This window comes from Cereibacter johrii (assembly GCF_001720585.1).
Classification (GTDB): domain Bacteria; phylum Pseudomonadota; class Alphaproteobacteria; order Rhodobacterales; family Rhodobacteraceae; genus Cereibacter_A; species Cereibacter_A johrii.
This window is the reverse complement of sequence record NZ_MABH01000122.1, coordinates 1-87,336: the sequence shown is the minus strand read 5'-3', so window position 1 is coordinate 87,336 and position 87,336 is coordinate 1. Positions and strand designations below refer to the sequence as shown.

The 87,336-nt window shown below is 65.2% G+C and carries 68 protein-coding genes, 3 tRNA genes, 2 rRNA genes and 5 pseudogenes; 34 read left to right on the top strand and 44 right to left on the bottom strand.

Annotated elements, in window-relative coordinates; all coding sequences use genetic code 11:
- The first annotated feature begins 2 nt into the window (after nt 1–2).
- The 9 genes and pseudogenes from A9O63_RS09965 to A9O63_RS22000 form a co-directional block, all read left to right on the top strand.
- Nucleotides 3–79 (top strand) — tRNA-Ile (locus A9O63_RS09965).
- 97 nt (nt 80–176) lie between these two features.
- Nucleotides 177–252, top strand: a tRNA-Ala gene (locus tag A9O63_RS09960).
- Nucleotides 253–495: 243 nt separating this feature from the next.
- Nucleotides 496–3,323 (top strand): 23S ribosomal RNA (locus A9O63_RS09955).
- A 101-nt stretch (nt 3,324–3,424) separates the two neighbouring features.
- Nucleotides 3,425–3,539, top strand: a 5S ribosomal RNA gene (rrf, locus tag A9O63_RS09950).
- A gap of 45 nt (nt 3,540–3,584) precedes the next feature.
- Nucleotides 3,585–3,661, top strand: a tRNA-Met gene (locus A9O63_RS09945).
- A gap of 255 nt (nt 3,662–3,916) precedes the next feature.
- Nucleotides 3,917–6,709 carry an AAA family ATPase gene (locus tag A9O63_RS09940; protein ID WP_205631833.1) on the top strand — a complete coding sequence of 931 codons (2,793 nt, stop codon included), beginning with the start codon at nt 3,917–3,919 and terminating at the stop codon, nt 6,707–6,709.
- Nucleotides 6,709–8,025, top strand: coding sequence for an McrC family protein (locus tag A9O63_RS09935; RefSeq protein WP_069331791.1), 1,317 nt, complete (start codon nt 6,709–6,711; stop codon nt 8,023–8,025). The genes A9O63_RS09940 and A9O63_RS09935 overlap by 1 nt, the downstream gene beginning before the upstream one ends.
- Nucleotides 8,026–8,162: 137 nt before the next feature.
- Nucleotides 8,163–8,435 (top strand): hypothetical protein, encoded by a 273-nt coding sequence (locus tag A9O63_RS22005; protein WP_235836954.1) that lies wholly within the window; start codon nt 8,163–8,165, stop codon nt 8,433–8,435.
- Nucleotides 8,390–8,660: pseudogene (locus tag A9O63_RS22000) on the top strand (IS5/IS1182 family transposase); the annotation flags it as partial. The gene A9O63_RS22005 and the pseudogene A9O63_RS22000, both read left to right, overlap by 46 nt.
- A gap of 175 nt (nt 8,661–8,835) precedes the next feature.
- On the opposite strand, the gene nusG reads toward A9O63_RS22000, so the two are convergent.
- The gene (gene nusG, locus A9O63_RS09930; protein WP_069331790.1) at nt 8,836–9,360 is read right to left on the bottom strand and encodes a transcription termination/antitermination protein NusG; all 525 of its coding nucleotides are present in this window, start codon (nt 9,358–9,360) and stop codon (nt 8,836–8,838) included.
- On the bottom strand, nt 9,357–10,544 hold the full coding sequence (locus A9O63_RS09925; RefSeq protein ID WP_084295766.1) for an MraY family glycosyltransferase: 1,188 nt from the start codon (nt 10,542–10,544) through the stop codon (nt 9,357–9,359). Before A9O63_RS09925 ends, nusG begins: the two co-directional genes overlap by 4 nt.
- Nucleotides 10,545–11,131: 587 nt before the next feature.
- On the opposite strand from A9O63_RS09925, the gene A9O63_RS09920 reads away from it, so the two are divergent.
- The 3 genes from A9O63_RS09920 to A9O63_RS09910 are packed head-to-tail and all read left to right on the top strand — an operon-like array spanning nt 11,132 to nt 14,877.
- A complete protein-coding gene (locus A9O63_RS09920) occupies nt 11,132–12,235 on the top strand; it encodes a polysaccharide biosynthesis/export family protein (protein WP_084295764.1) in 1,104 nt (367 codons plus the stop codon).
- A 3-nt stretch (nt 12,236–12,238) separates the two neighbouring features.
- The gene (locus tag A9O63_RS09915) at nt 12,239–12,688 is read left to right on the top strand and encodes an arsenate reductase/protein-tyrosine-phosphatase family protein (protein ID WP_069331788.1); all 450 of its coding nucleotides are present in this window, start codon (nt 12,239–12,241) and stop codon (nt 12,686–12,688) included.
- Complete coding sequence (locus tag A9O63_RS09910; protein WP_069331787.1) at nt 12,685–14,877, top strand: polysaccharide biosynthesis tyrosine autokinase; 2,193 nt, start codon at nt 12,685–12,687, stop codon at nt 14,875–14,877. The genes A9O63_RS09915 and A9O63_RS09910 overlap by 4 nt, the downstream gene beginning before the upstream one ends.
- 217 nt (nt 14,878–15,094) lie before the next feature.
- Here the strand turns inward: A9O63_RS09910 and A9O63_RS09905 are convergent, their stop codons facing one another.
- Together A9O63_RS09905 and A9O63_RS09900 are read right to left on the bottom strand one after the other, a co-directional pair.
- Nucleotides 15,095–17,887, bottom strand: coding sequence for a bifunctional diguanylate cyclase/phosphodiesterase (locus A9O63_RS09905; protein ID WP_069331786.1), 2,793 nt, complete (start codon nt 17,885–17,887; stop codon nt 15,095–15,097).
- 67 nt (nt 17,888–17,954) lie between these two features.
- Nucleotides 17,955–18,773: a biliverdin-producing heme oxygenase gene (locus A9O63_RS09900; RefSeq protein ID WP_235836951.1), complete on the bottom strand. Its 819-nt coding sequence runs from the start codon at nt 18,771–18,773 to the stop codon at nt 17,955–17,957.
- Nucleotides 18,774–18,947: 174 nt separating this feature from the next.
- On the opposite strand from A9O63_RS09900, the gene A9O63_RS09895 reads away from it, so the two are divergent.
- Together A9O63_RS09895 and A9O63_RS09890 are read left to right on the top strand one after the other, a co-directional pair.
- The gene (locus A9O63_RS09895; RefSeq protein WP_069331784.1) at nt 18,948–19,151 is read left to right on the top strand and encodes a hypothetical protein; all 204 of its coding nucleotides are present in this window, start codon (nt 18,948–18,950) and stop codon (nt 19,149–19,151) included.
- An 8-nt stretch (nt 19,152–19,159) separates the two neighbouring features.
- Nucleotides 19,160–19,507 carry a hypothetical protein gene (locus A9O63_RS09890; protein ID WP_069331783.1) on the top strand — a complete coding sequence of 116 codons (348 nt, stop codon included), beginning with the start codon at nt 19,160–19,162 and terminating at the stop codon, nt 19,505–19,507.
- 177 nt (nt 19,508–19,684) lie between these two features.
- Here the strand turns inward: A9O63_RS09890 and A9O63_RS09885 are convergent, their stop codons facing one another.
- Together A9O63_RS09885 and A9O63_RS09880 are read right to left on the bottom strand one after the other, a co-directional pair.
- Nucleotides 19,685–20,068: a hypothetical protein gene (locus A9O63_RS09885; RefSeq protein ID WP_069331782.1), complete on the bottom strand. Its 384-nt coding sequence runs from the start codon at nt 20,066–20,068 to the stop codon at nt 19,685–19,687.
- Nucleotide 20,069: 1 nt separating this feature from the next.
- On the bottom strand, nt 20,070–20,642 hold the full coding sequence (locus tag A9O63_RS09880) for a hypothetical protein (RefSeq protein ID WP_069331781.1): 573 nt from the start codon (nt 20,640–20,642) through the stop codon (nt 20,070–20,072).
- A gap of 1,337 nt (nt 20,643–21,979) precedes the next feature.
- On the opposite strand from A9O63_RS09880, the gene A9O63_RS09875 reads away from it, so the two are divergent.
- The 5 genes and pseudogenes from A9O63_RS09875 (at nt 21,980) to A9O63_RS09855 (ending at nt 26,462) form a co-directional block, all read left to right on the top strand.
- A complete protein-coding gene (locus tag A9O63_RS09875) occupies nt 21,980–22,483 on the top strand; it encodes a hypothetical protein (protein WP_069331780.1) in 504 nt (167 codons plus the stop codon).
- Between the two features lie 109 nt (nt 22,484–22,592).
- On the top strand, nt 22,593–24,674 hold the full coding sequence (locus A9O63_RS09870) for a hypothetical protein (RefSeq protein ID WP_069331779.1): 2,082 nt from the start codon (nt 22,593–22,595) through the stop codon (nt 24,672–24,674).
- Nucleotides 24,675–24,697: 23 nt separating this feature from the next.
- Nucleotides 24,698–25,066: a hypothetical protein gene (locus A9O63_RS09865; protein ID WP_069331778.1), complete on the top strand. Its 369-nt coding sequence runs from the start codon at nt 24,698–24,700 to the stop codon at nt 25,064–25,066.
- Between the two features lie 239 nt (nt 25,067–25,305).
- Nucleotides 25,306–25,648 (top strand): annotated as a pseudogene (locus tag A9O63_RS09860) (transposase); the annotation flags it as partial.
- Between the two features lie 466 nt (nt 25,649–26,114).
- Complete coding sequence (locus tag A9O63_RS09855) at nt 26,115–26,462, top strand: H-NS histone family protein (protein ID WP_235836950.1); 348 nt, start codon at nt 26,115–26,117, stop codon at nt 26,460–26,462.
- 638 nt (nt 26,463–27,100) lie between these two features.
- On the opposite strand, the gene A9O63_RS23165 is transcribed toward A9O63_RS09855, so the two are convergent.
- From A9O63_RS23165 to A9O63_RS23335, 3 genes are all read right to left on the bottom strand, one after another.
- Complete coding sequence (locus tag A9O63_RS23165; protein ID WP_205631832.1) at nt 27,101–27,565, bottom strand: integrase core domain-containing protein; 465 nt, start codon at nt 27,563–27,565, stop codon at nt 27,101–27,103.
- 57 nt (nt 27,566–27,622) lie between these two features.
- The gene (locus tag A9O63_RS23160) at nt 27,623–27,961 is read right to left on the bottom strand and encodes a hypothetical protein (RefSeq protein ID WP_205631831.1); all 339 of its coding nucleotides are present in this window, start codon (nt 27,959–27,961) and stop codon (nt 27,623–27,625) included.
- Between the two features lie 72 nt (nt 27,962–28,033).
- On the bottom strand, nt 28,034–28,183 hold the full coding sequence (locus tag A9O63_RS23335) for a hypothetical protein (protein ID WP_235836949.1): 150 nt from the start codon (nt 28,181–28,183) through the stop codon (nt 28,034–28,036).
- A 289-nt stretch (nt 28,184–28,472) separates the two neighbouring features.
- Between A9O63_RS23335 and A9O63_RS23765 the strand changes: the two are divergent.
- Nucleotides 28,473–28,610, top strand: a pseudogene (locus A9O63_RS23765) (IS256 family transposase); the annotation flags it as partial.
- Between the two features lie 310 nt (nt 28,611–28,920).
- On the opposite strand, the gene A9O63_RS22725 reads toward A9O63_RS23765, so the two are convergent.
- Together A9O63_RS22725 and A9O63_RS23715 are read right to left on the bottom strand one after the other, a co-directional pair.
- On the bottom strand, nt 28,921–29,259 hold the full coding sequence (locus tag A9O63_RS22725; protein WP_141703069.1) for a hypothetical protein: 339 nt from the start codon (nt 29,257–29,259) through the stop codon (nt 28,921–28,923).
- Between the two features lie 559 nt (nt 29,260–29,818).
- A pseudogene (locus A9O63_RS23715) lies at nt 29,819–30,000 on the bottom strand (hypothetical protein); the annotation flags it as partial.
- Between the two features lie 239 nt (nt 30,001–30,239).
- On the opposite strand from A9O63_RS23715, the pseudogene A9O63_RS21990 reads away from it, so the two are divergent.
- The 6 genes and pseudogenes from A9O63_RS21990 (at nt 30,240) to A9O63_RS21980 (ending at nt 35,469) form a co-directional block, all read left to right on the top strand.
- A pseudogene (locus tag A9O63_RS21990) lies at nt 30,240–31,066 on the top strand (IS5 family transposase).
- 297 nt (nt 31,067–31,363) lie between these two features.
- Nucleotides 31,364–32,065: a LuxR C-terminal-related transcriptional regulator gene (locus A9O63_RS09830; RefSeq protein WP_069331775.1), complete on the top strand. Its 702-nt coding sequence runs from the start codon at nt 31,364–31,366 to the stop codon at nt 32,063–32,065.
- Between the two features lie 382 nt (nt 32,066–32,447).
- On the top strand, nt 32,448–32,963 hold the full coding sequence (locus tag A9O63_RS21985; protein ID WP_235836948.1) for a hypothetical protein: 516 nt from the start codon (nt 32,448–32,450) through the stop codon (nt 32,961–32,963).
- A gap of 405 nt (nt 32,964–33,368) precedes the next feature.
- Nucleotides 33,369–33,992 (top strand): response regulator transcription factor, encoded by a 624-nt coding sequence (locus A9O63_RS09825; RefSeq protein WP_069331774.1) that lies wholly within the window; start codon nt 33,369–33,371, stop codon nt 33,990–33,992.
- Nucleotides 33,993–34,372: 380 nt separating this feature from the next.
- Nucleotides 34,373–34,564, top strand: a complete 192-nt coding sequence (locus A9O63_RS09820; RefSeq protein WP_069331773.1) for a hypothetical protein — start codon at nt 34,373–34,375, stop codon at nt 34,562–34,564.
- 476 nt (nt 34,565–35,040) lie between these two features.
- Nucleotides 35,041–35,469, top strand: a complete 429-nt coding sequence (locus tag A9O63_RS21980; RefSeq protein ID WP_205631830.1) for a hypothetical protein — start codon at nt 35,041–35,043, stop codon at nt 35,467–35,469.
- A gap of 485 nt (nt 35,470–35,954) precedes the next feature.
- Here A9O63_RS21980 and A9O63_RS09810 read toward each other — a convergent pair whose 3' ends face one another.
- From A9O63_RS09810 to A9O63_RS09695, 24 genes are all read right to left on the bottom strand, one after another.
- Entirely contained in the window at nt 35,955–37,052 is a 1,098-nt protein-coding gene (locus A9O63_RS09810; protein ID WP_069331771.1) for a DUF1972 domain-containing protein, read from the bottom strand.
- Nucleotides 37,049–37,501: a hypothetical protein gene (locus A9O63_RS09805; protein ID WP_141703068.1), complete on the bottom strand. Its 453-nt coding sequence runs from the start codon at nt 37,499–37,501 to the stop codon at nt 37,049–37,051. The genes A9O63_RS09810 and A9O63_RS09805 overlap by 4 nt, the downstream gene beginning before the upstream one ends.
- On the bottom strand, nt 37,470–37,964 hold the full coding sequence (locus tag A9O63_RS09800) for a sulfotransferase family protein (RefSeq protein WP_167354616.1): 495 nt from the start codon (nt 37,962–37,964) through the stop codon (nt 37,470–37,472). The genes A9O63_RS09805 and A9O63_RS09800 overlap by 32 nt, the downstream gene beginning before the upstream one ends.
- Before the next feature lie 119 nt (nt 37,965–38,083).
- On the bottom strand, nt 38,084–39,361 hold the full coding sequence (locus A9O63_RS09795; RefSeq protein ID WP_069331768.1) for an oligosaccharide flippase family protein: 1,278 nt from the start codon (nt 39,359–39,361) through the stop codon (nt 38,084–38,086).
- Between the two features lie 19 nt (nt 39,362–39,380).
- Entirely contained in the window at nt 39,381–40,583 is a 1,203-nt protein-coding gene (locus tag A9O63_RS09790; protein WP_235836953.1) for a glycosyltransferase, read from the bottom strand.
- Between the two features lie 2 nt (nt 40,584–40,585).
- Nucleotides 40,586–41,977, bottom strand: coding sequence for a hypothetical protein (locus tag A9O63_RS22715; RefSeq protein ID WP_141703067.1), 1,392 nt, complete (start codon nt 41,975–41,977; stop codon nt 40,586–40,588).
- Between the two features lie 195 nt (nt 41,978–42,172).
- Entirely contained in the window at nt 42,173–43,387 is a 1,215-nt protein-coding gene (locus tag A9O63_RS22710) for a glycosyltransferase (RefSeq protein WP_141703066.1), read from the bottom strand.
- Between the two features lie 570 nt (nt 43,388–43,957).
- Entirely contained in the window at nt 43,958–44,533 is a 576-nt protein-coding gene (locus A9O63_RS21970) for a transposase (protein WP_141703065.1), read from the bottom strand.
- Between the two features lie 568 nt (nt 44,534–45,101).
- Nucleotides 45,102–45,848 carry a polysaccharide deacetylase family protein gene (locus A9O63_RS09770; protein ID WP_069331763.1) on the bottom strand — a complete coding sequence of 249 codons (747 nt, stop codon included), beginning with the start codon at nt 45,846–45,848 and terminating at the stop codon, nt 45,102–45,104.
- The gene (locus A9O63_RS09765) at nt 45,845–46,933 is read right to left on the bottom strand and encodes a glycosyltransferase (protein ID WP_084295752.1); all 1,089 of its coding nucleotides are present in this window, start codon (nt 46,931–46,933) and stop codon (nt 45,845–45,847) included. The genes A9O63_RS09770 and A9O63_RS09765 overlap by 4 nt, the downstream gene beginning before the upstream one ends.
- Nucleotides 46,934–47,345: 412 nt before the next feature.
- On the bottom strand, nt 47,346–48,155 hold the full coding sequence (locus tag A9O63_RS09760) for an ABC transporter ATP-binding protein (RefSeq protein ID WP_069331761.1): 810 nt from the start codon (nt 48,153–48,155) through the stop codon (nt 47,346–47,348).
- Between the two features lie 46 nt (nt 48,156–48,201).
- Nucleotides 48,202–50,139: a Fe(3+)-hydroxamate ABC transporter permease FhuB gene (fhuB, locus tag A9O63_RS09755; protein WP_069331760.1), complete on the bottom strand. Its 1,938-nt coding sequence runs from the start codon at nt 50,137–50,139 to the stop codon at nt 48,202–48,204.
- Nucleotides 50,140–50,142: 3 nt separating this feature from the next.
- Nucleotides 50,143–51,000 (bottom strand): ABC transporter substrate-binding protein, encoded by an 858-nt coding sequence (locus A9O63_RS09750; protein ID WP_069331759.1) that lies wholly within the window; start codon nt 50,998–51,000, stop codon nt 50,143–50,145.
- Nucleotides 51,001–51,042: 42 nt separating this feature from the next.
- Nucleotides 51,043–53,397, bottom strand: coding sequence for a TonB-dependent siderophore receptor (locus A9O63_RS09745; protein ID WP_069331758.1), 2,355 nt, complete (start codon nt 53,395–53,397; stop codon nt 51,043–51,045).
- Between the two features lie 132 nt (nt 53,398–53,529).
- Nucleotides 53,530–54,504 (bottom strand): FecR family protein, encoded by a 975-nt coding sequence (locus tag A9O63_RS09740; RefSeq protein ID WP_069331757.1) that lies wholly within the window; start codon nt 54,502–54,504, stop codon nt 53,530–53,532.
- Nucleotides 54,501–54,998: an RNA polymerase sigma factor gene (locus A9O63_RS09735; RefSeq protein WP_069331756.1), complete on the bottom strand. Its 498-nt coding sequence runs from the start codon at nt 54,996–54,998 to the stop codon at nt 54,501–54,503. The genes A9O63_RS09740 and A9O63_RS09735 overlap by 4 nt, the downstream gene beginning before the upstream one ends.
- Before the next feature lie 476 nt (nt 54,999–55,474).
- The gene (locus tag A9O63_RS09730) at nt 55,475–56,233 is read right to left on the bottom strand and encodes an HpcH/HpaI aldolase family protein (RefSeq protein WP_069331755.1); all 759 of its coding nucleotides are present in this window, start codon (nt 56,231–56,233) and stop codon (nt 55,475–55,477) included.
- The gene (locus tag A9O63_RS09725) at nt 56,233–57,153 is read right to left on the bottom strand and encodes a beta-keto acid cleavage family enzyme (RefSeq protein WP_069331754.1); all 921 of its coding nucleotides are present in this window, start codon (nt 57,151–57,153) and stop codon (nt 56,233–56,235) included. Before A9O63_RS09725 ends, A9O63_RS09730 begins: the two co-directional genes overlap by 1 nt.
- A 57-nt stretch (nt 57,154–57,210) precedes the next feature.
- Nucleotides 57,211–58,074, bottom strand: a complete 864-nt coding sequence (locus A9O63_RS09720) for a transporter (RefSeq protein ID WP_069331753.1) — start codon at nt 58,072–58,074, stop codon at nt 57,211–57,213.
- A 36-nt stretch (nt 58,075–58,110) separates the two neighbouring features.
- A complete protein-coding gene (locus tag A9O63_RS09715) occupies nt 58,111–58,629 on the bottom strand; it encodes a flavin reductase family protein (protein ID WP_069331752.1) in 519 nt (172 codons plus the stop codon).
- Between the two features lie 71 nt (nt 58,630–58,700).
- The gene (locus tag A9O63_RS09710) at nt 58,701–59,873 is read right to left on the bottom strand and encodes a p-hydroxyphenylacetate 3-hydroxylase oxygenase component (protein WP_069331751.1); all 1,173 of its coding nucleotides are present in this window, start codon (nt 59,871–59,873) and stop codon (nt 58,701–58,703) included.
- 23 nt (nt 59,874–59,896) lie between these two features.
- The gene (locus tag A9O63_RS09705; protein WP_069331750.1) at nt 59,897–60,571 is read right to left on the bottom strand and encodes an alpha/beta fold hydrolase; all 675 of its coding nucleotides are present in this window, start codon (nt 60,569–60,571) and stop codon (nt 59,897–59,899) included.
- Nucleotides 60,568–61,038: a nuclear transport factor 2 family protein gene (locus A9O63_RS09700; protein WP_069331749.1), complete on the bottom strand. Its 471-nt coding sequence runs from the start codon at nt 61,036–61,038 to the stop codon at nt 60,568–60,570. The genes A9O63_RS09705 and A9O63_RS09700 overlap by 4 nt, the downstream gene beginning before the upstream one ends.
- Nucleotides 61,035–61,949: a VOC family protein gene (locus A9O63_RS09695; protein ID WP_069331748.1), complete on the bottom strand. Its 915-nt coding sequence runs from the start codon at nt 61,947–61,949 to the stop codon at nt 61,035–61,037. The genes A9O63_RS09700 and A9O63_RS09695 overlap by 4 nt, the downstream gene beginning before the upstream one ends.
- A 441-nt stretch (nt 61,950–62,390) precedes the next feature.
- Here A9O63_RS09695 and A9O63_RS09690 point away from each other — a divergent pair, with 441 nt between their 5' ends.
- On the top strand, nt 62,391–63,134 hold the full coding sequence (locus A9O63_RS09690; protein WP_069331747.1) for a TetR/AcrR family transcriptional regulator: 744 nt from the start codon (nt 62,391–62,393) through the stop codon (nt 63,132–63,134).
- Between the two features lies 1 nt (nt 63,135).
- Here A9O63_RS09690 and A9O63_RS09685 read toward each other — a convergent pair whose 3' ends face one another.
- Nucleotides 63,136–64,041: a cupin domain-containing protein gene (locus tag A9O63_RS09685; RefSeq protein WP_069331746.1), complete on the bottom strand. Its 906-nt coding sequence runs from the start codon at nt 64,039–64,041 to the stop codon at nt 63,136–63,138.
- Between the two features lie 152 nt (nt 64,042–64,193).
- On the opposite strand from A9O63_RS09685, the gene A9O63_RS09680 reads away from it, so the two are divergent.
- Entirely contained in the window at nt 64,194–64,793 is a 600-nt protein-coding gene (locus A9O63_RS09680; protein WP_069331745.1) for an NAD(P)H-dependent oxidoreductase, read from the top strand.
- On the opposite strand, the gene A9O63_RS09675 is transcribed toward A9O63_RS09680, so the two are convergent.
- A complete protein-coding gene (locus A9O63_RS09675; protein ID WP_069331744.1) occupies nt 64,766–65,545 on the bottom strand; it encodes a DNA-binding transcriptional regulator in 780 nt (259 codons plus the stop codon). The genes A9O63_RS09680 and A9O63_RS09675 overlap by 28 nt on opposite strands.
- A 477-nt stretch (nt 65,546–66,022) precedes the next feature.
- Here A9O63_RS09675 and A9O63_RS09670 point away from each other — a divergent pair, with 477 nt between their 5' ends.
- Entirely contained in the window at nt 66,023–66,634 is a 612-nt protein-coding gene (locus tag A9O63_RS09670) for a hypothetical protein (protein ID WP_069331743.1), read from the top strand.
- A 28-nt stretch (nt 66,635–66,662) separates the two neighbouring features.
- On the opposite strand, the gene A9O63_RS09665 is transcribed toward A9O63_RS09670, so the two are convergent.
- From A9O63_RS09665 to A9O63_RS09650, 4 genes are all read right to left on the bottom strand, one after another.
- Nucleotides 66,663–68,327 carry a hypothetical protein gene (locus A9O63_RS09665; protein ID WP_108223517.1) on the bottom strand — a complete coding sequence of 555 codons (1,665 nt, stop codon included), beginning with the start codon at nt 68,325–68,327 and terminating at the stop codon, nt 66,663–66,665.
- Between the two features lie 79 nt (nt 68,328–68,406).
- Nucleotides 68,407–70,152: a PhoX family protein gene (locus A9O63_RS09660; RefSeq protein ID WP_069331741.1), complete on the bottom strand. Its 1,746-nt coding sequence runs from the start codon at nt 70,150–70,152 to the stop codon at nt 68,407–68,409.
- A 109-nt stretch (nt 70,153–70,261) separates the two neighbouring features.
- Nucleotides 70,262–71,851: a methyl-accepting chemotaxis protein gene (locus A9O63_RS23630; protein WP_069331740.1), complete on the bottom strand. Its 1,590-nt coding sequence runs from the start codon at nt 71,849–71,851 to the stop codon at nt 70,262–70,264.
- 116 nt (nt 71,852–71,967) lie between these two features.
- Nucleotides 71,968–73,755, bottom strand: coding sequence for an EAL domain-containing protein (locus A9O63_RS09650; RefSeq protein ID WP_069331739.1), 1,788 nt, complete (start codon nt 73,753–73,755; stop codon nt 71,968–71,970).
- A gap of 505 nt (nt 73,756–74,260) precedes the next feature.
- Between A9O63_RS09650 and A9O63_RS09645 the strand changes: the two genes are divergently transcribed.
- Together A9O63_RS09645 and A9O63_RS09640 are read left to right on the top strand one after the other, a co-directional pair.
- Nucleotides 74,261–74,587, top strand: coding sequence for a hypothetical protein (locus A9O63_RS09645; RefSeq protein ID WP_069331738.1), 327 nt, complete (start codon nt 74,261–74,263; stop codon nt 74,585–74,587).
- Nucleotides 74,588–75,220: 633 nt separating this feature from the next.
- Nucleotides 75,221–75,715, top strand: coding sequence for a DUF4405 domain-containing protein (locus A9O63_RS09640; protein WP_069331737.1), 495 nt, complete (start codon nt 75,221–75,223; stop codon nt 75,713–75,715).
- A 7-nt stretch (nt 75,716–75,722) separates the two neighbouring features.
- Here A9O63_RS09640 and A9O63_RS09635 read toward each other — a convergent pair whose 3' ends face one another.
- From A9O63_RS09635 to A9O63_RS09625, 3 genes are all read right to left on the bottom strand, one after another.
- Nucleotides 75,723–76,571: a DUF305 domain-containing protein gene (locus A9O63_RS09635; protein ID WP_069331736.1), complete on the bottom strand. Its 849-nt coding sequence runs from the start codon at nt 76,569–76,571 to the stop codon at nt 75,723–75,725.
- Between the two features lie 137 nt (nt 76,572–76,708).
- Nucleotides 76,709–80,878, bottom strand: coding sequence for a DUF4082 domain-containing protein (locus tag A9O63_RS09630; protein ID WP_069331735.1), 4,170 nt, complete (start codon nt 80,876–80,878; stop codon nt 76,709–76,711).
- Nucleotides 80,879–80,957: 79 nt separating this feature from the next.
- Nucleotides 80,958–82,184 carry a GTP-binding protein gene (locus A9O63_RS09625; protein ID WP_069331734.1) on the bottom strand — a complete coding sequence of 409 codons (1,227 nt, stop codon included), beginning with the start codon at nt 82,182–82,184 and terminating at the stop codon, nt 80,958–80,960.
- A gap of 1,015 nt (nt 82,185–83,199) precedes the next feature.
- Between A9O63_RS09625 and A9O63_RS09620 the strand changes: the two genes are divergently transcribed.
- The 3 genes from A9O63_RS09620 to A9O63_RS09610 all read left to right on the top strand — a co-directional run.
- Complete coding sequence (locus A9O63_RS09620; protein WP_069331733.1) at nt 83,200–84,615, top strand: sugar transferase; 1,416 nt, start codon at nt 83,200–83,202, stop codon at nt 84,613–84,615.
- A gap of 45 nt (nt 84,616–84,660) precedes the next feature.
- Nucleotides 84,661–85,692 (top strand): UDP-glucuronic acid decarboxylase family protein, encoded by a 1,032-nt coding sequence (locus A9O63_RS09615; RefSeq protein ID WP_069331732.1) that lies wholly within the window; start codon nt 84,661–84,663, stop codon nt 85,690–85,692.
- Between the two features lie 109 nt (nt 85,693–85,801).
- Nucleotides 85,802–87,336, top strand: a 1,535-nt coding sequence (locus A9O63_RS09610) for a glycosyltransferase family protein (protein WP_069331731.1), incomplete at its 3' end; no start/stop codon positions are given.

Genomic DNA, 87,336 nt, shown 5'->3' with positions numbered 1-87,336 from the left:
GTGGGTCGGTAGCTCAGGTGGTTAGAGCGCACGCCTGATAAGCGTGAGGTCGGAGGTTCAAGTCCTCCTCGACCCACCAGAAATTCCAGCCGTTGGGCCACCTCGGACCTTGCGGTCCTCGGCACATGCCTCAAAACCTTCCACCGGAAGGGTTTGCCGCGCAGCGGTCGGCATGTGGGGCCTTAGCTCAGCTGGGAGAGCACCTGCTTTGCAAGCAGGGGGTCATCGGTTCGATCCCGATAGGCTCCACCAGATCCGGTTCGATCGCCAAGCCCATTGGGTGGGTTTGGCCGTCCAACCGGACGAGATTTTGACATCGTTCAGAGAGATACAACATCAGTATCGCCGGTCTCCCGAGTAGGGGAAGACCTGGGGTTCGACCCCGCAGGCGATATTGTTCCAAGTCTAGTACAACTGACCGCGACGACCTTCGGGTCATCGCATGGGAATGTACATGCTTCTGACATGGGAAAGAGCCTTGCTCTTTCCGGATCAGATCAAGCGCGAAAAGGGCGTTTGGTGGATGCCTAGGCAGCAAGAGGCGATGAAGGACGTGATACCCTGCGTTAAGCCATGGGGAGCCGGGAATGGGCTTCGATCCATGGATGTCCGAATGGGGAAACCCACCTGACATTCTGCTATTGTTATCCTTCGGATATGAATAGTGGGGTGAGACAGGTATCATTACCCTGAATACATAGGGGTTTTGAAGCGAACCCGGGGAACTGAAACATCTAAGTACCCGGAGGAAAGGAAATCAACAGAGACTCCGCTAGTAGTGGCGAGCGAACGCGGACCAGCCGATCTCCGAAGAGTGACTGGAATGGCCTGGAAAGGCCAGCCACAGCGGGTGACAGCCCCGTACAGGAAGCTCCAGGAGACATATCAAGTAGGGCGGGACACGTGAAATCCTGTCTGAAGATCGGGGGACCACCCCCGAAGGCTAAGTACTCCTTGCTGACCGATAGCGAACCAGTACCGTGAGGGAAAGGTGAAAAGCACCCCGACGAGGGGAGTGAAACAGTACCTGAAACCGGACGCCTACAAGCAGTCGGAGGGTCCATGAGACCTGACGGCGTACCTTTTGTATAATGGGTCAACGACTTGGTCTCACGAGCAAGCTTAAGCCGGTAGGTGGAGGCGCAGCGAAAGCGAGTCTTAAAAGGGCGTCGAGTTCGTGGGATCAGACCCGAAACCAGGTGATCTAGCCATGAGCAGGATGAAGTCAGGGTAACACCTGATGGAGGTCCGAACCAACACCCGTTGAAAAGGGTCTGGATGACTTGTGGCTAGGGGTGAAAGGCCAATCAAACCTGGAGATAGCTGGTTCTCCGCGAAAGCTATTTAGGTAGCGCCTCGGACGAATACCTCGGGGGGTAGAGCACTGCATGGATGATGGGGGCCCACAGCCTTACTGAGTCTAAGCAAACTCCGAATACCCGAGAGTACTATCCGGGAGACACACGGCGGGTGCTAACGTCCGTCGTGAAGAGGGAAACAACCCTGACCTGCAGCTAAGGCCCCCAATTCGTGGCTAAGTGGGAAAGCATGTGGGACGGCCAAAACAACCAGGAGGTTGGCTTAGAAGCAGCCATCCTTTAAAGATAGCGTAACAGCTCACTGGTCTAGATAAGCTGTCCTGCGGCGAAGATGTAACGGGGCTCAAGCCACGAGCCGAAGCTCAGGATGCACAGCAATGTGCGTGGTAGCGGAGCGTTCCGTGATATAGCTCCATGTCTCTTCATCCCTCGGATGCGGAGACAAGGAGCTTTCTGTGAAGCCGGGCCGTAAGGCATCCGGTGGAGAGATCGGAAGCGAGAATGTTGACATGAGTAGCGACAAACAGGGTGAGAGACCCTGTCGCCGAAAGTCCAAGGGTTCCTGCTTAAAGCTAATCTGAGCAGGGTAAGCCGGCCCCTAAGGCGAGGCCGAAAGGCGTAGTCGATGGGAACCAGGTTAATATTCCTGGGCCAGGAGGATGTGACGGATCGCAGGTGTAGTTCGGTCTTATCGGATTGACCGGGCTGCTGAGCGGTCCCTGGAAATAGCCCTCCATCAGACCGTACCCCAAACCGACACAGGTGGACTGGTAGAGAATACCAAGGCGCTTGAGAGAACCACATCAAAGGAACTCGGCAAAATGCCTCCGTAAGTTCGCGAGAAGGAGGCCCCGTCTGTAGGCAACTATGGGCGGGGGGCACAAACCAGGGGGTGGCGACTGTTTACTTAAAACACAGGGCTGTGCGAAGCCGCAAGGCGACGTATACAGTCTGACGCCTGCCCGGTGCTGGAAGGTTAAAAGGAGGAGTGCAAGCTCCGAATTGAAGCCCCAGTAAACGGCGGCCGTAACTATAACGGTCCTAAGGTAGCGAAATTCCTTGTCGGGTAAGTTCCGACCTGCACGAATGGCGTAACGATCTCCCCGCTGTCTCTGATGTGGACTCAGCGAAATTGAACTGTGTGTCAAGATGCACACTTCCCGCGGTTAGACGGAAAGACCCCATGAACCTTTACTATAGCTTCGCACTGGCATCAGGATTGTGATGTGCAGGATAGGTGGTAGGCATCGAAGCGGGGACGCCAGTTCCCGTGGAGCCAACCTTGAGATACCACCCTTCGCCATCTTGATGTCTAACCGCGGCCCGTTATCCGGGTCCGGGACCCTGCGTGGTGGGTAGTTTGACTGGGGCGGTCGCCTCCCCAACAGTAACGGAGGCGCGCGATGGTGGGCTCAGACCGGTCGGAAATCGGTCGTCGAGTGCAATGGCAGAAGCCCGCCTGACTGCAAGACTGACAAGTCGAGCAGAGACGAAAGTCGGCCATAGTGATCCGGTGGTCCCGAGTGGAAGGGCCATCGCTCAACGGATAAAAGGTACTCTGGGGATAACAGGCTGATGATGCCCAAGAGTCCATATCGACGGCATCGTTTGGCACCTCGATGTCGGCTCATCTCATCCTGGGGCTGGAGCAGGTCCCAAGGGTATGGCTGTTCGCCATTTAAAGAGGTACGTGAGCTGGGTTTAGAACGTCGTGAGACAGTTCGGTCCCTATCTGCCGTGGGTGTAGGAGACTTGAGAAGAGTTGCCCCTAGTACGAGAGGACCGGGGTGAACGATCCACTGGTGGACCAGTTGTCGTGCCAACGGCAGTGCTGGGTAGCTATGATCGGACAGGATAACCGCTGAAGGCATCTAAGCGGGAAGCCCCCTTCAAAACAAGGTCTCCCTTGAGGGCCGTGGAAGACCACCACGTCGATAGGCCAGAGGTGTAAGCGCAGCAATGCGTTCAGCTGACTGGTACTAATTGCCCGATAGGCTTGATCTGACCCGGTAACAGCAAGGCTCAATAAGCCAAAGCTCTACCCCAGATCAGAAAGCAATAGACCCGGAACAAGCAAAAGCCTGATGTTGTCGTTTCTTCTCCGGTCTGGTGGCCATAGCACGAGCAAAACACCCGATCCCATCCCGAACTCGGCAGTTAAGTGCCGTCGCGCCAATGGTACTGCGTCTCAAGACGTGGGAGAGTAGGTCGCCGCCAGACCTGAAAAGAAACGAATATCCCTCAAAACGATCAAATCAAAACCGACGCGGGGTGGAGCAGCCCGGTAGCTCGTCAGGCTCATAACCTGAAGGCCGCAGGTTCAAATCCTGCCCCCGCAACCAGAGTACGAAATATTATCAGTACATTGCGCAGCGCCCCTCGGGGCGCTTTTTGCATTCATACTCTCAGCATCCACACCGCACCAGCCCGCACAAGCACGCAATCGCACGCAACGGCAGGCAACTCGCAGTTGCGCACATCCTTGCTTCCGGCCATCATTGGCCCGTAGTTCCAGACGGTGAATTGACGACGACGGATCCTGCCCTCGGCTTCCTGACCTTGGAAAGTCACCATTCGGCGAGGCAGGCGGTAAATCGATGAAGCAGGACGAGTTCCGTAAATGGTTGGTGGCGCAGGGGCAGACGGAGGCAGCTGCCTCCTCGCGTGTAAGTAGCGCCATGCGCGTGGAGCAGTATCTGGGCGATCTCGACCTGGTGCTCGCGCAAGAGGATCGGGACAGCGTCTTGAACCGATTTGCCTACACCGCCGAGGATGAACGTGCAGGACGACCCAACCCCTCCCCTGTCCAAATCGACGGTGTCTTGCGCACCGGGCTGGCCAGTCTCCAGCAAGCCCTGAAGCTGTACCATTCCTTCCTGACCGAACAGTCCAATGTGCCTGACAGGGCAGAACACCACGCATTGGTGGACAGCCTCACCCGCAAGGAGATCGATGCCGCGATGCGGGAGTGCGATCAGTTGGGCCTTAAGCCCTTCCTCGCCCGCAGTGGCTTTGCAAGCCCGCAGGTCTGGGTCTACGATGATGGCAAGGAGGAGTCTTATCCGGCGAAGGCGACAGTCGCAGCAGCCTTGGGTCATCTTCCCGATGGTCGCGCCCTCGCAGCGAAAGAGTTCTTCAACGGCTTCGGAGAGGCGCAATCCTATGCGAAACTTGAGGCTCTGGGATACCGGATCCTTCGCAAGGGAGCGGGGGGTGAAGATGGCTCCTTCTCTCGCGACCGGATCGAAGGCGCGATGGACGCCTACGACCAGTTCCGCACGTCGGGTGCCCATGCCGATGCGTTCTCGAGCTTCGGCGAACCAAAGGATTTTTGGGTCCGGTCGACTCGTCCGCGCCAGGACAAGCGCTTTCCGACGAAGCCAATTGTCGGGTACCTTCTGGGGAAGACGGCGAGCTCATTCAATGGCGGGGGGAGCCAACCAGGGGATGCGGCCGCAAGGCTGCATGCCGCGGGCTATGTCATCGTCGATCAGCATGACACGCCGTTGCCGATTCCCGACCAGCACACCCATCTGATGCGCGGGGCGGAACGTGCGCGGCTCGTTGCCCTGAATTACTACATCGCACCTGCCCGCGAAGCGGACATGACCTCGGTGACTATCCGCGCATCCGACCTCGCGCGGGATATCTCCGAGCAAAATGCCTTCCCGACGATTTGCAGCGCTTTGGGAGGGAAGAAGTTCAAGGACCTGGCGGGTTACACAGCGCTCCAGTCGACCACGCCGAACCCCTCCAGCACAACAACATTTACATTCAACCTCGAAGCCGAGGACCAGGAGGGGACGGCGATGGCAGACTCATATGCCCCCGTGCAGGGCCAGAGTGCCCAAGCGATCGCAGCGACCACCAACCTGATCCTTTACGGACCTCCCGGCACCGGCAAGACCTACCAGACGGCGTGGGAGGCGGTTCGCCTCTGTCTGGGCGAGGTCGTCGCCGCCAACCTCTCCGGTGAAGAGAACCGTGACCGGCTGATGGCCGAATACCATAGCCTGATGAAGGAAGAGCGGATCGAGTTCGTCACCTTCCACCAGTCCATGTCATATGAAGAATTCGTTGAGGGGCTCCAGCCGAGTACGGGCGAGGATGCAAGGGAGGGTCCGGAAGAACTCGGCGCTGCTGTGGGCTTCCGCCTGAAACCGACCGACGGGGTGTTCAAGAAGATCAGCGAACGCGCGCGCCTCGACAGTTCGCAGGCCGGGGCCGTCTCACGTCTCGACAGGACTGCGCGCGTGTTCAAAGTGGCACTCGGGCGCCGCCAAGTGGAGGAGGACAGGATACGCTTCGGTCTGGAGAACGGGTTGATCCACGTTGGCTGGGGAGGAGATATCGATTGGTCCGACGAGCGCTTCGATGACTTCGACCAGATTTACAACGAGTGGCGGTCTCGCAAGGACGCAGACGCGACAGGCCATGACGGCAACATCGTCGTCACCTACTCGTTCAGATCTGACATGCAGATTGGTGACTACGTTGTGGTGTCTGACGGCCGTGATCGCATCCAGGCATTTGGCAGGATAACAGGCGACTACTACTTCGACGGGCGCGCGGAATTCCATCCTCACAGAAGGATCGTCGATTGGATTTGGCGCGACGACGCCGGGACCGATCGCAGCCGATTCTACCCGAACGCGTTCAGGCGGCATTCTGTGTACAAGCTGAACCAGTCCCTTATCGATTGGGATGCGCTGGAAGAGATCGTCTCCGGCAAGCGCGCTGCGGTGGCGGACACTACGGCGCGTGACTATGTGCTGATCATCGATGAGATCAACCGGGCCAATATATCGAAGGTGTTCGGCGAACTGATCACGCTTCTCGAACCGGACAAGCGCCTTGGGCGACGTGACGGGATCCAGCTGACCTTGCCCTACTCGAAGAAGCGCTTCGGGGTGCCGCAGAACCTGCACATCATCGGCACCATGAACACGGCCGACCGCTCGATTGCGCTGCTGGACACGGCCCTGCGCCGTCGTTTCACGTTCAAGGAACTGATGCCGAACCCCTCAGTCCTGTCCCCGAATGTCGGCGGGATCAATCTGCAGAAGTTGCTGACCACCATCAACGACCGCATCGAGTACCTTTTCGACCGCGAACACCAGATCGGGCACGCCTATTTCACCGGCTGCGCCTCGCTTGCGGCCGTCGAGGATGTCATGCGGCACAAGGTCATTCCCCTCCTGTCCGAGTACTTCTACGAGGATTGGTCGAAGGTCGCCGCCGTCTTGGGCGATGGCCCGCAGGGCCCATCCAGGTTTCTGGAGGCGCGCCGCCTGGCTGCGCCGCCCGGAATTGCCGCTGATGACTTCAGCGGCGAGAGACTGCGCTGGCGGGGGAAGGACCAGTTCGACTTCTCCGAGTTCGCGGCCTGATGCCCATCTACTCCGTTCGCGAATGGGAGGCCGTGCCCCATGGCGATGGGGAAGGATGCATTCCGCCGCATCTTGCTCAGCGCCTTGTGGCACTGGCCAAGGCATCTCCCTTCGCCGGGCGTGGCGGCGGTGGAGTTCTCGAGGATAGGCGCCATGACCTGCGGGCGCGCGGGGTGGTTGGCGTCCTGGCGGTGCCGGGCTGCACGCTGGAAATCCTGCCGAAGATCGACGTCGGCGAAAAGGAAGGCTCGGCCCAGGAGACGCGCGAGATCCGCAAGCGCCTTGTGCACATGCTCGCGGTGGCCCTCAATCTCAAGGTCGAGACCGGACGCATGACCGACCTCGACTGGCAGCGCAAAACGCTGCTGGAAATCCTGATCCGCATCTTTTGCGACAAGCTGACCGAGGCGGTCCGCCGGGGCATGCCGCGGCGCTATACCTTCCACGACGGCGATCTGCCAACCTTGCGGGGATCGTTGGATATCCCGCGCCAGTTCACCCGCCACATCGCCAACCCGGGCCGCCTGGCGTGCCGCTATGACGAGTTGTCCGAGGATATCGCCCTCAACCGCATCATGAAGGCGACCATCGCGCATCTGGCGGGCATGTCATGCAACGCGACGAATGTTCAGCGCCTGCGGGAACTGGCCTTCCTCTATGCCGAGGTCGCGGAGGTACAACTCCCCGCCCTGCGGTGGGACGATGTTGTCATCGACCGCACGAACAGCGCGTGGCAGGAACTCTTTGGAATGGCACAGCTGTTCCTGCGCAACCGGTACCAGACCACCAGCGTCGGGTCCGGGCAGGGATCGGCCCTGCTGTTCGAGATGAATGCCCTGTTCGAGGAATACATCGGTCGTCTGGTGACGCGGGCGCTTGCAGGGTCCGAATTCCACGTGACGCTGCAGGGTGGCCGCTTGTTCTGCCTGACGTCGCTTGATGACGATCGGGCGGCGTTCCAGACCAAGCCTGACATTCTGATCTTGCGCGCTGGCCAGGTCGACCATGTGATCGACACCAAGTGGAAGCGGATTTCCGACCGGATCGACGATCCGAAGCAAGGCGTCTCCCAAGCGGACGTCTATCAGATGATGGCCTATGCCCACCTCTACAAGGCCCCGCGGCTGACGCTGCTTTATCCCCACCATGCGGGACTGGGCGACGAAGAGGGGATTCGCGCGCGGTTCCGGGTGACGGGTCAGGAAACCCTGCTGGAAACGGCGAGCTTCGACATCTCCACCGGTGCCGGCCTGGTGGACCGCATTCGTGGCCGGATTCTGACTCGCATCGAAGAAATGTCCGCCGCCGAACCGTGAGGGCGAAGGGCACGCTCCTGCCAAGCACATTTATGCCCATCGCGGCATGGCATTGGAATGATTGCACCTGCCATCATCGACCAGCAGCGAATCCCGGCCGCTCGTTGACACCGTGAATCCACGATCCGAGCCGCGCAATGCGCTGCGGTCGAGGCGTCACGCGGCGGCTCGGAGCCGAGACGGTGCTGATCTCGGTGGCGGGAATGCCGCCGGAGCGGGCAGCTGCAGGCGCGGCGCCCGCCGCAGAGACCAGATCCGATGGCCTCGACCTGGCCGGGGGAGAGGCCGGGGGCAGTTATGCCTCCGATCTCGTGGCCTTCACCCGCGCCACCATCGACAAGCACATGGCCGGGAACCGCCACGGCACATGGCGCAAAGGGCGAGGTTCTCAGCAATCGACGGCCGGATAATCCGGCACGAGGGCTACGATCTCGCGGCGCTGCCGGAAGAAGATCGACTTGCGTCGGGGCAACGATCCACTGGATCGTTGCCTGATCCTCCTCACCTTAGGCTGGTCCAAGACCGGGGACATGGCGCAAACAATGCTGCGAGGCGTGAAGCGCGTCGGCGCCCAGTTCACCTTCGCGAGGGCGGCCTGCAATCTGGCCCGGCTTCCGAAGTTGCCTGCGGCATGAGATCGGGGTCGCGCCCGGGCATGCCGAACCCGGGGAGCGGACCTCCCTCGCCAGCCTGCCAAGGGAAACTGTTCCGACGGAGCGACTATTTCAGCGGCCTGTTAGACCTCAGAGGGGAGCGGTTCATCCTCTTCCCGATCCACGTTGGTGACACGGGAACAAGACTCAGCGACAATCATCCTGCCTTCTGGATCTGTCTGATGCTGATCTGGGTTCTCGTGCCTCCGCCTAGGATGTTGAGGAGCAGCCACACGCGTTTATCTTGATCGATCTGCTCGACTGTCGCGATGTAGTCGGCGAAGGGACCGGACACAATCCTGACCCGATCACCGACGATGAGCCGATCGGGCGACAATAGACTTCCATCGTTTGCACATCTTTCCCGCAGGCCCGAGATGAGAGCATGGGGCATCGGACTGGGAACACCCCCGAAAGTCACGAGGCGTGAGACGCCGGAGGTCGCGTTGATGGCCCGCCATCTCGGTAATTCAGGATGGAAGCTGACAAACAGGTAGCCCGGGAAAAGCTGCTGGACAGAATGCCGGAAGCGAGTTCCGTGTGTCTTGGTCTGTATCTGCGTAGGCGAAAATACGGAGAAATCCTGCCTGAGCAGGTTTCTTTCCGCCATGCGGAAAGCGTTGGGCTTGGTCTGGACGAGGTACCAGGATGCGGCTTTGCTCTCGCTCTGATGAGAGATCACGCGCGATCTCCCGCGTCTTCGAGATCGAACTCCGCTTTTTGGGCGAGGCGGCTTGAAGCCACCCATGACGCCTTGATCATCCGGATCCGCGACTTGATCGCAGGGGCGTATCTTCCTCGTCCAGCGGCGAGCGCCATTCCGGCCATATAGGTTGCGATGAACAGGCCTCCGAAGCCGGCCAAAGCCGCGCAAGCGATCAGTGGCTGGTTCCAAAGCAGGACGCCTGCGAGGATCGGTGCAGCGATCATTGGCATCAGGAGAGTAGTTGCCAGAGGATTTGCCAGACGGCGGGCCTTTCGTCCGAGGACGAGGATTTCGAGCGCGCGCATGACGAGTTGGTGGAAATGCAACCTGTCCGGTTCATCGGAAGGGCGACCAGCGGTACGGCGACGCCAGATGGCCAGAAGCGTGTCGGCGACGGGCCAGAAGAAGATGAGGAGAACGGCCCAGGGGGTCAGGTCCCCGATCCGCGAGATCGAGAGGATCGCTGTCCAGGCGAGGAGATGTCCGATCGCGTAGGCACCGGCGTCGCCGAGGAAGACGCGGGCTTGCGGGTAATTGAAGATCAGAAAGCCCATGAGCGCGGAAATGAGCAGGAGCGTGATCCAGATGAGGGCCGGGTCTGCCGCTTGCGCGGCGACCGCAAGAAGGCCTGATGCCGTAGCAACGGCCGTGAAGCCGGAGAGACCGTTCATTCCGTCAATGAGATTGAAGGCGTTGCAGACGCCCATGACGGAGAAGATGCTGAAGGGGATGGCAATGACCGACCACGCCATGACGAGGTCAAGAGCCGGGAAGTCCAGGCGGGTAAGCCAGATCTGCAGGGTGGCGACCGCGATCAGGCTGGAGAGGGCGGCGGCAGCGAGACGACCCGCTGGCGGGACGCGAAGGCCCAGGTCTTCGGCGAGGCCGGCCAGGGCTACCGGAACTGCGGAGGCGAGGATGAGGGACCACAGGTGCGCGGCCTCGCGTGGCGCCAGGATCGTCCCTGCTGTTAGACCTGCGAGAACCGCCAGTCCCCCGAGGCGGGGTGTCGGGGTGCAATGGCTTGCCTGAACCGCGCGGAGGTCGTTGCGCCGCAGGACGAGGGAAATGTGATGCTCCCGTGTCCAGGCCACGAGAAGCGCTGTGAGCGCGGATGCGGAAAATGCAACTAAGTAAGGGATCCACTGGCCGAAGTTCATTGGGCCTCTCCGCAATTAATGCATATGCGGGCTCTTGATAGGGAAACGTTCTGCAACCGCAAATGGACGCCATAGTTATCGGCCGTGTCTTAAGCGACAGGACTTTTAATGGCGCCAAGCCGGACATGCCCCTTGGATCACCCCATACGAATAATTTTGCTGGTTGCAGCCCCGCGTTATAACTAGAGGATGCTATTTGATGCTCTTTCGATACATGCCAACGATCATGTAAGCGCTTTCGAGTGAGTGGACCGCGGCCCCGGTCTCGCCTCATATTCAGCGCAGTGGCCTTCGCTAAATCGACCGGGGAAGTTGTGGCGATCCCGCTGGATTGGGCGCCTTACGGCCTCAGCCCGCCACTTCGGCTTCTCCTGTCGATGAGCGGCCGGCGGCTTCTCCCTAGGATATATACTCTAATACCTGCGATATTCATCCTGACCGTCCGGTTGGATTTCTGCCGTGGTTGCTTTGTGCTTTGTGCTGCGGCAGGGGTTCGCGCGTAACGGGTGAATATGGGTCCGACCTAGCCTTTCCGGAGGCATCGGCTTGCTACGATGCCTTTTATATTAGTCGCCGAGCCATTCGGAATGGCAGCGGCGGTGGAGAAGACGGGATCACCGATGCTGAATCGACTTACGGTTGTTTTATTGGGGGCCCTGCCGGTTATCGGAGGCTGCTCGGAAGGCCATGTGCGTTTTCCGGTGACGGAGAACGCGCAGAAGGCGCTTCCCGAGAACATCCATGTCATTCGGCTCGATGCGACGAACATCCGCAGCTTCGAGCAGCCGGCAGAGCCGCATCAAGCAACGCCGCTGCCGTCGGATGGTGGGTGGGACTACAGGATCGGGACAGGCGATATCCTCGGGATCACGGTGTTCGACCATCCTGAGCTCCTGCTGACGGGAGGCGGGGAGGCGCAGGGGGAAAGCGGGTTCCGCGTGCAGGCGGACGGGACGGTGGCCTTTCCCTATGTGGGTGCGGTGAAGGCGAAAGGCCGGGCGCCCGAGGCCGTGCGTGAGGAACTGCGGACGCGGCTTGCGGCCTTCGTCCCGGAGCCGCAGGGGGATGTGCGGGGGATGGCCTTCAACTCGCAGGCGGTGAGCGTGACGGGTGAGGTGAGACCCCCGAACCGCCAGCCGCTGACGACCGTGGGGCTCACGCTGCTGGATGCGGTCAATGCGGCGGGCGGTTTGACGGAGACGGCCGATGCGCGCCGGGTGACGGTGCGGCGGGGCGGGAGATCCTATCCGGTCGATCTCGAAGGGTTCCTGAGCGCGGGGCTCGGCAGCAACAACCCTGTGCTGCGACCAGGCGACATCGTGACGGTGCCGCGCCGGCTGGCGCGGGAGGCATATCTTCTGGGCGAGATCGTGAAGCCCGCGGCCGTCGATCTCTCGACCGAACCGCTGACGCTTACGCAGGCGCTGAGCCGGCAGGGCGGCATTCTCGAGCGTCGGGCAGATGCGCGCGGGGTGTTCGTGTTTCGCGCGAACGGCGGTGCGGGCATGAAGGTGTTTCAGCTCGATGCCCGATCGCCCACCGCGCTGCTGCTGGGAACGCGTTTCCTGCTGCAGCCGGGGGATGTGGTCTATGTCACGCGTGCGCCGCTCAGCCGCTGGAACGACACGATCAGCGACCTGCTGCCTTCGGTGGGGATAACCAGCAGCCTTGACCGGCTGGGGACGGACTGAACGGTGGAAGTTCAGTCGATCCTTGTGGTCTGCGTGGGCAACATCTGCCGCTCGCCGACGGGCGAGCGGCTCCTGCGGGCACGCCTGCCCGGGCTTCAGATCGAATCCGCGGGACTGTCCGCGCTGGTCGGGAGTGCCGCCGATGGCCGCTCTGCTGCGGTGGCCGAAGCGCAGGGGGTGTCGCTTGCAGGTCATGTCGCGCGCCAGTTCACGCCGGCGCTGGGTACCTCATTCGATCTCATCCTCGTCATGGAGCCGGCGCACCGGACGCGGATCGCCCGCCTGGCGCCGCAGCTTCTCGGGCGGACCATGCTCTTCGACCACTGGACGGGAAGCCGAGAAATACCCGATCCCTATGGCCGCCTGGCCAAGGTCTATGAGAGCACGTTTTCACGTTTGTCCGCGGCCGCCGATGCCTGGGCCCTGCGGCTGCGCAAGAGGGTTGACGGATGAATGACGCTACCCGGCCGGTTCAGGCCGCCGAGGAGGCCGAGATCGATCTGGGCCTGCTCATTGCCCAGCTCTGGGCCGGTCGGACCTGGATCGTGGGCTTCATGACCGGGGCGGCGTTCCTGGCCCTCGCGCACCTCGTCAACACGCCTCCGACCTACGAGGCGGATGCGCTGCTGCAACTCGAGGCCAAGGCCGGCTCCATGGCATTGCCGGAAGCCTTCTCGGCAATAGCCGAGATCGAGCCTCAGAGCGCGACCGAGGTGGAGATCCTGCGCTCGCGCTTCGTCTTGGGCGAAGCGGTGGCGGGAACCCATCTCGACTGGCGCGCGGTTCCGGTCCGGCTGCCGATCCTCGGCCATGCGGTCGCTTCGGGGCGGCTGCCGCTGCCGGATCTCGACACGCTGAGCGCCTATGACCGGGGCGATGCCCGGATCCGGCTCGACATGCTCGAGGTTCCGCCCGAGTGGATCAACAGGAAGATCCGGCTGACGGCGGAAGGGGAGGGGCACTTCCCCCTCCGGCTGCCCGACGATAGCCTGGCCGAGGGGAGAGTGGGCGTGCCGCTCTCCCTGCCCGGGAAAGGCTTTGGCCTGCGGATCGGGGAGCTCGAGGGGCCTGCGGGACGCGCGTTCGTGATCCTGCAGCGCGATGAGACCGAGGCAATCCGGTCACTGCGGCAACGGCTCTCGGTTGCAGAGCGTGGGCGGGGCTCCTCCATCCTGGAGGTGAGCCTGACAGGGGCCGATCCAGACGAGTTGCAGCGCACGCTAGGGGCGGTGACCGAGGCCTATCTGCGCCAGAACATGAGCCGCAGCGCCGCGGAAGCGCAGAGCAGCCTCGATTTCATTGAACGTCAGCTGCCCGAAGCGCGTGCGGCGGTCACCAAGGCCGAGGAGCGGCTGAATGCCTATCGCCAGGCCCAGCAGGCCATCGACCTCGGCTTCGAGGGGCAGAGCCTCCTGACGCAGATCGCCGCCGCCGAGACCGAACTGCGCCAGCTCGCAGCCGAGGAGGAGGATCTCGCCGAGCGCTACACGAAGCAACACCCTGTCTATCAGAAGCTTCTCTCCGCCAGGGCGCGGCTCGAGGAGCGGCTGGCGTCGCTGCGGCGCGAAACGACGGAGCTGCCCGAAACCCAGCGAGAGGTCTTCAACCTGACGCGCGATCTGGAGGTGGCCCAGCAGGTCTATCTGCAGCTTCTGAACCGGGCGCAGGAGCTGAGCGTGCTGAAAGCCAGCACGCTCGGCAACGTGCGTATCGTCGACACCGCCCGCACCGAGCCTGCCCCGATCGCGCCGCGCCGAGGCAGGGTTCTGGCTCTGGCCCTGTTGCTCGGAGCCCTCGGTGGGGCAGGCTTCGTTCTCGGTCGGCACTGGCTGCGCCGGGGCGTGCGAGGCGCCGAAGAGATCGACCGGATGGGGCTGCCGGTCTTTGCCACCGTGCTCTTTGCCCCTTCGATTGCGTGCAATCACCGGCAGAAGGGAGCCCTGCCGATCCTGGCCGTGACCGATCCCGAGGCATTGACAATCGAGGGTATCCGATCACTGCGGACGAGCCTGCATTTCGGGATGCTGGATGCGCAAAGCCGCTCGATCGCCTTCACCTCCTCGGCACCGGAGGCGGGCAAGTCCTTCCTCGCCGTCAATCTCGCGGTGGTGGCGGCCGATGCGGGCCAGCGGGTCTGCCTCATCGATGCCGACCTGCGTCGCGGACGGATCCGGAGGTACTTCGGAGTGGGCAAGGACGAGCCGGGGCTTTCGAGCTATCTGGCCGGCGATGCGGCGCTCGACGATCTCCTGCGGCCCACGCAGATCCCGGGGCTGGCGGTGATGACCAGCGGGCGCTCCCCGCCGAACCCGTCCGAGCTCCTCATGCGGCCGGCACTTTCCCAACTCCTGACCGAGCTTGACCGCCGGTTCGATCTCACGATCGTCGATGCGCCGCCCGCGCTCGCGGTGACCGATCCGGTGGTGATCGGCCGCGCGGTGGGAGCGACAATCGCCGTCGTGCGCCACGACGTTACCACGCCCAGCGAGATCGAGGCGCTGATCCGGCAACTCAAAGGCGCGGGCGTGAAGCCGGCAGGCGCCGTGCTCAACGCATACAGGCCCGAAGTTGGCCGTGATGCCTACGGCTACGGCTACGGATACCACTATCAGTACAGCTACCAGTCGCGGGCCAAGGACTAGGGCAGATCGGTCGCAAGTCGGCTCTCCGCATCGGCTGCCGCGCGCGAGCCCGCTTTTCTGGATGCGCTCGACCTGATGGCGTTACCATTTTAAGCCGTGGCGGGTTCCATGGCAGGGCGACTGCGATGATCTGATCGTCTCCCGACGGCGTCGATGTGCCGAGGTGGACGTCGACGATACGCAGAGGACGGTTACATCATCGGAGCGCCGGTCCGCGTCATTCCTCTCGTGAGGCCGCGATCAGGCCGAGCGCGGCGGCGATGGAGAGGGGGGCGGCGAGGTGGAAGCCCTGAGCGAAATCCGCTCCGGCCGCGCGAACGAGGGCAAGCTGATCGAGCGTCTCGATGCCTTCCTGCACCACCTTCAGATCCGCCGCATGCACCAGCCCGGTGACCGCTGCAAAGAACCTGTGGTCCTGCGCCGCGGTGTGATCGCCGCCGAGAAAGGCCCGATCCAGCTTCGCCACATCCACCGGCAGTCGGCGCAGGCAGGCCAACGACGAGAAGCCTGTGCCGAAATCGTCGATGGCGATCCGCACCCCGAGCGCCCGGATCGAGATCAAGGCCTCGGAGACCGCCTCGTCGCTCAGGGAGGTCTCGGTGATCTCGAGGCAAAGTGCGTGGCGCGGGAGGTCGGGCACCTGCGCCAGCAGGTCGGCGAGACGCGCCGGGAAGTCCGGCTTTGCCAGCTGACGGGGCGACACGTTCACATTCATCTTCAGATCCAGCTCCGGGCCGGCGGATCGGAAGGCCTGCAGCTGCAGGATGGCGCGGCGCAGGACCCAGTCGCCCATCGTATGGATGTGCCCCAGCCTTTCCGCAAGCGGGATGAAGATGCCGGGCTGCAGGGCGCCGTGGCGCGGATGGTCCCAGCGCAGCAGAGCCTCGAACCCCACCAGCCTCTCTGCCTCGGGGCTCAGGGCGAAGATCGGCTGATACACGAGGTGAAACTGTTCGCTCTCGATTGCTCCGCGCATGTCGTTGTCGAGTTCGACGAGCTGCGTCGTCTCCTCGTACAGCGAGGGGTGGAACAGCTCGCCCCGGTTGCCACCGTTCTTCTTGGCGGCATACATCGCGATGTCGGCCGCCCGCACCAGATCCAGATCGCCGATGCTGTCCGCCATTGCGATTCCGATGCTGGCGGAGATGTGGCACTTGCGGCCGACAACCTCGAAGGTCTGCTCGAGCACTTGCCGCAGCCGCTCGGCGAGGCTGACGATCCCGGCCTCGTCCAGTCGGTGACAGAGCACGACAAACTCGTCACCGCCGAGCCGGACCACCAGATCCTGGGGACGTACGGTTGCCACGAGGCTGCGTGCCACTTCGATCAGCAGTTCGTCGCCCACGCTGTGCCCCATCGAGTCGTTCACGGCCTTGAACCGGTCGAGGTCGATGAAGAGCAGGGCCGCCGGCTCTCCGTCCTGCGCCAGGCGCTCCTGAAGATAGCTGCGGTTCGCAAGGCCGGTCAGCGGGTCGTAGTGGCGCAGCCGCGCGAGTTCGGCCCGAGTTCGCTGCGCCATCTCCGCGGCGATCGCCTCGCCCAGCTCGCGCGCGCAATTTCGCTCGGCGGCGGTCCAGGGAAGCGAGCGACCGGTGACCGTCTCCTTCCAGGCGTCGAACGAGGCGCGCGGCCTCATCCGCTGCGTCGCCGGGTTCCAGGTGCCATGTTCGGCCGGATTGCCACCCCAGGTGATCGTCTGCACATGCTCGGGGCGGAACCAGGCGATCAGGTCTCCGTCCCCGGACGTCAGGGGGAGCAGCAGGATGCCGCTTCCGGCCGCCAGCATCTCCGGCAGCTCGGGATGGCGCAGGGTGACATCGTCGAGGGACAGCACCTCCAGTGGCGAGGGGCGGCCCAGAATGTCCAGGGCCTTCTGCATCGCATCGACCGGCGGCGTCCGCCCGAAGCGCAGTTCCCGTCCAGCCAGCCGCACGACCGCGGCACTGGCTCCGACCAGATCGAGGATCAGCCGATCTGCCGCGACAAAGGCCGCAGCCAGCGTATCGCCGGTCGATAGCCGTTCGACCAGCGTCGAGAGCGTCGACTGCCGGGCCAGTGTCTCGGCGGCATTCTCGACCTCGCCCAGCCGGCTGAGGAGCAGCGAGACCACCTGCCCGATCATGCCCGCCGCCGCCCGCCACTCGGGGCCGGCAATGCGGGGCGTCGTGTTGTGGCAGACCAGCATGCCCCACAGCCTGTCGCCGTCGGCCAGCCCGATGGTCAGGCTGGCCGCCGTGTGCATGTTCTGCATGTAGTCGAGATGGATCGGCGAGACGCTGCGCAGCGAGCTGTGCGTCAGGTCCAGGGGCTTGCCGTCGTCGAGCTCGGGATTGCCGAGCAGCGGCACCGGCCGGTAGCTCGCATCCGCGATGGCGCCCACCCTCTGGCGCAGGTAGAGCGCGCGCGCGATCTGCGGAATGTCCGAGGCCGGATAGCGCAAGCCCAGATAGGGCTCGAGATCCTGCCGGCGCCGCTCGGCGATGACCTCCCCGTGTCCGTCAGCGCCGAAGCGATAGGCCATCACCCGGTCATAGCCCAGCATCAGCTGCAGCCCATGAACCGCAAGCTCACACAGCTCCACCCGCGTCGCGGCGCTGGTGAAGGTCTCGATAACCGATTGACTGGCTCCCGGAGGGAGCCGGCCGTCCTCATCGCGCACCGGCTCGATGTCGAGGCACATGTAGTCGCCCGACTGGAATGCATGGAGATGCAGCGGCTGTCCGTCGCTTCTGCGGAGGGATCCGATCGTTTCGGGCGTCTCGGAGCCGCTACGACGCGCCTCGCGCAGCAGGATCTCGTTGACGCGCCCGATCACCTCTCCGATGGGCGTCCCCAGAACTGAGGCCGCGGGCAGGCCGAGGATCTCGCCCAGGTTGACGCTGGCATGGGCGATGCGGCCGCTGTCGGCCCGCGCGGTGATCAGCGCTCCGTGCGGCTGGATCGCGCCGGGCGTGGCGATCGGCTCCATCTCGCAGATCGAGGGGTCGAAGGCGCCCCCAGGGTCCGTCATGAGGCACCCCCGCACACCCAGGATCTGGCAAACGTGCGGCAGGGACCCGCATGGCGGTGGAGGGCGGTCATCCCCGCCGCGCTGCCACGAACGGGGCGAACCATTCGATGAGCGCCGTGAAGGTCGCGGCGGCGCCGGCCAGCACATCCGCCCTCTCGTCGGGATGTGCCGCACCGAACCGGTCCAGCGCGGCCTGGAAGGCCCGCCAGTGCGTCGCGGTCCCGTGGGACGGGCCGCCAAAGAAGGCGGTCGTCTCTCCGATCTCGTCGCCGATGCGCTTCTTCAGATGATGCAGGATGACCCTGCCGCCAAGCGCGGAGCCCTCCAGCACATAGCGGGCGCCGAGCGCCCGGGCGAAGTTCGTGAGCGGCGGGCAGCATTCGGACGGTGCGCGCAGGACGCGGTCGGCGTCGATGCCAAGGGCGCCCAGATCCCGGAGCAGACGTCGCGAATGGCCCGGATCCGGGTCGACGCAGGCCAACCTGCCCCAGCCCTCAAAGCCCGCAATCCTGCGTTCGATCGGATCGTAGAGGGCCAGAAAATGCCGAAGCCAATCCACATAATCGGCCTTGTCCATGATGCCGCCCGGCAAGCCCAGGAGCGTTTCGGCCCGGTCGTGGAGCGTGGCCGTCTTCTCGCGGAGGTCGCGGGAAAGGGGCATCACGCCCTTGCACGGGTCGGGCTGCAAGCTTGCCGATCCACGACCCAGCGGACAGGTCGCGGGCTTGCCGAGCGCGACCCGCCCGCGGACCCTCTTCCGAAGAGAAGGCGCAAGTTCATCGTGCTGCGGGATGGGCGACATGTTCATGAGAATTTCCATTGGGATCGTGCATAGCACACCGACACGGTCCGGTCGCCCATGCGTTCGTATGGGATTGATTTTCATGTGAACACGGGCCGGGCAGGTTGCACACGGCGAAAAGGGTGTTGGCCATGATCCTCTCAAAGTGAGATTGGCCGGGGGCATGAGCGACGTCCCGGGTGGGGGTGCAGCTGGCGGAGGCAACAGGGATTCTCGGTCTGGTCGGGTTGCTGCCAACCCGAACCGAGGGACGCGCCGATGGCCAAACCGATCATGGACATGCGCTCGCTCGTCGAGAAGAGCGGCGATGCGGATCTGCTGCGCGGGATGATCGGCTTCGGCGCCGAACGGCTGGAGGCTCCGGCGGCCCGCGGCGAGGCCGAACGGAAGCTGGGGAAGGTGCGGCTCGAGATCGACACCATCGTCACGGCCATCACGAGCGGCATGTTCCTGCGGGCATGAAGGCGAAGATGGACAGGTCGGAGGCGGAGCGGGCCGATCTGGAAGCGCGGCTCGCGGAGATCCGGGAGCCGGTGGCGATCCACCCGGGGCTGTCCGGGATTTACGCCCGGAAGGTTGCGGACCTCATGGCGGCGCTGAACGACACGGAGGCGGCGGCGTTGCTGCGCTGGCTGATCGGGAAGATCGTCCCGGCGCCGGATGCGACGGCCGCGAACCTCGTTCGTCTCTTCACCCGGCTCGCCAACGGCCACCCAGACGAGGTCATCGGCGCGCTGACGCCTTGGCCCTATCCACCGATGGCCAACCCAAAGCCCCTCACAACCGGCGAGACGACCTCATCCGTGAGTACCCAGTGAATTCGAATGAGCTCGGACAGCTGGCGGTCTCCGGTGCCACCGGCGAGAGCGCAAGCGACCTCAATGACATGGGACGCCGCTTACAGACGTCCGATGATTGCAGCCCGCTCAAGCGCGTCCGTCCAGAGCCCGGGCTGCGCTGTCACACCTTGCAGATTTGCGGGCCCGCGCTCGCCCTCAGGGCGAAAGCCTGGCGGTGAGGCTGCTGATCGCTTCCGTCCTCCCGGTCAGCGTGGCGATGCGGTTCAGCAACTCGAGCGCCGTCGCCTGCTCCTCGGCCGTCATTGGCGGCAGCCCCCCCGCAGCATCCACCCGTGCCGCATAAACGTCGAGGATGGACGCCACTGCCGCGACGGCTTCCTGGCTTCCCGGCTCGGCCGAGGCGAGACTGGCTGCCAGTTGAGGATCGCTCACCAGCCCCGAGATGGTCTCGATCTGAACGGGCGATGGGGAAAGGACATCCGGAAGCGGTTCGGGCGGGGCGGTCACCACCGTCTGGCCGGCCCAGCCGGTCAATGGGGTCAGGACGAGAAGAAGTGCGGTTGCGGTCGGCTTCAGCATATCATCCTCCCAGTCCGAAGGCGTTCTTGAGCGCGAAGGAGACCGACAGTGTGGCGCGTCGGCTGTCCTCTTCGTCAAACACGTCATTGCAGGTTAAGGCGAGCGAGACACCCTTCGCCCCCGGGACCTTCACGCCCAAGCCGATGTTCGAATAGTCGCCACTGTAAGAGATGCTGGCGCCGAGATATTCCGTGAGCCCGAGACCGAAGCCTGCGATCAGGCCGGGATCGCCGTCGCGCGCATCGGAGCCCACCCCCAGCGTCACCATGTAAGGCTTGCCCCAGGCGCCTCCGAGATAACCGAACGTCGTGAGCGCCACGGTGGTCTCGATGGAATTGTCCGAGGCGTCGCCCCAAGCTGCGATATTGTCGAACCCGATCGCCGCATGAAGATTGAGGTCGGGATCCCCGAACCGGTGGCCGAACTTGAGCGACAGGTAGCCCGAGTCGCCAAAATCACGATCCTCCACCGACGTCACGTTCAGGCTCGCCTGTACACCGATCCCGGTGGCAGCGTCGCCGAAGCCCGCACCGAGGCTGAGGGAACCATCGACATCGTCGCTGCCCGAGTCCACGCGCCTGTCCGTCCCCGACACGGACCCGAAGATGGTGCCGCCTGGGGCGACGGTCCCTGAGCCGATGCCCTGCATGGTCACGTTCGCTGACGGGCGCGAGGCGAGGTCGAGGGCCTGAAGGAGCCCCAGAAGATCTGGCTGGTCGGAGCCCTGGGCGAGGGCGGTCGCGGGCAGGAGAGCAGAGGCGGCGACAATCGTCCATCCTCGCAGCCCCCCAGTCGGTACTGATGCTAGCACTGTGTCACTCCTCGGGGTTGAAAGGGTCCTGCGCGTGGACCTCACTGATCGGACCGACGGGAAGATGCCGTCCTTCCGCCCTTCCGACCGCGACAGCTTTCGCCACGGGCGTGCGCTGAGCCTTGGAGCCACCGATCTGCGGCCAGGCTGGCAATTCTGCACTTGGACGGCAAAGGAATGCTGCTGGCCGGTCAATCGAGGAATCCCCGCAACAAGATGCATTGCGCTTTCCGCAGTTGAACACGGCCGGTGCGCCTCTTTCTACCCGGTCGGAAGATAGCGGTTCTGTCGCTGATCTATCCTTTCCGCCGTAATGATTGGGCAGCACAAGTTGGATTTGCTGTTCACAGGCGAGCAGGCCTGCGAACGATTGCGCCATTGTGGCGGCGGCCTTCAAAAGAGAAATGAAATCCACGCGCAGATAATGAGGTTATATCTTTATGCCGTGACCCTGGCGACGGCGGAACTGCAAAAGGCCCCCCTGCCGATGCGCATTCGCCCTCTCAGACATCGCGAAGAAAGGTGGCACCGCCCTGCGCCAGTCGCAGAACGAGCGAGGACGGGAGGGTGTCGATCACGAGGACGGCCTCCGGCCAAGCCGGGGTCAAGGCCTTGTCCGAATGAGTTTATCGGCGGCGGCTCGGCTTATTGAGGCAAGGCTTCTTCTGGCAAGAGAGAGGAATCTGCCCGCAATGCGGATGATCGACTGCCGGGTGCCGAATTCAGCATGTGCTTACGGCCTCAGGAGCAGATTGAGGAGCATGTAGCCGTTCCGATCCGGCCGCCTGAGGGGGCGTAATTGCCAGCAGGGTGCCTGGCACTTTGAGAAGGAGACCGCGCGTTAAAATTTGAGGTAGAGATGAGATCGCAACCGCTCTACTCTAGAGGGAAGGGGTTCGTTAAAACGCTTCGATCAAGGCCGAATGATATCGATAGGCGGATCTGGATTATCTTAGGTTCACAACTTGTGCTCGGCCGCATTCGATTCCGGGCCTCCTTGTATTTGGAAGGTGGCTGCTGAATTTCATTGCTCCCGTACCTTTTGCTGCGTGTAAATGAGGCGCGGTATTGATTACCGGAACTCAACAGGGAGATTGATCATGAAGCGTTATACCAAAGTCATTCTGCTCGGCTCTGCCATCGGCTTTGCCCCGCTGGCTGCCGCTGCAGAATCGGTTGCCGTGGCGCTGAGCGCGAGCTTCGAGCCGGTCTACGCCTATACCGAGCTGGACATCGTCGCGACCGGCACGGTTCCGGGGCAGGTCGTGATCGTCACCGGTGAAACCGACAATGCCCTCGGCTGGCCGGTGCAGCATGACCATGCGGTGACGGGAACGGGCGAAACGTCCGATACCGACGTCACCGTCACCGGCACCGCCTCGGGCATGATGTACGATGGCCAGGCGCTGACTTCGCTGAGCGTCGCCGCCGGCATTGGAGACAGCGCGGCCGCGACCGCCGCCTCGACGCAAGGGGCCACCAGCGCCAGCGCCGCCTCGACCCTCGATGGCAACCCGATCTTCCTGGAAACCGACTTCGACGGCCGCTCCAACGCGTACGAGTCGGCGATCGTCATCATGGCGGCTGACCGCCGCCCCGACTGAAGCCCCCCCATCCAGCAAACCACCCCGTGCCGCAGGGCACGGGGTACCTGGTTGAGACAAGATTCCGGGGGCCGCCTGCGCCACCGGTTACTGATGAGGACAATGAGGCATGCGGCTTCGCAGATTCACCTTGACCCTTTCGGCATCGGCTCTTGCTCTGGCAGCGAGCATCGCCAGCGCCGACGACAAGGCGATCCTCGTCGAGGGCACCGCAGGAGACAAGGCACCGGCCCCTCTGACAGCCTCCGACCGGGGAAACGGCCCGGCGCGGGTGGTGCCTCTTACCGGCCGCTTCGTGATCAATGGCGAAACGCTCGATTACGGTCAGGGTCCGAGCCTCTCGGTCCTGTCCCTGTCCGGCTCGTCCCGGGACTGGGATGTGGAGATCTCGGGCATCCACCCGATCCGTCAGTCCCTCCGCGAACAGGTCGGAAGCGACCTCTATCTGCGCGAGCAGACCGGCTGGTACTTCCAGGCAACCAATGTGGATCGCCGGCGGTCCGTGAGCGTGACCCGTCGGGAAGCCGTGGATATCTACGGCTTCCAGCTTGATCTGACAGTGACGGGAGGCTGCTTCTTCCCCGACTCCGCCCCCGACAGCTACTGCACCTACACGCCGTCCGTGGAGATCGATCCCGAGAGTATCGACCCCGACACCCTCATTCCCGGGGCCTTCATCTTCGGGGAGGAGGCAGGGGGCGAGATCTCGCAGGAAACCCACGAGGCCCTGAAGGCCGAAGGATTTCAGCGCGGCGTCGACGGCGGCGAGGAGGTTGTCGGCCTCTCCCTCGCAGTGCCCAATTCGGGCTACGAGTCCAGCGAGAGCCGTTCCCACCTGAATTCCGTGGAGCGTTACGAGTCCGTCGACAAGCGTGCCATCGGCGGCCTCTACCGTTTCAGCCAGAAACTGAGCAGCAACAGCGAGGAAGCCTCGCTCGCCCGGACCACCCGCGGCCTCGTTTTCCTGAACGCGAATGAATGGACCACCGAGGCCGCCGCCACCCAGCTGCTCGCCTGGATCCTGCCCTCGGCAAGCGCGCCCTTGCAGGGAACGGATCGCAACGCGCGCCTGAGCATCGGCAACAACCTGTTCCTGGCCGCCAACAACACCTGGCTCCCGGCCAACAGCTTCACGGCCTACCATGCGGGCGTGGGCCATGTGGAGCACGCCAGAAAGCCGGTGCGTTCCGCCGCCGACACTCCGAAATCCATTTTCAACAGCTTCTGGATGGGCTTCTCGCCGGTGCGGGATATCGACACCGACACCCGGGTCCGGCTGCAGACGACGGGCCCGCGGCAGAGCATGCTGGAGGATGGCTATGCCTTCTCGCAGGGCGGGATCGATACCGGCCTTGCCGGCGATACTGCAATCTACGTCGTGGACCAGATCAGCGAGCGGATCGCGCAGCTTGAACTCGCCAATGTCGACGATCTCTTCATCCAGTCAGGCCTCGATCTGACGCGTCAGGATGCCATGGCGCTCTGCACCACGACGGAGACGTCGCGGTACAGATATGTTCCGCATCTCGCCTTCTCGGGCAACGTCACCTCCGGCACAAGCGTCTTCCGCTATTATGCCGGTGCCATCGTCGGCGACGAGACGAATGCCTATGTAGGCTTCGATCACTCCTACACCGGCCTCAGCGGGCTCTCCTTCTATCTGCGAGGCGAGCATTACACCCATCCCGACCGGGACTATTTCAGCACGGTCGAGGCGCGCATCAGCAAGGCCGTACAACTTGGAAACGGCGCGAGACTCTCCTTTGGCCTCAGCGCCGCAGAGGAACTTGATCGCGCTCCCGCCGAGCAGGCCAGCGTCACCCTCAACGATAACGACCGAACGTTCGATATCGCAATGTCCTATCGCACCCCCAAGGGCCTGACCTACAGCCTGAGCCGCCGTCTGGTGCAGGCCGAGGATGGCGAGGAAGATGAGAGCACCTCGATCGGGTTCAGCTACAGGGCCTCCGAGGACTGGTCCTTTACCAGCCAGATCACGCCTTCCTCCAGCGAGGATGCGTACATCGCTGCGCGCATGGGATTTTCTTGGCGCCCGTTGGGCAAACCCGGAGCGCCCGTCCTCGGTGTCCAGTGGGCGTCCATCAAATATGATTATGGCGAGGATCAGTTCGGCAACGAGCTGCGCGACCGGGAGGACACCCTCCTCGTCTCTTACAGCATGAAGTTCTGATCCAGGGGAAAAGGAGCATTTCGATGACATCTGAGATCGCGCGTTCGGCTTTGATCGGGCTCGGCCTCCTCTTCTCTGCCCCGCTTGCCCTCGCTGAGTCCGTCTCCCCCGACGCATCTGGCGTGAGCCTCGTCGTGATCGGCAATGGCGTTTTCGGCTCGGATGACTTCGCCATGACTGGCCTCAATATCGTCTACGGCTCAGGGCCGGACGGGGCTCAGTTCGACTCGAGTCTGGAGGGCCTTGAATGGGCCTGTGACGATGCAGACTGCACCTCCCGGTCCGCCAGCTACGAAGGCATCGAGAACTGGAGCGTCGTCCAAACCGTCCGCGCCTGCGGACAGGCCGACTGCACCTTCTCCTCCCAGGTCGGACTCCAGCGCAGCGAGTGAGGTCATCGAACGGGCAACGCCTTCGAGCCCCCTTGCGCAGGCGATGGCGGGTTTGCGCGCCGCTTCAGTGCATTCGCTACGCGCGGAGCATGCGCGGGTTATCTAAAGCCTTCGGAGGTGGCCCGGCGAATGATGAACGCACCCTCGGTGCCGCGCCTCGCGTCGGCAAGAGCGAGCGTGAAGCTGTGGCGGCTGGCGATGACGCTGCCCGCCACGAGAGCTTCTGGGCGCGGCTCGGAGATGCGAAGGGGTGGCCGATCGGGTTCTTCATGTCCGCTGGACGGGTCAGCGACTACGCCGGCGCTGCTGGGCGGCCTGCCGAAGGCGGACCGGTTGCTGGCAGACCGCGACTACGATGCGGACTGGCTGCGAGAAGCGTTGAAAGACAAGAGGATGAAGGTTTGCATCCCCGGCCGGAAATCGTGCAAGACCGATGTGAGATACGACAAGAGGCGTAACCGCATTGAGACCATGTTCAGGCGACTCAAGGACTGGCGACGGGTCGCTGCCGAATACGACCGCCGCCCGGGCACCTTCTTCTCCGCTATCGCACTCGCAGCCCTCGTCCTGTTCTGGCTCTGATAATCAATGAGTCTGGCCCTAGGGCGCGCACTCCAATCAGGGCCATCAAACAATACTGGATCTTGCCGGTGGCCCACCTGCCAACTGCAGCATCGGGGCGGCGTGATTTTTTTGTCCGGCCGATGTCTTCCGTCGGAGTATGGCTGGCCGCTGAATCAGTCTGCTGCCACGGACCCTATAGCGGGCTCGCCCAAATGTGATGTTCTCTTGTGGATATTAATACCAATGGCGTGCGGCGCAACTTTGGGCATATCTTGAGCGCTGTGGAACTCCAGATGAAATTTCGTAAATACTGGCCAGTGCTGGGCTCAACTGTGAAGGGGACACCCAGTTTTGCCGAACTTGCGGTACCTCATCTGACTGGCCAAAGCTGGGACATGTCGGCATCTGCCGCCCCTGTGATGGCGGGCTGATCAAAATTCGCCCTGCGAAGAAGAAGGGCACCGGGACAGCAGAGGGACAATAGATGGAGCGGGTCGGACCCCTGCAAATGGACTGTGACGCCGTAGATCTCGATGCCCTTTCACGGGAGGAACTGGAGGAGCTGCAGGCCGAGGTCACCGCGGCCATCGCGGCCATCGAGAATCGGCGCAAGCAGGAGGCCGTCGCCGAACTGGCCAAGCTGGCCGGCGAATTGGGCTTCAGTCTGGGAGACCTGACAGGAGTGAGCGAGGCGCATTGGCGGGCACCGCTGCCGTTCTGCTATGCCAATCCTGCCAATCCCACAGAGGTCTGGCGCGGGCGCGGGCGCAAGCCGCGGTGGTTCGCGCAGGCGATGGCTGCGGGATGGACGCCCGAAGAACTGCTTGTCTGAAAACTGAGGGTCCTTTTTCCAAGACGAGCCATGTCCTGTCGTAGAGCGGCCCCTTCGGTTGTCGCGGCGGACAACGGCAGGATCTTCGCAGACCGCCAGCCTCTTGCCAAGCATTCGGTCACTGGCTGCGCACGGTGCTTTCATCTTCGCGGCAGCGCGTGCAGGCCCGAGAACAGGAGGCCAAGATGCGCTGGAAGCGTCCGCCGCCGGAAACGTCCGAGTCGCTTGAACGTCGGTGTGCTGCACGAAAGCCCAAACGGCTGTGGCGGTGCCTCCGACGAGACGGCCGAACATTCGCCTTGGCAAGGGTGCGCCTTCGCGAGCGCCGGGGTCAGTCTGCGGCGGGTGTCACTGGTCAGCACCTAGACCCCATGATCGCGGTGTGACCTGACCGGATCGTTGGCTTCTCCCGCGGCGTCTCCTTCGGGGGTTGCGCAGACGGGCTGGTGCCGAGCCTCATGTACGGGGGAGAGACCGCATGCAAGATCGCTGTTCATTGGGCTGTATGTCCACAAGGCTGCGATCTCGGCGGCTGTTGCGCGAGGAACCGCGGGGGCGAGGTCTGGCACTGGGGCACGACCCCAAACCGGCCCTATCACGTTTGCAGGTTTGTATCGACCCGGCGGAATCTGCACAGGTTAAGCCGCTGAAGCGAATGCGTCTGCGGGGGTTCTCATGTCCAGCGCCTGATGCGGGCGGCGGTGGTTGTAGAAGGCGATCCAGTCGCCGATGGCACGTGCCGCGTTCTGGAGGCTGTCGAAGCGCTGGCGGTGAACGCACTGCTCCTTCAGGGTCCGGATCACGCGCTCCACCATGCCGTTCTGCTGGGGACAGTGGGGGGTGATGAACTCCTGCTTCAAGCCGTAGCTGCGGACGAGGGCCGTATATTTTCGGCTGGTGAAGAGTGAGCCATGGAGCCGCCACTGGTCCCGAGGCCCATGGCGAACGCCGTTGTCGGACCTCAGCAGGAACTCCTTCGTCACCCGGCCGCGCGTGCCGAACCGGTTGATCAGCGCATGTTCCAGCGCGCTCGCGGCCTTGGAGGCCTTGCCCGAGCGCGACAGGTGCCAGCCCAGAAGCTCGCGCGTGTGGCAGTCGATCACCAGGGCGAGTGTGGCCCAGCCGTCGTGCCCGGCCCAGACCCGGCAAAGGTCCGTCGATCAGCGCTCATTGGGAGCTGTCGCCACCGAGGGCACCGCCTCGATCCTGGATCGCATCCCGATCGGGCGTTTGCGCACCTGCCAGCCCTTGATCTGGAAGACCCGTTGGACCGTGTTCTTGTTGAAGCCAAGAAGCCAGGCCACGGTGCGGTAGCCGAAGGAAGGCTCCTTCTCGATCATGGCCTTGATCGGCTCGGCGAAGCGCGGATCCACCTTCGGCGCGGCCTTGGTCGGCTTGTAGTACACTGTCCGTCGCGGCACGCCGAACCACGCACACAGCTTGGTCAGCGGCACCGTGATCCCGTCCGCCAGAAGGCCCTCATGGAGCGTCCGGATCAATTGCCGTCCTCCCGCTCCATGAGGGCCACCAGCTTTTTTAGCCCGCAGCTCCAGCATCGCCTCGCCGTAAGCCTACTGGAGATCCTTCAGCTGCTTCTCGTACTGCTCGCGGATGTCGTGCGGGTTGGCCCTCAAGGCGTTCTCCATCCCCCGCTTCGCATCCTCAACCCAACCCTCGATCTCGGAGGGTGATCGATCATAGGACCGGCTGGCCTCGGCCAACGTCCTTGTTCGGGCTTACGCGGCGCCACTGGCGCCACGGTCCCTCACAAGTGCCTTGGATGATCTCCACCACGAGCGCGTTTCCGGGGCTTACGCGGCCGCACCGCGGCCACGGTCCCCTTCAACTGCGCTTCGCCGTCCACCGCTTGATCGGGTCGTCCATCGTCACACTCATTGCTACCTTACTCCTTGTAGCATGAGCAGATTTTCACTGGGTCGATACAGGTTTTCCGATAAACTGGGCGGCGGCAGCCCAAGCTCTTCGACCAATGGGTGCCAGCGCGCACGACGCCTGATCGTCGCGGAGCTATGCGAGCAGAACGACGAGTGGCAGACCTCGAGCCGGCACATGATGTTCGAGGCCTTTGCCCGAGCAGACATCGAGAAGACCGTCCCCATTCTCAGGATAACCGTGAAAGCCGCCTGATCAGGACCTCAAGCCTTCCGAAAATTCACACTAGCTTGACGGACGCGACCCTCAAGCCGCAGTCCTGCGACAAGGCCCCTCTTAAGATTGAATACGTTCACTTATGACGCCCGACCGAATTCTTTTGGGACACTTAAGGGATAAGTATTCGACTTTAGCGCACATAGGCGTCTCCAGCCAACCGCAACCGACTTCGGTGCGAAGGTGCGGTTGCCCCTAAGTGGCAAAGCCTATGCCTTGCTAACCCTTTCCTATCGGATTTTGCCGGGTAGCGACTTTTTAGACTTTGACAGGATGAACCGGAGAAGATCTAAGCTTGCGCGAGAGGATTGGGCGCGGCGCGATACATGAAAAAGCTTCTCACATTTCTTGCGCAGCCCATTACTTGCGAGCGCCGATGCGCGGCTTCTCCTGTGTCGTCCGGATGCAGGCCCGGCTCCGAATGGGCGACCTCCAACGCCGGAGCAAACGCAGGAATTACTTCGAGAAACATGCGCGGAAATTTCCATTTTGGCTTGGTCGGTTCCGGCACCTGAGACTGTTGTGCACGCATGCCGTCAGAAAACATGATCCGTTCAAAAGCTTCTTCCGCCTGTCCTCTGAGCCCGGGCGCCGCCGAACTCCCAAGATCTTGGGTGATTTCCCGCACCTCGGTGACAAAGGTAGGGATGCCTGTCGCTAAAAGAAGCGGCCAGTTTCGTCAAAGAGACATTGAGCCAACGGGGGCTTTCTGGATATGGGCATGAGAGTGGCGAATGGTGGATGGCCCGATCCTCGCGCTGAAGGGAACAAGGAGCCGGCAATCGTTCCGCTTCGCGAAGGTTACACTGAAGCCGTAATCGGTTCCCCGCCGGCCGAGACGCGCCTCCTGACCGAGCGCGAACTCGACTTTATTCTGCACGACGCCCGCTGTGGCTCGTTTGAAAATGGACCTGGGACGCAGAAAGGTCAGCGCGCGGCAAGCCTCTGGGGTCGGCTCCTCGCGCGGCTGCGGCTACGATGACGGCTCGCCGCCCCATGATGCGCACACGTGCCAGCCTGATGGCGGCGATGGAGGTGCCGCGGGAGAGCACCGCCTCCTACGGTGTTCTCGATATTGACCGGGGGGACGGACAGCTCGTCCCGCTCAGGGGCATGGTGGAGACGCCTCGACCAGAGGCCACGCCCTGGACCGGTCAAGCTCGTCAAGCCGAACGACGGCAAGTCGGATCGGCGACGGCGTGCAACTTGGTGTTCATGCCCTCCTTGGTGCGCCCGATCTGACGTGCGCGCCCCCTTTTCTCACCCGCAGGCTGGAGGCCGTGCGATGCGCCTTCAGGTCCTTGCGCGGGCATGCTCGGACCGATGGCGCATGCCCGCTCATGTCGATCATGATCGTCTTGCGCTCGGCTCGGCGCCCAGTTCACCCTCACGATGGCGGCCTGCAACATGGCCCGGCTCCCGAAGTTGCTGGCGGCATGAGATCAGGGGTCGCGCCAGAGCATGCCGAACCCGGAGAGCGGACCTCCCTCGTCAGACTGCCACGGGAAACTGTTCCGGCGGAGCGACTATCTCAGCGGCCTGTTAGGCTCCAGATCCGTTGATCTTGGGCGGATCGCCTGCTTCAGGCCTCGGAAGGAAACCTGACCGATGAGCAACCTCTACTGGCCATCCGAGGCGCAAATGGAGCGCCTGAGGCCGTTCGCCGGGACGACAGTCCACTGGACTGTCGTCTGATCCTCCTCATTTCCGACGAGCCATGGCAAGCCCCGCGTCGATGACCGGCGTGTGCTGAGCGGCATAATCTTCATCATTCGCAATGGCTTGCGGTGATGCGATGCGCTCCGGGAGCATGGGCCCGCGAAGATCCTCTACAATCGCTGGAAGCGTTGGCGCGAGAGCGGAGTCTTCGCCAGGATCATGATGAGCCCGGCGGCCGAGAGTGCCGAACACAAGACGATCATGATCGACGTGAGCGGGCGTGCGCCATCGGTCCGAGCATGCCCCGCAAGGACCTGAAGGCGCGTCGCACGGCCTCCAGCCTGCGGGTGAAAAGAGGGGGCGCGCACGTCAGATCGGGCGCACCAAGGGGGGCATGAACACCAAGTTGCACACCGCCGCCGCTGCGAAGGGGCGGCCGATCGGGTTCTTCATGTCCGCTGGACGGGTCAGCGACTGCGCCGGCGCTGTCAGGCAACCTGCCGAAGGCGGACTGGTTGCTGGCAAACAGGGGCTACGAGGCGGACTGGCTGCCAGAAGCGTTGAAAGACAAGGGGATGAAGGTCTGTACCCCGGGCCGGAAATCACGCAGGACCGATGTGAGATACGACAAGAGGCGTTACAAGCGGCGCAACCGCAGCGAGATCATGTTCGGGCGCCTCAAGGATTGGCGACGGGTCGCTCGCCGGTACGACCGCTGCCCGGACGCCTTCTTCTCCGCCATCGCACTCGCAGCCATCGTCCTGTTCTGGCTCTGATCATCAATGAGTCTGGACCCTAGTCCGCTTCCCTGAGCGGACGTCTGGTAGCTTTAAGTCATCCTTTCCCTTTTGGTTAATACTTGCGATACCGAGCGCGCACGGGAGATAAGATGCCACGCGTTATTTTGCATGGTATGCACAGACAGGGCAATCTAAGTCGAGCCGAAAGCGGTAGGCTTTCCCTTAATAGCGCGCCGTGCTGCCCTGTGCTGCCTTCGCGCAGACACTGCGCCGAGAATAAGTATGGAGTTGTCCAATGGCCTTTCAATTGCCAATGAAGGGTAGAAAACAGTGATGCCGAAGAAAAGGATTGCTCTTGCGGAGAACCAATGTCTCGTCCGCGAAGTGATCGCCGCCTACCTTGCAACGCAAATGGACGCAGAGATCCTCGAGGCCGCAAGCGTCGAAGAACTCAACGATCTGATCACGGGCCAAGGCCCCGTCGACATGATCTTGCTCGATCTGCTCCTGCCGGGGATGATGCCCGGGCTTGAGGCGCTTGAACGTTTGGTCGAGATGAACAAAGGTCGGCCAGTCGTTCTCTTTGCCAGCGGTGCCGCGCCGAACGTCGTCATCGAAGCTCTGGAGAAAGGGGCGGTAGGTTATGTCGATAAATCCCAGGGTGCCCGATCACTCGTGAACGCTATCAATTTCATCCTGGCAGGCGAGACCTATCTGCCGGCCTTCCTGCGCCTGACACCACGACGCAAGGCTACCGATGAGCGGGGGCTGACGCCGAAGGAACTCCAGGTTCTCACCGGGCTGACCGGCGGATTGATGAACAAGGAAATCGCTCAGCAGCTCGGGATTACCGAGGTGACCGTAAAGATGCATGTCCGCGCGATCTGCGCCAAGCTGAATGTCAAGAATCGGACCCAGGCCGCGATGGTGGCCTCTCAATTCGGTTACGCAACCACTGTGGAGTCCAATAAACGGCCTGCGACCAGTGAAAGTGCCGCATCCAATCCTGCTGTCCGGAGTGGCATGAGCGTTTGATCTTCGACGCCTGCCGCGAGGCCTAGACTAGCGCCGAACCTATCACTGTTGTGGCAGGTGCGCCGCCGCCGAGATGAGGGCCTGTAAAGGAGGGAAACAGTCGTAGCTTGAGAAGGCCTCTAACTGAGGCGGCGGCAGAAGCCGGCGTCTCATCCACTATTTTACAAATTTTGGTCGAATACACTGGCTCCCTCTTAGGAACAAACCGGATTTAGCGCAACGGCGAAGATGCTGAGAAGCCTTTCCGTCAGAATCCTTAGGGCGACTCCCAGGAACTGTCGGTCGGTTTCACCGGTTGTCAAGCTGACAGAACGAAGCATTTATTGCTGATGAAAGCCCGCGTATAATATCCCAACTTCAGCAACTTTTTTGCAAAGCTCACATGACACTCAAACATAACAAACCAGAGCATAAGAACGCAGCCGCGATCTGCGAAGAACGGGAGGCGCTAGAACTGTCTGCAAACCCCACAGGGTTTGCTGCGCAGGAAGGAGGCTCTCTCAAAGATATCAGCCACTTGAACAGCGTCGACAGTCCGCCCCCCCCTCGAACTGGCACGAACGGAGCGCCCAGGCCGTTTGGTGGGTGGGCCCTAGATGCGGCCAGAGAACTGGAAAGGCGCGCCTTTACCCCGATCGTCTCCCACCTCTTCTACGCCAGTGATCTTCGCCGAGGTGCAGCCTTTCTCGCCCTTGCCGCTTGGTGCGCGCCTCACCCAGACCAACGCAATCTTTTTTCCGACGTGACGGTGGAGGAGTTCGTGGGTTGGCTCTTAAAGGAGGACCCTGCGGAAATTGCAGAAGTGCTCGACAGCCGCAGGAGCGACCTCCGAAGCCTTGCGCTCTCCGGTAAGGAACCGCTGGCGCGTCCGGAGCAATATCGAAACCCCTTCGTGTGAAGAACAGGGGCCTTGCGGGTCCACGATATTGGACGGCGAGCCTGTGCTGGCCGATCCAGCGCCGTGCTCTGAGCATCGGATGGATTATCTGCTTGCGAGGCCGCGCTGTCTTGCGGACTCGAACTGGCTGCTCCTTGGTCAACATATTTTTTTGAACAGTCTAGGCGGCTTCCCGGCGAGCCATATCGCCCCCCGTTCGATACCTTAGACTGTATCCCGCGATGTAAAGGCCCTTCGTAAGATACGGTGCGACGTCGCCTTCTCCGTGTTATCGGATCATGGGATGCTCGATGAAGGCTTGGCTCGCCCTCGAGCTTCATGTCAGTCGTGTTCCGCCCTCCGAGGTCGATGATCGTTCGAAAACAGGCACTGTCGTAGCCACGAGTGCTTATTTAGCCGGAATTGATGTCGCAGAGAAGAATTGCCATTGCTGATGACCACTGCCTTGTCCGGGAGGTGATGGCCCATTTTCTGAGGGCCGAGATGGAAGCGGATGTACGGCAGGCCAGCTCTGTCGGAGAACTCGAGACCCTCATCGAGACGGAAGGACCATTCGACGTCATCCTGCTCGATCTGATCATGCCAGGCATGACACCCGGGCTTGATGCAATTTCCCGTATCAAGAACATGAACCAGGGCGGTCCCATTCTTCTTTTTTCTGGTAGCGCTTCTCCAGGTGTTATTTATGACGCATTGGATCGTGGATTGTCAGGATACATCGAAAAGAGCCAAAGCGCTCGCTCGCTGGTGAATGCAATCAACTTCGTCCTGGCCGGCGAGACCTATATACCTATGGCCTTCCGGCTGAATGCTGCTCGCGCCTCTATCAATGATGAAAAGGGGCTATCACCGAAGGAAGTTGAGGTTCTGCGCTGCCTGATAAACGGCATGATGAACAAGGAAATTGGTCAAAGCCTCAGCGTGAGTGAAGTGACTGTGAAAATGCATGTCCGCTCAATCTGCTCCAAATTGAACGTCAAGAACAGAACCCAGGCTGCCATGGTGGGCTCTCAGTTCCTTCTCGCCTAGCCAGCAGGATCCGACCTCCACAGGATTAGTCCTCGCGAGGACTCTGATGATGTGGCCGTCGCCCGGCAACATCGATGTGTCAAGGGGGTCTGCGACGGCCAATCGAGGAGGACGGTCATGTCGGAGATTGGCGCTTTCGGGCACGATCTGGCGGAGAATGTGCCTCAGGCGCACGGGGCTGAAGCCTCCGGCTCGATACAGGAACGCCCACGCCTTCCGCTTATCCAACAGAAATTCATACCAGCGGCAAAGGCGTCTTCTGGAAGTGACTGCACCTCCCTTGGATAGGTTGTGGAAACGAAAGACAAATGCGCGCCTCTCGAAGTGGCCGGTAATGTATTCATCTCATATTGTAGCAGGGCCGCAGGAATGGGGGGCGCATGATGTATATTTCGAATGAGACCGACAAGGACCGTTCGGGACCAATCCCCTCCAAGCGTGATACCGATCTCGAGGCAGTCAGTCGGGCCCTTGATCGTCAGGCCGAAGAGGAACGGTTGATCCCGGCCGTTTTTTGGGTCGTTGTTTCTCCTGCCCTCTTGATCCTCATCGTGCTGATTGTTTGTGCCTGACAGCACTCCCCTGTAGGTCTAAAGGCCCTGATCATGGATTGGCAGGCAACATGCGCCACTGTGTTGGTTTCAGATCGATGAAGGACTGTTCCGTTGCGGAGGAGCCGATGGGCAAGAACATCCCGGAATGGTACGTTCCTCTATTGTCCTAACAGGTCCGGCCTGAACAGCCCGGTTAGCCGGCCGCGAGGCTGTACTGCTGAGATCGGCGTCCGGGGTGGTCGCGATCAGCAAGCTGGCCGACCGGCTTGTCGCAAAGAGGTTGGTCGCCCGGGCCGAGGCCGGTGGACGCGGTCAGGGCAACAGTTCCGGTGTTGGCCGCAATGGCCGATGCGAATGACGCCGAGTATTTCGGCGTGCTGTCCCAGACCGACCGCGAAGCGCTGAGCCGGATCCTGCAAACACTCGCCGCAAGGCGGTGACTCGTCAAGACCCCGGTGGACTGACCCGAGGGGCTGCAAGCTCACATCAGAAACATGAAAGCAACCGCCATGGACGCGGAACGGACTGCTATTGCCGAAACCTGCCTGCATGCCGCGCATCATGGCAGCCTCAGCTTTCCCGAGATCGTCGGCAAGCTCATCGCCGCTGGGATCGAGGGCTATACGGTGGACTACCGTCGCAACACGCAGACCTTCTACTTGCCGGACGGCGACAGTCAGGTGCTGGACATGCCGCGGCAGGCCATGAGCCCTTCGCGGCCGCTTTCGATGGAGCCGAGCTGGAACGCTTGGTCCGCTGGGCGCAGGCCAACGGGGCCGACTACAGCTGTGCGGAGTTCAGCCAAAGGGCGAAAGCGGCCGGTTGCGCGGGCTATCTCGTTTCGTTCCCTGGCCGGCGCGTGCTCTATCTCGGCCGCACGGCCGAAGTCCGCGTCGAGCATTTCCCGGGCTGAGACGACATGACGCTTTAGATCCTCTAATCAGCGGGGGCGCTTCACGCCGTGGCGTCGGGCGCGGTGCTGATGCGGGGGAGTATCGGCGCCGCGCCACGGTCCCGGCATGCCTTGCCGTAGTGGGCAGCACAGTGGCGCTAGGGTTGGAGCGGCACGTTCCTGGGAAGCGACGCTTGCCGGCCTCCAGCTCCCATGTGGCAATGGGGGCTGAATGCAGCACCGCTGACCAACAGTGACGCGATAGTGGCCGTGTTGGTGAGACGACCTGCGCATCAAGCGGAACGCCGCCAATACGTGCTACAACGCGAAACCTTTGGATAGGACGCTGTTTTCACTCAATCCATTGAGAAGACGTGGGCGGAGGGAGACAGGCAGGCCAATCCAGCCTTTTTGCTGTCGAACTTCGGGGCGCGGCCCCAGGTTTCGCAAGATCATCCGCGATCGTCGCCGGAGCGGCGCGGCGTCAGCATGAGAACGCCGGGCGAGGGAGATCTGTCAATTTCCACGTCCGTTCGACAACAACTCGAAATAGGCCCGTCCGATCTGGTCCCACGTATAGCGGCGGCGGGCAATCTCTCCCATGTCCGTGCCGATCCGGGTGGCGATTTGCGGCGACAGGGTGCGGACGGCGGCGGCCAGCTCGGCCGAGTTCATGAAATAGCGCGCCTTTCCTTCTGTCGTGTGACGGTTGAACGAGCAGCCGTGCGCCAGGACAGGAATTCCGAAATGCATCATTTCTACCAAAGACGGATTGGTGCCGCCGGCGGAATGGCCGTGGACATAGATCGAGGCCCCGTCGCGGATGGCGCGCAGGCCGCGCGGCTCGTAGATGGGATCGAGTGTGGTGATCGTGGGATGATCCTTGTAGCGCGCCTTCAGAGCGCGGCCGTAACTGCTCCTGTCCCAGTTGCCGACGAAAACCAGCGGCGTGTCGAGCCCGGAGAAGGCCTCGAGGATCAGCGCGACATTGTTTTCCGGCTCGATCCGGCAAAGTGCGAGGGCGTAGCGGCTGGGCAGGTTGACGACCGCGACCGGGTCCGGCTCCGCGTCCAGCGCATGATTGCCGCCATAGGGGATGACCTCGCACCGTGCGCGGTAGGTTTCGGACACGTAGTCCGCAATTGCCTGGTTGTCGGCGATCACCACATGCGAAAACCGAACGGCAGCCCATTCAGAGGCTCGCAGGATTGCTTTTGCCAAACCTGTCCACTTTTCGCGTTTCCACTCGATCCCGTCGATATTTGTGACTATCCGGGCGCGGCTGAAAAGTCGCACCAGTGGCAATGCGAGCGCGCCAGAGACGCCGAGCAGCAACAGCTGGTTGTCGCCGCGCCGGACCGCGTCAAACAACGACAGCGCGTCGTAGCAAATGCTCTGCGGGCCATTGGCGTCGAGGCCAATATAGCGCAGCCGAGCGGTGCGGTAGGTTTCGGGCTTGTTCGGGAACGCTTTGGCCGAGCAGTAAATGGCCAGATCGGACCTGTGGGCGGTGGCGTCGTGATACTCGACCAAGTTCTGCGCCAAGGTTTCGAACCCGCCGTAGCCGCCCGGCACGCCGACGGTGCCGAGGATGGCGATGCGAGGTTTGCTCACAGGCAGTCTCCATCGGTTTGATACCGCCCGTCGCGGCGCGCGTCGGAAGCCGCGAGTACAGCCTCTGTCGCGTGGAAGATCGGCGCCAACCAGTCGGGCAGATCGACCGTGGTGGCGCGGTTTGGGTCAGCGAGGGTAACAGCGGCAAAATCCTCGAAAACGGGATCGATCGGCAATTCGAGGAACGTCTGAAGCCGATCGGCCCAACCGCGCGGGTCGGCGCACATCGCCTCATACGGAACATGCAATGTGCCCTCCCCGTCGTGGGCAACAAGCTGCAGGCCCTCGCGCATCGTCACGATCCACTCCACCGCCGCGCGCGCTTCGTGGTTGAGTTCGGCCATCTTCTCGGAATGGATGGCAAGATCGGGGTGTTCCGGCACAATCTGGTCGACCAGCAGGCGCCATTTTCGATCGTCAGCCCCCCCACCAGTCATGCGTTTCACCATCCACCTCGGTGCCGAGGCGCTCCGACCAATGGCGGATTGATCCACAAGTGGCCAAGCCTCCGCGCGACAGGAACAGGAAGCGGGCGTCGGGGAAGATTGCGCGCAGGAAGGCGGTACGGAAAATCATTTCGGGATACTTGTCGACCACGCGCGGCGCGCCGCCTAGCCGAGCATAGCCCCCGAAGACCCGATGCGCTCCGCGTATGACTGCCGGCGTGGCATCGCCCGAGTTCAGGCGGTAGCGCGCCGGATTGCGATTGTAGCTACCGATCAGGTCTTCGCCCGGGTGCAGACGGGCCCAGAGCGCCTTGGGTTCATTGAGAAATCCCACGTCACGGTGCATCGAGAGGACAATGCCGAGGATCGTCGTGCCTGACCGTCCTGTGCCAAGGATGAACACGGGCGCGCGCACATGTTGCAATTGCGGCAGCTGCTTCAGGACGCGGGCCAGCGCGAAGACCACGGGATTGAACCAGCGCCCACGAGTGGTCAAAGGCCTGCCTTCAAACAAAAAATAAGCCAGAAGGCGAGGCCAGAGCCGGAGAGGTCTAGTCCGGATGTAAGTTCGGTCTATTTGCGCGATCATCTTGGTTGCTCAACGGGAGTTACCTCCATTTCCTCGGCGCGCGGTAAAGACCGAATGCGCCAGGAGAGGAGAAGAAATGCCGCGGCCAAAGCGGCCTCGGCCGAGAGGAAGGCAATCGATGCTCCCAGCGCCTGGGCGAAGAATGCGAGGGGAAAGACCATCATCGCGTAGAAGATGAACGCGCCGACTACCGATTGGGTGTAGGCCGAGACATGGCCCCGGGCCAGAAGAACGTTCTGGCCCAAGACAATGGTGCCAGAGGAGACGAGCGGGAAGAAGGCGAACACCTTCACCATGGCCGCGAGTGTGGTCGGGTCTTCATCGGTGAAGAACGCGGCGATCTGGCTGGAGAAGGCGAACAATCCGGCCGTTATCAGCGCGCCTGCCCCGAGATAGGCGAGGAAGACAAGTCGGAAGGCTGCGCCAGAGCGTTCGGCGGGATCGTTCGCGAGCGAACAGGCGACCGGGTAAAGCGCGCGCGATATCGGCGTCAGCAGGAACAGCGAGGCTTTGCGAACGCGGTCCGCCAGCGCGAAAAGGCCGACGGCCTCGGGCGTGGCTACCATGCCGAGCGCCAGCAGACCGCCATTCTGGTAGAGCGCGACGAAAAGCCGGGAGAGGAAGACATCGAACGAGGTAGCGAGCACCGACAGGATTGGACGCACCCGATACGGCTCCAACACTACATCGCGCCCAAGGCTTCGCACGAGCAGGAAGCCGAGCGAGAGCGCCAGCGGCAGGGAGAGTGCAACGACGTAGTAAAAGCCCGTGGGCCATTTCTCCAGCGCCAGGAAAACCAATGGCAGCGACAGGAGCCGGGCGAGGGCGAAATGCACCGTATATCTGCGTTCGAGGCCGAGGCTTTGCGACACCCAGAACGGAAAGGCCACGTTGGAAACAGTCACCAGCATGGCGGCGAACGCAAGGCTCCAGCCTCCTGTCGAGATGCCCAACGGCAAGAGGGTAAAAAGCACCGCAAGCGCGACTAGACCAATGAAAATGCTCCATTGCGCGTAGAGGCGCTGGACGATCACCACGTTCTTCGCTGCGCGCGACGATTGGGCGCGCGCAGCGTCTTTGATGCCGCTGAGGTCGAACGAATATTCCGACACCACCGAGGCGACGCTGCCAAGGGCGACGGCGGTCCCGAAGAAGGCGATTCCGTCGAGCCCGATTATGCGCGTCGCGAACGGCACGGTGAGCAGGGGAACGATCGCGGTGGAGGCCTGTAGCGCGTAAATCCAAAGCGTGTTCAGTAAAATCTTGCGGATCATCTTCTTTCCTGGAACAGCCTCACGCCAGCCTGCCCGCTTGCGCCGCGGCATAGATTTCCAGAAGCTGAGCCAGGTGGGCCTCGGCTGCGAACCGTTCGGCAATGTCGTGCCGCGCCGCATCGCCCATCCGCCTCAAGTCGCAGCCATCAAGTAAGGCGATAACACGCAACAGATCCTCCTCGTCTCCGGGATTGAACAGGAAACCGTCCTTACCATCCCGGATCAGTTCAGGAATTCCGCCAACGCGGGCGCCGATCACGGGTACCCCGGCGGCTTTCGCCTCAAGGACGGACATCGGACAGTTTTCATACCATTCAGAGGGCACTACGACTGCGCGGGCATTGGCGACGAGACCGGCCAGCGGCGCCCCGGACATGTAGCCGAGGTATTCAATGTTTGGGTGTGAGGCGATGGCGGCGGCAAGGTCTCCGGCCATTGCCCCGGTTCCGGCAATCTTGAGCGCGATGTTGCACCGTCTTGCCGCATTCACGAGCGTACCCACACCTTTGAGTTTCTCGATCCGACCGAAATAGAGCAGATACTGCCCCCGATTTGCGGCCGGAACCTCGTAAGGCAGGTCGACGAAATTGTGTAGCGTCGTAAGCTTGTTCCTCGGCACGCCCGCCCGCTCCATGATCCTGCGCTGAAAATCGCTGACGCAGATAAAACGGGAAATGTCGCTTATGTCGCCCTGCAGCCTCGATGCCCAGAACTCTGCAAATACGGCAAGGGAATGGACGAGTGACCCGCCCTTGCAGCGATGCCGTAGGACATTCAGCGTGCTGCCTTCAATGCAGTCGTCGCAGACCTTGCCGTCGCGCTCCATGGTGTAGATCGGGCAAGCCAGCTTGTACTCGTGCAGCGTCTGGACAATGGGAATGTTATGGCGTCTCAGGACCGGCAGGATCGAGGCGGTCAGTTGGCCGTAGTAGATGTGAAGATGCGCCAGATCGAACGGGCCTTCGGCTTTGATCAGATCATCCAGACGTCGCGCGGCCTCACGATTGTGGATATACCGCGTGATGTCCTGCAGCCGCGGCGCTCGGGTATTGAGAGTTGCCGGGAAATACGACGCATAGGGGGACGGGGCGTCACCCTCGCTTGCCGCCGCGTAGCTAACGACACTGTGCCCGGCGCGCTGCAGCAACTCCGCTGTGCGAAAAAACACTGCGTCCGAGCCGCCGAGGATCCTGTGGTAGTTGTTGATGGTAAGGATCTTCACATTCAAGCACTCCGTTTTCCTGCTGTTTCTTGGAGGCGCGCTACGGTTGAATCCCGGTCGATATTGCAGGCGATGAACCGAGCGTAGCCGACAAGGAACCAGAAATAGAAAGAGAACTGTTTCACTTCCAGAATTTGGTTCATGATCCCCGTCACGAATATGAAGACAAGCAGGTTGGCAACCGCAGCGTTGAGCCGCACAATTTCGAAAATCCGTGGACCCCTAGACAACAGCACACTGCGAACGAAAAGCTTCCCAAGGACGAGAAACATCGCTCCGGCGCCGATAAGTCCATAAAAGATGAGTAAGGCTACCCAATACACATCTTCGATGGAAGCTGGGGAGAACATTAGCAAATATGGAAGTCGATAACCTTGACTTTCCAGTATCGTGACCGTTCGAACTGGGTCGCCGCCGAGACCGAGGAGAACATCCCCAGAAAAAGACCCGATCATCTCGAAATAAGTCGTCACTATGCCAAGCCGCTGCAGTTTTGCAATCTCGATGTAGTCGCCCGAAAGAAATGAGAGGAAGCCAGTGTCGGGTAATTTTACTATACCCAGTTCCATGAGGAGCGCAAAAGGCCCAACTATTGCCATAAAGGCTATGGAGCTGTTCAAGATACGAAGGGCGTGCCCGGATAAAATCCGGTCGAAGTGGAGATATGCCGAAAGCATAAGTGCAAGAAATGCAATTTTCGAATCGGAAAGAAAAACAAATATGGCAACCGGGGCGAGCCAGATCAGAGAAAGCGCCAACTGGTTTCTGCCATTGGGGACTCCTGCTCCGGCGTATGCAATCCACCACGCTGCCAGAAGGAAGGCAAACTCAATGGTGTTCAGAGCAGCACCAAAGGCAACGCCAGCGGAGCCGCCCTCCATTTGAGAGGTGCTCACCAGTGCACCCGATTGGTTCTGTCCGATGAAACCGTATGGGTTGAACGATGCCGCGATGCTGGGAAAAAGCACTTGGATGGATGCAAGGCCAAGGTTCACCATAACTGCAATCGTGAAGAAGCGAAAAAACAAACCCATCTGCCGGGAAGAAAATCCAACATTTGCTACAACATATGCGACAAGGACATAACGCATGGTCGCTTTCACTTGGAGGACGCCGACGAGGATGTCACCCCCGTTCCAAGCTGTCGTTAGTACCGAGAAAAAAGAAAAAAACAGCATCAAAGGCAGACATCCCGGACATATGTCTCGGTACTTTGCTTGCCCGCTCGCTGTACGTATGCCTATAAAAACAAGAAATGTCAGAAATACAACGCCGTCGGAAACCTGTTTTGCCAAGAGCACGCCTGTTTCCGATCTTATCAGCCAGGCGGCGATATAGCTTTCGAAAGGCAAGTACAACGCAAGAAGTATATAAATCCAACGTATTGCTCTCATGGTTGAGTCCGGCGGAAAATGGACATGGCCTTGGATAAAGCGTTTCTGCGATGAGGCGATTTACGAGCCTGAGCTTTCACATTGAGCGGTCTCGCGATCAATGTGATCGAACCCAGGCAAGAACGGGATTTAATGATCGTTTCGTTTCCATATCAGCGAGCTTTGGGAAGGGCGAACTGAGATGGCACGACAACATCACACGGATTCACGAAGCCAACAATCAAACTTTTGCCGATTATCTTCGATGAATCTCTGTGCGCTACTTTTTTGCTTATTGCCTTCCTGCCGAAGTTTTGACCTGTCCATCAGGAGGTTGACGAGCGTCTGAGCGATGGTTCCCGCCTCTAGGTCTTCAAGCAAGATACGATATGGAACAGTGGGCGAAAGCATTTGGCTCGCGCCAAAACCGTCAAGGCACAGTGTGGGCACCTCGTAACTGGCCGCTTCGAGGTTGATATAGCCGCCCAGTTCCAGACTCAGCATCACGTGCAAACGGCTGCGCTGCAGATAGCCGGCAACAGCGCTCCGGTCCTGTCGGCCAAGCACAGTCGTGCCACCGCGTTCCTCTCGATAATCGGATGGAAGGCTCCCGTTGATGATAAGGAAGGACAGGGGATGCCTGGCGCCGGCTTGGCGGAATGCCTCGGCGATCAGACCCATGTTCTTGATCGGGATATCTCGGCCAACCGCGATGGCATCGTACAGCTTTTCGCGCGACGGGTCGGGGGGCGGCAGATCGCTCAGGTAGTCGACATTGAGCGCGGAGAGCACGTCGATCTGACCTCTACCCTTGCCGGCGAGGGACGCAGACAAGCTAGGGTGAACTACGGTTCCGCGAACCTGCTTATGCCGCCTCAGAAACGAAACCACGGGCATTATTGCCAGCCACATCAGTTGCGATTTAAGCACCAGAGCCGTCGGGCACGGCGATCGCCACGGTATCAACGGAATCATTCCTGCTGGTCCGTGAAAGATCTCGAAGGCTTTCGGCAACAAGATCGGCGTCGCCAGCTGCGTATATGTCAGGAAATGTACCTTCTTTCTTCCAGCGGAGCACGAGCGTGCGGCCATGAAAAGCTGAAGCAGAACGACCCAGAAAAAGAACCGGACGTAGCCGACAGGAACCAGTCTGCGCGGCAGGTCGAACGGCCATGCGACGACCCTGACCGTTTCGAACTCGAGAACCGCACCAGTGCGACCTTGGTCGCTGCTGGGGAAATGCGATGCGATGGTTCGGAAATCCTCACGTGTGGTGATATAAGTCGCCTTTCGGCCTGCATTTCTGTCTGCTTCCAAGGCATTCCAGCCGACTTCACGGTCGCTTCCGTGAAAAGGGGCTAGGGCAAATGTCACGCGGAAGCTGTCTTGATACTTCAGCTCCGCGGCGAGGGTGCGTATTTCACTAAACATCGCTCAGTCCAGACGAATTATGGCTCGTGTTCGGATGGAAATCTTCAGACTCTTTATTGCTGCTGACATCGTTTCGCCAAGAGTAACGCTGATCGATCCCGATAAATCAGCCGACAGGTCCTGTACGCCAATTCTGCATCGATACAGTGAAACTCTGCTCATGCTGCAAGGAGTGAGGTTACGAAGAGCGTGACGATGGACGACCCGATCAAACGCTGGACGGCGAAGCGCAAGACGGCGCTCGTGGTGGAGGTCATCCAGGGTGCTTGTGAGGGACCGTGGCGCCCTTGCGCCGCGTAAGCCCGAACAAGGACGTTAGTCGAAACCGGCCGCCTTATGGAGCATCTGATCAACGCGTTCGGCTGCGCCGAGATGGTGGCCAGAACGCCATGGCGGGCGGCCAATCAGCTCTTACCGGAATTGCCGCTTTAGGCTCGCTGGAGCGGCGGTTTGGCGGTTGTCCGGCAGACTCGTCTTCATGCCATCAACCTCCGTCGCACCAGGAAGAGGTTGCCGAGCGCGAACAGGGAGAAGGGCTGGGCGCGGTTTGTGGCAAGTCCCCGGTAGCGGCTACTTCACAATGCCTAACTGGCGTTTGATGACGCGGAAGGGGAGCTCGACCTTGGCGCGGACGATGGCGATGACACGGTTGATCTGCGCATCGACGGGATGCCGTTCGCCACCCTTTGGTGCCTTGCGCATGACACCCCAGGCCTTGCCTGGAGCCTTGAACGCCGCCTCGCGCTCGGCGCTGACATAGCCCTTGTCGGCCCAGGCCGACGTCTCCTTGCCGTGCAGCAGTTCGTCCCATACCTGACTGTCGTGACGCTTGGCAGGTGAGGTCTCGAGCCCGTGGGTCACGCCGCTGTCGGCATCCGCGCCGACGTGCGCCTTCATGCCGAAATACCAAACTTTGCCCATTCTCGTTGATGACATCTCGGGGTCGCACGCCTTGGCCTTGAGGTGTCCATCGTCAGGCGCTCCGATATCGCGACTGCAGTTCCTGAAGAGCCGCTCGATGAATTTCTGAGAAGAGCGCCCGATCCGGGTCTGTTTCGGCACCTGAACGTGCGGCTCGGTGCCATCGAGAATCCAGCAGGGGTGACGGTCGGGAACCTGCTCGCGCTGGGTAGTCAAGCGGTCCAAGAGAAGGAGAAGCTCCTCGCTGTCCGATGAACCGCGGCGAACGGCAGGTATGGCGCGGGCAGTGCGGGACCCACCGAGCAGGAGCCGGATGGGGAAGAGACGCAAGAGGCGCAACCTGCCAGGAAGGAGGTCAATAGCTGCCGCACGGTGCCCCGCTTCAAGCGAGAACACCTAACCTTCCGGTTTCTGGCGCGGGCGCCACTCTCTGCCGCAGACTATAATTGATAAGGATGCGCAAGGGAAGCTTCGGCTCGTCGAACAGGGCGCGTGACCTGCGCCCCGATTTGTTATCGTTCGGAAGTTGGTTCTGTTCGTGGTTGGGTCGTCTGTTGACCGGTGAAGGAACTCCCGCCGGGTTAGGCCGTCGAGGCTCGTATGCGGGCGGTGCTACGCTCGATACGGCACGCGCATCCGCGGGCCGAAGCGGTGGGATTTGACGAAGTCCCGGAGCCCTCGTTGAAGCGGCGCTGCCCGATTCCAATAGCGTTATGGTCGATCAGCACGGTCTTCATGTTGTCATAGACGATCGTGTGGCGGCACGCCGCCGCAGCGTCTGGCGGCCTCCGTTTCACGTCTGGCTTCGCCGCAAGGCCTCTCGCTTGGGGCGGTCCTTCATGAAGAGCTTCCACGCGAAGCCCAGCGTGTTGTCCCCGTACGAGATCGCCTTTCGCGGTAGGGCGAGGAGATCGAAGGCAGGGGTGGCCTTGGCCCTCTGGCAGGTCACGCCCGTCTCGTAGCCGGCGCTTGCGGCGATATGGAGAGTCTCGATCCCCACGGAGCCGTAGGGGTAGCACATGTGGGTGATCTCGGTTCCGAGCTTGTCCTGCAAGAGCGCCTTGCTCTCGCGCAGCTCCGCCTCCTGAACGATCCGATCCTGCTCCCCAAGCCGGAGATGATGCAGGCTATGGCTCCCGATCTCGATGCCCCTCCGCTGGATCTCCCGGAGCTCCGCCCAGGTCATGAGGGGGGCCGCTTCATGTCCGGCCGCACTCAGCCAGTCCGCCCGCCCGCCGACCATGCCCGCGATGGCATAGACGATGGCGGGAAAGCCGTGCTCCTCGAGAACGGGGAGGGCATGATCGAGGAAGTTCCGGCAGCCGTCGTCGAAGGTCAGCACGGCGGCACGCGGCGGGATCGGCATCTCTCCGCGCAGCGCCCGGGCGGCATCCGTCATCGAGAGAACCTCCACGCCCAGCCACTTCAGTGCCCGCATCTGCGCCCGGAACCGCCCCACGTCGCAATAGGAGGCACGATGGGTGCGCATCCGGGGGAAGTTCCCGACCTGATGATACATGAAGATCGATAGGCCGTTCATCGCACCGCTTCCCGTTCCAGAAGCCGATCGTAGCAGGTGACGGTCCTCTCCAGCATGATCTCCTCGCGGAAGCCTGTTTCGAAGCGGGATCGGGCCTCGGCGCCCATGCGCAGACGTTCGGCGTCGTCCTGCGCCAGCCTCGCGATGGCATCGGCGAGCGCGGCCGGATCCTCCCGGGGCACCAGCAAGCCGGACAACCCGTCCTCGATGACCTCGGGGATGCCGCCCACGCGCGCGCCGATGGTGGGGCGCCCCGCCGCTGCGCCTTCGATCAGGGAAAGGCTCAAGGCCTCGCGCCGGGAGGGCAGGAGCATCACATCCATGCGCCCGAAAACCTCCTGAATGTCCGACCGCTGTCCCCAGAACTCAACCAGATGGCCGAGGCCCAGCTCGGCCGTCAGCGCCCTCATGCGCTGCGCCCAATCGGTCGTATCCGCGCCGATGAAGACCAGGCGTGCCGGGACGCGCCCCGAAAGAAGGCGAAGCGCCTGCAGGGCGATGTCGTGTCCCTTGACGGGCTCCATGCGCCCCAGCATGCCGAGCATCAGCGGCCGCTCATTCCGGATGGGACCCGGTGCCGGAGGAGCCGCCGCGCCTGCGTCCGGGACGCCGAGATGGACGAGCGGGACATTGTCCGCCGCGAAGCCCTGCGTCAGCAGCATGTCGCGCACGGCCCCCGAGACCGCGATGATCGGGTGGTTCGGCCCGAACCATTTCCATGCGGTTGTGGAGTGAGCGGTCGCAATGACAGGCCAGCGAGTTGCGGCGGCCCATCTCGCGTAGCGCGTTCCCCGCTGACCGTGGCCGTGGAGAATGTCCGCCTTCCAGCTGCGCGCGAAGGATCGGAGCCTCCATGCCGACAGCGGGTCGTACATCCCATGCATCGGGAGATGGATATGCGCATGTCCGGCCGATGTCATCTGGTCGCCCAGCCAGCTGTTCAGCGGCCCGGCATAGGCAACTCGATGGCCGCCCCGAGCGAGCGCGTTCGACAGGGCGAGCACATGGCGCTCGATCCCGCCCAGGACGTGGCTGTGCGCAACCATCACGACGCGGCGGGTTCCGCGATCAGTAGCGAGAGGCATGATTGGATCTGCTTTCGTGCGGACCGACCGACACCGCGGACTTCCCTGATCCTGCCATGAAAGTAAAGGGGGAGGCCCGCCCGCGTGGGAGAGCCGATTTGCTTCGGCGCCGGTGACGCGCCTCAGGCGGGGGCAAACCGTTATCGCCCCTATGTCAGTCGGACGTCCCGAGGTAAGGCGAAATCGTCCTCATCCCTTATGATGGGTAGCCTGCCACCCGGTGGCCATGATCGACGCGACCGATCCGAAGGCGCAGTGCGTGTTCCGATCCTCCCAAAGGGGCCGGCGGATCGCAGGAGCGCCTGCAGCCACGCCCCGGCTGCAGCGCCAGACCTCGCGAGCGACGCTCTGGAGCAGCAATTTGCGCAAATGCCGGCTGATCGTGCCCTTACCCCGTCATGGCCGGGGCCCTTCACCAGGGGGCTCCATCGCCCTTCTCCCTCGGCACCACCAGTGCGCGGCCGGAGTCCGGGTGAGGCAGCTGCAGCATCGGCAGGTCGTAGATGCGTTGCAGGCGGATGGGCTGCAGGATGTCGGCGACAGGGCCGCTGTCGAGGATCTTGCCGGCCCGCAGCGCCACGAGATCGTCGCAGAAGCGCGCGGCAAGGTTCACGTCGTGCAGCACCATCACCACGGTCAGCCCCTGCCGGCGGTTGAGCCCGCGAAGGAGCGACAACACCTCGATCTGATGCGCGGGATCGAGCGCGGAGGTGGGCTCGTCCAGGAGCAGGCAACCCGCCCCCTGCGCGAGGAGCATGGCGATCCAGGCTCGCTGCCGCTCGCCGCCGGAAAGGGTCTCGACGGGACTATCCGCCTGGTCGGCGAGGCCTGCCTGGCGCAGGGCGTCCTGCTGGCGGGCGCGGTCCTCGGCGCCGAAGCGGCCGAAGGCGCCGTGCCAGGGAAAGCGGCCGAGCGCCACCAGCTCGGCCACCGTCAGGCCGGGGACGTGGGGCGGCGTCTGCGGCAGATGCGCCAGTTGCCGGGCAAGGTCGCCGGCGGCATAGGCGCTCAGAGGCCGGCCGCGAAACAGGACCTGCCCGGCGGAGGGCGCGAGCTGCCGCGTCATCAGGCGCATGAGGGTCGATTTTCCCGAGCCGTTGGGGCCGAGGATGCCGGCCACGGACCCGCGGGCGATGCGGAGATCCAGCCCTTCAAGGAGTTGCCGACCCGCGATCTGCACGCTCGCCTGACGGAGGTCGAATTCTGGAGAGCTGTGGGTCATGGATATCCTTCGCCGTGACGGGGCAGGAGCCTTCCGCGGCGCGGCGTCACGCGGCACGCTTGCGGAGTTGCCAGAGAAAGAAGGGGCCGCCCAGGAGCGCTGCGAGCAGGCCAGGCGAGATCGGCCAAGGCCAGGCCAGCAGCCCGCCCACCCATTGCGCAAGGACCATGACCGAGGCGCCGGTCGCGACCGAAGCGAGGGCCGCCGGCGCGGTGGCGCGGAACCCCATGGTCGCCACGAGATGGGGCACGATCAGGCCGACGAAGCTGATCGGGCCGAGGGCGATCGTGCCCGCGGCAGCGGCAAGAGACGCGAGTGCCAGCCCCGCAGCGCGGGCGGGCGTCACGGCCAGCCCGCGCCCTGCGGCGACCGCCTTGTCGAGCGCGAGCAGGTCGAACCAGCGCCGCAGGAGGAGCGCCGCCGCCAGTACCGCGAATGCCACGCTCCAGGCCAGCAGAGCCTGGGCGAGGCTCGCGCCGCCGGTGGACCCGGAGAACCAGCTGAGGAGCGCTGCGCCTTTCGGCCCGCCGGAGGCGAGCACCAGCGTCAGAAACGCCTGGGCCGTGCTGCCGAGCCCCACGCCGATCAGCAGCAGACGCGAGACCGCAAACCGGGCGCGCGCGGCCAGCAGCGTCACCAGGGCCAGCATCGCGCCTGCGCCCGTGGCCGTCAGGACAAAGCGCGAGACGAGCCCGCTTTCCGGCAGGAAGACCATGGCCAGCGCGAAGGCGAGGCCCGCCCCATGCCCGACGCCGAGGAGGTCGGGGCTCGTCAGCGGGTTGCGCAGGAGGCGCTGGAGCAGAAGGCCCGAGAGCGCGAGGCAGGCGCCTGCGCCGGCCGCGAGCAGCAGGGGCGGCAGGCGCCAGCGCAGGACGGCGGCCAGATCCCCGGCCGTGGTGAGGTGCAGGCCGGTCTCCGAGCGACCGATCAGCAGCGCGATGGCCAGCAGGACAGGCACGGCCAGCGCCAGGGGAAGCAGCGCCCGCATCGGGCGCCGGGGGCGGGCCTGCGCCGGCGGCTCGTGGCGCGCGGGAAGATCCGGGCTTCGGGACCTGAGCGACAGAAGGACCAGAAGCGGCCCGATCAAGAGGCCCGACGCCGCGCCGACCGGGACGTCCCCGGCGAGACCCGAGAGCAGCCGCGCCGTCTGGTCGGCAAGCAGCAGCACGACCGCGCCCCAGAGGCCCGCGCGGGGCAGGTTCGGCCGGGAGACGCCCCCAGACCTGCCGCCCAGCCCGCGGGCGAGCGCGGGGCCCGCGAGCCCCACGAAGCCGATCAGCCCCACCGTCGCCACCACCGAAGCCGTGAGCCAGGCCGCGGCGGCGAGCAGCAGGAGCTTGGTCCGGCGCACGGAGAGGCCGAGGCCCTGTGCGGTCTCCTCGCCCAGCATCAGAAGCTGGAGCGGCCGGTGCAGCAGCCACAGCGCCCCCGCTACGGGGGCGGTCTGCGCGAGGAGGCCGAGGCCGGATTGCCAGCCGGCCTGCGCCAGCGATCCGGCCTGCCATGTCAGCAGCTCCTGCAGGAAATCGTGGTTGAAGAGGACGAGAAGCGCGTGGGCGGCCGCGGCGCAAAGATTGACCATCACGCCCGCCAGCACCAGCGCCTGACTGTGCAGGCCGCGGCCCCATGCGACGGCCAGCACCAGGATCAGCGCGCCCGCGGCTCCGGCCAGGGCAAGGAGCCCCGGCGCGGCCTGCCAGAGAGCCGGAGCCAGCAGCAGCCCCGCGGCCAGCGCCAGCGAGGCGCCACCCGAGATGCCGAGGAGCCCGGGTTCGGCCAGCGGGTTAGCGAAGATGCGTTGGCAGACCTCGCCCGCCATCGAGAGAAGGAATCCCGCGAGAAGTGCCATGGCGAGGCGCGGCAGGCTGCTCTGGGTCAGCACGAGCCGGGCGAGCTCGTCGCCCGCCAGCGCCTCGGGCAAGAGGGGCAGCAGACCTTGCAGCGTGAGCGCGCCGGCGAGGAGAAGGAGAAGCGTGCGCGCCATGGATCAGCCTTGCGTGAGGGCCGCGGCGACCGTCCCGGCCAGATGCCGGGCCGAAAGCAGCCCGCCCTGTGGATAGAAATTGCCGATCCAGTGCGCACGCCCCGACGCGACGGCGGGCACCGCGCGCCAGAGGGCGCTCGTCCGCAGCATCCGCTCGGTCCGCGGCCGCATCGAGGCGATCTCGACCAGCAGGATCGTGGCCTCTTCCATGCCGATCAGCTCCTCGAGGCTGGCGCGGTAGGTGCCGAGCGCAGTCACCGGGCCCGTCCAGGCGTTGGCGAGGCCCATCCGCGCCAGCACCGCATCGGGCAGGCTGCCGCGGCCGTAGAGGGTGAAGAGCCGCCCCGAGAGGTCGGGGACGCAGACGAGGACGGAGCTGCGGCCCGCGCGCCGGCCCGCCGCCGCCAGCGCAGCTTCCGTCCCTTCCACCAGCCGCGCGGCGCTCTCGGGCGCGAGCCCTGCGACGGCGGCCATCTGGCGGGCGAGATCGGCGGCGAGATCGAGCCGGCTGCCGCGCGTCTCGGTCGGCACGATGTCCACCGGGGCGATCTCGGCGATGCGCGGCGTCATCATCAGGGCCGAGGCCGGCGCGATGATCCGGTCGGGCGCGAGCCGCGCCAGATATTCGAGGCTGATCTCCCAGAAGGGCCCGATGTCGACCACGCCCGGCGGCAGGTCGAACGGCATGCGGCTGGCGAAATAGCCGCTGTCCGAGATCGCGAGCGGCGGCCGGTCGAGCGCGATCAGCGTCTCGGCCGCGGCCCAGTCGATGACGGCCAGCCGTGGGCCGGCCGCCGCCCGCGCAGGGACGGGGAGGGTCAGGGCCAGAAGGCCCGCGAGGAGAGGACGGCGCGAGATCATGAGAGGGTGACGGAGGCGGCGGGCCACCTCCGTCCGGGTCCGTCAGAAGCCGATGGCGATCTTGGCCGTGACCATCCGCCGGTCGCCCTCGTAGCAGGAATAGGCGCTGGCGCAGGTGGTGAAATACTCTTTGTCCGTCAGGTTCGTCACATTGAGCGCCAGCCGCGCGGTCTCGCTCAGCGCATAGCTCGCGCCGAGGTCGATCACCGTCCGGCCATCCACCTTGATCGTGTTGCCATTGTCGCCGAAGCTCGTGCCCACATGGCGCAGCCCGCCGCCGAGCGAGAGGCCGTCCAGCGCGCCCGAGCCGAAGCTGTAGTTCAGCCAGAGCGAGGCCTGGGACTTCGGCACCAGCGCGGGGCGATTGCCCTCGTTGCCGGCATTGTCCTCGGTGATCTCGACATCGCTGTAGCTGTAGTTCGCCGCGATGTCCCAGCCCGAGCCGAGCGAGGCCTTGCCCTCGACCTCGATCCCGCGCGAGCGGATCTCGCCCGTGGCGATGTTGTAGCCGGTGGAAATGCCGCCCGGCCCCAGCTCGGGCGTGAGCACGTTCGACTTGGTGATGTCGAACAGCGCCACCGTCAGCAGCGCGTCCGTGCCCGAGGGCTGATACTTCGCTCCCAGCTCCCATTGCTGGCCGCGGGTGGGATCGAAGGTGCGGCCGTCCGAGCCGAGGCCCGGGTTCGGCAGGAAGCTCTCCGAATAGCTGAGGTAGGGGACGAAGCCCGCATCCGTCAGGTAGCTCACCCCCACCCGGCCCGAGAAATTGTCGAGATCGACATCGCGCGCGGTTCCGGTCACGTGGTCGTCGGTTCTGGTGCTGAGCCAGTCCTGACGCCCGCCCAGCGTGAAGAGGAAGCGATCCAGCCGGATTTCGTCCTGAACGTAGAGGCCCGTCTGGCGATATTCTTCGGTGTAGTCATAGGCCACGGTCGTGGGGGTGGGAACGTCCACGCCGTAGACAGGGGCATAGGGGTTGAGCGAGGGCGCGGTGCCGTTCCAGCGGCGCGCGTCCGTGTCGCTGCGCGAATGGTCGAGCCCGATCAGCAGCTTGTGCGAAAGCCGCCCGGTCTGGAACTCGCCCAGGAGGTTCGTGTCGACCGCAAGGCTGTCGAGGCTTTCCGAGAAGCGCCGCGCCTGCCGCGTGAGCCCGGTGGCATCCGCCCCGATCATGGCGATCATGTCGAGATCGAAATCAACGCGCCCGTAACGCAGATTCTGGCGCACCGTCCAGCCATTGTCCATCCGGTGGCTGAACTCGTAGCCCAGCGTCTTCTGGTCCTGCTCGCTCCGCGAGAAGTTCGGGTCGCCCACCAGGATGTCGGTCGGCGTGAAGAAGATCGCCGTGCCGCCCGAGCGGTCGCGCAGCGCCTGCGCCGTGACGGTCAGGCTGGTTGCGTCGCTGGGCGCCCAGGTGATCGAGGGCGCCAGCATCAGCCGGTCGTCCTTCATCCGCGTGCCGTCGCCGTAGGAATATTGGGTGTTTCCGTCGCGCGCCACGCCGACCAGCCGGTAGGACAGCGTCTTGTCCTCGGTGAGCGCGCCCCCGAAATCGACCGCCGCCTGCGTCGTGGCGAAGCTGCCGTAGGAGAGCTCGGCCTCGCGCAGCGGTTCGGTGACCGGCCGCTTCGAGGTCTTGCCGACCACGCCGCCCGCATCGGACTGCCCGTAAAGCGCCGAGGATGGCCCGCGCAGCACCTCGATCGTCTCGAGCTGGTGCGGATCGGTGCGGAAATGGCTGTAGTTCGAGGCGATCTGGCGCAGCCCGTCGAGATAGGCACTGGAGGACTGGCCGTTGAAGCCGCGCAGCATGATCCATTCGAAGCCCTTGGGGTCCGGGCCGTAGGTTTCGATGTTGACGCCCGGCACATAGCGCAGCGCCTCGGTGACCGAGCGGGCGCCCTGCGCCTCCATCTGGCGCGGGCCGATCACGCTGACCGACTGCGGCACTTCCAGAACGGGCGTGCCGCTCTTGCTGGCCGTGCCGCTGGCGCCTGCCACGAAGCTCGTGGCCCCGTTGCTGTCGCCCGCCACGCGGATCCGCTCGAGCATCACGCCGGCCGAGCCGTCCGCCGCGCCCGCGGGGGCGCGCTGGAAGACGTGGATCGTGCCCGCATTGGCGAAGCGCCACGAGAGGCCGGTGCCTGCAAGCAGCGTCTCCATCGCCGCCTCGACGCTCATCGAGCCCTGCACCGGATTGCCCCGCACCGCCACAGCGCCCACGTCGGGCATCACGATCGAGAGCCCGGCCACGCTGCCGATGTCATTGACCGCGCGCGTCACGGGTTTCGCCGGAATGTCGAACCGGTGCGCCACGCCTTGCGCCAGCACGGGGAGCGCCGCCCCGCAGAGAAGCGCGGTCGTCAGCAGCCGGGAGAGAAGGGATTGCCCTCGCATGGATTATCCTTTTGTCCTTCGTCACAGTCAGCACGGATGGCGAAGGCTCAGGCTTTCCATGCACTCCTAAGGTTCACGTCCCGGGGTGGGGATCACTGAACCGGCGGTCGCAAGTTTTTTCTGAAACGGGCTCTAGGGGCGCAGGATCCGGACGGATCCGGGCAGGTGGGTGATGGTCAGCCCCACCGTGTCGCGCAACGACTCGAGCGCCGCCTCGGGGTGATCGAGATCGAGGCTGCCGGACACCCGCCTGTCTCTGAGGTCGCGCGAGGGAATGAGGATGTGCCCCGGCAGATAGCGCTCCAGCGTGCCGACCAGATCGCCGAGCCGCATCCGGTAGAAGGCGAACCTGCCGTCCTGCCAGCCCGATGCTTCGGCCAGATCCACGGCTTCCACGGAAGGCCCACCCGGGCCGTCGACGCTGAACTGCTCGCCCGGGACCAGCGGCTGCTCGACCGGCAGACCGGGATAGCGGACGCTCACGCGGCCTTGCCTGAGGACGATCTGGCCGCCGTCCTCCAGCAGCCGGACGTCGAAGACGGTGCCATGCACGGTCACCTCGCCCTCGCCGAAGTGCACACGGAACGGTCGCGGCGATCTGGTGACCTCGAACGAGGCCGCCCCGCGCAGCAGCCGCAGAAGGCGGTCGGGACCGTCCATGTCGACACGGATCGCGCTGTCCGCGTCGAGAAGCACCCGGCTGCCGTCGGGCAACGAGACGCTGCGGCGCTCGCCCCGGGCGCTCGCGTAATCCGCTCCGAGATCCTGCAGGAGATGGGGCTGGCGCAGCCAGAGGCCGCCGAGGCCGATCGCCAGGGCCAGCACCGCCACAGCTCCGCCGCGCAGAACGCGCCGCCGCCGGGCGCCCCGATCCATCGCCGCCAGATAGACCGAGAGCGCCCCGGCCTCGGCTTCGGCAAGCCGTTCGCCGGGCGCGCGCATCTCGCCCCAGAGCGCTTCGACCTCGGCCCAGGCGGCAACATGCGCGGGATCCTCCGCGAGCCAGACCTGCAGTTCGCGTTTCGACAGCGCGCCGCCGCGCAGGCGGACAAAGAGGTCACGGGCTTTCGCGCGCTGCGGCTCGGTCGGGTGGCGATCCCCAGTCAAGCCCCGACCTCTGCGGCGGCGGCGCAGGCGGCGACGGCCTTGGCCATGTGCTTGGCCACCGCGCGTTCCGACATGCCGAAAGCGCCGGCGATCTCGGAAAAGCTGCGGCCATGGACGCGGTTGAGCAGGAAGATGTGCCGGGTTTTCTCCGGCAGGGCGAGCAGAGCCAGATCGATCCGCTGCAGCGCGTCGCGGGCGCCGACCGCGTCTTCCGCCGAGGGCGCATGCAGACCCTCGTCGCGCTGGGCGGCCTCGGCAAGCAGCCGCGCCCGGGTCTGCTCCGCGCGCAGGTGATCGACGGCCGCGTTGCGCGCGCAGCGACTGAGATAGGCCGCAGGCTCCCCGTTCAGCCGCGTGGCACGCTCCCACAGACGCAGGAAGATGTCATGGACGATGTCACGCGCGAGGCTCGCGCAGCCGATCCGGCGGGCGATCTGCCGCTCCATCCGGTCGCTTTCCGAGACGTAGAGCTGAAGGAGGTGATCGGACTGCACGGTGCGGGCCTGACTGGGAAGAGACGCGGCACCTTACGGCGGGATGGAACTCCCGACAATATCACTCTGCTATTCAATCGTGGCCTCCCCCGCCGCTTCTGCCGCCTGCCGGCAGATCCAGGGGTCGGGCAGGGGCGCTCAATGTCCCCACGATGCTGGCGACACTTCGGCGCTCACGACCCCGCCGTTTCCGGTCGTCACACCGGGCAGGATGGATTGCGCTCTTTGATACAGACGTCTTCCCTGATCCTGGCGGGTTTCGCACTCTCTTGGGTTAGGACTTCGGCACCGGGGCCGGGCCGGTCAAGCGATTTGTGCGAGCGTGAAGGGCCGCCAGGACGTGGGTTCGGCATCAGGTCGGCTCTTCTGGCCACATCATCCACCCCCAGCTGCTCGAACCAGTAGAGCGGATGTGTCTTGCGTCATCGTCCTCGCGGCACAGGCAAAGCTCTGGCCGGATGCGGACGCGAGGTGGTTCAAACCTCTCGTGAAAAGATGTCGCGCATGCGGGCGGCCTGTTCTCGGAGGAAGCCCTGATCCGACATGGTCAGGAACCCGGTGGCGCCTTGCGACCGAAACCGATCCGCTTCGGTGCGGTCGGAGCTGAGGATCAGGGTGGGCATTCCGGCATCCCGTGCGCCGGCGAGGACAAGATCCACGGCGCGCTCGATCCCTCCGTTTGCGGCAGCCGGTCCCATGCTGGCGGCGAGATCCGCCCGTCCGATGAAGATCGCGTCCAGTCCGTCGGTGGCGAGGATCGCATCGATCCTGTCGAGGCACTCCGCGTCCTCTATCATCGCGATGACGGCACAGCGTTGATCCTGCCTTCTCATGTGTTCCGCGACATCCGTCGCGCCGAACGTGCCGGCGCGGGTCGTGGGCGACAGGCCGCGCGCTCCGCTGTATCGCGCGAGGGCAACGATCTCGCGCGCGATCTCGGGCGATGCCACATGCGGCACGAGCACCCCATCCGCACCGCAGTCGAGCACCCGCAGAATGTCGGCCGGTTGGCGCACGCGCACCAGCCCGGCCATCCCGTGCGCCCGACAGGCCAGCAGGATCGCATCCGTGGTCTCCGGGTTGAAGGGCGCATGTTCCTCGTCGATCACGACGAAGTCGAAGCCGAGCGTCGCGAGGATCTCGGCCGGCTGGGTCGAGGGGATCTTCAGGAAGGTGCCGAGGATCGGCTCGGGCGCCCGCAGGCGGGCACGGAAACCGGTGCGATCGCCGGGCATCAGAAAGCCACCTCGCCCGCGCCCTTGGTGCCGAGCATCCTGCGCGCCTCGTCAGGCGTGGCGATCTCGTGGCCCAACTCCTCGAGGATGCGGCGCACCTTGGCGACCATCCGGGCGTTGCTCTCTGCCAGTTGCCCTCTGGCGATGTAGAGGTTGTCTTCCAGACCCACCCGCACATGCCCGCCCAGGATCGCGCCCATCGTCACCAGCGGGAACTGCGACCGCCCCGCCCCCAGAACGGACAGCAGGTGGTCGTTCCCGAACAGCCGTTCGGCCGTCGCGCGCATGTGCATGAGGTTCTCCGGATCCGTCCCCTGCGCCCCCGTCACGCCGAAGATCGCCTGCACGAAGAAGGGCGGCTTCACCAGTCCGCGATCCGCGAAATGCGCGAGATTATACAGATGGCCGGTGTCGTAGCACTCGAACTCGAACCGCGTGCCCAGTGCCGAGAGCCGTGTCAGCACCGTTTCGATCTGGGCGAAGGTGTTCGACATGATGAGGTCACGGGTGCCACGCAGGTAGTCGACCTCCCACGGTTGCGGATCGCGGCACCCTTTCTCTGCCGCAGAGATGTTGAAGTTGAAGGACCCCATGTTGAGCGACGCGAGCTCCGGCGCGGTCTTCAGCGCGGGCGCGATGCGGGCGTCCATCGACATGCCGAGCCCGCCGCCGGTGGTGATGTTCACGATGGCATCCGTCGCGGCGCGGATGCGCGGCAGGAACGCGGCATAGTGGGCGGGATCCTGACTGGGCGCGCCGGTGTCCGGCACGCGGGCATGCAGGTGCAGGATGGCGGCCCCGGCCTCGGCGGCACCGATCGCGCTCTCGGCGATCTGCTCGGCGGTCACCGGAAGGTGGGGCGACATGGAGGGCGTGTGGATCGAGCCCGTGACGGCGCAGGAGATGATGGTCTTCTTCATGAAGGCACGGCCTTGTTGAAAGGGCCGGGCCCGGAGCAGCGCCGGGCCCGGCGTGTCTCAGAACATCTTGACGACGCGGATCTGGGCCACGCTGTCATATTCGAAGCCGCCCTCGACCTTCAGGTCGCGGCCATACATGCCCTGCACCTGCACCGTGGGGGTGACGAAGTGGCTGCCGTAGATCCGGAGCTGATCGCGATGGGTCTTCAGGCCCGTCTCGATGCCGCCGATGCTCTGCGCGCCGCCGCGCTGGCCGGAGTAGCCCACCGCAAGCGAGGTGGCGGGCCCCCACTGCTTGCGCAGCATGGCCTGAAGCTGCCAAGACGGCGCGCGTTCATGGCTCACGCCGTCCTCGTCGTGATCGCGCTGCAGGGCGACGTCCAGCGCGCCGTCGAAGTAGAAGCCGTGGCCGAGGCCTTGGATCAGCCCGATCTGGGGGGTGATCGTCCAGGTGCCCTCGCCAAGACCCATGCGGGCGGGATCGTAGTCCCCCGTGGGCAGCGTCGCGAAGAGCGACAGGCCCAGCGTGGTGCCGGTCTCGGGGCTGTCCGGCTGCACCGGCCAGACGGTCAGGCCGAGCGTCAGGTCGCCCAGCCCGTCGCTGGTGCGCTGCCCGACCCCGCCTATGTCGGCATCGAGGCCGGCAAAGGGCGCGACGACATGGAACACCGCCGGGGTCTCGCCCAAGTCGAAGTAGCTCAGCGTGCGCAGGATGCCGACGTCGGCCTCGAAGGACGAACCCGGCACCGTGGCACCGTCCAGCCGCAGCGTGTCGGAGCTCAGGTGCTGCCAGTAGACCATGCCCAGCGTGGTGCCGCCGGGCAGGATCGTGTAATCGGCCGGGCCGACATCGATGGCCTGGGCCGGCGCGGCAAGGCTCAGCGCGACTGCCGCGAGCCCAAGGATGCGCGTCTTCGTCATTCAGGTCTCCTCCCTGTTGTCGTTGACGGTGGTGGTTCAGGAGGCTGCGACCTGCGGATGCGGCCGTGCCATGGAATAGGCGCCCCGGTGGAACAGCAGCGGTGCCTGGTCCGAACTGTCGAAGGCGCGGACACGGCCGATCAGGATCCAGTGGTCGCCGCCGTCGAGGATGGTCTCGCGCAGGCATTGGATCGAGGCACATGTGTCCGGCAGAAGCAGGCAACCGCCCGCGCCCTCGGTCACTTCGAGCCCGTCGAACTTGTCCTGCGCGCGACAGGCGAAGCGGTTCGACAGGGCGATCTGGTCATGGGCGAGGATGTTGACGGCGAAGTGGCTCGCGGCCTCGAAGACCGGGTAGCTGGACGAGGCCTTCAGGAGGCTCCAGAGGATCAGCGGCGGCTCCAGCGACAGCGAGGTGAAGCTGTTGGCGGTGACACCCACGCGCCGGCCGTCTGCCTGTGCGGTGATGACGGTGACGCCGGTGGCGAAACAGCCCATGGCGGCGCGGAAGGCACGCGGATCGAACCCCTCGGCTGCGGGGAAGATATCGGTCATCGGGACCTCTGCGGTTGGTTGAGGCAAGGGGAAGCTGCCCGGCCCGGGGGCGGGGCCGGGCGGCGGGTGCTTCAGAACAGGGAGGGATCCCGCTCCAGCCCCATGAGCGCCCGCCCGAGGATCTGGGCGCAGATGTCATAGTCGGTGTAGGCGTGGGCCGCGGTCATGTGCGCGTCGCGGAACAGGCGTTGTCCTTCGGCATCGTCGAACCACGACGAGCCGCCGGACGCTTCGAACAGCCGGTCCACCGCGGCGACGAACATCTTCACCGCATAGGCCTGATTGGTGCGCCAGAAGGCCATCTTGGTCTCGTCCGGAAAGACGCGGCGCTCGGCGTGGTCGCGCATGTCCTCCCAGGTCTTCTCGAGGAAGGCCCGGCCCGCCGCCACCTGATGCGTGCTTTCCGCAAGACGCATGCAGGCGGGAATCGACTGGCTCACCTTCGCGCCGGTATAGGCGCGGACGCGGCTTTGTGTCCGCTCGGTGTAAAGCTGGATCATCCGCTCCGCGATGCCCAGAGATACGGCAGAGAAGCAGCTGGCAAAGACGTAGATGAAGGGCACATGATAGGTGGTGCTCTGGGGATAGAGGCTGCCGCCCGCCGAGGTCAGGGTCATCAGCGCCGGCACGGTTTCGATCCGGTGCTCGGGCACGAAGGCGTCCTTGACCACGAGGGTCTTCGAGCCGGTGCCCCGCATCCCGGCGGTGAACCAGGTGTCCTTGATCTCATAGTCGCTGCGCGGAAGGATCGCGAAGCTGTAGACCTTGCCGCCCTCGGGCGTGTCGCGCAGGAAGCCCAGGATCGCCCATTGCGCGTGATCGCAGCCCGAGGACCAGCCGAACTCCCCCGAGAACCGGACGCCGCCCTCGACATCCACGGCCTTTCCGTAGGGGGCGATCGAAGAGGAGCAGACCGTGTCGGGATCGTCCTGCCAGATCTCGTCCTGCAATTGCTTCGAATAGAGCGCGATCTGGTGCGCGTGCTCGGCCAGCAGCGAGAAGGCCCAGGCGGTAGACCCGCAGGCGGTGGCAATCAGCGCGATGCAGGTCTCGAACTCCGGCAGCGGCATCTCGAGCCCGCCATAGGCCTTGGGCTGGAAGGCGCGATGGAGGCCGGTGCTCTTGAGCAGGTCGATGTTCTCCTTCGGCACCTCGCGCATCTCCTCCGCCTTCGAGGCATTCGCCGCGATCCGGGGAAGGATGGCGCGGACGCGCTCGATCATCGGGGTCGTATCGTCGAACATGGGGTTTCTCCTCCCTGGAGGCGTCACTTGGACAGGAATGCGACGGCCGCCTCGCGGAAGCGGACATCGGAGGTGAGGGCCACATGGCCGGGGCCCTCGATCAGGTGGTGGCGTGCATGGGGCATCGCCCGGCAGAGGCGCGTGTCGGGCTGCGCCACGGCATCGTCGCGGCTGTTGAAGATCAGGATCGGGGCCTTCACGGTGGCGAGCCGATCTTCGGTCAGCACCGGGTTGGCGGGTCGTTCCAGAAGGGCGGCGAGGCAGGCCGGATCGCTCCCGCTCTTCGCGGCATAGGCCAGAAGGGCCTTGACCTGCGGCGGAGGGTCGGCTGTCTCGCCCCGCAGGGCCGCAACGAGGGCGGGACCGGCGGCTTCCGGGGCAAAGATGTTGTCGCCGATACCGCCCAGCACCAGCCGCCCGAGGCTACCGGGGCTGCGCGCCTCCAGCTCCAGCAGCAGCTTGGTGCCGAGCGAGAAGCCGATGGCGCCGTAGAGCCCCGCGGGGAGCTTCGCCGCAAGATCCCCGGCGAGGTCGGCATAGTCGGCAGGGTCATGCGACCCGCCCTCGGGCCCGTGGCCCGCGATCGTCCCCCCGACCGGATCGAAGCCCGCCGCACGCAGGGCACAGCTCCAGCCATCGGCCTCCCAGGTGGCCGTGAACGATCCGCCCCAGCCGTGGATCAGCGCCACCCGTTTCATGCCGGAAGGCCCCTGGCTGCGTCCGCGGCGGCCCTCAGATCGGGTGTGTCCGCCCCGGCAAAGACCAGGGCGCCGCGCACGTCGCGGAAGCGCCAGCCATCGGGCGTCTCGACGCAGTCGAAGGTGAAATCCGCAAGCGAGGACGGGGCCTCCAGCGGCAGGGGGCTTGCGCCCGAGCCGGAGAAGACGGTGATCGTCGCGGCAACCCGCATCCCGTCGCCGGGCAGCCTCCGCAGGTTGGTGCAGAGGTGCCGCGTGCGGCGCTGGCGCTGGGCCGACAGGGCGCGGCGGGCAGCGAAATAGCGGGTCAGCTCTTCCGTTCCCTTGGCGCGGAAGCTCTCGATCCCCAGCGCCCCATCGGCGGTGAAGAGCGTGGCACCGGCGGTGTCGAGGGTCTCGTCCACCACCGCCCAGAAGCGCAGGACGAGATCCTGCACCTCGAGGAAGGCCTGCGGCCGAAGGCTCATGATCCCACCGTCATGAAGGTCTCGGCCATCTCGTAGCCCCAGCCGTTCATCACCTCCGTCAGCTGCTCCGGCGCGATGGCGCAGTCGAGGGGCGGCGTATCGTCGGCGAACTGCTCCATGCCCGAGGAGAACTCGTTGCGGTTGCCGAAGGGATCGAAGGCATAGGCGTAGTTGTTCGTGCCGAAGCCGGTGGACTTGCCCAGCCCGCCGTTGTGGCGGCCCGGCCCGAACTCCCAGCGGTGGCCGGTGTCCATCAGCCGGTCGGAGAGGCGGAAATAGTGGTTGCCGTCCTCGACCGCGAAAGCCACATGATGCAGCCGGTCTCCGGGACGCACGGCCCGCATGTAGGCGATGTCATGGTCGTAGGCCGAGCCGCGCAGCCAGACACCCGCAAGCTGCCCGCCGACCGAAATGTTGAGCGATGACTTGAAGCCGATCATCATCAGGAAATCGCGCATCACCGCCGGGTCGACCGCGCCCAGCAGGTTGATGTGATCCATGTCGCAGGGCACATGGCTGCCGCGCGCGTCGAAGTCCGAGATCCCGGCGCGACGCTCCGCCCCGCCGGTGCAGAGCCGCAGCTCGTGGCCCGAGGGCAGGTGGAACTTGAGCGTCGCGCCCTCGCCCGGGCGGCTGTCGCCGTTCAGACGCTCGGAGGCGACGCCTTCCTTTCGCAGGATGCTCTCGACCCGGTCCAGATCCTCCTGATCGTCGACGCCGAAGGTGAAATTCTCCAGCGACTGCCTGCCCTTGACCAGCGTGATGTCGGCGGCCGTGCCGCGGCAGGCGAGATGGACGGTGGTGTCGTCACGCGACAGGACGGTCAGGCCGAGCACGTCCTCGTACCAGGCCAGGGCCTTGCCGAGGTCGCCGACCTGGACCGCGGCGTGGTCTATCCGGTTGATCCCCATGATGTGATCCTTTCTTCGGGCAAAATTGTCTGGGACGGCCACCGCAGAGGCGACACGTCAAGGCAGCCGCGAGGCGCGCCGCCGGGAACCGGGCACGACGAAACCGTTCGGACCGAAGCGTCCGTCACGTCGCGTACGAGGGTCGGGAATGGGTCAGGTCACGGCGCGTCGGGGCGCCATGCCACCGGTCAGTCCGGTTGTGGTCTTGGTGTCACGGAAGTCCTCCCTGCGGGCTCTCCCCAGCCCAGAGTCAAGGCAGCCCTCCTGCTGCCCTGTCCCCGATCCTATGCGAGGTTGTAATTTGGACAAATAGTCATTTTACAAATTTCGCTGCGTGGAATTGGGGGCGGGGAGCGGTTGCGCTCTGGCCCCCGTATCTCCGCTGCGCCATATCTGGGCTGTCCCGCTTCGGAGGACGCAAGGCAAAGGCCCGCTTCGCGCATGGCAGAGAGCACCGAGACACCGGACGAGGCCATCGCCCGCATGGGGTATCGCACGGCACCGAACGGCAGGCGCGCCGAGATCGGCGCGGCACGCCGGGCCAAGTCGCGCAACACGATCATGGCGGCTGCGTTCGACTGCTACGGCCGCGAGAACGGGCGCTTCGTCCGCATCGAGGACATCTGCAAGTCGGCGGGCGTGGCCCGCGGCACGTTCTACAATCACTTCGGCGATCTCGAAGCGCTGCGCTACCAGTTGCTGGAAGAGTTGACCGGCGAGTTCGACCGCGCCGTGCACCATATGTTCGGGGCGCTGGAGAATGCGGCCGAGCAGTCTGCGGTCGCCATTCGCTACTATCTGCACGCGGCTGAAAAGAACCGCGCCTGGGGCTGGGCCATGATCCATTCCTCCGCGCCGGGGCACACTTTCGGCGAGATGGTCTGGCACAACGCCCTGGTGACGATCCGGCGCGGCCTGGACGAAGGGCTGTTCCACATTCCCACGGCCGAGATCGGGCGCGACATCCTCATGGGGTCGGTGGCCTCGGCCATGGTGTCGGTCACCAGCGGCACCACAGTCAGCGACTACCCCGAGCAGATCTCGGAGCATGTGCTGATGGCCTTCGGCATGTCGCGGGCGGCCGCGCGGGATGTCTCGCGCCGCCCGCTGCCCGCTCTGCCCGCGATCGCGCATGACACCATCGTCATCGCCTCGATGCCGGCGCTGGGCGACATATCGGACTGAGCTACTCGATGACGGTCCGCGCGACGGGGTAATCCTCGGCGTTCAGCACCCACCCGTCCTTCTGCGAGAAATCCATCCGCGGCGGCGAGAAGATGTCCACGATCTGCGCCCCCTCCGACACCCAGAGCGTCGTATGGATCGCCGGCGGCGGCAGCACCGTGACCGAGGGGCTGGCGCAGCGGATATGCGCATCGGGCAGCCACTCGGCCATGTCGGGCGTCCAGGGCCATCGCAGGAAATGCTCGAAATCGCCCTCGAGCGTCAGGCTGATCTGCTCGAAGCTGGCATGGTAATGCGGAGAAACCTTCGATCGGTCCCGCGGTGCGGTGAAGCGCGGCAGGATGTTCACCATCATCGTCGTGCAGCGGAAGAGCCGTCCGAAGCGCCCCGGACTGTCGGGCACCTCGAGATCGTAGGCGCGCAGCCGAAAGCCGCCGACCGGGTCCGGCCACGGCTGGAACGGCGGGATGACCGGATTCGCGGCAACCGACGGGTTGCTGCAGGCCGCGACCAGATCGGCAGAGCGCGTGGTGTAGACAAACGCCACCTTGCCCCTGCCGTCGATCCGCACCCGACTGTCGCCGGGCGGAAGGATGAACAGGTGATTGCCGGGATGATCCGTCACCGCACCGCGGGCGGTGGCGATCGTGAAGCGGATCTCCGGATCGGTGGAGAAGACCATATATTCGTCGAGCTGCGCCGTCCTCGCGAATTCCGCCGTGCCGTCGAGTTCGACCAGCCGCAGAACCAGGTTCGTCGACCGCAGGGTCCAGGCGCGCCAGCCCGGGCCCGCATCCTGCGGCGCCGCGCCGGCGAACTGGCCGATCTCCGGAAGGCAGAAGGGGCCGGAGAAGCTCTGCTCTGCCTTGCCCGCTAGCGTCTTGCGCGGATCACTGTCGTCGAACATGGGCGTCTCCTCCTTCGGGCCTCCTCCCGGAGGTCGCACGACCGCGCGGGCGCTGCACGGGAAATGCGGCTTCGTTCCGCACCGTGGAATTCCCCCTTTCGCGGCTTGTCGTGCCGCCCTCGCATGCCTCACCGTTCCGGCAGGAGGAGATCATGACCAAGACGCTCGTCATCGTTGCGCATCCCGACATGGCCCGGAGCCGGATCAACGCCGCCTGGGCCGAGGCCCTGCGCCGCGCCGGGGACATCACCCTGCGCGATCTTTCCGCCCTCTACCCGGACGGCCGGATAGACGGCGCCGCCGAGCGCAGGCTGCTCGAGGCGCACGACCGCATCATCCTGCAGTTTCCCCTGACCTGGTATTCCTGCCCGCCGCTCCTTTCGGCCTGGCAGATCGCCATCCTGACGCGCGGCTGGGCCTACGGTCCGGGAGGCCGCGCGCTCCGGCTGAAGACCCTCGGCGTCGCCCTCTCGACCGGGTCGAACGGGCGGGATTACCAGCCCGACGGACGCTATGGCAGGACGCTCGACGAGGTCACGGTCCCCTTCGAGCTGATGGCGCGGCACACCGGGATGCACTACCTGCCGCCCTTCACCCTGACCGGCGTTCGCGAATGCGATGATGCCGCGGTCGCAGCCTCGGCCCGAGCCTATGTCGATCATGTGCGCACGGCGAGGCCGCGCATCCTCGCCTCGGGCAGGGACGACGACCGTGCCCGGACCGTCTATCCGCTTGAGGCGGGCGCCCGATAGCTCGCCCCGTTCGTGCAGGCCTCCGCTGCGGCGCGCAGGTGCGTCTTCAAGGCGGAGACATCGACCTTTGCCCTGGCGAAATAGGTGATGCCCAGCGTGCCCACGATCTTCGCGCCCATCCGCAGGGGCAGGGCGAGGGAATGGGTCTCGGGCTGGATGTTGCCCGTGCGCTCGCCGAAGCCGCTGGCCCGCGTCATGGCCACGACGGACGCCGCCCGCTCCGCGATGGCCCTGGCCTCGTCGGCAGAGCCGGCCGTCTGCTGAAGCAGGGCCACGAGATGCTGTCGCTCTTCCGTCGGGCAGAAGCCCAGATAGGCGCGGCCATGGGCATAGTCGAGCAGGGTCATGCGGCGATTGATCGTTGACTGGTAATGCGACAGCGGGCTCATGGGGATCGTGCTGAAGCGGATCACCAGCGCATCCAGGTCGAGCGTCGCCAGTGCCGTGGGCCAGAGCGTGCGCCGTGTAAGGTCCTCGGCCGCCTCGCGGGCCACATCGAAGACCTGTGGCAGACCGTGATGCCCCGCGCCGAGCGCCGCGACCTTCTCGGTCACGCAATAGCCCGCCTGCCGCCCGATCTTGCGCACATAACCGGCGGCCACCAGCGTCTCGAGCAGGCGCACCACGGTGGGTGCGGGCAGCCCGATCTGTTCCGCAAGATACTGGACCCGCACGACAGCGGCCCGGTTCATCAGTTCGAGGATCTGCAGGGTCCGCTCGACAGAACGGACGGTCTTGGGAGCGGCGGTCATGTGGCCTTCGGTTGCCAGAGTAGGAGATACTGTGCAGCCCCGGGAAGGTCCGCGTTCTGACCCGCGCCGAGGCAAGGATCATCGAAGAGGTTGCACAGGCTCTGCCCGATCGTCTCACCGAACCCGACCAGCGGCAAGGCCATCAAATACGACAAGCGACGCAACCCCCATCGAGATCATGTTCGGAAGGCTCAAGGACGGGCGCCGGGGTGCAACACGCGGCGACCCATGCCCGAAGCATACCTCTCCGCCATTGCTGGACCGGCGAGGGCCCGGCCTTCCCGAAGATCGGCGGCCGCGTGGTCTGCCGGCTCGAGGATGTTCTGACCTGCGAACAGCCCGCGCTTCGGACCGGGGCGCGGCAGGATGGCCCGGCCTTCCAGCCTCCGCGCCACAGGCATCGTCTTGCCGGCCGGGCTGTCATGGGGCCGACACGGAAATGCCCTAGCCGTGGCCCCGGTGGCACGGGATCGGGTCATGCGTGTAACGAGTCTTCTTCTGGCAGCCTCGCTGCTTGCCCCTGCCGCCGCCAGCGCGGAGACGGGCCCGCGCTGGCTCACGGCCAGCGCGGAGTTGCGGGCCGCGCCGGAGGATCCCGAACCGGCCGGAGAGATCCTCGTCGCGAGCCCTGTGACCGTGGTCGGCCCGGAACGGAATGGGCGGGTCGAGGTCATCCTGACGGGCTGGACGGATCGCGAGGGTCGCGCACTTTTCGCCACCGCGTCCCCGTCGGTGGAACTGGCCCGGGTGGAGCCGGGGCTCCTGACCCTGCGCGCGGACAGCGAAGGCGAGGGCTGGATGCGGGCGGACCTGCGGGGCTGGCTCGACACCTCGATGCTCACAGGGGATGCGCAAGCGCTCTGGCACAAGGCTTTCGCCGACTACCGCGCCCATTGCACCCGTTGCCATCCCCGCCGCGCGCCCGAGAAATACAGCGTCGAGGAATGGGCAGAGTATTTCCGCGTCATGGGCCCGCGCACCCGGCTGCCGCGCGACGAGCAGTTGCTGATCCGCGCCTATCTGCAGCGCCACGCGAGCGATGCGGCAGAGCTCGAGAGCGTCCTGCCGCCGGGCGACGTGCCCCGCTGACCGCGGGACAGCCGGTTGTCGCGGGCGATCACCTCCTGCCGCGCGGATACCAGGGCTCGGCCGCCTCGGCGAGGCCGGTCGGGTGGTCCTGATCCACCTCGCGCCAGACGGTCGCGTCCTGCGGCTCGATGGTGGCGTCGCGGCCCCTGGTGAAGCTCTGCTCGCGCACGATCTCGCGGTAGGCGGCATTCAGCGCCAGCGCCCGCTCGGGCGAGGGCAGGAGGAGGGGCGCCACATCGGCTCGGATGGCTTCGGCGCGGGCCTCGCTCAACCCGCCGTCCCCCAGCCACGCCCGGATCAGCTCCGCGTTCGAGCGGAACTCGTCGCCTGCGCCATTCGTGCGCAGGTAGTGGACATAGTCGCCCTCGCCATCGGCGCGGATCAGGTCGGGCGTGCCCGACAGGCCCTTCTGCGTCCAGTGATACCAGCCGCCGCGGAAGGCGTCGGCCCCCAGCTTGCGCGGGAAGGCCAGCGTGTCGTCGTCGTTCACGCCGATGCCGCCGTGGCAGCCCATGCAGAACACGGTCTCCTCGAAGCTCTGCGGCCGAAGCTCGCCCGCCGCATCCTCGATGAAGCCCTGAAGCCGCCAGCCGCTGCCGTTGCTGATCCCGGTCTCGGCATCGCCGAAGAAGAGCGCGATCCGGTCGGGAAAGTCGTGGCGCTCCTTGGCCTCGGCCAGCGCGCCGTCCATCCGGTCGAAATAGCTCAGCCAGCGCGTCTTCTTCATGTAGCGCAGCTCCTTCATCCGGGGCGCCATGCCGACGCCCTCGGGCCGCGGATCGAGATAGCGGACGGAATGCAGGAACTCGGTCCCGAGCGGGTAGAGCCCGGCGGCCAGTGGCGCCTCGGAAGCGGCAAGGCTGCCCGCCCGGCCGACCCAGCGCATCGTGACCCCCTGAAGCGGGGCGAAGGCGAAGGCCACGCGCACCGCCGTGCCGAGCCGGCCGTCGCGATCCAGATCCACCCCCAGCGCCGCCTCGTCGGTGGGCGCGATGGGCACGTCGGCCCGCCGGATGAGCGCCTCGGTGACGGCGAGGTTCAGCGCGTAGATCCGCCGGTCGGGACGGCCTGCCGCATCCTCGCGATAGGCGGCGGGCAGGCGGATCATCACGTCGTCGGTCGAGCCGTTGGCGGGCCAGAAGGTGCCGGGCAACGGCTGGTAGGCGAAGGCGCGCCAGCCGGACAGGTTGCCGTCCGGCGCGCGGTCGAAGCCTTCGTCGTCGAAGTCGAACCAGGCGTCGGGGACATAGCCCGACCAGCGCCCGTCGCCGTTCGCATCCCAGTCCGCCGGCGGCCGGGCGAGCTTCGCGGCCAGCGCGGGGCGCCCGTCCGGCCCGCGGTAATTGTCCTGGGCCACCCAGGCGCGCAGCTCTTCGGGGTCGGTCGCGGCGACGGCGGCGCGTCGGTCCACGAACAGGTTGCTCCAGGGGTTCTTCAGCGCCGGGGCCGGAAAGGCGAAGGACAGCTGCAGATCCTGATCGTTGATGTAATGCGGCGCGCGCGACCGGGTGTGGCAGGTCTGGCACGGGTTGTGCGCGCGGCCCGCGGCATCCTCGGTCTTGGTGTAGCACTGCGGCGGGATGTAGGCGGTCGGGTTCGAGAGCGTCGCACGAAGCAGATCGACCGCGCCCGCACTGCCGGCGAGGAGGCTGGCGGTGCCGCAGAGGATCGCGAGAAGGGGGCGCAGTCGCATCGGACTCTCCATCGGGGCCATTCAGCGGTCGGCCGGGACCGGCGCGCGGTCCCGGCACGGGAGGGGGGTGCTACGGCGCTTACTTGCCCATCGCCGGGAAGGGGCCGATGTAGCCCACATAGGCGCGGGCGTCGGCAGCGTCCGCCAGCTTGTCCTCGTCGGATTCGCCGTAGGGATGCTGCACGACCGCCGTCAGATAGCCATGGCCGCCGATGTCGGGATACCAGTAGACCGAGGTGCTTTCGGACCCGTAGGGCGTCGAGAAGATCCGCGTGAGCGTGCCGTCCCCGAGGTTCATCGCCCAGACCGCATCGTTCTGATGGCCCTCGCCGGTGTCCTCGCCGACGATCAGCGTGTCGTAGCCGGGAATGTAGGTGATGTTGTCGGGGTTCGCGATCCCGTCCACGTCGCACATGTTGCCAGCGTAGGGCGAGTCGGCGGCATAGTCGGTGGGCTTGCCCGCCACCACCGCCTTCATCGCCGTCGCGCGGAAGTCCTCTCCCAGCGGCAGTTCATAGACGGCGCCGCAGGCGTTCTTGGCCAGCCGGATGTCGTCGCGTCCGCCCCTGTCCTGCTTCGCGCCGGCCTCCATCCCCTTCGAGACCTCGGACATGGCGAGGTAGAGCTTGCCATGGTCCGGGTCGTGGGCGATGCCCTCCATCTTGCGGAACTCGGTGGTGGCGCCCAGCATCGAGGCATAGCGGCGCGTCTCCAGCCGCGAGGCCACGGCCTCCATCCCCGGCCTGACCTTCAGGCATTCCGCCCGGTCCTCGGCGTTCGACGACAGGAACCCTTCGGGGCAGGTGCCGTCCTCGGCCATCGCGGCGGTCTCGAAGATGTCCGAGAACTTCACGCCCTTCTCGATGGCGGTCCGGATCGTCGCATTGTCGGCATGGCCGAGGTCGATCCAGTCCAGCGTCGCGGCACCCGCGCCCTCGTCCGAGGTCTGCACCCATTTCGCGGCGTAAAGCGTGCCCGCCGAGAGGTCGCCCTCGCGGTCGGCCACGAACATGAAGAGGCCCACGTTGGTGCCGTCGTCCGAGATATAGGCGGTCTTGCGGTCCGGCATCACCTTGGCGAGTTCCACCGCCACGCGGCCCATCGCGAAATGCTTGGTGGCCTTGGCCGTGCCGTCCTCGGCCACCGTCACCTCGTTCGGGAAGCCGTAGCGGTAGGGATTGTAGGCCTCCCGGAACTGCTCGAGCGTCATGGTCGCGGGATCCACGCCTTCGTAACGCACCATCGGGAAATCGTAGTCGTCGATCTGCTCGAGAGCGGTCGCCTCCTCGATCTCGCGCGCATCGGCCGGATATTCCTCGGATCCCAGATGCGTCTCCCACGGCGTGACAGAGCCCGCGCAGGGCACCCAGACCCCGCCGAATTCCGAGAAATCCACCGGCTTCGTCGAGACGGGCGTCAGCTTGCCGGAGGCGTCTTGCTTCAGTTCGCTGACATACATCGCGCCCGGCCGGGATTCGAAATGCGTCACCGAGAAGAGCTTGCCGCCCACGCGCAGGAGCGAGGTGAAGTCGGCGTCGACCGAGACATGTTCCGAGCCGTCCTCGGATCTCACCACCTGTCCGTGGCGGTCGGTGAGGGCCGCAAAGACGGCATCGCCGATCCGGTCGCCCGAGCGGGCGAGCGTGGTGAAGCCGATCGCATGTTCCTTGCCGTCGATGGTGACGCGCTCTGACGCCAGAACCGCACGCTTGGCCGCATCGTCGGCGGCGAAGGGCACGGGGGCGAAGGCGATCTCGCCGGCCTGGGCGAGGATGGGGGCGGCTATCAGGGCGCTGGCTGCGAGAAGCTGGCTGCGCAGGGTCATGGAGGTCTCCTGTCCCGGTTGATGTCGCGCTGGCCTTACACCCGCTTCTGCATCATCGATGTGACAGGAACCGGGCGAGGCGACGCGCCGGGGGCCGGCGCGGCCAGCCTCAGGCGGCGGCCGGAAGGGGGACGGCCGCGGGAGGATCCGATGCGAGGCAACGCCCGTCCCGCGCGGAAGCCGGACGCTCGGGCGCGGGCGACGTCGCCTCCACCGTGCGGAAGAAGCCGATGATGCGCCTGAGCATCGCGGCATTGGTGGCCAGGGTCCGCGCCGTGGCCGACACCTCTTCCGAGGCCTCGGTCGTCGAGCGGGCGGCAGCATCGATCCGGCGCACGAAGTCGCTCATCTGCGCGGCGCCCTGCGACATTTCGTCGTTGGCGGCCGAAATGGCGGAGAAGCTGTCGGCCGCTGCCTCGATTTCGGGCACGAGCGCGCGCAGACGCCGGTTCGCATCCTCGGCCGTCGCCACCGATTGCCCGGCAAGGCGCGTGATCTCTTCGGCCGCGCGCTGGCTCCGCTCGGCGAGCGTCCGCACCTCGGTCGCGACCACCGCGAACCCCCGGCCCTGCTCGCCGGCCCGTGCCGCCTCCACCGCGGCGTTCAGGGCGAGAAGATCGGTCTGGCGCGCGATTTCCTGCACGAGCGCCACCCGCTCGGCGATGGACCGCATCACTTTGGCGGTCGCGGCCACCGCCTCGCCGCTTTCGACCGCGGCGGCGGCGGTGCCGCGTGCCGTCCGCTCGGTCGTCCGCGCATCCTCGGCCGTCCGGGCGATGGTGGCCACCATCTGCTCCATGGCGGCCGCGGCCTTCTGCGTCGCCCCCGCCTGATCCTCGGCGGTTTCACTGAGGCTTCCCGAGGTCTCCGCCATCCGGGCCGATCCCGCAGCGATGGTTCCCATGTTGTCCGAGACCTCCTCGGCGACGCCGCGCAGGTTCGTGACCATGCGGTTCAGGTTCTCGAGCAGGTCGTCGATCTCGTGGCGGCCGGAGCAGGGCACGGTCCGGCTCAGGTCGCCATCCGCCACGCGGCGGCTCAGCGAGACCGCCGTGCCCAGCCCGCGCGAGATCGTCGAGAGGATCCAGAGCGCCGCCAGCCCCCCGGTGAGCGCCGCGACAAGGCCCGTCAGCAGGATCATCCGGGCCGAGGCGCGGAAGCCCTCCTCCGACCGCGCGGTGGCCGCGGCCATCTCCTTGCGCTCGGCCGCGATGGCCGCCGCAAGCAGCGCCTCCATCCTGTCGGCTGCGGCATCGCCCTCTCCGACGAGCAGGGCGCCGGCCTTCGATGCGCTGCCGAAGAGCAGCACCTCCATCACCTTGCCGTTGACCCGTTCGATCTCGTTCTTCAGCTGGACATAGTCCTCGAGCATGGCGCGCCGGCCGTCGTCCGCGCTTTCCGAGGCCTTCGCGACCAAGGCCTCCTGCTCGGCGCGTAGCGCCTTGAGCCGGGCCTTGATCTCGCGCCGCTGCGCCTTGTCCTCGATCAGAAGGTAATTCCGGATCAGCGTCTGGATCTTCTGCTGGATCCAGGCCAGATCCTCGGCCTGCACCAGATGTTCCACATTCCGCGACACAACCTGCGCGTTCTGCGCGTTCATCCGCCGCATCTCGACGAGCGCGAGCCCGCCGGTGCCGGCAACGAAGGCCACGAGCAGCAGGAAGGTGATCGAAAGCCGGGTCTTCAGGGTCAGGCGCATGTCATGTCTCGGTAACGGGGGGCGAGGAGCGACCGCAGGTTCTCCCTTGCGGTAGACGATGGCGGATGTCCGTTCCACCACGGGTTCGGCGCAAGTTTATGTGACGCTTCCACGAGTTAACGATCTCCTGCCGTCAGATCGGCGATGGCGACAGGCAGGCCTCTCCGCCGCGCATCGGCCTTGGTCGCGGTCAGGCGCGCGGTGATGTCCAGCGTGCCCTGCGGCCGGTCCGCCGCGCCGATCCGCAGCATCGCGACGGTGCAGGACATCAGCGGGAACTGCCGCGGCGAGCCGTCGCGGGCCCGCCCCGACATGAAGCCCGCCGCGCGATCGGCCTCGTCGTAGAGGCTCTCCGCAACGTGGCGGAAGCGGGCGCCGATCGTGCTCAGGATCTTCTGCGCCTGAGCGCTGGCGTTGCCCTCGGCGCCGATGAAGAAATCGTCTCCGCCGATGTGGCCGACGAAGAGACCGTGATCGCGCTCGAGCGATTTCAGGATGGTCGCCAGCATCATCAGCGCCCGGTCGCCGACCTCGAAACCGTACTTGTCGTTGAAGGGCTTGAAGTTGTCGATGTCGAGATAGGCGGCAAGCCGCGGGGCGCCCGGCTCGGCCACGCAGCGCTCGAGAAATCCGCGGATCGCGTCATTGCCCGGAAGATGGGTCAGCGGGTTCTGGGCTGCAGCCTGTCGCAGGCGGATCGCGTTCGACAGGCGAAGAAGCGAGGTGGACGACAGGAAGCCGCGGTAGCGCAGCCCGCTGGTGACCACGACCCCATCGCCCGCGCGCTCGGCGATCAGTTCGAGCCGCGGCGCGAGCGGCATCGTGCATTCCACCGTCGCGATCGGCCGCGCATAGTCCATGACGCGCAACCGCAGCGACGTGTTGCAGGCAAGGTCCCGGCCGTAGCGCGAGTGAAGCAGCGCCTTGAAGTCCCTTTCGCGCACGGCACCGACCGGGATGCCCCGGCGGTCGATCACCGGAAAGACAGTCTGGGCCGGGTTGGCGGCCGCCAGATCGAACAGATCCCGCAGCGAATCCTCGCAGGACAGCACGGCCACCTCCTCGAGAAGGCGGCTCATCACCTGATCCTCGGGATGCGGAGCCGACAGGGCAAGCGCCTCGATCCTCGGCGAGAGGTCGGTGCTGACCGTGGCCGGATCCGTCGAGGGACGGCCGATCAGGAAGCCTTGGATCAGGTCGCAGCCCACGTCGCGGCAGCAGGCAAGTTCCTCCGGCGTCTCGATCCCCTCGGCGATGACGCGGCTTCCCAGCGTGTGCGCCAGATCGACGATGGTGCTGACCAGCCGCCGCTTCTTCGGGTCATCCGGCATCGAGCCGATGAAGAACCTGTCGATCTTCAGGAAATCCGGGCTCGTCTGATAGAGCATCTGGAGCCCGGAGGTGCCGTTGCCGAAGTCGTCCAGCGCGATCTGGAAGCCGGTCCTGCGGAAGGTGTCGACGGCCCGTTCCAGCTCGTCCAGCGGAAGGGGCTGGTGGGCCTCGGACAGTTCGATGCAGATGTCGAACGGATGCAGGCCGCCCAGCTCGCAGCCTGTCCGAAGAAAGTCGCTGATCGCCCGCCAATGCGGAAGGTTGCGCCCGTCGAGGTTGACGAACAGCAGCGGTCGCTCGGCCGCAGGCACGCGGGCATGGATGGCGAGGGCCTTGCCCAGAAGCAGCAGGTCGAGGTCGAGCAGCTGGTCGAGCGAGAAGGCATGATCCAGCAGGGCATTGGGGCTGGCAAAGCCCATGTCGGCGAACCCTCGCATCAGGGCCTCGGCCGCGATGGGCTTGCCCGAGGCAGCGTCGACGATCGGTTGCAGCGCGATCGAAAGCCGGGCTTCGGCTTCCTCCAGGGCGCGCCGCCTGCCGAAATCCTTCAACCACACGGTGTCGATCATCATGTCTGCATCATTCCCACGGCGTGCGTCATGACGAGCCGTGGGCGAGGGAGGGATCCGCAGCCGGGTCCGACCGCCGCAGGAGACGGCGTGGTTCTGTCCGTTCCGGTGGGACGCGGCCGGTTTCTTCCGGGATGGCGGGCCGCTGCCTGGCCCGGTCTGTTCTGGCGCATTCGCGAAAGGCTCTGTGCGAAGGGACGAGACGGGCAGGGCGCTGCGCCTCGGATGCGCACGCCTAAGCAGCGAACATGACGCTCTGATGACGGAACGGCGGTGAAGACGAAGGATATCCCCGGCATTCGAAAGTCGAGAGCAGCGGGCACCGCGTCCCTCCCTTGCTGACCTCTCCCGGCGCGGCCTGTCCTTCGAGGGGCCATCCCGCTCCGTCGCTCGCGTCGCCCGCTTCGGATCGGTCGGCAGGTCCAGCTTCATCTCCGCGGAGCGCCATGGGCTTGCATGGGTAGCACGGATTGTATATGCAATGAATATACAGAAGGGGATAAGGCACATGGGCAAAGGGAAGAAGGAAAAGTCGGGCAAGAAGGGCAGCCAGCTCGTCATCCGGGTCGACAAGGGCGAGCGGGATGCGTTCGTCGCGCTCTGCAACAGCCTCGATACGAGTGCGGCGCGGGAACTGCGTCGGTTCATGCGGGCTTTTGTCGCCTCTCACAACACCGATGCCGCGCCCGCGGCGGAGCCGGCGTCACCCGCTCCTGAGGTTCCGGCTGCCGACAATACAAGCAGCACGCCGGCGCAGGAGGCAAGCGCATCGGAGGCCGCCGACACTGCCGCAGGCAAGGCCAAGGACGCGACGCCGCAGGAAGGAGCCGCCTGAGCCCCGGATCGGCGAGGTTGCAGGTCCGGCCGACCTCCTCTTGCCCGAAACGGGTGAAGGGAGGAGCGGTCGGCCGAGACCGGACAGCCCTCGTCCCGGGAAGCGCCGCAGGTACGCTTTCATGAAGACCATGGCTGCGCGCCGGCGCCGGTGAGGTTGTCCTCCGAACGTCACAAGAAGTCCTGCGAGGGCGGTGGTGCCGGATAGAGCCGTGGGCTCCGGCGCCTCCTCGTCCTGCCGTCAGGCAGGGCAGACCTGAGACATCCGGCAGTGTCCCGGCTGGCTCGCTGGTCGCGCAGTCCAGAGCCGATCTTGCTGTGCTCCAAGCGGCGTGCCGGGCATCGAGGCAGCATCGAGGCAGATGATCGGCACCTGTCGCGCCGTCAGCGCGTTCCAGAGCCAGACGGCCTGCCACTCGGTCCGTCTCGCGAGACAGGCCACCGTTCGCCCCCGCTCTTGTGGATCTGGCCCGCGTCCCTTCGGCCCGGGGGCGCGGTCGCATGTCGCAGGGGCGGGGCCGCCCTGCGGCGACGGTTGCCGCTGCCCGGCGCGTATCAGCGGGAACAGACCGCCCGGGCTTCGGCCGGGCGGCGGAACCCGCCCTCCGGGGCGCCAGCACGGCAGGAGCCAGCCATGTCCTCTCTACTCGGACGCTACGCCACCCCCTTCATCACCGGCCTGTTCATCGTCTCTCTCGTCTCGGGACTGGCGCTCTTCCTGCATGTGGGGCCGTCGGGCTTCCATGCCATGCACGAGTGGCTCAGCCTGCTCCTGATCGTGCCGTTCGTCCTGCATCTCTGGAAGAACTGGCGGAGCCTGACCACCTATTTCAAGCGCGCGCCCATGGCGATCGCGCTCGTCCTGTCGCTGGCCATGGCTGCCCCGTTCCTGCTTCTGTCCGGGCCGGCCGGGCGCGGGGGACCGCCGCCCTTCGCCTTCTCGCACCGCATCCTCGAGAATCCGGCCGCCGATGTGGCGCCGCTGCTTGGCGTGACGCCCGACGAGCTGACGGCGCGGCTCGGGGCTGCCGGGATCGCGGTGGCAGACGCCGATGAGCCGCTGTCGGATGCCATCCGGGCCTCGGGCAAGCCGGAAATGGCCGCCATCGCGGCGCTCGTCGGGCCCTGAGCGGCCCTCACGCCCCGCAGTGCCAGAAACCGCGGTAGCCGACGGTCGGGCCCTGATCCAGCGCGAAGATGAGCTCGGCATTGGCCCGCAGGCCGCCCTCGTCGCCGAGCCTGCGCACGCGCATGGAGACGCCGGGGGTGGCGTAGGCCTGTCCTTCGGTCGCGGCCAGCTTCTCGAGCGGCACGAGGATGCCGTTGAGCTTCATCACCCCCGCCGTTTCCGCGGTCCACAGGATCGGATCCGAGGCTGCGGTCCGGCGGAAGGTACAGTCCTCCTCGCCGGGCAGCACGCCCACCGCCTCGGGGCGCGGCACCGGCGCCGGATCGAGCTCGGCGATCCGCACGGTCGAAAGGGCCTCTGCCAGATCGCCCACATGCGCGGGCGGATCGCTGTAGATGCTCTCCACCGTGCGTCCGGCCGCCACCTCGGCCACCAGATAGCGCATTTCGGCGATCTCGCGCTGCTGTGCGTCGATGATGTCCTGGGCCAGCTTCCGCACCCTCGGGTCGCGCATGTCCGCGCGCTCGGACGTCAGGATGGCGATGGAATGGTGCGGGATCATCGCGCGCATGTAGCTCTGCCCGTCGACGGTGCTCTGGCTGCGGACCAGCCAGAGCGACAGTGCGAAGAGGATGGCGGAGCCTGCGAGGATCGCGATGTTCAGGGCGCGGTTGCGATACATGCCCCACATGAAGCCCAGCATGATGATCGCCATGGCCGCGCCCATGAGCAGCGTCATGTAGGCGCGCGTCTCGGAAAGGAACACATGCTCGAGCGCGTAGGTGTTGAGATACATCAGCCCGAACATGACCAGCATCGAGGTCAGGATCATCAGGCCGAAGCGGATGTAGGACATGGGCTTTCCCCCGAGAGCGGCCCGGCAGACCGGGGCACGCGCTGCATCGGCCACGGCAACCCGCGGCATCCGCGGGGGTTCCCTGCCGCGCTCCGGCGTCCGGCCCGGGGGAAGGCGCGGACGCCGGAGACCGCCTCTCAGACGAGCAGCCCCGGGTCGAGCGGCGTGACGGTCAGATCCACCCAGTAGTTCGCATCGTTGAAGCTCTGTTCGGGGAAGAGCCCGGTGCTGCCGACGTGGAAGACGCCGTTCGCCACGGGGCCGCCGGGCGCGGTCAGATGGCCGCCGGGCCCGATCCAGTCCGTGTCGAAGAAGCCGCCGCTGAAGGCGTAGTTCTGCGTCGTGCCATAGGAGATCACATAGGTCTGGCCCGCCTGGATCTGGAAGGGCGTGTCGAGCGTCCCCGTCTGCCAGCCGGTCTGGCCGGGCGCCGATGTCACCGTGACCGTGGCGAGCTTGGTGCCGGTCGCGCTCCAGAGGTTGAGCGTGCGCACATCGGTGTCCTGCGCATCGGCCGCGCCCCGGAAGTAGCGGAGGCTGGTGACGAGCCCCGCTTCGTTCGAGACGAACTTCGTTCCGAGCTCGTAGTCGTCGCTGTCGAAGGTCACGATCTGGTCCGGCCCGGCGGCCGCCCCGAACAGGTTCCAGACGGTGCCGCCCGGCTCGGCCGCATCGGTCACGTTCACGGTCAGACCCTGCGACGTGGCCGGGCTCATCCCGTCCGACACCGAGACCGTCACCTGATAGGCATTGTTGCCATCGGCATCCGTCGGCGCCTCGTAATCGGGGGCGGTCAGGAAGGTGAGAAGGCCCGTGTTCGGATCGATCGCGAACTTCGCGGCATCCGCTCCGCCGGCGATGGCGAAGACGAAGCTGTCGCCATCGGCATCCGCCGCCGAAAGATCGACCGCGACGGTCTGGTTCTCGGGGGCCGAGACGGTGGCGGCGCTGGTGAAGGTGGGCGCGCTGTTGGTCGTGCCGTTGCTGCCCGGCTCGAAGACCACATCCACCCAGTAGTTCGTGTTCAGATAGCTCGAGGTCGGGAAGATCCCGGTCCCGCCGGCGTGGTAGACCCCGTTGCCCGTCCCGCCGAGGCCGGTCAGGGCGCCGTCGGCGCCGACACGGTTCGACGTGAAGTAATTCTGCGTCGCGACATAGTTCTGCGTCGTGCCGTAGGAGACCACATAGGTCTGGCCCGCCTCGATCTGGATGGGCGCGGCAAGCGTGCCGGTCTGCCATCCGGACTGGCCCGCCCCCGAAGTCACCTCGACCGAGGCGAGCAGGACACCCGTCGCACTCCACAGATGGAGGGTGCGCGTGTCCGTGTCGCCGGCATCGGCGGCGCCCCGGAAATAGCGCAGGCTCGTGATCTCGCCGCTGCTCGAGGCCTGGAACCGCATCCCGAGCTCATAGTCGGTCGGGTCGTCGGTGATCGTGGCGGCGGGAGCATCCGTCGGGCCGAAGAGAAGCGACGGATGGAGGGACTCATCGACCAGGTCGGTGAGGGTCACCGAAAAGTCGCGCGTGGCGACCTCTCCGGTCAGGTCCGTGGCCGTCACGCGGAACTGGAAGATGTTGTTGCCATCCGCGTCGGTGGGCAGCTCGTGATTGGCGGGGAAGCGGAAATGCAGCGCCCCCGTCTTCGCGTCGATGCTGAACAGACCGGCATCCGCCCCGCCGGCGATGGCGTAGCTGATCGGCTGGCCCTGCGGGTCGGTGGCGGCGACCGTGCCCACATAAAGGTCGTTCTCGGCCACCGAGAAGGCCGAGGGCCCGGCGAAGACCGGCAAGCCGGTTCCCGCCGGTTGCGGGGCGAAGGTGATGTCCACCCAGTAGCTCGTCCCCTGATAGCTCGTGCTGGGGAAGATGTTCGAGCCGAGAGCGAACACGCCGCCGGTGCCCGCCCCGGCGCTCAAGATGCCGTAGGGATCGACATAGGCGGTCGAGAAGAAGCCGCTCGTGCCGACGTAATTGTCCTGCGTCGTGTAGGAGACGACATAGCTCTGCCCCGCCGCCAGCGTGATCGGCGATGACAGCTCCGCCGTCTGCCAGCCCGTCTGACCCGGTGTCGAGACGAAGGTCACGGTCGCCAGCAGCGTGCCGTCCGCGCGCCACAGATGCCCGGTCCGCGTATCCGTGTCGGTCGCATCCGAGGCCGCGCGGTAATAGCGCAGCTCGGTGACCGAGCCCGTCTGCAGCGCCGTGAAGCGCGTCCCCAGCTCCAGCGCCATGTTGTCGTTGTGGGACTGGCCGTTGAAGGTCACGAACGGGTCGAAGAGGCTCACCTCGGGGGGCACCACGGGCGCGGTGATCTCGACGGTCTCGCGGTCGAGCGTCACCGCCACCGGCAGGTTCAGGGTATCGTCGAAGGCACGCACCCGGATGTCGAAGACCCCCTGGCGGGTCGGCGTCCAGCTGAAGCTCCAGTTCGTCGTGCCCTGCGCGGCCGTCCAGGTCGTGCCGCCGTCGAGAGAAACCTCGACCAGCGCCACCCGGCCGTCCTGGGTCAGCGGATTGCCGTCGTCGTCGGTGGCGGTGCCGGTGATCGTGACGGTCTCGAGCGCGGGCAGCGTGTCGGGCAGGTCGTTGATGAGGGCCGTCGCGGGGGCCGCGTCGGCCGAGGCCAGCGCGCGCAGGAGCCCCTGCGAGGCCAGCACCGCATCGGCCACGCCGGGCTGGATGCCCATGTCGGCGAACATGTTCACGACGAACTGCTGCAGGTCGCGGTTCTCGATCTGCGCGTTGTAGGGCTCGCCGTCGTGCAGGTTGCTGAGCGCCCAGGTCCAGAACACCGTGCCGGCCCCGAAGACGAGCGCGCCGCTCTCGGCGCGGTAGAGAGAGAGATTGTGCGTGGCGATGCCCGGCGCGGTGGTGTTGCCCTGATCGGTCAGGATCGCGCCCCAGGGAATGGTCGTCTCGGACAGATGCACCAGCCCGGCCGGCCGGTTGTAGTCGTCGGGCGAGGTGTTCCATTCGTAGCCGAGGAGGCCCGGAGCGATATCGAGCGCGCCGCCATTCGCGATGGTGGTGTCGCGCCACACCCGGAGCTGCGCATATTCGCCGGTCACATCCAGCGCGCCGCCGAATTCGCCGGTGCCGTCGGGCCCGAACAGCTGGCCGGTGAGCGAGTTCTCGGCGCAGTTGCAGGTCGGGCACTGGCCCGAGAGGAAGTCGTCGGGCAGGCCGCCTCCCGCCAGCGGGTTGCCGTGGAAGCGGGTGTCGCGCCAGGTGCCGGTCCAGATGTCGGTCGGATCGAGGTTGTAATAGTCTTCCGGCCCCGCCGTCGGGTCGGCGACCGCCGTCGTCTCCTTGTAGCAGACGAGGGTGCGGTAATCGACGCCGTCGATCGCGCTCGCCTCGTAGCGCGTCTTCCAGTAGACGTCGTTGCCGCCCCAGAAGAGCAGGTTCACGCCGTCGTCGCGGGCCTCCTCGACATTCGCCCTCTGGCCGCCCGACCAGTACTCGTCGTGCCCGACCGAGATGAAGGCCTGATATTTCTTCAGATAGTCGGCGCCGAGCCGGTCGGTATCCACGCCCGACATGTAGGAGACGTCGTAGCCGTTCTTCTCCAGCCAGTAGATCGCCGCATAATCGGCGCCGAACAGGTAATCCTGCGCCCCGGCCGCGACCCCGCCCTGTTGGCCGTCGAGGCCGCGCGTGATGAGCGGGCGGTTGTAGCTGACCGCATAGGCCCGGTCGGGCTCGTAGGAGCTGGCGCCGGGGATGTCCGGATGGTCGATCGTGCCGCTGACGTCGCCATAGAGGTTGGCGCCGATCTGGCCGTTGTTGCCGCCCCAGCCATTGTAGGCCTGCCACGTCGTGTCCGACGTCTGGAGCACGATGTCCGAGGCACGGTCATCCTCGCGCAGGATGAAGGGGATCTGGTTGACCTCGCCCGCGATCGGGTTGCCCGAGGCATCGAGCCGCTGGACGCGCGCGATATAGACCCCGGACACCGCATCGGTCGGCGTGAGCCAGCTGTCGGTCACCGACCAGTTGCCCGCATCCACCAGCCCGAGCGTCGGATTGTAGGTCGCCTGATCCTGCACCTTGGCGTCGGTATTGACCCATTCGGCCACCTTCCGCGCGCCCTCTCCGCCGTAATAGCCGAGCCGGAAGACCTCGACCTTGTAGTCGCTGCCCGCCTCGTCGTTGACGTTGATCTTGAAGTCGATCCGCTGGCCGGCATTCACGCTGATGTCGGTGGCGAACCCTTCGATGAAGGTCGAATGCTCGACATCCCAGTAGGACTTCGGCATCACCCCGTCGGTCCGGGCGTTCTCGACGACGATCGCATTGTCTGTCATGTCCGTAGATCCCTGAACAAATACCGCGCAACAGCTCGATCCGGCGCTCGGGGCGCGCCGGCTGCCCTGTTCCGATCCGCTAGTCCCGCCCGGCTTCCTGAACCGCGAGCCCCGTCCGCGCCGCGGCCGGCATGGCCGGCGGGCGCATCGGGGTGCTCCGCAGCAGGCAGGCGTCGATCAGCGGGTAGATCCGGCCGTAGTCCATCTCGCGGGTGCCGATGAACACGAGCTCCTGACGCCGGTCGCCGTAGGGCGGGCGCCAGTGCCGCGCGATGCGCTCGATCACGCGCTGATCGGCCGGCCAGTCGCTGCGGGGCGTGGCGGCCCACCAGCGGCCGCTCTGCGCGATGGTGCGCAGGCTGCCCGCCTGGCTGAACTGGAGCACCCTGTCGGGGTGATCGGCCGTCCAGAAATGCCCCTTCGCCCGGATCACGCCCGGCAGGTCGCCCGTCAGCACCTCCCGGATGCGCTTGCCGTCGAACGGCGCCCGCGCGCGAAAGCAGAAGGAGGTGATGCCATATTCCTGATCCTCGGGCTTGTGGGCCGCGAAGCCGTAAAGCTCCTGCAGCCAGCGCGGATGGCTGCGCGCACGGGCCGGATCGAAGAGGCCGGTGTCGAGGATCTCGCGCGGGTCGACCTCGCTCTGTTCGGTCTCGATCAGCTTGGCGTCGGGATTGAGCGCCCGCACGATGCGCCGCGCCGCCGCGGTGCGCTCGGGGCCCGCCGTGCGGGTCTTGTTGAGGATCACGATGTCGGCGAATTCGATCTGGTCCACCAGCAGTTCGACCAGCGTGCGCTGGTCGTCCGTGCCGCGGACCTCGCCGCGGTCCCGCAGCAGGTCGCGGCTCAGGTAATCCTGCGTGAGATTGACCGCATCGACCACCGTGACCATCGCATCGAGCCGCGCCACGTCGCTCAGGCTCGATTCGGCGCCGTCGCAGAATTCGAAGGTGGCGGCGATGGGCAGCGGCTCGGAGATGCCGGTCGCCTCGATCAGCAGGTAGTCGAAGCGCCCCTCGAGCGCCAGACGGCGCACCTCGCGCAGCAGATCGTCGCGCAGCGTGCAGCAGATGCAGCCGTTCGACATCTCGACCAGCTCTTCCTCGGTGTGGCTGAGCGAGGCGCCGCCCGAGGCCACGAGCTCGGCGTCGATGCAGATCTCGGACATGTCGTTCACGATCACGGCCACGCGCAGGCCGCTGCGGTTGCGCAGCAGGTGGTTGAGCAGGGTCGTCTTTCCCGCACCCAGAAAGCCCGAGAGGATCGCGGTGGGCAGTCTGCCGGAACGGGCGGGATCGGAACTCATACGTCAGGTCCTTTTCGTGGCTTGCGCGCCTTCGGACCATCCGACGGCCGCGATTGCCGCTTCTTCGGGTCGCACGCTCGAAGGCGCGCGCAGGATGCAACAAGGCTCAGGGATCAGCAGAAACAGGTGCTTCGCCCGCCCGGACATGCCGGGTCGGCGGGTTCGATTGGGTGCCGTCCGGGATCTGCGGGCGGGGGGCGCGTCAGGATCCGGTCCGGGCAGGGGCCCGTGGCGGATCCTTTTGCGTCATCCCCCAGGCATGGGCCGCAGGGCCCGGAGTCGCCGCAGGAGAGGGAGTGGCGGACGGAAAAAGATTGTCACGCGGACCCGATGGGATCGAAAATCGCCATGATAATGTAAAAACGCCTCCCTCGGATTCCCGCTCTGATGAATTTCGCGCCGGAGCACCCGATCGCGCAAGTCGGACCTTGTGACGGCCAGACCATATGATCGGGGGAAGGGGGGTAAGTCTTTCGGAGCCACCCCGAAGGGAATCGCCCGATCCGTCCGGCCGCGGTCGCTTCTTCATCCGATCGGGCGATAAGCGCGGCCGCGCGCCCGCCATAGGCTTGGCGCTTTCGCTGCCGCCCCGCACGGGCGGCCCGTGAGCGAGCCTCCGGGCCGGGCGTTCCGGCTCATGCGGCCGATGAGGCGGGCCGCTGCGGCAGCCCTCGATGCGGATGCGCAGGCGCGGGGATGCGCCGAAAGGACAGGAAAGGCGGGGCATGACCCGCCCCCTTCGAGAGGCTTCGACGGAACGGAGGATCCCCTGTCCCCCCCTTGCCGAAAAGGCCAGAGACGCAAGGAATTCGGAGTAGATCCGCGCCGGACGCTCGTCGTTTGTTCAAGTTCCGCGAAATTACCGAAGTGGCATACGATCCCGGGCATCGAGTTGTTTGGTGTCATTTTGAGGTCAGAGAATGTCCCTCGCGGAATGCGTTTCGAAGGCCTGTTCATTCACCGGCGAATGCCTTTCCGTTCGCTGCCACCGGGGCGCTGACCGGGGTCCGGAAGCATGAATGCCAATCTTTCGCCACTCGGCACCGCGCCTGCGGGCGGCGCGCTGGGCGATCTGTCCGGCTTCGAGCCGGTGCCGCAGGGACCGGCTGCGGGACGGACGGAGGCGCTGTCGCGCCGCAAGCTCGTCTCGGGGGCCACGCTCCTGCTTTTCGACGCGGCGCCGCTGGTCGCGGTGGCGCAGGGCCTGAGCTGGGCCGGACCGCCTTTCGCGCCCGATGCGGCCTTTGCGCCCCTGCTCCTGCAGGCCGTGCTGGTTCAGATCGCCCTCAAGGCGCTCGGCGGCCTCTATCCCGGCTATGGCCTGCATTCCGATGCGGCGCTCCGCCGGTCGGTGCAGGCCTGGGGCGGGGGGGCGCTCGTTGCCGTCTCGAGCGGCTGGCTCCTGATGGAGGCGAGCGCCGGCACCCTTGCCGAGGTGCTGGCGGCCTTCCTGCTCGTCCAGTTCATGCAGCTCTGCACCGGGCGGCTCGGCCGGGCGCTGCTCGAGCGGCTGGGCCTCTGGGGCCTGCCCGTGCGCGTGACCGGATGCCCCGAACGCGCGGCGGCGCTCGAGCGGTTCCTCGGGGAGAATCGGCGATACGGGCTTTTGCCGGTGCGGCGCGCCGACGAGGCGCAGGTGGTGCTCTGGGCCGACGATGCCCTGCCGCCGCCCGAGAGCCTCGATCAGCTGCGCCAGCGTCATGCCGAGGTCATGCTCGTCTCCGACCTGCCGAAGCTGCAGCTCTCGGGGTTGCAGCCCGCCGATCACGGCGGCTCGCTCGGCCTGCGGCTGTGCCGGCCCTCGGACGGCCCGTCGGTCCGCCTGCTCAAGCGGGCGCTTGACCTCGCGCTGGCCCTGCCGGCCGCGGTGGTGGTCCTGCCGGTCGTGCTGGCCGCGGCCCTCGCGATCCGTTTCATCGATCCGGGCCCCGCCTTCTACATCCAGCCGCGCGAGGGGCGGGACGGCCGCAAGATCCCGATGCTGAAGCTGCGCACGATGTATCGCGAGTCGGAGCGGATGCTTCAGGATCTGCTCGAACGCGATCCGGCGGCGCGCGCGGAATGGCAGACCAACTTCAAGCTGCGCAAGGATCCGCGGATCCTGCCGTTCGTCGGCCGCTTCCTGCGGGTGTCGAGCCTCGACGAGCTGCCGCAACTGCTCAACATCATCCGCGGCGAGATGAGCGTGGTCGGGCCGCGGCCCTTTCCCGACTATCACCTCGCGGCGATGCGCCCCGATTTCCGGCTGCGCCGTGCCTCGGTGGTGCCGGGCCTGACCGGCCTGTGGCAGATCTCCGAGCGCAGCGAGGCCGATGTCGCGCTGCAGGAGCAGATCGACGGGTACTATCTCGACAATCGGTCCTTCTGGTTCGACCTGTCGATCATTTTCAGCACGTTCAGAGCCGTCTTCCGGGGGCGGGGCGCCTATTGAGCCCCGCTTCAGGACCGACGCGATCTTCAAGGAGGATTCATTCCGATGCATGAACACAAGCGCATTCTGGTGACGGGCGGTCTCGGCTTTCTCGGCTCCTTCCTGTGCGAGAGCCTGCTTGCCGACGGCCACGAGGTCATCTGCGTCGACAGCTTCCAGACCGGCTCCCGCGAAAACGTGGCCCACCTCCGGGACCATCCCAGCTTCGAGATCATGCGCCACGACGTGACCGTGCCGCTGCATGTCGAGGCCGACGAGATCTTCAACCTCGCCTGCCCGGCCTCGCCGATCCATTACCAGGTCGATCCTGTGAAGACGGTGAAGACCAGCGTCATGGGGGCGATCAACCTGCTCGACCTCGCGCGGCGCACCAAGTCGAAGATCTTCCAGGCCTCGACCTCCGAGGTCTATGGCGATCCGAAGGTCCATCCCCAGCCCGAAGGCTACTGGGGCCATGTGAATCCGAACGGCCCGCGCTCCTGCTACGACGAGGGCAAGCGCTGCGCCGAGACCCTGTTCTTCGACTATCACCGCCAATATGGCGTGAACATCCGCATCGCCCGGATCTTCAACACCTACGGGCCGCGGATGCATCCGAACGACGGACGGGTGGTCTCGAACTTCATCGTCCAGGCGCTGACCGGCAAGCCGATCACGATCTACGGCGACGGCACGCAGACCCGCTCCTTCTGCTATGTCACCGACCTGATCCGGGGCTTCCGCGCCCTGATGGATGCGCCGGACGGGATCGAGCTGCCGGTGAACCTCGGCAACCCGGGCGAGTTCACCATGCTCGAGCTGGCGACGCTGGTGATCGAGCTGACCGGCTCGCGCTCCAGGGGCGTGCATCTGCCGCTGCCGAAGGACGATCCCACGCAGCGCAAGCCCGACATCACCCGCGCCACCGAGACGCTGGGCTGGAAGCCCGAGATCCCGCTGTTCGAGGGCCTGCAGCGCACGATCGCGCATTTCGACCAGCTGCTGAGCCGGACGCAGAAACGCGCCGTCCCCGAGATGTCGATGGCGATGGTCGCGAACGGTCACGCCCGCAACGGCGCCTCCGAGGCGCTGCGCTGAGGCTCGGCCCGCCGGAGGGGCGCGGCCTCTCCGGCGGGTCGCGGCGGGGGCGTTTCGGCAGCATCGGCCCGGCCCGCGCGCGGCGCGGAAGGGGCTTCGGGGATGGACGATGGATCTGGCAACCACCTCAATCGGCACGTCCGGGCGCAAGCCGCGGCTTCTGTTCTTCCAGTGGGACCACAGCCCGAATGCGGGCCTGTCGGCGCACATGATCAAGCACATGAACGACCATGTGCTCTGCCTCTCGACGCAGTTCGAGGTGATCGTGGTGAACCGCGACTGCGACTATCGCGCCGCCTGCGACCGCTACCGCCCCGACATGGCCCTCTTCGAGAGCGGCTTTCAGACCTTCGTCTCGCGCCGCCCGCAGATCTCGAACGTGCGCGGCTGCGACGACATCCCCAAGGCCATCCTGCACAATGCCGACAGCTGGTCGGACTGCCGGTCGGGCCTTCTGTCGGACATGGATGGCTGGGGGATCGACACGATCTTCGCCATCGCCACCACCGCCGCCGAATACATGCCCACGGTGAAGGAGAAGCTCTTCGTCTGGCCGAACTTCATCAACCCCGCGATCTTCCGCGACTACGGGATCGAGAAGACGGTGCCGGTGATGCTGTCGGGCAAGGCGCACGAGCAATATCCCTGGCGTCAGCAGGTCTTCCCGCTGATCTCGCGCATGATCCCCTGCCTCGTGCTGCCCGCCTTCGACGATTGCAGCGGGCTCGCCCATCGCACCCTGTCGGGCGAGGGCTATGCGCGGGCGCTGAATGCCAGCCGCCTGTCGCTCACCTGCGGGACGATGGCGCGCGAGGTGGTACGCAAGCATTTCGAGATCCCCGGCGCGCGGGCCTGCCTCGTCTGCGAGGAATCGGACGGGCTGAAGGACGCGGGCTTCCGGCACATGGAGAATTGCGCCTTCGCCGATGCGGGCAATGTGCTCGATGTGGTGGACAGCCTCCTCGGCGACCCCGAGCGGCTGGAGCGGATCACGCAGGCGGGCTACGACCTCGTCCAGTCGCGCCACACGCTCGCGCACCGGCCGCAGATCCGCCAGTGGCTCGAGCTGCAGGGCCGCAGGGCCCCGGGCGAAGAGATCGCGCAGCTCGGGCCCTTCGGCGATCTGGTGCTGCGGCCCGCGCCGCGCCCGGCCGAGACCCTCACCCCCACGGCCCGCAGCCTCGATCGGGCCGTGCTGCGCGAGGCCTCCGAAGCTCTGGCCGCCGACGACCTCGTGCGCGCGCGCGCGGGCTACGAGCAGGCGCTGCGCTATGTGCGCTACCTGCCCGAGGCGCATTTCGGCCTCGGTCTCTGCGACCTGATGGAGGGCCATGCCGCGGCGGGCGCGCGGCGCTTCGCAGGCCTCGTCGAGGCGGCGACGGTGGATTACGGCGCGGCCGATCCCGATCCGGTGGACTGGGCCTGGTTCCTGCTGGCGCTGGCCGCCTCGGGGCAGCCCCGGCGCGCGCGGGCGCTGGCGGATTTCTATCCGCAGCTCGCGCATCGCGAACTGCGCCGGGCGCGGGCGGTGCTCGACCGGCTCTGCGGCGGCGCCCTGCCCGAACCGGCGGAGCTGGACCGTATCCTGCCAACCGACCGGCCGAGCGTGCAGGATCTGCCGCCCGAGCCCTTCGCCCTCTGGCG

What these genes read in the sequence shown, in the direction of transcription:
- A9O63_RS09825 (WP_069331774.1), top strand. Translation starts at nt 33,369, where the DNA reads ATGTCGCAGAGAAGAATTGCCATTGCTGATGACCACTGCCTTGTCCGG.
- A9O63_RS09680 (WP_069331745.1), top strand. Translation starts at nt 64,194, where the DNA reads ATGACCAAGACGCTCGTCATCGTTGCGCATCCCGACATGGCCCGGAGC.
- A9O63_RS09865 (WP_069331778.1), top strand. Translation starts at nt 24,698, where the DNA reads ATGACATCTGAGATCGCGCGTTCGGCTTTGATCGGGCTCGGCCTCCTC.
- A9O63_RS09630 (WP_069331735.1), bottom strand. Translation starts at nt 80,878, where the DNA reads ATGACAGACAATGCGATCGTCGTCGAGAACGCCCGGACCGACGGGGTG.
- A9O63_RS09625 (WP_069331734.1), bottom strand. Translation starts at nt 82,184, where the DNA reads ATGAGTTCCGATCCCGCCCGTTCCGGCAGACTGCCCACCGCGATCCTC.
- A9O63_RS09890 (WP_069331783.1), top strand. Translation starts at nt 19,160, where the DNA reads ATGGACAGGTCGGAGGCGGAGCGGGCCGATCTGGAAGCGCGGCTCGCG.
- A9O63_RS09665 (WP_108223517.1), bottom strand. Translation starts at nt 68,327, where the DNA reads ATGCGACTGCGCCCCCTTCTCGCGATCCTCTGCGGCACCGCCAGCCTC.
- A9O63_RS09925 (WP_084295766.1), bottom strand. Translation starts at nt 10,544, where the DNA reads ATGAACTTCGGCCAGTGGATCCCTTACTTAGTTGCATTTTCCGCATCC.
- A9O63_RS09660 (WP_069331741.1), bottom strand. Translation starts at nt 70,152, where the DNA reads ATGACCCTGCGCAGCCAGCTTCTCGCAGCCAGCGCCCTGATAGCCGCC.
- A9O63_RS09690 (WP_069331747.1), top strand. Translation starts at nt 62,391, where the DNA reads ATGGCAGAGAGCACCGAGACACCGGACGAGGCCATCGCCCGCATGGGG.
- A9O63_RS09615 (WP_069331732.1), top strand. Translation starts at nt 84,661, where the DNA reads ATGCATGAACACAAGCGCATTCTGGTGACGGGCGGTCTCGGCTTTCTC.
- A9O63_RS09760 (WP_069331761.1), bottom strand. Translation starts at nt 48,155, where the DNA reads ATGACCCACAGCTCTCCAGAATTCGACCTCCGTCAGGCGAGCGTGCAG.
- A9O63_RS09935 (WP_069331791.1), top strand. Translation starts at nt 6,709, where the DNA reads ATGCCCATCTACTCCGTTCGCGAATGGGAGGCCGTGCCCCATGGCGAT.
- A9O63_RS09795 (WP_069331768.1), bottom strand. Translation starts at nt 39,361, where the DNA reads ATGATCCGCAAGATTTTACTGAACACGCTTTGGATTTACGCGCTACAG.
- A9O63_RS09885 (WP_069331782.1), bottom strand. Translation starts at nt 20,068, where the DNA reads ATGCTGAAGCCGACCGCAACCGCACTTCTTCTCGTCCTGACCCCATTG.
- A9O63_RS22715 (WP_141703067.1), bottom strand. Translation starts at nt 41,977, where the DNA reads ATGAGAGCAATACGTTGGATTTATATACTTCTTGCGTTGTACTTGCCT.
- A9O63_RS21980 (WP_205631830.1), top strand. Translation starts at nt 35,041, where the DNA reads ATGAAAGCAACCGCCATGGACGCGGAACGGACTGCTATTGCCGAAACC.
- A9O63_RS09730 (WP_069331755.1), bottom strand. Translation starts at nt 56,233, where the DNA reads ATGCCCGGCGATCGCACCGGTTTCCGTGCCCGCCTGCGGGCGCCCGAG.
- A9O63_RS09650 (WP_069331739.1), bottom strand. Translation starts at nt 73,755, where the DNA reads ATGATGATCGACACCGTGTGGTTGAAGGATTTCGGCAGGCGGCGCGCC.
- A9O63_RS09620 (WP_069331733.1), top strand. Translation starts at nt 83,200, where the DNA reads ATGAATGCCAATCTTTCGCCACTCGGCACCGCGCCTGCGGGCGGCGCG.
- A9O63_RS09745 (WP_069331758.1), bottom strand. Translation starts at nt 53,397, where the DNA reads ATGCGAGGGCAATCCCTTCTCTCCCGGCTGCTGACGACCGCGCTTCTC.
- A9O63_RS23630 (WP_069331740.1), bottom strand. Translation starts at nt 71,851, where the DNA reads ATGCGCCTGACCCTGAAGACCCGGCTTTCGATCACCTTCCTGCTGCTC.
- A9O63_RS09820 (WP_069331773.1), top strand. Translation starts at nt 34,373, where the DNA reads ATGATGTATATTTCGAATGAGACCGACAAGGACCGTTCGGGACCAATC.
- A9O63_RS22005 (WP_235836954.1), top strand. Translation starts at nt 8,163, where the DNA reads ATGCGCTGCGGTCGAGGCGTCACGCGGCGGCTCGGAGCCGAGACGGTG.
- A9O63_RS09705 (WP_069331750.1), bottom strand. Translation starts at nt 60,571, where the DNA reads ATGAAACGGGTGGCGCTGATCCACGGCTGGGGCGGATCGTTCACGGCC.
- A9O63_RS09635 (WP_069331736.1), bottom strand. Translation starts at nt 76,571, where the DNA reads ATGTCCTACATCCGCTTCGGCCTGATGATCCTGACCTCGATGCTGGTC.
- A9O63_RS09750 (WP_069331759.1), bottom strand. Translation starts at nt 51,000, where the DNA reads ATGATCTCGCGCCGTCCTCTCCTCGCGGGCCTTCTGGCCCTGACCCTC.
- A9O63_RS09940 (WP_205631833.1), top strand. Translation starts at nt 3,917, where the DNA reads ATGAAGCAGGACGAGTTCCGTAAATGGTTGGTGGCGCAGGGGCAGACG.
- A9O63_RS09645 (WP_069331738.1), top strand. Translation starts at nt 74,261, where the DNA reads ATGGGCAAAGGGAAGAAGGAAAAGTCGGGCAAGAAGGGCAGCCAGCTC.
- A9O63_RS09640 (WP_069331737.1), top strand. Translation starts at nt 75,221, where the DNA reads ATGTCCTCTCTACTCGGACGCTACGCCACCCCCTTCATCACCGGCCTG.
- A9O63_RS09805 (WP_141703068.1), bottom strand. Translation starts at nt 37,501, where the DNA reads ATGGTGAAACGCATGACTGGTGGGGGGGCTGACGATCGAAAATGGCGC.
- A9O63_RS09770 (WP_069331763.1), bottom strand. Translation starts at nt 45,848, where the DNA reads ATGAACGGCCTATCGATCTTCATGTATCATCAGGTCGGGAACTTCCCC.
- A9O63_RS09695 (WP_069331748.1), bottom strand. Translation starts at nt 61,949, where the DNA reads ATGGGGATCAACCGGATAGACCACGCCGCGGTCCAGGTCGGCGACCTC.
- A9O63_RS22710 (WP_141703066.1), bottom strand. Translation starts at nt 43,387, where the DNA reads ATGTTTAGTGAAATACGCACCCTCGCCGCGGAGCTGAAGTATCAAGAC.
- A9O63_RS09870 (WP_069331779.1), top strand. Translation starts at nt 22,593, where the DNA reads ATGCGGCTTCGCAGATTCACCTTGACCCTTTCGGCATCGGCTCTTGCT.
- A9O63_RS09900 (WP_235836951.1), bottom strand. Translation starts at nt 18,773, where the DNA reads ATGAAAATCAATCCCATACGAACGCATGGGCGACCGGACCGTGTCGGT.
- A9O63_RS09715 (WP_069331752.1), bottom strand. Translation starts at nt 58,629, where the DNA reads ATGACCGATATCTTCCCCGCAGCCGAGGGGTTCGATCCGCGTGCCTTC.
- A9O63_RS09830 (WP_069331775.1), top strand. Translation starts at nt 31,364, where the DNA reads ATGCCGAAGAAAAGGATTGCTCTTGCGGAGAACCAATGTCTCGTCCGC.
- A9O63_RS09895 (WP_069331784.1), top strand. Translation starts at nt 18,948, where the DNA reads ATGGCCAAACCGATCATGGACATGCGCTCGCTCGTCGAGAAGAGCGGC.
- A9O63_RS09905 (WP_069331786.1), bottom strand. Translation starts at nt 17,887, where the DNA reads ATGACGGACCCTGGGGGCGCCTTCGACCCCTCGATCTGCGAGATGGAG.
- A9O63_RS09670 (WP_069331743.1), top strand. Translation starts at nt 66,023, where the DNA reads ATGCGTGTAACGAGTCTTCTTCTGGCAGCCTCGCTGCTTGCCCCTGCC.
- A9O63_RS09725 (WP_069331754.1), bottom strand. Translation starts at nt 57,153, where the DNA reads ATGAAGAAGACCATCATCTCCTGCGCCGTCACGGGCTCGATCCACACG.
- A9O63_RS09910 (WP_069331787.1), top strand. Translation starts at nt 12,685, where the DNA reads ATGAATGACGCTACCCGGCCGGTTCAGGCCGCCGAGGAGGCCGAGATC.
- A9O63_RS21985 (WP_235836948.1), top strand. Translation starts at nt 32,448, where the DNA reads ATGACACTCAAACATAACAAACCAGAGCATAAGAACGCAGCCGCGATC.
- A9O63_RS09765 (WP_084295752.1), bottom strand. Translation starts at nt 46,933, where the DNA reads ATGCCTCTCGCTACTGATCGCGGAACCCGCCGCGTCGTGATGGTTGCG.
- A9O63_RS09710 (WP_069331751.1), bottom strand. Translation starts at nt 59,873, where the DNA reads ATGTTCGACGATACGACCCCGATGATCGAGCGCGTCCGCGCCATCCTT.
- A9O63_RS09685 (WP_069331746.1), bottom strand. Translation starts at nt 64,041, where the DNA reads ATGTTCGACGACAGTGATCCGCGCAAGACGCTAGCGGGCAAGGCAGAG.
- A9O63_RS09920 (WP_084295764.1), top strand. Translation starts at nt 11,132, where the DNA reads ATGGCAGCGGCGGTGGAGAAGACGGGATCACCGATGCTGAATCGACTT.
- A9O63_RS09855 (WP_235836950.1), top strand. Translation starts at nt 26,115, where the DNA reads ATGGAGCGGGTCGGACCCCTGCAAATGGACTGTGACGCCGTAGATCTC.
- A9O63_RS09675 (WP_069331744.1), bottom strand. Translation starts at nt 65,545, where the DNA reads ATGACCGCCGCTCCCAAGACCGTCCGTTCTGTCGAGCGGACCCTGCAG.
- A9O63_RS09700 (WP_069331749.1), bottom strand. Translation starts at nt 61,038, where the DNA reads ATGAGCCTTCGGCCGCAGGCCTTCCTCGAGGTGCAGGATCTCGTCCTG.
- A9O63_RS09875 (WP_069331780.1), top strand. Translation starts at nt 21,980, where the DNA reads ATGAAGCGTTATACCAAAGTCATTCTGCTCGGCTCTGCCATCGGCTTT.
- fhuB (WP_069331760.1), bottom strand. Translation starts at nt 50,139, where the DNA reads ATGGCGCGCACGCTTCTCCTTCTCCTCGCCGGCGCGCTCACGCTGCAA.
- A9O63_RS09720 (WP_069331753.1), bottom strand. Translation starts at nt 58,074, where the DNA reads ATGACGAAGACGCGCATCCTTGGGCTCGCGGCAGTCGCGCTGAGCCTT.